Genomic DNA, 111895 nt, shown 5'->3' with positions numbered 1-111895 from the left:
GGCTGGATACCGGATTGGCGGTATTCGATACGGTGCTGCCGATTGCACAGGGCCAGCGGATCGGGTTGTTCGCGGGCTCCGGCGTCGGAAAATCGCGGCTTTTGTCACAACTGGCGCGCGGCGTCGGGGCCGATATCGTGGTGATCGGGCTGATCGGAGAACGGGGCCGGGAAGTGCGCGATTTTCTGGAAGATACGCTTGGCCCCGAGGGGTTGGCCCGATCGGTCGTTATCGCCGCCACCTCGGACCGTTCGGCCCTGACCCGCGCCCGGGCCGCCCATACGATGATGACCGTGGCCGAGTATTTCCGGGATCGGGGGGCCCATGTTCTGATGCTGGCCGACAGCATCACAAGGTTTGCCGAGGCCCAGCGCGAGGTCGCCACCGCCACGGGGGAACAGGCCAGCCTGCGCGGCTTCCCCCCCTCGATGGCGCAGCAGATCATGTCGCTGTGTGAACGGGCCGGGCCGGGGGCCGGGGCACAGGGCGACATCACCGCAATCCTGTCGGTTCTGGTGGCCGGGTCGGATATGGAGGAACCGGTTGCCGATATCATGCGCGGGGTGCTGGACGGTCATGTGGTGCTGGATCGCAAGATCGCCGAACGCGGGCGGTATCCTGCGGTTGATCTGCTGCGTTCCGTCTCCCGTTCTCTGCCCGGGGTGGCCAGCGCGGAAGAGAACCGGCTGATCTCCATGGTCCGGCGTTATCTGGGCGCCTATGACAAGACCGAACTGATGTTGCAGGCCGGTTTGTATACCGAAGGCCATGATCTGGTGACCGATGCGGCCGTCAGGCTGTGGCCCGCGCTGGATGCGTTTCTGGCCTCGGACAGCCCGGGCGGCGCGGGTGCGGCTTTTGCCACTTTGCAAACCGTGCTGAACGCCGAAACCCGGCAGGCTGATGCGTGATCTTACCGCCGATGACATGGTGAGCAGGCGCGGTTTTGGGGCCTATAGGGGACTGTTGCATTAATCGGTTGAGGCTGGTCTTGCGTTTTTTGTTTGCAGCGGATTATGCGGCTTCGAACATCTGAGAGATGAACAGGGTCTCTCCCTGAACAGCAGCTTGTTTATGATGAATGTGGCCGCGCTTGATGGTGCGTAAAGTCTCTATCCCGCTCAGGGTTGCTTTCGCCGTTCGCAAGGAACGAAAGTTCTGTCGGTATCCCAATAGTCGCATCATTGCGGCGTGATCGCTTTCGATCAAATTGCTTCGCCACTTTCGGTCAATATGTCGAATGCTGTCGAATGCGGATCATAACGATGGTTGATTTCGCGAATAACGCGCCGATATGCCTGCGCCTTGTCGGTCACGATTGTGACGGGCCGGGGGAGACGGACACGTTCAATCGCTTTGTTCAGAAAGGCCTTGGCGGCTTTTGCATCCCGCCGCGCGGTCTAACCGGAAGTCGACCATCTGGCCGTTTGCGTCAACAGCACGCCAGAGGTAGCGCCACTTTCCACCGACACGGAAGTAAGTCTCATCCACGTGCCAATCTACGCTGGCGCGGCGGAGGTGCTTCTCGGGGCGCTTGGTCAGGGCCGAACTTCTGCACCCAACGGAATACTGTCGATCAATCAACGTCGATGCCACGTTCTGCGAGCAGATCAACCACATCCTGATATGACAGAGGATACCGCAAATACCAACGAACGGCGCAAAGAATGATGTCCCGCGGGAAACGATGATGTTTAAACGGAGATTTGCGCGGCATAACCAACATTATAGCCTTTCGAGTTAACATTGAATCGCTTATTCGCGGCCTCTCCCTTCGGTCGAACGCGAAAGGCGATGATCATGTCTCAATGAAAACTCGAAAGGCTTTAAATGCCAAAACATGACCAAAAGAGCCGTTTAATGCAACAGTCCCGGGTATAGGTGCCGCGCGGGCCATCCGCATGGGCGGGCCGTTGGACAAGCAGGTCACGCTCCCCCCGATCCACCCAATAGAGAAGCTGCACCGCCTGTCCGGTCTCGCGCGCGGCACGGATGTTTCTGGGGCAATTGCCCTGCGACCAGGGGAGCGGATATGCCCGGTAAAGGTCAACCCTGCCGCAACCCGATCCCCCGGATCAAAAGGCAGCGCAATCTCGCCCGCGCGCCGGTCTGTCATCTCAACTGATCAGACCCGCATGGCGCATGGCGTCTTTGATCTGCGCCTTTGTGGCATCCTCCAGCCCCATCAGGGGCAGCCGCACCTCATCGGAACACATGCCCAGAACCGACAGGGCATATTTCGCACCTGATACACCCGGTTCGACGAAAATCGCCTCATGCAGGGGCATCAGACGGTCCTGATAGGTCAGCGCGGTGGCATAATCGCCTTTCGCAATCGCCGCCTGAAACTCTGCACACAGGCGCGGCGCGACATTGGCCGTGACCGAGATACAGCCAACCCCGCCATGGGCGTTGAAGCCAAGCGCGCTGGCATCCTCGGCGGAAAGCTGAATGAAATCCGGGCCGCAGGTTGCGCGTTGCTTGGACACACGTGCGATATCTGCGGTCGCGTCTTTCACCCCCACGATAAAGGGCAGTTTTGCCAGTTCACCCATCGTCTCGGGCGTCATGTCGATGACCGACCGGGGGGGGATGTTATAGATGAAGATCGGCAGCCCGATCTCGTTCAGCGCCGCATAATGCGCAATCAGACCGCGTTGCGTCGGCTTGTTGTAATAGGGCGTGACCACAAGGGCGGCATCGGCGCCAACCTCTTTGGCATGCGCGACAAAGCGGATCGCCTCGGCCGTGTTGTTTGACCCGGCACCTGCAATCACCGGCACCCGGCCATCAGCGGTTTCGACCACCGTGGCGATGACCTGCTCATGCTCCTCATGGCTGAGCGTCGGACTTTCCCCGCTTGTGCCAACGGGCACCAATCCGTTGCTGCCCTCAGTCACATGCCAGTCCACCAGCTTTTTCAGCGTGTCAAAATCCACCGCGCCGTTTGCAAACGGCGTGACCAATGCGGGCAAAGAGCCTTTGAACATCACACGCTTCCTTATCTGGGTTGGGCCGGGATCGGCGAAATCGCGCGGACACTATCCCCACGCGGACGAATTGCCAAGTTCGTGTGTTGCATGATCCCCCGGGCCCCCTATCCTTAATATACTCGCAGTTCGGAGTAACCTTATGCGCGCCTTTTTCCTTGCGACTGTTGTCGCACTCAGCACCCTGCAGGCCAAGGCCAACCCCGACGCGATCGGTGTGGCGCTGGCCGCCATCGGCGCGCAGGATTTTGACCTTGCAGCCCAGGCCGCCGCCCGGATCGAGGATGAAGCCGGGCGCGATGTGGTCACCTGGGCCCGATTGCGCGCGCGCCAGGGGCGCTTTGATGAATATGTCGATTTTCTTGATCGCAACGGGGATTGGCCCGGCCTGCCGCTGCTGCGCGCGCGGGGGGAGCGCAATATCCCCCAGGGCGCCGACCCGGCCACCGTCATGGATTATTTCTCGCCGCAGCCGCCGGAAACCGGAACCGGGTCCTTGCGTCTGGCCGAAGCGCTGAACACGGCGGGCGACACCGGTGCGGCACAGGCCGAGATCATCCGCGCCTGGACAACCATGACCCTGACCACCGGCGAGATCGAGACCATTCTGGCGGAATACGGCCCGATCCTGCGCGATCACCACATCGCCCGGCTTGACAACCTGCTGTGGGAGGGGGAGGAAAACCGCGCCCAACAGATGGAACGTTTTGTTCCCGAAGGCTGGCAGGCCCTGGCCGAGGCGCGGATTGGCCTGCGCGCGCGCAGGGTCGGTGTCGATACACTGGTCGCCGCCGTGCCCGACAATCTGCAATCCGATCCCGGCCTTGCCTATGAACGGATGCTCTGGCGGGTCCGCTCCGGGTTCTGGGATACGGCGGCGGATCTGATGCGCGCCACCAGCACCTCCTCCGAGGCTTTGGGCCGCCCCGCCGCCTGGGGAAACCGCCGTGCATCGCTGGCCCGCGATGTGCTGCGGGAAGGGGATTTCGCAGGTGCCTATAACATCGCGTCCCCCCACCATATTGACCCTGACGATGATTATATACGCTATGCGGATCTGGAATGGATTGCCGGCTATGCCGCCTTGCGGATGGGAGACCCCGAACAGGCCATACGTCATTTCAGCAACTTCCGGGATGTGGTTTTTTCACCGATCAGCATGGGCCGGGCGGGGTATTGGCTGGGCCGCGCCTATGAGGCCGCAGGCGAGAGCGATCAGGCAGCCGAAGCCTATGCCCTTGGGGCGCAGTACCAGTCCAGCTTTTATGGCCAGCTTGCCGCCGAGCGTGGCAACCTGCCCAGCGATCCGCATTTTCTGGCGGATGAGACCTTTGGCGACTGGCGCCAAGCGCCTTTCATGGGTTCCTCTGTCCTGCGTGCGGCGCTGGTGCTCTATGAAGGCGGACAGGTTGATCTGGCAGAGCGGTTTCTGACCCATCTGACCGAAAGCCTGAACCGGAACCAGGCCGGGCAGTTGGGCGATCTTGCCCTTGATCTCGGCAATCCGCATATCGCCCTGATGATCGCCAAACGCGCTGCGCAGCAGGGCTATGAGATCATGCGCGCCTATTACCCGGTCACCGATCTGGCCCGGGCCGACCTTGCAGCGCCGCCCAGCCTGAACCTGTCCATCGCGCGCCGCGAATCCGAATTTGACCCCGGCGTGATCAGCTCGGCCGGGGCCATCGGTCTGATGCAGGTGATGCCGGGCACGGGCCGCGATCAGGCCAATCGCCTGGGGCTTGGTTTCAGCGAGGCCCGGTTGTTGAGCGACCCGGCCTATAATGCCCGCCTCGGGTCAAGCTATCTTGCCGATCTGACCGGGGAATTCGGATCGAACCCGATTTTGCTGGCCGCGGCCTATAATGCCGGGCCAAGCCGGGCCCGCGCCTGGATTGAACGCTTTGGCGATCCGCGCAGCGAGGCGGTTGACGTGATCGACTGGATCGAGGCGATCCCCTTCAGCGAAACCCGCAATTACATCATGCGCGTGACCGAAAGCCTGGCAATCTATGAGGCACAACTGACCGGAAATCTGGCCCCGCCCGCGCTTACCGAGCGGCTGAATATGCGATGAGTTAAGGGGCGCCAGTCAGATCAGACCGGCGCGTGCAGAGTGACGGTGGTGCCCGTAGGAACCCGTGGGTACAGGTCAATCACATGTTCATTGACCATCCGCACACATCCCGATGACGCCGAGGTGCCAATCGACCAGGGCTGCGGCGTGCCATGGATGCGCAGATATGTGTCGCGACTGCCCCGATAAAGATAAAGCGCGCGCGCGCCCAGGGGGCTGTCGGGGCCGCCTGCGACACCATCGGCATATTGGGCATAGATATGCGGCTCCCGCGCGATCATCGCGGCGGTGGGCGTCCAGCCGGGCCATTCCACCTTGCGCCGGATCGTATAGGTGCCGGGGCTTTGCAGGCCCGACCGGCCCACGGCCACGCCATACCGTCGCGCGGTCAACCCGTCTTCATTGATCAGATAGAGATAGCGGGCCACCGGATCCACATGGATATCACCCGGGGTCAGACCGGCGCGCGCCTCGACAATGGTGGGCATGAAACGTTCATTCAAACCCCAGGGGTTTGGGCCCTGGGGTGGCTGGCGTTCAATATCGGCGTCGAAACCAACGGCATCCTGTCCGAAAACGGGTGTGGCGGCCAATGCGGCCCCGGTGATGATGAAATGGCGGCGGGTCAGCATCCTGAAACCTCAATGCTTCGTAAAAAAATATATGCCGTATACTGGCCGGGATCGCCCTTGTCCCGCAACCCCGGCCCGGTCACTTTTCGGTCAGCGTGCCTCTGGCTCCAACACCCCGGATTTAAACAGAAACCCCGCAGCAACCGCGCCGATGACCGGTGCGATGATGAAAAGCCACAGCTGCGCAAGCGCGGTGCCACCGACAAACAACGCCGGGCCGATGGAACGGGCAGGATTGACCGAAACGCCGGTCACCTTGATGCCCACCAGATGGATCACCACAAGGGCCAGACCGATGGCCAGACCGGCAAAACCCTGCGGCGCGGACGGGCCGGTTGCCCCAAGGATCACCACGAGGAAAAGAAAGGTCGCGACAATCTCGAAGATCAGGGCGGCGACAAGAGAGTATTCGCCCAGATACCCGGGGCCCCATCCATTCTGGCCCAGCCCGTTGATGGCCAGATCATACCCCGCGCCCTGCCCGGTCGCGATCAGCATCAGGGTGAAGGCCCCCACCACGCCGCCCGCGATCTGGGCAAGGATATAGGCCGGCGCCTCCCCCGGCGGCATCCGGCCCGCCACTACGGCACCAAGTGTGACCGCAGGGTTGATATGGCAGCCCGATACGGGGCCGATCCCGTAGGCCATGCCAATCAAAGCCAGACCAAAGGCCAGACTGATACCGGTCAGACCAACCCCGGTCATGCCATCAGCGCCTGCGATTACGGCAGCGCCACAGCCCAGAAAGACCAGAGTAAATGTCCCGATAAATTCTGCGATTGGTTTTTTCATATCAACCCCCCCTTTTGAAACGTGATGCGCGACAGGCGTATCAGACTGTCAGATTACGCCATTCCCCCTTTGGAGAAAGGGGAAGTTTATGCAATGCGCATCAAAACCTGCTTTGCCACCGGAATCAGGCTGGATGTGTCACAACCCCCAAGCGCCGGAATTCTCCAGAATTCCGTGTGGAAAACTCGAGTTTTCCACCCAGTGCCGCGTATCAGCTATTCGGAAAGATACTATAGAAAACACCCCGCAGGATACTCTCTTGCGGGGTGTTGGACATGTTCGGGATAAATGGCCGGCCTTAGTCGGCCGCCTCCTCCCTGGCCTGTTCTTCGCCAGTGTCCTGGTTGACCATTTTCATCGCCAGCCTCACCTTGCCGCGATCATCGAAGCCAAGAAGTTTGACCCAGACTTCCTGACCCTCTTTGAGGACGTCGGAAGGGTGGTTCAGACGGCGGTTTTCGATCTGGCTGACATGAACCAGCCCGTCGCGTTTGCCGAAGAAATTCACGAAGGCGCCGAAATCGACGATCTTCACGACCTTGCCTTTGTAGATTTTGCCTTCCTCGGGCTCGGCCACGATGGAATGGATCATCTCATAGGCTTTGGCGATCGAATCCGCATTGGCCGAGGCGATCTTGATGATGCCATCATCGTTGATATCGACCTTGGCACCCGACACCTCGACAATCTCGCGGATGACCTTGCCACCGGACCCGATCACTTCACGGATCTTGTCGGTGGGCACCTGCATCGTCTCAATCCGCGGGGCGTGGGCCGAAAATTCCGACCGGCCTTCGGTCAGGGCATTGGCCATCTCGTTCAGGATATGCATCCGGCCGTCTTTAGCCTGGGCCAGAGCCTTCTCCATGATCTCGGGCGTGATGCCCGCAACCTTGATATCCATCTGCAGGGATGTGATGCCGTTTTCGGTGCCCGCAACCTTGAAATCCATATCGCCCAGGTGGTCTTCATCCCCCAGGATGTCGGTCAGAACCGCGTAAGAGCCATCATCCTCCAGAATCAGACCCATGGCGACACCGGCCACCGGTGATTTCAGCGGCACACCCGCATCCATCATCGACAGCGACCCACCGCAGACGGACGCCATGGAGGAAGAGCCGTTGGATTCAGTGATCTCGGAGACAACGCGGATCGTGTAGGGGAAATCCGTGGGCGCGGGCAGAACGGCCTGCAACGCACGCCAGGCCAGTTTCCCATGCCCGATTTCACGCCGGCCCGGAGGGCCCACACGACCGGCTTCACCGACCGAATAGGGCGGGAAGTTATAATGCAAAAGGAAATTGGACCGGAACGTGCCATGCAGCGCATCGATCATCTGCTCGTCATCGCCGGTGCCCAATGTGGTGACCACCAGGCCTTGTGTCTCCCCCCGGGTGAACAGGGCCGAGCCATGGGTGCGCGGCAGGATGCCGACCTCGGACACGATGGGGCGCACTGTATCCAGCGCACGACCGTCGATACGTTTGCCGGTTTTGACCACATCGCCACGCAGCACAGAGGCTTCAAGCTTTTTCAGGGCAGAGCCAAGATTGGCATCTTCCTGCTGCTCTTCTGTCAAGGCCTCGATGATCGCGGCTTTGGCTTCTGACAGGGCGGTGGTCCGGTCCTGCTTGTCGGTGATCGCATAGGCGGCGCGGATTTTTTCCTCACCTGCGGCTTTCACGGCAGCAGAGAGATCGGAAAAATCCGGTGCCTGGAAGTCAAACGGCTCTTTTGCGGCGTCTTCGGCCAGCGCGATGATCAGGTCGATCACCGGCTGAATCTGCTCATGGGCGAAATTCACCGCGCCAAGCATTTCGGTCTCGGTCAGCTCATAAGCTTCGGATTCGACCATCATCACCGCGTCCTTGGTGCCGGCAACAACAAGGTCCAGACGCTGATCGGGGTTCATGCGCAGCTGATGCATGTCATCAACCGTCGGGTTCAGGATGTATTCGCCATCCTCATAGCCCACGCGGGCACCGGCAATCGGGCCCATGAAGGGCGCGCCCGAAATCGTCAGCGCGGCTGATGCGGCAATCATCGCAACCATATCCGGGTCATTGACCAGATCATGGCTCAGCACGGTGCACATCACCAGCACTTCATGTTTGAAGCCGGGCACGAACAGCGGACGGATCGGCCGGTCGATCAACCGGGCGGTCAGCGTTTCCTTTTCCGTCGGGCGTGCCTCACGCTTGAAAAAACCGCCTGGCACTTTACCGGCGGCATAATATTTTTCCTGATAATGCACGGTCAGCGGGAAGAAATCCTGCCCCGGCTTGGGGGATTTGGCGAAGGTCACATTGGCCATGACGCTGGTTTCACCAAGGGTTGCAATGACCGAGCCATCGGCCTGGCGGGCAACCTTACCCGTTTCGAGTGTCAGCGTTTCTTCGCCCCACTCCATGGATTTTTTTACTTCGTTAAACATTTCTGTTCCTATGTCTGGCCTCGGGCGTATCCCTTTGGCCTGTTTCATACGGGCCGTATGCCCGTGGCCCCGTTTTCGTCTTCATCCGCCACCCGCATGCGGGGCCTGCATGAGGTGGCATCGGATGTGAAAACGCGCCCCATGGGGCGCGCGTCATTCGGGTTGGTCTGTCAGCGGCGCAGGCCCAGACGCTGGATCAGCGACTGATACCGGGCCTCTTCCTTGCCTTTGAGGTAATCCAGCAATTTGCGACGCTGGGCGACCATCATCAACAGCCCGCGGCGGGAGTGATTGTCTTTCTTATGCGTCTTGAAATGCTCGGTCAGCGTGGCAATCCGCGAGCTGAGGATCGCAACCTGCACTTCGGGCGAACCGGTGTCGCCATCCTTGGTTGCGTATTCTTTCATCACGCGGGCTTTTTCTTCGGCAGTGATCGACATCGGGGTCTCCTTGAAGGTTAGGGGAAAAGGAATGGCGCAGGCCGGGATGTCGTCCAGCAAGGCCCGTGGAGATTTCACCGCCCCATCCGGAGCGGATGCGCGCGTATAGGGGGTTTTGCTGCGAAAGGAAAGTGCGAAACCGATCCGCAGCCATCGCCGCGCCATATGATTAACCAAGCCTTTCAAAATTGCCCCAATAGCCCTTTGAATGTGGTAAAGATATCTGGCCTCCTTTCAGATTGTTGAAAGGGCGGGCTGGGATCATGGCCTGGGGTCATGCCTCTCTGCCCCTTTTGCCCGGCTTCGAATGGCCAGGGCACCGTCTGTCCTGCCGGACATCGTCAGAATGACGAAGGCCACGCCACCGTCTGATCTGATCATGTTTGCTGAGTAAGGACCCGAAAATGTTGTTTGCTGCCGGTTTGGTTGCACTGCTCTGTGCAGGATATGCAGCGGGAGAGATGATTACCGGGGATATCAACACCCCCCGTGACGATGATGCGGAAACCGATGGGCCGGAAGATGCGACAACCGGGAAACCGCCGGAGGAGACAGGCGATTTCATCGCTGATTCTGATGAAGACGACACAATACCCGGCCCCGGCGATGACACGCTGAAGGGCGATGCAGAGGATAATCTGCTGGACGGGATGGGCGGCAATGACGATCTGTTTGGCCGCGACGGGAACGATACCCTGACCGGTGGGGCGGGCAATGATGCGCTGGAGGGCGGCAGCGGGGACGATCTTCTGCAGGGTGGCGACGGGATGGACTGGCTGCATGGCGGTGACGGGGCCGACACGCTGGAGGGCGGCGATGGCAGCGACGATCTGATTGTGACTTCGGCCGATCTGGCCAGTGGCGGTGCGGGCAGTGACACTTTCTATACGGTCCATGATGCAGATCAGGACCCGGATCAGCCTGCCCCCGTGATCACCGATTTTCAGCCATCCATCGACCGGCTGGTCCTGGAATTCGACACCGGTCCCAGCACCCTGCCCGACATCACCCTCGACACAGACAGCATGGACGGCAGCACCGTGATCCGGTCCGGCGATGTGGTGATGGCCGTGTTGCGCGACACCACCGGGGTCAGCGCGGATGATATTGATCTGGTCGCCACCGGAACCGATCCAGAGATCATTTCGGGCAATGGTGACGGGGAAGACACGCCAGAGGCCTACACGGGTGACGACCTGCTGGAAGGGGGAACCGGCCATGATCTGATCACCGGTCGTGCAGGCATGGCCAATATTCTGGGCCAGGGGGGTCATGACGCCCTGACCGGCGGCGCAGGGGGTGACCTGATCACCGGCAGCACCGGGAATGATGCGATATTCGGGGATGAGGGGGACGATACGCTTAAGGGCAATGCAGGCCATGATGAGATCTATGGCGATGACGGGGATGACAGGCTTGACGGCGGCACCGGTCATGACTTTCTGGCCGGGGGTGATGGCGCCGATACGTTGAGCGGCGATGACGGTTCCGATCTGCTTTTCGGCGGGGCCGGGGATGATGCCCTGTCTGGCGGGGCGGGCAATGATTATCTGCAAGGCGGGTTTGGCAGCGACACGCTGGAGGGCGGGGCCGGGGATGACCGGCTGGACGGCACCTTTGCCGGCGGCGCGGCTCCATTCGGCCCGTTTGACGAGGATCAGGGGGATATTCTGAATGGCGGCGAGGGCGATGACACGATACTTGCCGGGGCGGGCGATACCGTTACCGGGGGCGATGGCGCCGATCTGCTCAGCTCGGGCGGATATCTGGACGCTGACGACCCTGCCCCTGTTGTCACCGATTTCAACCCGTCCGAGGATGTGATCGAGGTTCTGTATGACCCGGATCAGACCCCGAACCCGGTGATCACAGTGGTGGATTTCACTGATGGGTTTGGGGCCGATATTCTGCTGGATGGCAAGGTGGTTTTACAGGTGTCCGGCGCCCAGGGTCTGGACCCGGCACAGGTAGACCTGCGCCAGATCACGCTTGACGGGACACAAAACCAGACCTGAACCTTTTGACCCGGGATATTACCTTTTATCAGGAAACAGTTCCGAAAGACCGTTTCCCGGTTTTTTGCCAAAACCGTGATTCAGGCCATTAAAATTTTGTTCAATAATGTTAAAAGTGTGGCGAAAGTTTGGAGATGTAGCCAGTTCGATATGTATGTGTGACTCCGCATTCAGACCTTTCTGACATCACGTTCCGGGCTTTCATTGGCATATCGCCAAGCCAGATTGAGTAAATTGTTAAGGAGATTTGCTATGTTTGCTGCCGGAGGAATTATAGCCTTTCTTTTTGCAGGCTACGCAATAAGCGAAGCATTTTCGGATGATGATTCGGCAAGTTCACCCGCTCAGGACGATTCTGATACAAATGGTGACAACACGGATAACGACACTGTAGATGACGGCACCGCCGGGAATTTCATAACCGGCACCCCGGATGATGACGCATTATTCGGCGGCGAAGGGCCCGACACAATTGAAGCCGGTCTCGGCAATGACACGGTTGAAGGCAATGAAGCGGGCGACCAAATTCGTGGCCGTCAGGGGAATGACCTTCTTGTTGGCGGTACGGGCAACGATACCATCTTCGGTGGAACCGATGATGACACGATCATCGGCAATGTGGGTAAAGACTCTCTGCTGGGTGAGGCCGGTGATGATACCATCAAAGGTCTGGCGGGTGATGATACCCTGTTGGGCGGTTTCGGAAACGATAGCCTGCAGGGCGGTATCGGGAATGACCTGCTCAGCGGTGGAAATGCGAACGATTATCTGAAAGGCGAGGCAGGGGATGATACACTGGCTGGCAATGACGGGGACGACACGGTCGATGGCGGCGTCGGCAATGACGAAATGCGCGGCAACGACGGAAATGATGAGTTAAACGGCCGACAAGGCGCTGACCTGATCTTCGGTGACGCAGGCGATGATACCATCTTTGGCGGCTTCGGGAATGACACGATCGAAGGCAATGACGGCGATGACTCCATGCTGGGTGAGGATGGCGCGGATTCCATAAATGGGTTTGCAGGCAATGACACCGTTCTTGGCGGGGCCGGGAATGACAGCTTGTGGGGCGGTGACGATGATGACCTGCTGCGCGGCGGCGGCGCTGACGATCAACTGCAAGGCAATGACGGGAACGATACTCTCAAAGGTGATGACGGCGACGACTCCCTATCTGGCGACATCGGAAATGATGAGTTGGAGGGCGGGATCGGGGATGATTATCTGAACGGGAATGATGGTGATGACACGCTCGAAGGCAATGACGGCGATGACTATCTCATCGGCGGGTTCGGAAGCGACGTTCTTATCGGCGGCGCGGGCGATGATATACTCGACGGCACCTTTGACACCAGCGGCACCAGCTTTGGCCCACTTGATCAAGATACGACCGACACACTTCAGGGTGGCGATGGGAATGATACAATTTTGATTGGGGCCGGGGATATTGCCGAAGGCGGCGATGGCGCTGACCTGTTTGTCAGCGGAACCTATGCTCTGACCTCTGCCGGTGCCGGAACTGTTGATGATTTTGACCCGGCATTTGATTCCATACAGATCGCGTATGATCCCAATGTGTTGACCAACCCGGTGATCACCGTGGTTGATTTCGCAGATGGAACCGGGGCCGATATTCTGTTGGACGGACAGATCGTTCTGAGCGCGACAGGCGCGCAGGGGCTTGATCCGGCAACCGTAACCCTCATTCAATCGGATCTGTCAGGCACATTGTAAGACCTGCCGGTGCCTGCAATCAGGCACCGGTGAAATGCGGCCCCAGGGCGTCAAGGAAGGCCCGGGGTATTTCCTCCATCGCAAAATGGCCGCACCCGGCCACCTCCTGCCCGGTGACATCCGTGGCCCAGTTCTGCCAGATGCCAAGCGGGTCGCCGGTGCGGGCGGGAAACCCTCCTTTGGCCCAGATAAAGCGCAGGGGCGTGGTGATTTTGCGCCCCGCTGCGCGATCCGCCTCGTCCAGCGCCCGGTCAATGGTGGCCCCGGCCCGGTAATCATTGCACATGGCCGCAATCCGCGCCGGATCAGCGGCCTGACGGCGATAACTGGCAAGCGCCTCTGGCGTGAAGGCCGACAGATCACCCGCATGGGTCCAACTGGCCAGTGTCCAGTCCATATAGGCCGGGCCATCGGCTGAAATCATCCGTTCCGGCAGCGGGGCGGGTTGGGCCAGAAAGGTCCAGTGATAGCCTTTCATCGCCAGATCCGCCCCCCAGGAGGCCCAGAAATCGCCCGTAGGCACGATCTCGACAATGCCCAGCCGGTCCACCCGGGCGGGATGGTCAAGCGCAAGCCGATAGGTGACCCGCGCGCCCCGGTCATGACCCAGAATATGGGCGCGCGGCAAGTTCAGCGCATCCATCAGGCCGATAATATCCAGCGCCATCTCACGTTTGGAATAAGCCCTGTTCTCAGGGTCATTGGCGGGGATATCGCTGTCACCATAGCCGCGCAGATCGGGGATGATGACGTGCAAACCTTCGGCCAGTACGGGGGCGATTTTCACCCAGGTCATATGGGTTTGCGGATACCCGTGCAGCAGGATCAACGGGGTGCCCTGCCCCGCCTGATGCACCGACAGGCGGGTGCCATTGGTGGCGATCATCGACTGCGTAAAACCTGGAATAGCGGACATCGGCGCACCTTTTCCGTTCCCGCGCAAACCTGCCGCGCGATGTGGCAAAGGTCAATCGGCGGGCCAGATCACCGGCTGCACCGCATAGCCGATATAAAGCGGGTGTTTCGGGTGCCCGTGTTTGGACAGGCCCAGATGATAAAGCGGCGTGCCCGTGGCTCTCAGCAGCGCCTCAACCCCGAGGCCCCGGTTCAGATGCACGCCATGGGTGCCCCAGGCGGCAATGGTCTGGTCCGCCCAGGGAAGGCTGTTGATGATCGCGGCATCATTGCCCGGCCCCACGGGGTCAGCCGCAGCACGCATCGCCTTTGGGTCCGTATCGCGCCAGGCGAAGATATTGAGCACCCGGAACGCGCCGAAGCCAAGCGCCCGGGCGCGCCGTTCGCAGCGTTCCACCGTCGGGTCATTCTGGGTTTCGGTCGCGGTGGAGGGGTTCAGCATGATGAAAAGCGCTTTCCGCCCCGCAGGCTGCCACACGCGGGTCAGGGAATAGCGATAGCGTTCGCAATCGGAATAGACCGCGACACTGTCCGCATCGCCCTTCTGAAAGCTGCGGGTGATCACAGGTTGAACACCCGGCTTGGGTGCAGGGTGCCGCCGCGATAGACGCCAACGGCGACGGGTTTGCCGTTATGGGCGGCCCAGCATTCCTCGCCATATTCGGCGGCGGTGATGACCTCTCCGGGATTGCCGTTTTTCAGACGCGCCGCGCCCGGATCCGTGCAGATCAGTTGTGGCAGATCGGCAAGCCCCGTCTCCATCGGCAGAAGCAGCGTATCGATATCAGGGGTGCGGGCGAGGGTTTCGATCTGCGCGAAACTGGCGCCCTCCTCCACATCGAACGGACCGGACCAGATGCGGCGAAGCTGGCACACATGGGCATGGCACCCCAGCATCTCACCCAGATCCCGGGCGATGGCACGGACATACCCGCCCTTGCCGCAGATCAGTTCCAGCTCTGCATGATCCGGGTCGGGACGGTTGAGCAGTTTCAGGCCATCCACGTAAAGCGGACGGGCCGCAAGGTCGAGGTCTTCGCCGTCACGCGCCAGTTTATAGGCGCGTTCCCCGTCGATCTTGACTGCGGAATATTGCGGCGGCACCTGCTGGATATCGCCTTCGAACCCGGGCAATGCGGCGGTGATCTGGTCATCGCCGGGGCGCAGACCGCTTTCCGCGATCACCGCGCCTTCCGCGTCGTCGGTATTGGTGGCCTGCCCGAACCGAATGGTGAAATGATAGGCTTTCAGCGCATCGGTGACGTAAGGCACGGTCTTGGTGGCCTCCCCCAATGCGATGGCCAGCACCCCGGTCGCATCAGGGTCAAGCGTGCCCGCATGGCCCGCTTTCTTCGCCTCAAACGCCCATTTCACCTTGTTCACAACAGCCGTGGAGGTCAGCCCGGCGGGTTTATCCACCACCAGCCAACCCGAAATATCCCGCCCTTTGCGTGTGCGTGCCATGGTCTTGCCTATCCGTCGCGTGAAGGCCGGTCTGCTACCCGTCTGCGGCGGTATCGTCAACAACCGTGCCAAGGATCGGACCGATCGGAAACCCCAGATCTGCGCGGCCTGCCCCGGGCGCGTAAAGGCGGGACACGCTGCCATCGAAAAACAGCGCATTGGGCAGGCCAAGCGCGTCACGGAACAGGCGGGCAAAATGGTGGAAATTCACCTTCTGGTCCGAGATTGCCATGACCACACGCGTGCCGATCGCATCGACACCCACACCGTTGCGGATATTCAGACTGTCGCTGTCTTCCAGAAACCGCGGGTGAAGCGCGCCATCAATCACCAGCATCGGCCCCGATTGGCTGGCATAGCGACAATCCGGCGGATTGGCGGCATAGCTGCGGCTTTCGATGATCTGTGCGTGATCGTCGCCAAGGCAGAACACACCATTGGGCAGAAGGCCAAAATTGCCCGGCCCGTCCGAAGTGATGACCCGCATCTCTTCCACGCCGTCCTCGATATAAAGGCCGACAGGCGCGCGATTGTCATGGAACATGCCCGCATTCATCGCCACGCCCAGATGCTGCCCATCGGGCAGGCTTTGATCGACGCGGCTGAATGAACCATAGATACGGCCCTGATCATCACGCAGGAACAGGCGGATATCATCGCGGGCCGCGTTCATCTCGCAAACTGTGAAACGGGCGCCGTCAAACGGCATCTGGGTACAACCGGCCATCGCCGGGGCGGCAAGACAGGCTGCAAAAGCCGCCACAGCGGCAAGGCGGATCATTCCGCTTCCCCCTCCAGATCCCGGCGGACCTTGTCCTGCGCGAACAGGCGGCGGCTTTCATCCATCCGGTCAAACGTGTCATCAATGACAAATCGCAGATCGGGGGCGTATTTCAGCGTCATCTCGCGGCCCAGCGCCCGGCGCAGTTCGGATTTGTTGCGCTTCAGCGCCCCGATCGCCTCTTCGCGGTTGTCACCCCCAGCGGCATCACATAGACCGTTGCGATTTTCAGATCCGGCGATGCCCGCACCTCCCCCACGGTGATCGACATCGCGTTCAGCTCCGGGTCGTGCACATCGCCCTGGTTCAGCAGATCGGCCAGCGTGCGGCGGATCAATTCGCCCACCCGCAATTGCCGCTGCGACGGGCCAGGGCCGTCATGGAATTTGTTCTTTGCCATTGGATGTGTCCTCTACCCCTAGCATGTATGGGATCACCCCCGCGCTCGCAAGCAAGCGCTTTGCGAAACAGCGGCCCATCGGCTACATCGGGCGAAACCCCGGAGGGATGGATATGACGGATAGCGTTGGGATTGCGGTGATGGGCGGCTCTGGCCGGATGGGTCAGATGCTGATTGAAACCATCAGTGCCAGCGACAAGGCGCATCTTGTCGGCGTGACAGAACGCAGTGGCCACCCATGGGTTGGTCAGGATCTGGGCGAAGCGATGGGGGGCCGGCGCACGGGCGTGCCGGTCTTCGATGATCCGCTTGAAGTGATCGTAAAGGCGCAGGCGGTGATTGATTTCACCTCGCCCGATGCGACCGTCGATCACGCGCTTCTGACCGCCCAGGCGCGCAGCGTGCATGTCATCGGCACCACCGGGTTTGACCCCGCGCATCTGGAAAAGATCGCCGCCGCCGCGCGCCATGCCACGGTCATCCGGGCGGGCAATATGAGCCTGGGGGTGAACCTGCTGGTGCAACTGACCCGGCAGGTCGCGGCCGCGCTGGATGAAGAATTCGATATCGAGGTGATCGAGGCGCATCACGGGCAGAAGGTCGATGCCCCCTCCGGCACGGCGCTGATGCTGGGCGAGGCGGCGGCCGAGGGGCGTGCCGTGGCGCTGGAGGATGTGGCGGATCGGGGCCGCGACGGGATCACCGGCGCGCGCGAGACCGGGCAGATCGGGTTTTCGGCCGTTCGCGGCGGCGATATCGTGGGGGAACATGACGTGCTGTTTGCAGGGCCGGGCGAACGGGTGGTTTTGCGCCATATGGCCACGGATCGGCGGATTTTTGCGCGCGGGGCGCTGAAGGCCGCGCTCTGGGGGCAGGGCAAGGGGCCGGGTGAATTTTCCATGCTGAATGTGCTGGGGCTGGGGTGATCCGGCGCTGCAGTGCCGGGGCATTTGCATCATACGATCTGACACCATCCCGGGCGCTGCAGCCACACCCCGGGACCGGTCGCAGGGCATCTGCCGACGGTGGCTGATGGCCGTAAATCTCCCGGCACGGTTACAGATGGCAGGGCAGTAATTTAAGTGCTTCCGGGCTGCAAAGTATCGACCGGACCGGGTGGGCGCAAAACACCCCACCTACGGTCCGGGTTCAGAAATCGACTGCCAGACCTTTCTTTTCCCAATCGCCATAGCGCACCGGCTCGGGCCCGTCGCGCCCACCCAGTTCCGTGGGCAACACCACCTCGCCTGCGGCCTTGCGCCGGGCCTCGGCCTCAGCCAGCGCGCGTTTGGCGGCGGGGGGCAGTTCGGGTGTTTCGTCTGGTATCGTTACGTCAATCATTTTCGACGCTCCTTGTCCCGGCTATCTCTGTGATATACCTTCACAGGTCGGCAGAGCAAGAGGTACACCGATGGCAGAACAGGGTCTGGAAGCACGCCGCGCCACATTGGACGCGCTTTATGCGGTGCTGTGGGAAAAGCGCCAGTTGTCCAATGTCTTCCACAACCATCTACCCCCTGCCGACGCCGCCCGCGCCAAACGCCTGACCGCCGAGGTGCTGCGCCATCTGGGCCGGCTGGACGCGGTTCTGCGCCCCCATGTGCCCCGGCGGCCCAATATTGCGGTGCAGAACATTCTGCGACTTGGGGCCTATGAAATGCTGGCCGATGGCGGCAGCCCCCATGGGGTGGTCGACAGCGCCGTGACACTGGCCAAGCGACACCCGCGCACGGCACGCGCCTCGGGCCTGGTGAACGCGGTTTTGCGGCATGTGGCCGAGGGCGATCTGACAAACTGGATGGCGGCCCCGATCCATCGCCTGCCCGTCTGGCTGCGCAAACCCCTTGGCAAGGCCTATGGGCATGAGGCCGTGCTGGCGATCGAAGCGGCCCACCGCGCCGGTGCGCCGATTGATCTGACCCCCAAGAACCCGGGCGTAAATGTGCCCGGCACCGAGACCCTGCCCACGGGCAGTTTGCGGACCAGCCAGGGCCAGGTGTCGGCGCTGCCGGGATATGACGCAGGCGACTGGTGGGTTCAGGATGCCGCCTCAGCCCTTCCCGTGCGGCTGTTCGGGGATGTGCAAGACCTGTCGGTGCTGGACCTCTGCGCCGCGCCCGGTGGCAAAAGCCTGCAACTGGCTGCGGGCGGGGCCGAGGTGGTGGCGCTGGACCAGTCCGAGGAGCGCATGGTGCGCCTGACCCAGAATCTGGCGCGCACCGGGCTGCATGTCGACCGGGTGATCGCCGATGCCCTGACATGGGATGGCGGGCCGTTTGACGCGGTGCTGCTGGATGCGCCTTGTTCGGCCAGCGGCACGATCCGGCGCCACCCTGATCTGCCTTTCGTGAAAACCGCCGCGATCGTCGAAACCCTGACCAAGCTGCAAATGCAGTTGATCGACAAGGCCCTTACATTCCTGAAACCCGGCGGTCGGCTGGTCTATTGCACCTGTTCCCTGTTGCCCAATGAGGGGGAGAACCAGGTGAAAGCCGCCCTGAAACGCCATCAGGGCCTTGAGATCATTCCTGTTGATCCCGTGACACTTGGCGGCGATGCGGATTGGTCAAGCCCGGAAGGCGGTTTGCGCCTGCGCCCGGATTTCTGGGCGGATCGCGGCGGGATGGACGGGTTTTACATGGCGCTTTTGCAAAGGCGGTGACTCTGGCGGTCGGCGCCGCTATCCTGACCGCAAAACAGGCAGAGCAGTACACGCCCGAACATGTCAGACCCCCAGTCTCCCGCCCCTTTTGCCCTTGGGGAACGCCCCGGACGTAGGATGCGGATGCAGAACCGGCTGGCCGCGTGGCGCGCGGGGCTGGGCCAGGTGGCGCGCGGTTTTGTCTCGCAACCCGAACCGCGCACCATCGGCAGCGACGCGCGCGGGCGGCAGTTGATGGCGGGCAATCTGATGTTTGCGGGCGTGCTGATCGAGGCGCCGGAAACCAGCCTCTGGGCCCTGACAGCCCCCACGGATGCGTTCGAGGATGAACTGCACGGCTTTGAATGGCTGGACCATCTGGCCGCTGTTGCCGATGGCAGCGGGCGGCCCGTGGCGCAAACCTGGCTGTCAGATTGGCTGACCCGGTTCGGGCACGGGTCCGGGCCGGGCTGGACCCCGGATCTGACCGGGCGGCGACAGATCCGCTGGATCAACCACGCCCTGTTCCTGATGAGCGCACAGGACCGGCTGGTCGGGCGTCAATTTTACGCGACACTGGGGCGGCAGACCGAATTTCTCGCCCGGCGCTGGAAGGCCAGCTCTCACGGGTTGCCCCGGTTCGAGGCTTTGACCGGGTTGATTTATTCGGCCTGTTCGCTGACCGGAATGGAGCGGCACCTGACCCCGGCCCTGCGCGCCCTGGCACAGGAATGTTCGCGCGAGATTGACGCCTCGGGCGGGATCGTGACCCGCAACCCCGAAGAATTGCTGGAGGTTTTCACCCTGCTGACCTGGGTTTCAGCGATCCTGCACGAAACCGGCAAACGGCCTGACCCGGCGGTGGATACGGCGATCATGCGCATCGCCCCCACCCTGCGCAGCCTGCGGCATTCCGATGGCGGGCTGGCCCGGTTTCATGGTGGCGGGCGCGGGGCGGTCGGGCGGCTGGACCATGCGCTGGCGCAATCCGGCGTGCGGCCCGGCACGATGACCGGGCTGGCCATGGGCTATGCAAGACTGCAGGGCGCGCGGGTGTCGGTTGTGACCGATGCGGCGGCCCCGATGAAAGGCATCCGCGCCTTCAACGCCCATGCGGGCACATTGGCATTCGAGATGACATCGGGCCGCCGCCCGGTGATCGTGAATTGCGGGTCGGGGGCAAGTTTCGGCGCTGACTGGCGGCGGGCGGGCCGGGCCACGCCCTCGCATTCGACCCTGTCGATCGAGGGGTATTCCTCCTCCCGCCTTGGCAGCCGCGCGGCCGATCACGGGGTGGTGCGCCAAAGCCTGATCGAGGGGCCGAAACTGGTCGAGGTGCAGCAGTCGCAAAGCGGCGGGGCGCAGGCCCTAGCGCTTAGCCATGACGGCTATCGCAAGACCCATGGTCTGCTGCATCTGCGCAGCCTGTCGCTGGAAGAGGATGGCCGGCTGCTGCGCGGTGAAGACGGTCTGGCCGCAATGACGGAAAGCGACCGCGATGTGCTGGACCGGGTGATGTCGCGGCTAAGCCCCGATGGGCTGGGCTATGCGGTTCGGTTTCATCTGCACCCCGATGTGCAGCCCAAGCTGGATATGGGCGGCAATGCCATCTCTCTGAGCCTCAGAGGCGGGGAAACCTGGGTGTTTCGCCATGGCGGCGAAGGCAATATGCGGCTGGAGCAGTCGGTTTATCTGGAAACCGGCCGCCTGAAGCCACGCGCGACAAAACAGATCGTTCTATCCGCGCGGCTTACGGATTATGGCAGCGCGGTAAGCTGGAGTCTGGCCAAACCCACCGATGCCCCGCGCGGGCATCGGGATTATGAGGCAGACGGGCACTGGCAGTGACAAAGATGGAGCAATCATGACCAAGCTTATTCCCCTGCGCCGGGCGCTGATTTCCGTGTCTGACAAGACGGGCCTGGAGGATCTGGGCCGGGCACTGGCCGCAGGCGGGGTTGAATTGCTGTCAACCGGTGGCACCGCCCGCGCCCTGCGCGATGCGGGGCTTGCGGTGACCGATGTGGCCGAGATCACCGGCTTTCCCGAGATGATGGACGGGCGGGTCAAAACCCTGCACCCGAATGTGCATGGCGGGCTTCTGGCCCTGCGCGATGACCCCGGCCATCTGGCCGCGATGGAGGCACATGGCATTGGCGCCATCGACCTGCTTGTGGTGAACCTTTACCCGTTCGAAGACACCGTGGCCAAGGGCGCGACCTATGAGGAGTGTGTGGAAAACATTGATATCGGCGGCCCGGCAATGATCCGCGCGGCGGCCAAGAACCATGGATTTGTGACCGTTGTGGTCGATACAGAGGATTATACCCCGCTTCTGGCGGAATTGCAGGAGCATGACGGGGCCACCCCGCTGGCGTTCCGGCAGATGATGGCACAGAAAGCCTATGCCCGGACTGCGGCCTATGATGCGGCCGTGTCTACCTGGATGGCGGGTGCGGTCGGCAATGCCACCCCTTATCGCCGCGCCTTTGCCGGCACCCTGGCACAACCGATGCGCTATGGCGAAAACCCCCATCAGGAGGCCGCGTTCTATACCGATGGCAGCGACCGGCCCGGTGTCGCAACCGCGATGCAGCATCAGGGCAAGGCGCTCAGCTATAACAACATCAACGATACGGATGCGGCGTTTGAGCTGGTGGCGGAGTTCGACCCCGCCGATGGCCCCGCCTGCGCGATCATCAAACATGCCAATCCCTGCGGCGTGGCGCGGGGCGCAACCCTGGCCGAGGCCTATGCCCGCGCCTTCGATTGCGACCGGACCAGCGCCTTTGGCGGGATCATCGCACTGAACCAGCCGCTGGATGCGGAAACAGCCGAGGCGATCACCGGCATTCTGACCGAAGTGGTGATTGCGCCGGGGGCCGATGCCGCCGCGCAGGAGGTGTTTGCGGTCAAGAAAAACCTGCGGCTTCTGACCACCGGGGGGCTGCCCGACCCGCATGCTGCCTCTCTCGGCTATCGGCAGGTCGCGGGCGGGTTTCTTGTGCAGGACAAGGACAATGGCCATATCATGCCCGATGACCTGCGCGTTGTTACCAAACGCGCGCCGGAACCCGATGAACTGGCCGATCTGCTTTTTGCCTGGAAGGTGGCGAAACACGTGAAATCGAATGCGATTGTCTATGCAAAGGATCTGGCGACCGTGGGGGTGGGCGCCGGGCAGATGAGCCGGGTGGATTCAAGCCGCATCGCGGCGCGCAAGGCCCGGGACATGGCGGATATCCTTGCGCTTGGCGAAAGCCCGGCGGTTGGCGCGGTGCTGGCCTCGGATGCGTTTTTTCCCTTTGCCGACGGGTTGCTTGCCGCCGCCGAGGCCGGGGCGCGCGCGGTGATCCAGCCCGGCGGCTCGATGCGCGATGCCGAGGTGATTGCCGCTGCGGATGAGGCCGGGCTTGCCATGGTCTTTACCGGCATGCGCCATTTCCGGCACTGAACAGCGGAGTTTGCCCCGGATGCGTCTTGTCTTGATTTCAGCTGCTTTCTGGTTCCTTGCGGACCAGTTGAGCAAATGGCTGGTGGTGCATTGGATGCGGCTGGATGAGATCGGTCATATCGCGGTCTGGCCGCCCTTTCTGAACTTTCACATGGGCTGGAACACGGGCATCAATTTCGGCCTGTTCTCGAACGCGGCGGACATCATGCGATGGGTGTTGATCATCCTCGCGGTCGTCATCGCCGCCTGGGTGTTATGGTGGGCCAGAACCGGGCTGACCCGGCCGATTGCGCGGATTGCGGCAGGCGCGATTGTGGGCGGGGCCATGGGCAACGCGCTGGACCGGCTGATTTATGGCGCCGTGGCTGATTTTCTGAACATGTCCTGTTGTGGGATTTCGAACCCGTTTGCGTTCAATATCGCCGATATCGGCATATTTGCAGGTGCGTTTGGCTTGCTCATCTTCACGGATCATAAGAAGATCACCCCGTGACGCCGGTGGTCCGATCAGCTACACCCGGCGCGAAGGAGAAGGCAATGATGCGTTGGCGCGGTCTTATAGCGGCAGGTTTGGTCCTGATGACGGTGGCGTCATGCAGCCGGGACGCGCCGCGATTGCTGAACATCCGGCCCGATGGCAATGGGCCTGATGAATTTGCAATTCTGCCGACGCGGCCTTTGGAACTGCCCGGCAATTTCACCGAATTGCCGACACCCACGCCGGGCGGCACCAACCGCACCGATCCGACCCCCGAGGCCGACGCAATCGCCGCCCTGGGGGGCGATATCAGCCGCGCCAGCACCAATAATGGCGGGCTGGTCAGCTATGCCGGGCGGTTTGGCATCGGGGTCGATATTCGCCAGACGCTGGCGACCGAAGATCTGGACTATCGGCGCAGAAACCGGGGGCGGTTGCTTGAACGGATCTTCAACCTCAACACCTATCATGACGCCTATCAGCCGCTGTCGCTTGATCGCTATGCCGAACTGGAACGTATGCGCCGCGCCGGCATTCGCACCCCTGCCGCGCCGCCTGAACCCGGCGGATGACCCCCGTATCACAGCCCCGTCAGGGCGGTTGATAGATATGTGGCGGCGCTTATCTTGCTTTAGGCATTCACAATTCACCCCGTACCGGAGAACGTGATGAAACTGTGCCGCCTGTTGCTGATTGCCCTGGCCGTTACGTTACCCAAGACGCTTTGGGCCGCCGGAGAGGTGACACAATTCACCCTTGAGAACGGGATGGAGGCGGTGGTGATCGAAGATCATCGCAGCCCCGCCGTGGTGCATATGGTCTGGTATCGCACCGGCGCGGCGGATGAACCGCCCGGTGTTTCGGGTATCGCGCATTTTCTGGAACATCTGATGTTCAAGGGCACGGATGATCTGGAAGGCGGCGCGTTCAGCCAGATTGTCGAGGCCAATGGCGGAACCGACAATGCCTTTACCAGTTGGGATTACACCGCCTATTACCAACGTGTCGCCGCCGACCGTCTGGGCCTTCTGATGCAGATGGAAGCAGACCGGATGCGCGATCTGGTCCTGACCGAGGCCGATGTGCTGACCGAGCGCAGCGTCATTCTGGAAGAACGCGCCCAGCGCACCGACAGCAGCCCCGGCGCGCTGTTCAGCGAACAGATGCGGGCCGCGCTTTATCTCAACCATCCCTACCGGATTCCGATCATCGGCTGGCGGCATGAAATGCAGATGCTGGATCGGGAGGATGCCCTGGCCTTCTACCGGCGTTTCTATGCCCCCAATAATGCGATTCTGATCGTCGCAGGCGATGTCACCCCCGAAGAGGTGCGCCGCCTGGCCGAGGACCATTACGGCCCCCTGGCCCCCACACCGGATCTGCCGGACCGGGCGCGCCCGTCAGAACCCGGCCAGATCGCGGACCGGACCGTACGGTACGAGGATCGCCGGGTCGCCAACCCCTATGTCAGCCGCAGCTATCTGGCCCCGGAGCGGGACAGCGGTGCTCAGGGCGAGGCCGCGGCCCTGTCGCTTCTGGCGCAGATACTTGGCGGCAGTGGCACAACATCGGTGTTCAGCAGGCGGTTGCAGATTGAAGAGGAACGGTCCCTGTTCACTGCAGCCTATTATCAGGGCACCAGTCTGGATGACACCAGCTTTACCCTTGTGAATATGCCGATGCCCGGTATCAGCCTGGCCGAGGCGGAGGCCGATCTGGACCGGGTCATTGCGGAGTTTCTGGATACCGGCATCGACCCCGCACAATTTGAACGGATCAAGTTCCAATACACCGCATCCGAGATTTATGCGCAGGACAATGTGCAGGGGCTGGCGCGGCAATACGGCACCGCGCTGACCAGCGGGTTGACGGTGGAAGATGTGCAGGCCTGGCCTGATGTGATCGCCGCAACAACCGTGGAAGACGTGATGGACGCCGCCGAAGCCATCCTTGGCGGCAACACCCATTGGGTCACCGGCTATCTTGATCGCCCGGCCACAGATGCCGAGGAAATCACCCAATGATCCGCGCCATTTTCACCGGGCTTGCCGCCACATTCATCGCCCTGCCGGTCTGGGCCATTGATATCGAACAGGTCACTTCGCCCGGCGGGATCACCGCCTGGCTGGTCGAGGATCATTCGATCCCTTTCGTTGCGCTGGACATTCGGTTTCAGGGCGGCACATCGCTGGATCAGCCCGGGGCCCGCGGGGCAACCTTTCTGATGAGTGGATTGCTGGAAGAAGGCGCGGGTGATCTGGATGCCCAGGGGTTTGCCGAGGCGACCGAGGCTCTGGCCGCCAGGTTCAGCTTCAACGCCTATCGCGACAGTATTGTGGTCGATGCCCAGATGCTGACCCAGAACCGGGGCGAGGCTGCGGCCCTGCTGCGTCAGGCAATTGTCACGCCCGCGTTCGATGCGGTCGCGCTGGAACGGGTGCGCGGGCAGGTTCTGTCAATCATCGAGTCTGACGCGCAAAACCCTGATGAAATCGCCGCAGCCCGGTTCAATGCCCTGACGTTTGGCAATCACCCCTATGCCACCCCGCAGGAGGGCACGAGTGAGAGTGTCGCCGCCCTGACCCGCGATGATCTGATTGCCGCCCATCACGCGGTCTTTGCCCGCGACCGGGTGTTTGTCGGCGCCGCAGGCGACATCAGCGCCGAAGAGCTTGGGCTGCTTCTGGACGACCTGTTGGGCGATCTGCCCGCCGAGGGCGCGGCCCTGCCCGGCCCCGCCCCGTATCTGCTGGACGGCGGCACCACGGTGGTGCCGTTCCCCACCCCGCAATCAGCGGTCTATTTCGGGCAACGCGGTCTGGAACGGCTGGACCCGGATTTCTTTCCGGCCTTTGTGTTGAACCAGATCATGGGGGCGGTAATTTCCGGTCCCGCCTGATGCAGGAGGTTCGGGTTGAACGTGGCCTGACCTATGGCATCAGTTCCTATCTGGCCCTGTCAGATTATCAGCCGATGATCCTGGGGCAGTTTTCCTCGTCAAATGATCTGGTGGCCGAAGCGGTTGCCGTGACCCGGGCCGAATGGGCCGATATCGCCGCCAATGGTGTGACCGAGGAAGAGCTGGAGGCCGCAAAACTGTTCATGACCGGCGCCTATCCCCTGCGGTTCGATGGCAATGACACCATCGCCTCTATCATGGCCGGGATGCAGCAGGACGGTATGACACCGGAATATATCACCACAAGAAACACTCGGGTCGAGGCGGTCACGATGGAGGATATCCGCCGGGTCGCCGCGCGCCTGTTGCAGCCCGAGCATCTGCATTTCGTGGTGGTTGGCCAGCCCGAGGGTCTGGACCCCTCAAATTAGAGCGGTTTGCGGTTTCATTGAAGCAATACGTATCGGATTGAGCTTCTGAAACGCATATAGTTTCCGCAGAGGGCCGCGCCCGCCCCGTGGGGGCGGTACGGGCGCTGCCCGGCGGTGCCGCCGGGCGGAAGGATGATGCGGGGTGGTTCAGAATTTCAGCCCGGTGCTTTAGCCACATGCGGGTTTCGCCTGGAAGGCCAGACGCCAGCCGTTCCCGAATCGCATTGGCCATGCTACCCATAGTGGTATGCCCAATGCAGACCCCAAAATAAGCGATACGCAGCAGATAATCCGGCAATTGGATGAAACCGTCATCAACCGGATTGCGGCGGGTGAGGTTGTGGAACGCCCCGCCTCAGCCGTGAAGGAACTGGTGGAAAACGCGATTGATGCAGGCGCGCGCCGGATCGGCATTGATATAGGCTTTGGCGGCAAGGGCCTGATCCGGGTCAGCGATGATGGCTGCGGCATGGGGCCGGAGGATCTGCCGCTGGCGCTTGCCCGCCATGCAACCTCGAAAATCGACGGCTCGGACCTTCTGAACATTCAATCCTTCGGCTTCCGGGGAGAGGCATTGCCCTCCCTTGGCGCGGTCGGGCGGCTGACAATCACCAGCCGGGTGGCAGGCGGCGAGGCGCATCAGATCAGCGTCAGCGGCGGGCAGCACAGCCCGGTGAAACCCGCAGCACTTGGCGCGGGCACGGTGGTCGAATTGCGCGATCTGTTCTTTGCCACGCCCGCGCGGCTGAAATTCCTGCGCACAGACCGGGCCGAGATGCAGGCGATTTCAGATGTGGTGAAACGTCTGGCGATGGCGGAACCGGGCATCGGCTTTACCCTGCGCGATGTCAGCGACACCCCCCGCGTGACTTTCCGGGCCGATGCGGAACAGGGAGATCTGTTCGACGCGCTCTGCGCCCGGCTGAGTGTGGTGATGGGCCGCGAATTTACCGAAAACGCGCTGCCGATTGATGCGGAACGCGACGGTTTGCGGCTGATTGGCTATGCGGGCCTGCCCACCTATTCGCGGGGCTCTGCCGTGGCGCAATATCTGTTCGTCAATGGCCGCCCGGTGCGGGACAAACTGCTGATCGGGGCCTTGCGCGGGGCCTATGCGGATTTCCTCAGCCGTGACCGGCACCCGGCCGTGGCCCTGTTCATCGACTGCCCGCCGGAACGGGTGGATGTGAATGTGCACCCGGCCAAGGCGGAGGTGCGGTTCCGCGAACCGGGCGTGGCGCGTGGCCTGATCGTGACCGGGCTGCGCCATGCGCTGGCAGAGGCGGGGCACCGCGCCTCGACCACGGTGGCGGATGCGACGCTGGGGGCCTTCCGGGCCCCACAGCCGAAGGATGCACGTATCTACCAGATGGATCACCGGCCTTCGCAGACGGTTCTGCGGGCGGCGCAGAGCTGGCAGGCCCCGGGCGGCGGGGATGCGGCACCGGGTCTGGGGGAGGCGCCCACGCCCTTCGCCCCGGCCAGCGCCCGGGTGGAGGAGGTGGCGGAAGACAGCCCCGCAGTAGAGGCCCTGCCCCTTGGTGCGGCGCGCGCGCAGGTGCATGAGAACTACATTCTTGCCCAGACCGAGGATGGTCTGGTGATTGTGGATCAGCACGCCGCCCATGAACGGCTGGTCTATGAAAGGCTGAAACGCCAGATGGCCGAAAACGGCGTCGCGGCACAGGCGCTTCTGATCCCCGAGATCGTGACATTCGGAACCGATGCCGACCGGTTGCTGGGCATGGCGCCGGAACTGGCGCGGTTCGGTCTGGGGATCGAAGCCTTTGGGCCCGGCACGCTGGCCGTGCGCGAGACACCGGCGATTCTGGGGCCGGTCAATGCCGAGGCGATGCTGCGCGATATTCTGGACGAGTTGGACGAGCTGGGGGACAGTCAGACCCTGCAGGCGCGGATTGACGCGATCCTCAGCCGGGTGGCCTGCCATGGGTCGATCAGGTCCGGGCGGCGGATGCAGGCCGATGAGATGAACGCCCTGCTTCGCGAGATGGAGGCAACACCGCATTCGGGGCAATGCAACCACGGGCGGCCAACCTATGTGGAACTGAAACTCAGCGATATCGAACGGCTGTTTGGGCGCACATGATCCAGCTTGGCGACATGACATTTGACCTGAGTGACCCGCTGACCCTGGGTGCGGGCATCCTGATCGGGCTGCTGCTTCTGGTGCTGATCCTGCTGATTGTCGTGGTCCGCCGGGCCGGGCGGCAGGGCCAGTCATTTGCCCATATGGCGGGTCAGGTCAGCCGTCTGGCGCAGGATGTGCAGGTTCTGGGACAGGGGCAGGGGCAACTGGCGGGCAATATCCAGACGGTCAGCGATGCGCAGGCGACGGCACAGGTCAGGGTGATCCAGACCATGGAAACACGGTTGGCCGAGGTGCAGGCGCAGGTCTCTGACCGGCTGGCCGAGAACGCTTTGAAATCGGCGCGATCCCTGTCCGATTTGCAGGACCGGATGAAGGAAACCCTGACCGGCTCGTCCGAGAAGACGACACAAAGCCTGACCCGGTTGCAGGAACGTCTTGCCACCATCGACCGCGCCCAGACCAATATCGAAAAACTGTCCGGCGATGTGCTGTCGCTGCAGGATATCCTGTCGAACAAGCAGCGGCGCGGCATGTTCGGAGAGATCCAGCTGACCGATATCGTGTCAAACGCCCTGCCTGCGGAAAGCTATTCATTGCAGGCGACCCTGTCGAACGGCAAACGCGCCGATTGTCTGATCCATCTGCCGAACCCGCCCGGCCCGATTGTGATCGACGCGAAATTCCCGTTCGAGGCCTATGAGGCCTATGCCGCCGCCCGCACCAAGGAGGAGCAGGCCGTGGCCCTGCGTGCGCTTGGAAACGCGGTGCGGGTGCATATCAAGGATATATCGACCAAATACCTGATCGAAGGCGAAACAGCCGATGGGGCGCTGATGTTTCTGCCGTCCGAGGCGGTCTATGCCGAGCTGCATTCCCGCCTGCCCGAGATTGTGCGCGAAGGGTTCAATGCCCGGGTCTGGATCGTGTCGCCGACCACCTGCATGGCCACGCTGAACACGATGCGCGCGATCCTGAAAGACGCGCGGATGCGGGAACAGGCGGGCGCGATCCGCAAGGAACTGGCGATGCTGGGGGGGGATGTGACCCGGCTGGTGCAGCGGGTCGGCAATCTTGACCGCCATTTCGGACAGGCCGCGAAAGACCTTGAAGAGATCAAGATTTCGGCGGACAAGGCAGGCAAACGGGCGCACCGGCTGGATCATTTCGATTTCGAGGAACTGGCGCCGGAGGCCGCACCCGATGCCGCAGCTACGCTTGGCCCGCCGGGCTGAGAGGCAAATGGAACCACCAAAGCGCTGATCTGTGTCATCCACCGGACCCAAGCTTGCGGAGTGCCGAGAGGCCCCTTATCTGAATGCGGCATGATGGATCAGAGGCAGAAATGTTGACGCATATGTCATGATATTTGGTAATTTGGCACTATGCTGTGCTGATATCTGCCCCGGGCCGTTTTTGGCTTGCACAGATGGAACAGCACAGACAGGACAGATATGTTAACCCCATCAGATAAACACTCAGGGCCCTTCAGGACATGGACAGTTCCAAAAGCTGGCTGATCCCGCGGATGTGGCGGCGCTGGCGCGCGGGCTATATGGGCAGGCTTGTGGGCGAAAGCTTTCGCGCGCAGGGCCATCTATATGCCATCGTGATCGTGGCCATGATCATTATCGCGGCCACGACCGGCGGCATCGCCTATATGATGGAAGGCATCATCGATTCGATGACCGAGCCTGACAACCGGTCGCGCGTGTTCCTTGTGGCCATAGGTGTCATCGCAATTTTCAGCATCAAGGGCATTGCGACCTATACGCAGACCGTTTTCCTGGCCCGCGCGGGCAACCGGATCGTGGCCACACAACAGGACAGGGTGTATCGCAAGCTTCTGAAGCGCGGTGTTGCCTTTTTCCGCGATACGGAATCATCGGATATTCTGATGCGCGTCACCCATGGCGCACAATCCGCGCGGCAGTTGATCGACGTGCTTGTCACCGGGTTTGTGCGTGACCTCTTGACCCTGGTCGCCCTTGTCGCCGTGATGGTCTATCAGCAACCCATCCTGTCGATGGCAACGCTGTTTGTGGGCCCTCTGGCTATTCTTGGTGTGCGCCTTCTGATCCGCCGGGTGCGCAAGATCATGGAGGCGGAGCTTGCCTCGCTGACCGAGATCATCAAGGTGTTGCAGGAAACCTCGGACGGGATCGAGGTGATCAAGGTTTTCGGTCTGGAAGACCGCATGGCAGGCCGCATGGATTCTGCCATCAAGCAAGTTGAAAAACGCGCAAACGCCATTGCCCGATTGCAATCCATCACCAGCCCCCTGATGGAAGTCCTGGCTGGCTGTGCAATTGCAGGTGTGATCGTGGTCAGTTCCCTCAATCTGGGCGGGGGGGAACCTGCAACCGCCGGGCAGCTTATGTCTTTCGTCACCGCCCTTCTGATGGCCTATGAACCGGCCAAGCGCCTGTCGCGGATGCGGGTTGTAATCGAAACGCTGATGGTCGGCGTGAGAATGATGTTCGAATTGCTTGATCAGGAAGAGTTTATCCTGGAGAGCCCGGACGCGATCGAACTGGCGCCTGACAGGGGGCGGGTCGAGCTGCGGGATGTGAAATTCGGATACCGGGATGGTATTTCGGTCATCAAAGGGATGAACCTGACATTCGAGGAAGGCAAGACAACCGCGCTTGTGGGGCAATCAGGCGGTGGGAAATCAACCATCTTTGGCCTGATCATGCGCTTTTTCGACCCCAGTCAGGGCCAGGTGCTTATCAACGGGCAGGATCTGCGGGATGTGACCTTTGCCTCGCTGCGGCAGAAAATTTCCTATGTCGGGCAAAACACCTTCCTTTTTGCGACAAGCGTGATGGAAAACCTGCGCTGTTCGATGCCCGATGCAGGTGATGAAGACGTGATCGCCGCCGCCAAAGCCGCAAACGCCCATGACTTCATCACTGCCCTGCCCGAAGGGTATGACACACCCGTCGGCGAGAACGGAACATTCCTGTCAGGCGGGCAGAAGCAACGGATTGCGATTGCCCGGGCGATCCTGCGGCAATCGGAAATACTGCTGCTGGATGAGGCCACCAGCGCGCTGGACACGGAATCGGAATCTCTGGTCAAAAACGCGATCAAAAAGCTGACCGAGGGGCGAACAACCATCATCATCGCCCATCGCCTGTCGACAATACTTGAGGCTGACAAGATCTGCGTCGTGCATGATGGCGAAGAGGTTGAACAGGGATCGGCCGATGAATTGCTGGCGCTCAACGGGGCCTTCCGGCGTCTGTTCGAACATCAGTTTCAGGATGACCGGAAACCTGAGCTGGCCAGCGGTGAAACCTTTTGAGATCAGGCCCAAACCTCCGGGTCAGCACCTTCAAAGCATATCGGGGAAATCTGAAACACGACAGGTCACAGCCCTGCACTACAGCAGCCCGATGTGGATTGAGATATATGGCATTCAGACAAGAAAGTTACCATATCGCCTTGAGATTGCGCAGAAGTGATTCAGTTTACTGAAGAAACGCTCTACTGTCTGATCTGTATTATAACCGGAGATCCCGATGCGTATTATCGCCCTGCTTTTCCTGACCCTGACGGGCGCGGGCCTGGTGTTGCCGCTATCCGCCACGGCCCAGGCCCAAACCGGTCTGGCCGGCCCGTATCTGGCCGCGCGCCAGGCGGTGATTGACGGGGATCATCGCGAGGCGGCGATCTATTTCGAACAGGCGCTGCAGCGTGACCCGGACAATCGCGGGCTGATCGGCAATGCGCTTCTGGCCCGGGCCGCCCTTGGTCAATGGGACCGGGCCATGCAGATTGCCGCCCGCCTGCCGGACACCGACCCGAACCGCGAACTGGCCTTCATGGTTGAACAGGTGGGGCGTATTCAGGTGGGCGATCTGGCAGGCGCGCTGGCCACGATTGAGGCCGGCGAGGGCGCCGGCCCCCTGGTCGATGGGCTGACAGCCGCCTGGCTGCATCTGGGTGAGGGCGATATGAGCCGCGCGGTAACCGGGTTTGAAGACCTGACCGATAGCGGCCCGCTGGCCGGGATTGCCCAGTTTCACCTGGCGCTTGCCCGCGCCGCCGTGGGCGATTTCGAAGGCGCCGATGCGATCCTGTCGGGCGCAACATATGGCCCGCTTCAGGCCACGTCCCATGGCATCCAGACCCATGCGCAGGTGCTGGTCCAACTGGACCGGCAGGACGATGCGCTGGACCTTCTGACCGCCGCCACCGCCGCCGCCCCGGACCCGACGCTGTTATCGCTTCGCGACAGCATCACCGAAAACCCGACCCGGCCTTATGATTTTGTCGTCAATGCCCGGCAGGGCGTGGCCGAGGTGTTCTATTCCCTGGCTCAGGGGCTGGGCAATGACAGCGGCCCGACCCTGCCGCTGGTCTATGCCCGCGCGGCCTATGAAATTGACCCGGGCCATTATGATGCCCTGTTGCTGGCCGCCGAATTGCTGATGGATGACGGGCAGCTTCATCTGGCCGCAGAGACCTATGCCGAGATCCCCGATAGCGCAGCGGCCTTTGTCACCGCCCGTCTTGGACAGTCCGAAGCCCTGTTTGAAATGGATCAGCAGGATGAGGCTGCCACGGTTCTGCAGAACCTGGCAGAAACCTATCCGCAATTCGCCTCGGTTCACGCGGCTCTGGGCGATATGATGCGCCGGATGGAACGGTTCGGCCCGGCGGTGGTGGCCTATTCAGACGCGCTGGCGCTGGTCGACACGGATCAGCCGCGATACTGGTTTCTGCATTACGCCCGTGGCATCAGTCTGGAACGGGAAGGCCGCTGGACCGAGGCCGAGGCCGATTTCCGTCACGCCCTTGTCCTCAACCCGGATCAGCCGCAGGTTCTGAATTATCTCGGCTATTCGCTGGTCGAACAGCGGCGCGATCTGGATGAGGCGCTGGCGATGATCGAACGCGCCGTCGCCACTGAGCCGCGATCAGGCTATATCGTCGACAGTCTGGGCTGGGTATTCTACCGGCTGGGCAGATTTGAAGAGGCGGTCGCACCAATGGAACGGGCGGTGGAACTGCTGCCCAATGATCCGATCCTCAATGACCATCTGGGCGATGTCTATTACATGGTCGGCCGGACCCGCGAGGCCGAGTTTCAATGGCAGCGCGCCCTGTCATTTGAACCGACCGAGGAAGACGCCACCCGCATCCGTCTGAAACTGGACATCGGGTTGACGCAGGTTCTGGAACAAGAGGTTGCCGAAGGCGAAACCCAATGACCACGGGTGGGGCCAGTGTCTTTGCACCGGCCAAGATCAACCTTGCCCTGCATGTGACCGGACGACAGGAAAATGGCTATCATCTGCTGGATTCTCTGGTTGTCTTCGCAGATGTGGGGGACCGGCTGCATTTCTCTCCCGCTGATACGCTGGCGCTGCAGGTGATGGGCCCGCGCGCTGCCGGGGTGCCCAACGGGCCGGATAATCTGGTTCTGAAAGCCGCCGCCCTGTTCGGGCCCGGTCACGGAGCGGAAATTGTTCTGGAAAAACAACTGCCCAACGCAGCAGGGATCGGCGGTGGATCAGCAGATGCCGCCGCTGCCCTGACAGGGCTGGCCGCATTCTGGGATCAGCCTCTGCCCGGACCCGCAGACATCCTGACGCTTGGGGCCGATCTGCCCGCCTGTCTGGCGGCCTGCCCCACCCGGATGCAGGGCATTGGCGATGTGCTGGATAAGGTGCCGCCCCTGCCAAAGATGACATGTGTACTGGTCACCCCTGACGTGGCACTTTCCACCGGCACGGTCTTTCAGGGGCTGGAAACCACCGAAGGCGCGGGCCTGTCCGACCCGGAATGGAGCGATTTTGCCGGTTTCATCGGATGGCTCTGCCGTCAACGCAATGATCTGGCCGCCCCTGCACGGGCGCTCACCCCCAAAATCGACACCGCATTGGACGCGCTGAATGCCCGCCCCGGCTGCGCATTGGCGCGGATGAGCGGATCAGGCGCCACCTGTTTCGGCCTCTTCGCCGAGAAAACAGCCGCGCAGGAGGCCGCCGCCAAAATCGGCGCGGCACAGCCGAACTGGTGGGTGACAGCCGCGCAGGTTTTGTAGAGCGGTCAGGCTGCGCTGAGCCTGCTTGTCATGGCTTTGCCCGTCATCCCCGCGCAGATGAAACCGGGCCGTGACCCAGGGAGACGATGCGCACAAGGGACACGACCCAGTGAGCGATTCTGGAAGGAGACAGCCAGCCGAAGGCTGATTTCACGGCGCGGGCGCGTTCCTGATGGGCGATTGTATAGGCATTGCGCGCCTCAAGGGTCATGGCAACTTCGATCATCTCTCAAATTCCTTTAGAGTTTGGCTCCGGTTTGAGATGAATATGGGCCTTTCATAAAAGACAGACAAACGAGACTTTCTCATGGTTCAGATAAGGTATACTTAACTGATATGTCTGACCGTCTTCCCCCGCTGACCGCGCTTCGGGCCTTTGATGCCGCCGCCCGCCATATGAGCTTTGCGCTGGCCGCAGCAGAGTTGAACGTCACCCCTGCCGCCCTCAGCTTTCAGATCAAATCGCTTGAGACCTCTCTGGGTGCGCCGCTGTTTCGCCGTTTGAACCGTGCGGTGGAACTGACCGAAGCGGGCCGTATGCTTGCCCCCGGCGCGCAGGATGGGTTTGCGGCCCTGCATGCCGCCTGGCGCGCCACCCGGCGCAGCATCGACAGCACCACGCTGACCGTCACCGCCGGCCCCGGCTTCACCGCCAAATGGCTGGCCCCGCGCATGTTTGATTTTGCCCAGAGACATCCCGCAATCGAGCTGCGGTTTTCCGCCACGCTGCGCCTGATGGATTTTACCCGTGACGATGTGGATGTCGCCATTCGGTTCGGGATGCCGCGGGAAGAACCGGGGCTTTATTCCCAATCCATCATCGACGAATGGCTGACCCCGATGATGGCACCCGCCCTGGCCGCGAGCTTTCCCGAACCCGCCGATCTGGCAAATGCGCCGTTGCTGCATCAGGAAGATATCGGCTTTCTGACCCCGCCGATCGACTGGCCCGCCTGGTTTCGTGCCGCCGGTCTGCCACCGCCACCCAAAACCGGCGCCCGGTTCAGCCAGGCCGATCATGCGGTGGATGCGGCGCAAGCCGGTGGCGGTGTGGTTCTGGGGCGGATTTCGCTGGCGGAACAGGCGTTACGGTCAGGGCAGTTGGTGGCGCCCTATAAGATTGCGCTGACAACCCAGGCGCATTACCGCTTTGTCTGCCCCGAGATCACAAAAGACAAACCCCAGATCCGCGCGTTTCTGGCGTGGCTGGAAGGGGAAGCGGAACAGCTTCACCCCTATCGTGAGGGCCGGGTGTGTATCCCGGCCTCTGAGGTCACTGGTTAAACATAGAAGCAGGTTGCTGCCCCGCCCCCCTATATCAGCCGTCGAGACGGCTGATTTCTTCTTTCAGGCGCAATTTCTGTTTTTTGAGGTCTCGAATAGCAAGTTCGTCCATGCCGGGACTGCGTTCCGCCGCCTCTACCCGTTCCGAGAGGCTTTCATGCTTTTTCCGCAGTTCCTGAAGATGGGCGCCTAGCGACATCCGTCGTCCTCCTCTCAATATGATAATGATATGACGATGGAACCACAGGTTCCGAGTCTTGTCACGCGGCCCGTGCAGAAGGATGCATTAATTTGTCGGCATTTCGCCGGTGCCGGGCCAGTCGAGCGCTGCGCCGTCGCGCAGAATCGCCCGGGCCGGTGCGGTGTAATCCTCCCCGTCGCTCTGATGGTCTGACCCGTCATGCATGATAAAAGGGGCCATCAGGGTAAACGGCGCGCGCCCGGATTTCCGGGCTTTGATCAGCACCCGGCCCGCTGCACGACCCGTGCGGGAGGCCAGAGGCAACAGCGAAATCGCGCCGAAACCGGCAGCAGAAAGCGCCGCCATCAGATCGGGCAGCCGCTCTGCGGCCTGAATAACTGTCAGCCAGCCTTTCGGAGCCAGGCGCCGCCCGGCAATTTCAACCCAATCGGTCAGCGCTGTGTCTTCGCGCAGCGCCGCCTCGCGGCCTGCATCGCCCGCTTTCGTACCACCACCGGCCGGATAATAGGGTGGGTTTGCGATGACATGATCAAAACTGCGCTGTCGCAGATCAGCTGGCAGGGTGATCAGGTCAGCCTCTGCCACATTCAGGCCGTTCCGGCGCGCCAGATCGGCATAACCCGCCTGCCTCTCGACCCCGGTGATCGCCAGATCGGGCACCCGCGCAGCCAGGCACAGGCTGGCCACGCCAGCGCCGCATCCCAGTTCCAGCACCGTGTCGCCGGGCCGGGCAGTGCAGGCTGCGGCCAGAAACACCGGATCGGTGCCCGCGCGATAGCCTTTGCGCGGCTGCCAGGCCCTCACCCGCCCGCCAAGAAAGGCATCTTGGGTCAGATCATCTTCGGCCCACATCACTCGGTCACGTGCAGGTCATTGTCACGCAGCACCGCACGCGCTTCAAAAGCCTGATCGCGGCGCACCATCAGGCGGCGCGGCAAAACCCCGATCGAGCCTTCCAGCACGCTCATATGGACGTCCATCTCGAACACCTCTATATCCTCGCCTGACAGAAGCGCCGAAGCAAAGGCGATAATTGTCGGGTCGGTGCTGCGCAGAATTTCTTGCATATCCGGCATTTAGGCATGCGGGCCCCGCTTGTCGAGAGAAGGGATGTTCGACCTATGAGCCTGGATGAGGCCGCCACCAAACCCCATGACCGGCTGCGCGCCTATCTGACCGATGATCTGGACGCGGTGAACGGGTTGATCCGGGCGCGGATGGTCTCTGATCATGCGCCGCGTATCCCCGAGGTCACCGCCCATCTGGTCGAGGCGGGCGGCAAACGTATCCGCCCGATGATGACCCTCGCCGCTGCGCGGCTTTGTGGCTATGACGGCGATGCGCATCAGAAACTGGCGGCGACGGTGGAATTCATCCATACCGCCACATTGCTGCATGATGATGTGGTCGATGAAAGCGGTCAGCGGCGCGGGCGGCCCACGGCAAACCTGTTATGGGACAATAAATCAAGCGTGCTGGTCGGTGATTACCTGTTCGCCCGGGCGTTTCAACTGATGGTCGAAACCGGGTCACTGACAGTTCTTGATATTCTGTCCAACGCGGCAGCCACCATCGCCGAGGGGGAGGTGTTGCAACTGTCCGTCGCGCAGAACATCACCACCGGTGAAGCGGTTTATTGCCAGGTGATCCGCGGCAAGACGGCGGCGCTGTTCGAGGCCGCAACCGAGGTGGGCGGGGTGATTTCCGGCGCGCCCGAGGCGCAGGTGAAGACGCTGGCCGCCTATGGCGACGCGCTTGGGATGAGTTTCCAGATTGTCGATGACCTGTTGGACTGGGGCGGGGCCTCAGGGGTGATGGGCAAGAATCTGGGCGATGATTTCCGCGAGCGGAAACTGACCCTGCCGGTGATCCGCGCCATTGCCAGAGCGGATGATGAGGAACGTGCCTTCTGGGAACGCACCATCGGCAAGGGCCAGCAGGACGAGGGCGACCTGACCCATGCGATGGATCTTCTGCGCCGCCATGGCACGCTGGAAGACACGCGTGATGAGGCCCTGCGCTATGCCGGTCTTGCCAAAGACGCGATGGCCCGGATGCCCGATCACCCCCTGCGCGATATGCTGGCCGATCTTGCCGATTACGTGGTGGCACGGGTGAGCTAAAGCAGAAATCGTTTAATCTGAATCGCTCCGCATCATCACCTTTCCGCCCGGCGGCACCGCCGGGCAGCGTCTGAGCCGCCCCCACGGGGCGGGCGCTTCGCTTCCTGCCCCTCGGTTCGGGCTCTACCCTCTGCGCAATGCATATATGGTTCTGAATTTCAGGTCGAAACCATAAGGCTTTTGCGGTTTCGGGGAAGCCAGCCTTACAGATAAAAAGGACCAACCCGGACGGGCCAGCCCTCTTTCAATATCGGGGTGCTGGTATCACACAAAGAACTGCGCACCATTGGCCGAGATGGTGGAGCCGTTGATGAAACCCGCATCGTCAGAGGCAAGGAAGGCCACGCAGCGGGCGATCTCTTCGGGTTCTCCCAACCGGCCTGCGGGGATTTGGGCGATGATCGACTCGCGCACCTTTTCAGGCACCGCCATGACCATCTCCGTGCCGATATAGCCGGGGCAGACCGCATTGGCGGTGATGCCCGCGCGGGCACCTTCCTGGGCCAGGGATTTCACGACACCCAGATCGCCGGCCTTGGTCGCGGCATAGTTCACCTGCGCGAACTGACCTTTCTGACCGTTGATCGAGGAGATCACGATGACCCGGCCGAACTTCCGCTCCCGCATGCCGGGCCAGACCGGGTGGACCGTGTTGAACACACCGGTCAGGTTGGTGCCGATCACCTGGTTCCATTGCTCCGGCGTCATTTTGTGGAACGGCGCATCGCGGGTGATGCCCGCATTCGCCACAACCACCTCGATCGGGCCAAGATCAGCCTCGACCCGGGCGATACCGGCGGCCGATGCGTCGTAATCGGCAACATTCCATTTATAGGTCTTGATGCCGGTTTCCGCAGTAAAGGCGGCAGCGGCCTCATCATTGCCCGCATAGGTCGCGGCGACATTATACCCATCGGCTTTCAACTTCTTGGAAATCGCCTCCCCGATGCCACGGCTGCCGCCGGTAACCAATGCTACACGTCCCATCGTTTTCTCCTCCAATAGATGGCTCCCCTGGTCATATCGTTACACCCAAAAACGTCCTGACGAAAGAATGTTTCGTCACCTCTGTCGCGGATGTTTGCCATAGCCCGGGTTTCCGGCTGGACAAAACGGCGGGTCAGCGCCTTTTTGTCCTCCTCATACGGGCCCGGGATGCTGTCGGGTTACGGGCGCTCAAGGCACATGGCGACGCCCATGCCGCCACCGATGCACAGCGTGGCGAGGCCTTTCTTGGCGTCACGGCGCTTCATCTCGAACAGAAGCGTGTTGAGAACGCGCGCGCCCGAAGCGCCGATCGGGTGGCCGATGGCAATCGCGCCGCCATTCACATTCACAATCGCCGGGTCCCAGCCCATGTCCTTGTTGACGGCACAGGCCTGCGCCGCGAAGGCTTCATTGGCTTCGACCAGGTCCAGATCCTCAACCTTCCACCCGGCCTTGTCCAGCGCCTTGCGGCTGGCATAGATCGGGCCGACCCCCATGATCGAGGGGTCAAGACCCGCAGTGGCATAGCTTGCAATACGGGCCAGCGGTTCAATTCCGCGGTTTTCCGCCTCATCGGCGGACATCAGCAGGGCACCGGCAGCGCCGTCATTCAGGCCCGAGGCATTGGCGGCGGTCACGCTGCCATCCTTGGCGAAGGCGGGGCGCAGTTTCTGCATCGCCTCCATCGTCGCGCCATGGCGGATATATTCATCCTTATCGACAACGATATCCCCTTTGCGGGTGGAGATGGTGTAGCCGACAATCTCATCCTCGAACTTGCCGGCCTTCTGCGCGACTTCCGCCTTGTTCTGGCTGGCCACGGCAAACTCATCCTGCTGGTCGCGGCTGATCTGCCATTTCTCGGCAACGTTTTCGGCGGTCTGGCCCATGTGGTAGCCGTTGAACGCATCCCACAGCCCGTCGCGGATCATCGTGTCGATATATTTCATATCACCCATTTTCTGACCCTGACGCAACGCCGCCGCATGGGGGGACATCGACATGTTTTCCTGCCCGCCTGCGGCAACAATCGCGGCATCCCCAAGCATGATATGCTGGGCACCAAGGGCAACCGCGCGCAGGCCCGAGCCGCAGACCTGATTGATGCCCCAGGCGGCGCTTTCCTGCGGCAGGCCCGCATTCACATGGGCCTGACGGGCGGGGTTCTGACCCTGCGCCGCCGTCAGGACCTGACCCAGAATCGTCTCGGACACATCGGCCTTGTCGACACCTGCACGGGCCACCAGTTCCTCCAGCACCGCGCGGCCCAGATCATGGGCGGGGGTGTTGGCGAAAGAGCCAAGGAAGCTGCCGACAGGGGTACGGGCAGCGGAGGCAATGACGACATTGGTCATGAGGAACATCCTTTTCAGATTGATCTGTCGCAGAGGCAGGCAGTTTCAGGATGGTGATAGGCGGTTGGTGCCGCGCCGACAACTGACACGGTGTCTCAGCCGGGGCCTGCATGAACACAAGGAGGAGAGCCTGATCTGGTAAAGCCGTCGCCGGTCAACCGGATTGCATGGATCTTTCACCAGCCGCCTTCCAGGGCGGTGTCAGGCTGGGGGCGGCGAAATAATACCCTTGCAGGCAATCAAGCCCCGCATGGGTCAGCCATTGCGCATCCTGTGCGGTTTCAACCGCCTCGGCCACGGCCAGCATGTCGAAATGACGCGCGATGGACAGCAACGCCTCGGTCAGCACCTGATTGTCAGGATCATCATGCACATTGCGGGCAAACTGACCGTCGATCTTGAGGATATCGAAGCAGAAATCCTTGAGATGGCGGAACGAGGTCTGACCGGCGCCGAAATCATCCAGCGCAAAGGTGATGCCCTTGTCCTGCATCTCCTCCATGAAGATCGCGACGATCTCGGGCACCTGCATGGCAGAGGTTTCGGTGATCTCAAGGATCAGCCGTTCGCTGATTTCCGGATGCAGATGGGTGCATTTTCTGATCATGTTCATCCAGGCAGGCACGCCGATAGACCGCGCGGACATGTTGATTGCCAGCCGTAAAGACGGGTGCGCCTTCAACGCATTCAGCCCGATTGACAGCGCTGCGCAATCAATCTGACGGCCCAGTTCGTGATCTTCGACAGCGCCCATGAAATCCGCCGCAGGGATCACCCGGCCGGTATCGTCAAACAGGCGCATCAACCCTTCGTAATAGGCAACGGGGTTGCCGCGCCCGCAGGAAATGACCGGTTGATAGGCCAGTGCCACATTGCCCGCCGCCAGTGCATGTCTGACCATGGCGATGGTGCCCCGGTCCCGTTCGACAATGGCCATGTCCAGCGGGCTGCTTGCGGCCTCAGTGTCGTGAAATTTCTGCTGTTGCCGCGGCATGGGCCCCTCCAGTGGTGGTGCTTGCAGTGTTGCGGTGCAAAGCTTTAAGAAGGGATGAATATTCCTATTTTGTTCCAATTTGTCGCAAAGGGAGAAATCGGCATGTCAGAGCGCTGCGGCTGGTGCGGGGAAGACCCGGTTTATGTCGCCTATCACGACGACGAATGGGGCGTCCCGGAATATGACAGCCGGGCGCTTTGGGAAAAGCTGATCCTGGATGGGTTTCAGGCCGGGTTGAGCTGGATCACCATTCTGAAGAAGCGCGACGCGTTCCGGGCCGCGTTTGAAGGGTTCGACCCCCATGTGATCGCAGACTGGGGACCGGCCGAGGTGGACCGCCTTCTGGGCAATCCCGGGATCGTGCGGCACAGGGGCAAGATCGAAGCGACCATCGGCAATGCGCGCGCCTGGCAGAGGATCGAGCAGGAACAGGGGTTTGATCAATTCCTGTGGGGCTATGTGGGCGGCAGGCCGATACAGAATTCCTGGAAAACACTGGCGGATGTGCCTGGCTATACCCCGCTGAGTACACAGGTATCGAAAGATCTGAAAAAGGCCGGTTTCCGGTTTTGCGGGCCGACCATTGTCTATGCGGCGATGCAGGCGATGGGGCTGGTCAATGACCATCTGGTGGGCTGCCCCGCCCATGCGCGCGTGGCCACCCTGGCACGATAGAGGATTTCCCGGGAAATCCTTGTGGAAAACTGAAGTTTTCCGGTTCAGAGCACCGGATTTCTCGAGAAATCCAAAAGGAAAACGGGCGTTTTCCCGGCCTCAAGCTGTGCCCTTTCAGTTTGCGCCGGAGATCAGCGCGCGCAGCAGGGCAAACGCGGCCTCATCTGCCCAATCCGCATCGCCCTGCAACCGGGCGATTTCCTGACCCCCGGGGTTCAGGATCACCGTGACCGGCAGGCCGAAAACCCCCATTTCACGGGCAATCTCCTGCCCCGGATCGCGGTATAGCGGCAGGGCGTCAATCCCTTCCTCCTCGAAAAACCGGCGCAGCGCAGGCAGCGGATTGCGGCCCGTGGCCAGTGTCACGACCTGAAAATTCTCACCCCCCAATTCCTGCTGAAGCGTGTTGAGATAGGGCATTTCATGCCGGCAGGGCGCGCACCATGTCGCCCAGAAATTCAACAGGATATAGCGCCCCTGAAGGTCTGACAGCCGCTGTTCCACATCGTCCATATCGACAAAGGGCGTGTCGGAAACCGGCCGGGGGGCGGAATGAAAGACCAGCCCGCGCATATCGCCCACCCGAAGATCGTCGAGGTCTTGGGCGTTTGCACCAGGGGCCAAGGCCATGTAGAGCACGGTCCATATTGCGGCACGGATCATTCTTTGGTCCTTCCTAAAGGTCTCTGACATGACGAACACAAAATCGAACGCAATGTGGGGCGGGCGCTTTGCCGCCGGGCCGGACGCGATCATGGAGGCGATCAATGCCTCGATCGGGTTCGACAGGCGAATGGCAAGGCAGGATATCGCTGGCTCCCGCGCCCATGCGGCAATGTTGGCCCAACAAGGTATCGTCAACGTTACGGATATTGAGGCGATCCGGGAAGGGCTGCTCACGGTCTTGTCAGAGATTGAAACAGGCGAATTCGCGTTTTCCACCGCGCTGGAAGACATTCACATGAATGTCGAGGCCCGGCTGCGCGACATCATCGGCGATGCGGCCGGTCGGCTGCACACCGCACGCTCGCGCAACGATCAGGTGGCAACGGATTTCAAACTCTGGGTGCGCGACCAGATGGATGCAGCCATGACCGGGTTGCAGGCGCTGATGCAGGCGCTGTTGGGTCAGGCCGAGGCCGGGGCCGATTGGGTGATGCCCGGCTTCACCCATTTGCAGACGGCCCAACCGGTGACCTGGGGCCATCACATGCTGGCCTATGTGGAGATGTTCGGCCGCGATCTGTCGCGCTTTCAGGATGCAAGGGCGCGGATGAATGAAAGCCCCCTTGGCGCCGCCGCCCTGGCGGGCACATCCTTTCCGATTGACCGGGATATGACGGCAAAAGCGCTGGGGTTCGACCGGCCTGCGGCGAATTCCCTTGATGCGGTCAGCGACCGGGATTTCGCGCTGGAATTCCTGAGTTCCGCGACCATCTGCGCCATGCATCTGTCGCGCTTTGCCGAAGAGCTGGTGATCTGGTCCTCGGCCCAGTTCCGCTTTGTGACAATTAGCGACCGGTTCTCAACCGGGTCCTCGATCATGCCGCAGAAGAAGAACCCGGATGCGGCTGAGCTGATACGGGCCAAGATCGGCCGCATTCTGGGGGCGAATATCGCGCTGCTGACGGTGATGAAGGGCCTGCCGCTGACCTATTCCAAGGACATGCAGGAAGACAAGGAACAGGTGTTCGATGCCGCCGATACCCTGATGCTGGCGCTGGCCGCGATGACCGGGATGGTGGGCGACATGACCGCCAATCGCGACAGTCTTGAGGCGGCGGCCTCCTCCGGTTTCTCCACCGCGACCGATCTGGCCGATTGGCTGGTGCGGACACTCGACATGCCGTTTCGTGACGCCCATCATGTGACCGGCGCATTGGTGAAGCTGGCCGAAGACGCGGGCTGTGACCTGCCGGATCTGACGCTTGCGCAGATGCACACCGTTGAGAGCCGGATCACCAAGGCTGTGTACGAGGTTCTGGGTGTCCATAATTCGGTCGCCTCGCGCATATCCTATGGCGGCACCGCGCCGGTACAGGTTCGCGCGCAGATCGCGCGCTGGAAAGAGAGACTGACATGATCCGTTTTCTGATGCCCCTGGCACTTCTGACATTCCTCGCCGCCTGTGGCGTGGACGGCAGCCCGATCCCGCCTGCGCCACTGGATGAGACCGAAGAAACCAGCAACGTCTGAATACAGATGTAAAACCCGTTGAACACATCGCGCACAGGCCCTAACCTCTGTGTTTCGAACCCGTTCTTCCCCGTATAGATGTGACCCGAGAGATGGAAAAAATCCCGATGACGCCCGATGGCTATAAAGCCCTCGACGCGGAGCTGAAAAATCTGAGATCCGTGGAACGCCCTGCAATCATCAAGGCGATTGCCGAGGCGCGTGAACATGGCGATTTGTCAGAGAATGCAGAATATCATTCCGCCCGCGAAAAACAGTCTTTCATCGAAGGGCGCGTCAAAGAGCTTGAAGGCATGCTGGGCCTGGCGCAGGTGATCGACCCGGCCACCCTGTCAGGCGCGGTGAAGTTCGGCGCGACGGTCGATCTGGTTGATGAGGATACCGAGGAAGAGAAGACCTACAAGATCGTGGGCGAGGCCGAGGCGGATATCGAAAACGGCCTTCTGAATATCAAATCGCCGCTGGCCCGCGCCTTGATCGGCAAGGATGAAGGTGACAGTGTCGAGGTCAATACACCGGGCGGCAGCAAGGCATATGAGATCGTGAAAATCGCGTATATCTGACCTCCCGTTATCTGAACGCCGTACTCCGATTGTCCCTGAGCAGGACCACCTGACGATGTCTGACCCGAAAGAGCCCGTCCCGCTGGAGCTTGGCGTTTACGCGCAGGAGCCTTCCGACCCGCAGATCACCGGGATCGAGGTGATTGCCCTGATCCTGACGGTGATCTGGCTGGGGGCCGTGGCCCTGTTCTATTTCGGGATCAGCGGCGCACCCGGGTCGGCGGGTGGCGGGGTGACCCTGGCGATGACATTTCTGGCGATCCTGATGCCGATCGCCCTGATCTGGGTGGCGGCCTCGGCCGCGCGGACCGCACGGGTGATGCGCGATGAGGCGCGGCGGCTGCAAAGCTCCATCGACGCGATGCGCGCGGCCTATGTGGTTGATCAGCAACGGGTCAGCCCGGACATCAAACCCGATATGGTGCGCAAGCTGGAAGAGATTGCCGCCGCCCAACGGTCCACCGATGTGAAACTGGCGACCTTCACCTCGATGCGCGCCCAGGGGGTGGTGTCAGAGGACCGGGCCGCAGTGGCCCCCGCCCCGGCGGATGAACATCAGGCCAGCCTTGGTCTGGGGACCCCCGCCGAAGCACTGAAAGCGCCGATTTCCGTGGCCGATTTCGTCAGGGCGCTGAACTTCCCTGAAAATGAACATGACAAGGAGGGGTTCCGCACCCTGCGCCGGGCTTTGGAGGATCGCTCCACCGAGCGGCTGGTGCGCGCCAGCCAGGATGTGCTGACCCTGCTGTCCCAGGACGGGATTTACATGGATGATTTGCGGCCCGACCGGGCGCGGCCGGAAATCTGGCGGAAATTTGCAGCCGGGGAACGGGGGCGCGCGGTTGCGCCTTTGGGCGGTATCCATGACCGGTCCTCTCTGGCGCTGGCTGCCGGACGGATGAAGCAGGACCCGGTATTCCGCGATGCGGTGCATCATTTCCTGCGCCAGTTCGATCACACGTTTCTGGAATTCGAGAAAGGCGCGTCCGACGAAGAGATTTCGCGGCTGGCAGAAAGCCGGACAGCACGGGCCTTCATGCTTCTGGGTCGGGTGACCGGGACATTTGATTGAGGGTCAGCCTATAACATCAATCATTTAACCTGCAACGCCGTTTGGCAGATGCAGCGCGCGGGTGGAAAACTCCAGTTTTCCACACGGAATTCCCGGGAATTCCGCCTCAACGCGGCCTGCCTTTGATCGGAAGAGAAAACCGCTGGTGCCCGCCTTCGGTCCGAACACGATTTTCGATGGGATCCGTTTCAGGTTAAACCCGAAAAGCTGTAGTCGAGAGGCCGGATGCCTTCGGCGAGGATATTTGAAAAGCAGAGAAGCCGGGGGCGTCATAGGCCAAAACCGGCATAGGGCAGATAGGTGACCGGGGTGCCGGGGGTGATGGTCATCGCCTCGGGGGGAAGTTCCACCAGACCTTCGGCCCAGCTTAGCCCCGAAATGCGGCCCGAGCCTTCCGATTTGAATGTTTCAACCTGACCGTCCGGTGTGAGACGCGCGCGCAGATATTCGGCGCGTCCGGGTTTTTTGGATTTTGTGAAACCCGCCGGAAGCCGCAGGCGAAGCGGGTCCGTCCAGCCGCCACCCGCCATGAGGTCAAGGGCCGGGCGGGCGAAGATCAGCGTGCAGACAAGGGCGGCGACCGGGTTTCCGGGCAGGCCGAAAACCGGCGTGCCCTGCCACATGGCCAGCGCCAGCGGGCGGCCCGGTTTCAACGCGATGCGCCAGCTGCTCAATTGTCCTTCGCTGCCGAGCAGTTTTGAGATGTGATCCTCATCGCCGGAGGAGGCCCCGCCGGAGGTCAGGATCGCATCGGCCTGCGCGCCTTCGGTCAGGGCGGCGCGAATACGGGCGGGATCATCCGGCAGGCGCCCCAGGTCGATCACCTCATGCCCCCAGGCCTGCAAAAGACCGGCCAGCATCGGGCGATTGGCATCGTAAATCTGATCGGCGGTGGCCCGGTCTCCGGCCTCGCGAAGTTCATCGCCGGTAGAGATCACCGCAACCTTCAGGCGCTGGAAAACCGGGATACTGGCATGGCCGGTGGCCGCAAGAAGGGCCAGATCGGGCGGGCGCAGGCGGTGTGATTTCGGCACAAGCTGCTGACCCTCGGCCACATCTTCGCCCGCTTTGCGGGTGTTGCTGCCCGGTTTGACGGGGCCGTGGAAGGCAATGGCGGTGTCAGTGATGGTGCAGTCTTCCTCCAGCACCACGGTGTCCACGCCATCCGGCAGACTGGCCCCGGTCAAGATGCGCAGCGCCTGACCCTTCGGCAGGGTGCCTTTGAACGGGATGCCTGCGGCGGCCCGGCCCTGCGCGAGGCGCAGAACCTGCGGGCCACTGCCCGTGGCCGCATGGGCAAAGCCGAACCCGTCAACCGCGGAATTCGGCCGTGGCGGGTTGGCGCGTTTGGCGTGTAACTCCGTGGCAAGGCGCCGGGTGTTGGCCCGGGCCAGCGGCACAATTTCCTGACCGACAACCGGGCGCAGGGTGGCGCGAAGGCGGGAAAGTGCCGTGGGCACCGGCGTCCAGTCAACGCCCGGCGGCAGGGCGAAACAATCGTTTTGGAGCGGCGGCGGGATCAGGTCAGGGCCTGCGTCCAAAACCTCTTCATGGCCAAGGCCCAGAATCCAGCCTTCTTCCGCATCGCCTTCGGTCAGCATGTGGGCAAGAGCGGCAGGGGGCAGGCGATGCAGGGCCGTGGCCAGCACACGCACCTGAGCCGCATCAAGGATTTCATTTTCCCGCCGCGCCGCCTTGACCTGACTGGCAAGGAGGGAGGGGTAAATCTCGGCCAGCACGATGGGGGTATCGGGTGGCTGGAACGGGCTGACCGAAAGCGCTGCGCCAAAATGCCGGCGAAGCTGTTGCAGGCGCGGCAGGCCAAGCAGAACCTGAGAGCCGACAGAGCCGGTTGTGAACAGTTTCCAGCAAGGCTGCGCGCGCGGCAAGCGGCGTTCAACCTCGCGGCGTTCCGCCTGCCCATGGCCGTGGCGCAGGCTGCCACGCGCAGGCAGATCGGGGTTGGCATGGGCCGGGGGGCAGCCCCAGAACGGCCCAAGACCTGGGAACAGATTGTTAAGCTCCGTGGCCACGGCAAACCGGTTGTTGCGGTTGTCGGGCGCATCCTTGATATGATCCGCAAGCGCCTGCCAGAGGATCAGGGGATCATCGCTGCCGGTCACCGCGCGGGCAAAGCCGCTTGGATAGCCGAAGGGAAAATCGAACCCGGCAAGGCTGCGGCGACCGGCAGCGCATTCGGCCTGCAACAGCGTGATCAGGGCGGTGGTGGCGGCGTCACGGGTGCGGTGATAGGTGATCTCCGGCTCGGTATCCGGGCCGCGGGAGGTGGCGATGAAGATCGCATCCCTGGCGGGTTTTGCGGGCGATGGCGCGGATCGGGCAGACCAGTCGACCACGATGATGGTGTCAAACCCGTTCACAGGGCCAGCTCTGCACTTATGAAACCGGCGATGGCTGTGGTGTCATTCAGATCGAAAACCGGGCAGGCCAGATCGGGGGTGCTGTCGCTGGCCACGGCACGGATTGTCCGGTCCCCCGGGGCCAGAAGCGGCTGCGCGGCGGCGGCGCGGTGGGTCTCGATCTTGGGATGGGGGCTGCGCTTGAACCCTTCGACCAGAACCAGATCGACCGGGGAAAGTTTGTTGAGCAGCGTGTCCAGTGACGGCTCCTCTGCTCCGCGCAACTCGGCCATCAGAGCCCAGCGTGTGCCGGAGCTGAGCAGGACCTCACAGGCGCCCGCATCCCGGTGGCGAAAGCTGTCCTTTCCCGGCTGATCGACATCGAAACTGTGATGGGCATGTTTGACGGTAGAGACGGTCAGCCCCCGCGCCGTGAATGCGGCCACCAAGCGTTCCATCAGCCCGGTTTTGCCGGTGTTCTTCCAGCCGGTGATACCCCAGATCATCATGATGCCATCCTTTCGGCCCGGGCCAGATCTTCGGGCGTGTTGACGTTGAAAAACGGATCAAACGGGGTGGCGGGGAACAGCGCGGTGGCGGCGCCATGGGCATCTGTCCACAAAACGACCTTGCGCAAACCAGTGGCCAGGGCTGCGCGCAGATCATCGCGCAGGGCGACGGGCCAAAGGCCGAAGGTCGGATGGCGCAGCGGTTTTTGCGGGCCGGGGGTGGCGGCAAGGGCGATCTGCACCCCCGCAGCATCCGCCGCATCACTCAGGCGAGAGACCAGATCGGCGGGAAAGAACGGCGTATCGGCAGCGGCAGTGACAATATGGCTGGCCCCGGATAGCGCGGCCCAGTCGAGACCGGCCAGCACACCGGCCAGCGGGCCGGGAAAATCCGCAACCCCATCGGCCAGAACCGGCAGGCCCAGATCGGCAAACCGCGCCGGGTCGCCATTGGCGTTCAGCGCCAGATCGCCAACCTGCGGGCGCAGGCGCGTGATCACATGGGACAGCAGGCTTTGGCCGCCCAGCATCAGGCGGCCCTTGTCACCACCGCCCATGCGCCGGGCAAGACCCCCGGCGAGGATAACACCGGGGACAGTCATGTGCCGGCCCCTTTGCGCCGGTGTTTCCTGTCCTCATCGGGAATACGGCCCTGATCGGCATCACGGATCAGCCGGTCTTCCCCGGCGAGACAGGTGAAACGCTTGCCTTTCAGGCGCCCGATCAGGGTCAGGCCGGTCTGATTGGCAATCTCGACCCCCCAGGCCGTAAAGCCGGACCGCGAGGCAAGGATGGGAATGCCCATCAGCGCCGTTTTGATCACCATCTCCGAGGTCAGCCGCCCGGTGGTATACAGGATTTTATCCTCGGGGTTCACGCCCCCGGCGCGCATCCATCCGGCAATTTTGTCAACCGCGTTATGGCGGCCCACATCCTCCATATAGACCAGAGGGCGGGGGCCCTGACACAGAACCGTGCCATGGATCGCCCCGGCCTCAAGATACAGCGACGGGGTCCGGTTGATCTTATGCGACAAAGCATAAAGCCAGCTGGTGCGCAGGGTGGCCGGTGGCAGGGTCATCCCGTCAAGCCCCGCCATCATGTCACCGAAAACCGTGCCGACAGCACAGCCGCTGGTGCGGGTCTTCTTTTGCAGCTTGGCCTCGTGATCGGTTTCAACGGCGGTGCGGACCACCACCACCGCAAGTTCCTCGTCATAGTCCACTGCGGTGACATCATCGCCGGGCGCAAGCATGCCCTGATTGGCCAGAAACCCAAGCGCCAGATATTCTGGATAATCGCCGATGGTCATCGCGGTGACGATCTCGCGGGCGTTCAGATAAATCGTCAGCGGGCGTTCCTCGACCACGGAAACCTCTACCGGCTGGCCGTTTTCGTCATACCCCGTCACCCGCCGCGACAGGCCCGCACGCGCAGGCTCGGGGGCGACCAAATAATCTTGATATCTCTCATCACGAACGCTCAATTGCATCTCCTGTGGGCGGACGATATGGCCTTGGTGATCCAACCCTAAAGGCCCCTCATGTCCGCTGCCAGCACCAAAAGCGCTTATTGGCAAGGCCTGCGCGCCGGGCTGCCCTTTATTCTGGTGGTGGCCCCGTTCGGGTTGGTTTTTGGCGTCGCGGGCACCGATGCGGGGCTGAACCTGATCGAGGTGATGGGGTTCACGGTTCTGGTGATTGCCGGGGCGGCGCAATTCACCGCGCTGCATATGATGACCGAAAACAGCCCGACCATCGTCATCATCATCTCGGCCCTGGCGGTCAACCTGCGGATGGCGATGTATTCCGCCTCGCTGGCGCCCTATCTGGGCCAGGCACCGCTTTGGCAGCGGGCTTTGGTCTCCTATCTGAATTTCGACCAGAATTATGCGCTGTCCATTCAGGAATATGACCTGCGGCCCGAACGCCCCCTGGGGCAAAAAATCGCGTATTATTTCGGGGCGGTGACGCCGATTGCGCCGCTCTGGATTCTCTCCACCTTTCTGGGCGCCCATCTGGGCACCGTGATCCCGCCCGGTTTCGCATTGGATTTCGCCGTGCCGATTGCGTTTCTGGCGCTGGTCGGCCCGGCCCTGCGCACGGTGCCGCATGTGGTGGCGGCTTTTACCTCGGTGGTGATGGCGCTGCTTTTCGCAAGCATGCCCTATAATCTTGGCATCATCTTCGCAGCCATCATCGCGATGATGGTCGGGGCTGAGGTTGAACGGCGGATGGAGACAAAAAGATGACTTATTCCGCCGGGCATATCTGGCTGATTATCGGGGTGCTGGGTCTGGGCACCTTTCTGATCCGGTTTTCCTTTCTGGGGATCATCGGCGACCGAGACATGCCGCCCTGGCTGCTGCGCCATCTGCGTTATACGGCGGTGGCAATCCTGCCCGCGCTGATCACCCCGCTGGTCCTGTGGCCGCAGGCAACCGGCGGGCAGCCTGACCCGGCCCGGCTTGGTGCCGCCGCCGTGGCGCTGGCCGTCGGCTATCTGACCAGAAATGCGATCTGGGCGATTATCACCGGGATGGGCGCGCTTTACCTGTTGCTGGCCCTTCTGGGTCAAACCGGCAGCGCCGTGGTCTGAACCACCGTTTTCAACCCGAAACTTGATTGCATCCGCGCGACACCGGGCAGGCTTGCCAGATGCTGCCTATGGATGCGGGCGAAATCCTCGCTGTCGCGGGCCACGACCTTCAGCAGGTAATCGGCGCTGCCCGCCATCAGATGGCATTCCAGAACATCAGGCACACGGGCGACGGCGGCCTCGAACGCGCCAAGCAGTTCATCGGCCTGCCCGCTCAGCCCGATCTCTACAAACACGGTTGTCACACGCCCCACGGCCCGGGCATCGACCAGTGCCACATAATCACGGATCACCCCGGCCTGCTCCAGCCGCTGCACCCGGCGATGACAGGCCGAGGGAGAGAGATGGACCACATCGGACAGCTCTGCATTGGTCATCCGCCCGTTGCGTTGAAGCAGGCGCAGCAGCCGCTGATCCATTTCGTCAATCTCAACCATAGCGCAGTCTTTTCCTGAATTCAGGCCAACAGATCGGAAATCTTTGCCCAAACCACCCGGAAAGGCAATGAAATCTCAAAGCATTGTCGGGAATTCCATGTATATCCTCCAATCAGGGATAGGGAGGAGAGACATCATGATGATCGGGTGCCCGAAAGAGATCAAACCACAGGAATTTCGCGTCGGTATGACGCCCACAGCCGTGCAGGAGGCCGTGGCCCATGGCCATACCGTGCTGATAGAGACCGGGGCGGGGGTTGGCGCGGGCTTTCCGGACGCGGATTACATCGCCGCAGGCGCCGATATGACGGGCCATGCCGCAGATGTTTTTGCCAAGGCCGACATGATCGTGAAGGTGAAGGAACCGCAGGCCGGTGAGCGTAAAATGCTGCGCGAGGGACAGGTGCTTTTCACCTATCTGCATCTGGCCCCCGACCCGGACCAGACCCGTGACCTGCTTGCCTCGGGCTGCACCGCCATCGCCTATGAAACGGTGACTGACGGCCATAACGGGCTGCCCCTGCTGGCGCCGATGTCCGAGGTGGCGGGCAAACTGGCACCACAGGTTGGCGCCTGGACCTTGCAGAAAGCCAATGGCGGGCGCGGCGTGCTGATGGGTGGCGTGCCCGGTGTGGGACCGGCAGAGGTGGTTGTGATCGGCGGGGGTGTGGTGGGCACCCAGGCGGCGCGGGTCGCGGCGGGCATGGGCGCAAACGTGGTCGTGCTGGACCGGTCTCTGCCGCGCCTGCGCTATCTTGACGATGCATTCGGCGGGGTCTTCGGCACCCGGTATGCAAGCGCGGGCAATACCGCCGAACTGGTGGCCGGGGCCGATATGGTGATTGGCGCGGTGCTGATCCCCGGGGCCGCAGCGCCCAAGCTGGTAACACGCGCCCAATTGTCAGACATGAAACCGGGTGCCGCGATTGTGGACGTGGCGATTGATCAGGGCGGATGTTTCGAGACATCGAAAGCCACCACCCATCAGGATCCGATCTATGAGGTCGACGGGATCATGCATTACTGCGTTGCCAATATGCCGGGCGCGGTTGCCCGCACCTCCACCATCGCGCTTGGCAATGCCACGATGCCCTTTCTGATCGCCCTGGCCGATAAAGGCTGGCGGCAGGCCTGTGAGGAGGATGCGCATCTGCTGAACGGTCTGAATACCCATGGCGGCAAACTGACCAATTACGCGGTTGGCAAGGCGCTTGAGATTGACGTGCTGTCGCCCGCGCTGGCGCTGAAAGCATAGGGCGGGCCATGCTTTCGTTCGGCAAAGGGCCCGACATGCATGCGGGCCCTTTGCCGGTCTGACAGCGGTCAGGCTTTTTTCAGGGAATCCCTGATTTCCATCAGGATATCCAACTCGCTTGGGCCCGGATCTTCCGCTGGCGCTTCGGATTCTGCCGGGCTTTCAGCCGCAGCTTTCACCTTGTTCACATAGCGCACCAGCATGAACACCACGAAAGCAATGATCAGAAAGTTGATGATCGCCATGATGAAAGACCCATAGGCGAAGATCGACGCGCCCGCTTCGCGCGCGGCCTCCAGCGACATGCCTGCGGTCACCTCGCCTGCCAGCACCACATAATTGTTGGTAAAGTCGAGCCCACCGGTGAACAACCCGATCAGCGGATTGATCAGATCCGCCACCAGAGAGGCGACAATCGCCGTAAACGCCGCCCCGATAATGATACCGACAGCCATGTCCATGACATTGCCCTTGGCAATAAAATCCTTGAATTCATTCAGCATTGGTTCCGTCCTGTTTCCTGTTCTCCCTATCTGCGCGCAGGGCATGGGTGACCCCTTTTGGTGCCTCTGCGCACAGTCGCACGTGCATATTGATACAAAACCGGGTCTGGCCCAATGGGAAAGACTGCATAAATGTCACCCCGAACCCGTAAAAAGAGGTCTCCCCATGTCCGATCTGTCCGCATTCCCCATCACCCGCCGCTGGCCTGCCAGCAATCCCGATGTGATCCAGCTTTATTCCTTCCCCACGCCCAATGGGGTCAAAGCCTCGATCGCGCTGGAAGAGATTGGCCTTGCCTATGAGGCCCATAAGGTCACCCTGGCCGATGCCGATGTGCGCAGCGATGCCTTCCTGTCACTGAACCCGAACAACAAGATCCCCGCGATCATCGACCCGAACGGACCGGGTGGCGCCCCGATTGGCCTGTTCGAATCCGGGGCCATCCTGATCTATCTGGGCGAAAAGACCGGAAAGCTGATCGGCAGCAACCCGGCAGAAAAATACAAGACCATCCAATGGGTCATGTTCCAGATGGGCGGTCTTGGCCCGATGTTCGGCCAGCTTGGCTATTTCTCGAAATTCGCAGGTGCCGAGATCGAAGACCCGCGCCCGAAAGCGCGCTATGTGGCCGAGGCCAAGCGCCTGCTGGCGGTTCTGGACAAGGAACTGGCCGGGAAAGACTGGATCACCGGCAGCTATTCCATTGCCGATATCGCCATTGCCCCCTGGCTGCGCGGCCTGGATTTCTATGGTGTGAAAGAGACCGTGGGCTGGGATGGCTGTACCAATGTGGTGGCGTATCTGGATCGGTTCCTGGCCCGCCCCGCTGTTCAGAAAGGTCTGGTGATCCCGCCCCGCGATTAAAACGTTTCGGATGCAAATGCGCCGCACGGGTGGAAAACTCCAGTTTTCCACCCGGAATTCTGCAGAATTCCGGGTGAAGCCGAAACTTTAACCGGGCAGGCTGCCGGTCAGCACATAGCGCAGGATCTCGACAACCTGCGCAGGATCTTCGGCCACGGCCAGGGCGGCGGCGTGGATCTCTTTCAGCGGGTGCTGATGTTCAGGCATGCTGAGCACGATCATGGATTTGCCAAGTGCTGCCGCCATGCCCGCATCAAACGCGGCGTTCCATTGTTTGTACTGCTCGCCAAAGCGCACAACGACCAGATCGGCCTGTTCGATCCCCAGCCGGGTGCGGATCGCATTCACCTTGGCACCTTTATGGTCGTGCCAGAACCTGTTCGGCTCGGCCCCCAGAATAGCCACACCACAATCATCGCTGGCTGCGTGATCCGTGACCGGGCCGCTGAATGTCACATCCAGATCCTCGGCGCCCGTCACAATCTGCTCGCGCCAGTCGGTGTGAATTTCCCCCGACAGATACACGTTCAATGTCATGTCCCGCCCTTTCCGCTATAGCTTTTCGATCATAGAGATCTTGTCGCCGTCCTGCCCCGTGGTTGCCCGGCCAGAATACTCATAAAGCGTCACATTCTCCGGCATCTGCCGGTGGGTAACCGGACGCATCTGTATCAGGCCGCGCCCGTACCGCCACCTCGGCGATCAGCGCCCGGTCTAGCCCCGCAATACGCCGCCGGTGGCCTTGCCGACTTTCTCGACGATGCTTGCGCCCACCGCCTCGATCTCATCCTCTGTCAGGGTCTTGTCCCGGGGCTGCATCCGCACGGAAAGCGCGATGGATTTGCGCCCCTCGCCAAGCGCGCCGCCGATGAATTCATCGAACACCCGCACCTCGGCAATCAGCGCCTTGTCGGCCCCGGCGGCGGCATTGACCAGTGTCAGCGCCTCAACCCCGGCATCGACCACAAAGGCGAAATCGCGTTCGACGACCTGCAGATCGCTGATCTCCAGCGCGCCGCGACTGGCCCCTGTTGCACGCGGCATCGGCACCTCGGCGGGCCAGAGCGTGAAGGCCATGGCCGGGCCTTTCACATCCATCGCCTCCAGAATTTTCGGATGCAGTTCCCCGAAGACGCAAAGAACCTTTTTCGGTCCCAGGCACATCTTTCCATGCCGTCCCGGGTGCCACCATTCCCGCGCATCACGCAAAATCTGCATCTTGGCCGGCGCGCCGATGGCCGACAGAACCGCCTCGGCATCGGCCTTGACGTCATAGATATCCACCGCCCGCCGGGCATCATGGGGATCGCGCGGGCTGGTCTGACCAACCAGCAGGCCGGTCACAAGCATATGCTGTTCACCGGGTTCACCTCCGTGGAAGGCGGCGCCAACCTCGAACAGGGCCAGATCCATCATGCCGCGGGCCTGATTGCGGGCTGCGGCCTGCAACAGGCCCGGCAGCAGGGCGGGGCGCATATGGCTCATCTCGCTGGAAATCGGATTTTCCAGCATCGTGGCATCATCACCCCCCCCGAACAGCGCCGCGCTGGCGCGGTCGATGAAGCTGTAAGTGACGCATTCATTATACCCAAGCGCGGCCATTGTCCGCCGGGCCATGCCTTCGCGCCCTTGCATCGGGGTCAGGACCGGTTTTGGCACCCCAACCTGACTGCGCGGCAGGGGTTGCGGCTCCAATCTGGTCAGCGAGGCCATGCGCGCGACCTCTTCGACAAGATCGGCCTCACCCTGCACATCGCGTCGCCAGCTTGGCACCCGGACCTCCAGCACCTCACCGGTGCCGGTGGCCGAAAACCCAAGCGCGGTCAGAAAGCGGATCTGATCCTCTTTCGGGATATCCATACCGACAAGGCTGATCACCCGCGCGGTGTTCAGGCTATAGCTCCGCGCGGTCTGCAACGGGGCACCGGCCGCAACCACATGGGAGGCTTCGCCGCCGCAGAGATCAAGCACCATCCGGGTGGCCGCTTCCAGCCCTTCAAGGGTGAATTCCGGGTCAACGCCCCGTTCGAACCGATACCGCGCATCCGAGTTGATTTTGAGCGCACGGCCCGTTTGGGCAATCTCGATCTCGTCCCAGAAGGCGCTTTCGATGAACACATTCACCGTCTCTTCGGTGCAGCCGGTCGCGGCCCCGCCCATGACGCCTGCGATGCTTTCGGGGCCTGTGTCGTCGGCGATCACCATCTGGCCCGCGCTGAATGTATATTCCTTGTCATCCAGCGCCATCAGCGCCTCGCCCCCCTGGGCGCGATGCACCCGCAGATTGCCCGCAACCTTGTCGGCATCGAACACATGCAGGGGCCGGTTCTGATCATAGGTGAAGAAATTGGTGATATCGACCAGCGCCGAGATCGGGCGCAACCCGATGGCGCGCAGCCGGTCCTGCAGCCATGCGGGGCTTGGGCCATTCTTCACCCCCCGCACCATGCGCCCGGTAAAATGCGGGCAGCCATTCAGCGTGTCGGCATCAATCGTGACGTTCACCGGGCTGTCGAACGTGCCGGGCACCGGTGTGATATCCTGCGGTTTCAGCGTGCCAAGCCCGCGCGCGGCCAGATCGCGGGCAATGCCACGCACACCCAGAGCATCCTGCCGGTTCGGCGTGATCGCGATTTCAATGACCGGGTCCACCTTGGCGGGGTCATGTTGGGCCAGCCAGTCGATGAAGCGTTCGCCCAGCTCACCCGAGGGCAATTCGATGATGCCGTCATGTTCATCGCTGAGTTCCATCTCGCGTTCCGAGGCCATCATCCCGAAGCTTTCAATCCCCCGGATTTTTCCGACGCCAATCGTGGTGTCGATGCCGGGCACATAGACGCCGGGTTTGGCCACAACCACGGTGATCCCCGCCCGCGCATTGGGCGCACCGCAGATGATCTGTTTCACGCCCTCATCGGTGTCCACCTGACAGACGCGCAACCGGTCGGCATCGGGGTGTTTCTCGGCGCTGATCACCTTGCCGATGGTGAAATCCGCAAGCCGACCGGCGCGATCCTCCACGGCTTCCACTTCCAGACCCAGATCGGTCAGGGTCTCGGTGATCTCGTCCAGACCGGCCTCGGTCTCAAGATGGTCTTTCAGCCAGGACAGGGTGAATTTCATCGTATGTCTCTCAATTCAGGGTCGGGCGCAGCGTTAGCGCATGCGTGGCGCGATGAAAACCCGTGCAGGAGGGAGATACGTAACGCAAGCCGGGCGAGCGCCTGCCCGTGGGATGGCGCCGCAACGCTTGAGCAGAGCAGTTTATGGTTGCCAAGCCCTTCTATCATCTGAACGGAGTGCGCAGATTGCCAAAGCGCCAGCCCGCCGGAACGGGCAGGCGCTCGCCCGGCGCCTTCGGCGCTATTCGGGCGGTCATTCGATCTCACCGCAAACATTTTCAGAATGTTAGAAGCTCAATCTCAAGCTGTTCATTCGAATAGCGACGCCAAAAACGTAATTATTAGCGCTATACTCAAAAAATAGAGTGCGAAAACACAAACCCGTATCAATCGATCTCGAAATAAGGCCTCGTCGAAGTAGGCAAACGCTAGATCGTGAGGTGATGCCTTGCTTCCACCTGAAACCGATCTGAATCCACCTCTGGTTAGTTTGCGATATGCAGGCCAACCTACCCGAAGCTGACATCGGATACAGAGAAGTGCGAGGATCAAATAAAAAACGAGTTCGATCACTAATACAGTCCTAATCACGCCTTCCGCATCGAAGGCCCAGATCAGTCCAGTCACTGCAATCATTATCGAAACATGCGATAGAATTGTAGCGGATTGCATTTCAGTCTCACGCATGATTTTTTGCGCGAGCTCGCGTTGCTCCGGTTGATATCTTTCGTCCTCGAACGACCGATACAGATCAAAAGCTTTACGTTCTTCTTCGGACGCAGAATAGGCGACCGCTAAACCCTTAAGATTTCTCCAAAACAGCATCACACTCCCCCATGCACCGTCGGCACCTCCAGCGCTGCAAACCCGTAATGCCGCAGCCATCTCAGATCGCTGTCGAAAAACGCCCGCAAATCGGGAATTCCGTATTTCAGCATCGCGATCCGGTCGATGCCCATGCCGAAGGCAAAGCCCTGCCACTCCGCCGGGTCCACCCCTGCGGCTGACAGGACATTCGGATGCACCATGCCCGAGCCCAGAACCTCCAGCCAGTCATCGCCTTCGCCGACCTTCACCGTGCCGCCTTCCCATGAACACTGAATGTCCACCTCCGCCGAGGGTTCGGTGAAGGGAAAATGCGAGGCGCGGAACCGGGTTGTGACCTTGGTGCCGAAATAGGCGGAGAAGAACTCCTCCAGAACCCATTTCAGATTGGCCATGGAGATATCGCGGTCAATCGCCAGCCCCTCCACCTGATGGAACATCGGCGTGTGGGTCTGGTCGTAATCGGCGCGGTAGACACGCCCGGGGCAAATGATGCGGCAAGGCGCGCCATGGGCCTCCATATGCCGGATCTGCACCGGTGAGGTATGGGTGCGCAGCACATGGGGCGGGCGGTTATCGCCTTCGGCGCGGTGGGTATAGAATGTGTCCATCTCGGCCCGCGCGGGATGATGGCCGGGGATGTTCAGCGCGTCGAAATTATACCAGTCGGTTTCGATCTGCGGGCCCTCGGCCACGGCAAACCCCATATCGGCGAAAATCGCCGTCACTTCTTCGGTGACCTGAGAGACCGGATGGATCGTTCCCTGTCGCCGGGCGCGCGCGGGCAGGGTCACGTCAAGCCATTCACCACGCAACCGCTCATCAAGTGCGGCATCGCCAAGCGCGGCTTTCTTCGCCGCGATGGCCGAGTTCACCTCATCCTTCAGCGCGTTCAGCGCCGGGCCAGCCACCTGCCGCTCTTCAGGCGTCATCTTGCCCAATGCGCGCATTTTCAGGCTGATCTCGCCCTTCTTGCCAACCGCAGATACGCGCATGTCTTCCAGCGTGCTTTCATCGCCCGCATCCGCAATGCGTGTCAGCCATGTCGCTTTCAGCGCGTCCAAGCCGTCCATAGCCAAGCTCTCCGTTCCTCAAAATCCGCGCCCTCACGTATCATGGGCAGGACGGATTGCAAGCGTGAGAGGTCAGAGGCCAGCGGCCAGCACAGCGCCCACAGGCTGAAAAGCGGTATCGCGGGCAAACGGCCCGAAATCTGACGCAAGATCGGGGAAAAGCGCCTGGAGTTCACCTCGCGCGGCCTCATCAACGGCAGCAACCGCCTCGGGCCCGGGGTAGAAGCTTTCGGTCAAGGCCCCCTCAGAACGAATAATATGGTGCTGGTCGAACATGATGTGATGATAGGTGATCATCGCACAGGGGATCCGGCGAATACTGCTGCCGTTGATCAGGTGGCAGGCGGCAACAAGGGTTTCCGTCGCCCCGGTGACCAACTCCACCTGCCAGCCGCTGATCAGCACGCGATGCTGCGGCGACAGGGTCAGGGGCCGGGTGTTGCCGATGGCGCCTGCGTCAAAGCGGACAGGTGCAAACTTTCCGGTTCCGGGCACGCGGCTGGCGCCCACCCAAAGCAGGGGCTGCGGCCCTGCATCCTCGGTCAGAACCAGATCACCGGGGCGCAGCCTTTCAACAGGTCGGGGGCCCTGGGTGGTCTCAATCAGGGTGCCTGCCGCAAAACAGATGATGCCGCTATCGCCCGCACCAATTTCTTCATAACTGACGGTGCCGGGATCGGGCTGGTTGAACTGGATCGAATAGGTTGCGGAATTGGCACTGGTCGGCACCGGGATGTTTTCCGACACCGCCCCCTGGGCCACACCATCCAGCGCGGTGATATTGCTGGTGCCACCGCCGATATCATAGAAATCGACAACACCCGCGCCCCCGCTACTGGTATCGACCAGCGCATAAGCCTCGTAATTGTTGGAGCCGCCGCCATCAGGATCAGTCAACCGAATGTTGAAGTTATCTGCCGAGATCACATAGAGCGTTTCATTGGTATCAGGGTCAAACGTCACCTGAACCCCCGGATCCGCCAGAGATATGGCCACGCCCTGATTGCCATTGGACTGATAGAAGCCAACGGAAAAATCCGCCGGGTCTTCCCCGGGGGACAGGGCAACCTCAAGGAATTCGCTAATCCCCGTCTGGGACGCAAATGCATTTGAATAATGAAGTTCGCTGATCCGCGCCATGCGTCTAACCTGTCCCGTATGCGACCTGTTAAGAAAAATGGTTAACGCGACAATAGGGGCAAAAGTATGGATACTTCCCGACATGTTTGGCCTTACTCACCATTTACCCAAGCCGATGGCGTGACACGGGTTTGGGCGCGCAGCACAGGCCGTGCTACACCGAAATCGTTTCAGTCTGCACCATCGCTCATCAAAATTCGCGTTCTATAGCGTTTCGACTTGCTGTTGAAACGCCTTTCGCTGCCTCTCGCCTTCGGGTCGAACGCGGTTTTCGATGGGGTGTCTCATGTAAAACGCAAACCGCTTTATGACAGCCTGTGGCCGGTGACAGCACCCCGATAGCAGAAAGGCCGCATCCATACGGGTGCGGCCTGTCACAAATTTCAGGGGTCTGGCAGGGTCAGGCCAGCGCTGATTTCGCCTGATCCACAATTGCGCCGAAGGCTTCGGGCTCATGCACGGCCAGGTCGGCCAGAACCTTACGGTCCACCTCAATGCCTGCGAGCGACAGACCGTTGATGAACCGCGAATAGGTCAGCGCCTCGTCATGGCTGCGCACGGCGGCGTTGATCCGCTGAATCCACAGGGCGCGAAACTGGCGCTTGCGGTTCTTGCGGTCGCGGGTTGCGTATTGGTTGGCCTTGTCGACGGCCTGGGTCGCGGTCTTGAAATTCGTTGACCGGCGGCCGTAATAGCCTTTGGCCTGATCCACGATTTTCTTGTGACGGCGATGGGTGACGGTTCCACCTTTGGTGCGGGACATGTGCTGGCCTCCTTAGCGCGCGTAGGGCATGTAGGATTTGACGATCTTTTCGTCGGGCTTGGACAAGGTTGTTGTCCCCCGCGCATTGCGGAGAAACTTGTTCGACCGCTTGATCATCATATGCCGTTTGCCCGCCTGGGCGGATTTCACGCGGCCGGTGGCCGTCATCTTGAAGCGCTTCTTGGCGCTTGATTTGGTCTTCATCTTGGGCATTTCCGTCTCCTGTCTCGGGTCGGTTCAGGCGCGTAGCGGCATGCCACTTGGGCCGGACGCACCGATAAGAAGGCGCGATGTACCGCCGATTGACCGCCCATGCAAGGGGTCAGTTCAGGATCAGGGCAGCAACCCCTATGAAGGCGTCGGGAATGTCCTGCCAGACCAGCCCGTCGGTCTGGTGAAAATGGACAAAGCCGAACAGCCCCAGACCAAGCGCCAGACTGATCAGCGCCATCACCGGCCAGGCCCGATCTGCCCAGGCCGAAATGCAGGAGGCCAGTGAAAAACCGCTTACCAGGGTTGCAACAACCAGCAGGATATCGGGCGAAACGGCCATAGCTGCCCCTGATCAATCCGGGTCGGTTGAAAAGATCAGACGTTCCGCACAGGGGGCAACCCGCAGGATATTGGTGGTGCCCTGCACGTTGAACGGCACCCCGGCGGTCACCACGATCAGGTCTTCCTCTGTCGCGAAACCCCCTTCGCGCGCAGCGCGGGCCGCGCTGACCACGGCCAGCTTGAAGCGGTTGACCTCCCCCATGGTCACAAAGCAATTGGTGCCCCAGGTCAGGCTAAGCCGGCGGGCCACATGGCTCAGCGGTGTCAGCGCCAGAATCGGAACAGAGGGGCGTTCGCGGGCCACAAGGCTGGCCGTGGTCCCGGTATGGGTGAAACAGCAGATCGCCTTGATATCGGTTGTTTCGGCAATTTCGCGGGCGGATGAAACGATGCCATCGGCAATCGAGCTTCGTTTCACATTGCGGGAGGCATGCATGATCTCGTTATAGGTCGGGTCGCCTTCGACCTCGATGGCGACATTGTTCATGGTGCTGACCGCCTCGACCGGATACCCACCGGCGGCGGATTCCGCGCTGAGCATCACCGCATCCGCGCCCTCATAGATCGCAGTGGCCACATCGGACACCTCGGCCCGGGTGGGCACCGGGCTTTCAATCATGCTTTCCAGCATCTGGGTTGCAACGATCACCGGTTTCGCCACCGCCCGGCATTTGCGGACCAGACGTTTCTGGATCGGCGGCACGTTCTGGACGGGCAGTTCCACGCCCAGATCGCCGCGCGCCACCATGATCCCGTCGGAAACGGCCAGAATCTCCTCAAAGGCCTTTACGCCGGCCGGTTTCTCGATTTTCGACAGGATCGCGGCGCGGCCCTTGCTGAGTTTGCGGGCCTCGGTCACATCCTCGGCACGTTGCACAAAGGACAGGGCCAGCCAGTCCACCCCCAACTCGCAGACAAATTCCAGATCTTTCCGGTCTTTCTCTGACAACGCGGCCAGCGGCAGCACCACATCGGGCACATTCACGCCCTTGCGGTTGGAAATCGGACCGCCCGCAACAACCAGACAATCCGCGAAATCGGAACCGCAGTTTTCAACCCGAAGCTTGATCTTGCCATCATTGACCAGAAGATGCGCCCCGGGTTCCAGAGCCGCGAAAATCTCGGGATGTGGCAGTTGCACCCGGGTTTCATCGCCCGGTGCATCATCCAGATCAAAGCGGAACGCCGCCCCATCCTGCAAATCGAAACCCTGATCGCCCGCAAACACGCCACAGCGCAGTTTCGGGCCCTGAAGATCGGCCAGGATTGCGATCGGGCTGCCCAGATCTTTTTCGATCCGGCGAATGATATCGTGCCGGGCGCGGATCTCTTCATGGCCCCCATGGCTCATATTCAGGCGAAAGACATCTGCTCCGGCCTCGAACAGGGCGCGGATCGTCTCGTAATCATTGGAGGCAGGGCCAAGGGTGGCGACAATTTTCACGTTGCGCAGGCGTCTCATGAATGGGTGTGTCCCTTTTGGTCTTCTGGTGTTGAAAGCGCTCACATCGGCGTTTGCTCAGCTATGGCGGAAAACCACGCTCAGGACAACTGGCACTCCACCCCAAGCTGCCCTATGTGCAATGGCTGACAGGCAAAGGTGACAGTGACATGACCGCCCCGTTTCACATTGAGGGAAAGAACCGTCCGGCCCGCTGGGTGATCACCTGTGACCATGCCTCGAACCGCGTGCCGATGGAGGTTGGCGGTGATCTGGGTCTGGCACCGGAGGATATGAACCGCCATATCGCGTTTGACCCGGGCGCATTGGGCGTGGCGCGCGCGCTGGCCACCGCGCTGGAGGCACCGATGATCGCATCGGATGTCTCGCGCCTGGTGATCGACCCGAACCGGGGGGAGGATGACCCGACGCTGTTGATGAAGCTTTATGACGGCACGATCATTCCGGCCAACCGCCATGCGGATGCGGCCGAGCTGGAGCGGCGTCTGCGCCTGTTTCACCGCCCCTATCATGCGGCCCTGGCCGGGCTGATCGCGGCGCGGGCCGATCCGGTTCTGGTCGCCATCCACTCTTTCACGCCACAGTTCAAAGGCCGCGCCCCGCGCCCCTGGCATATCGGTGTGCTTTATGCCGGTGACACAAGGCTGGCCCTGCCGCTGATCGCCCGGCTGAATGCCGAGACCGATCTTTGTGTCGGGGACAACCAGCCCTATTCGGGCCATCTGCCCGGCGACAGCATGTACCGCCACGGGGTGGGGCCGCATCACCCCCATGTGCTGATCGAACTGCGCAATGATCTGATTGTGACCGAGGCCGCGCAGACCGCCTGGGGTCAGCGCCTGGCCCCCCTGCTTGACGCCGCCCTGCAGATTGCACAGGTATGAATGAGAGGTTTGAAGGGAGTGACACCAATGGATGACCGGACCCGGACCGAACTGGAGGCCGCCACCTTCCGCCGTCTTCTGCAACATCTGGATAAACGCAAGGATGTGCAGAATATTGATCTGATGAACCTGTCCGGGTTCTGCCGGAACTGTCTGAGCCGATGGTATGGCGAGGCGGCGGCGGAACAGGGGATCACGCTGGACAAGGAGGCCGCGCGCGAGATCGTCTATGGGATGCCTTATGCGGAGTGGAAGGCAAAATACCAGACCGAGGCCAGCGACACCCAGAAAACCGCCTTCGCCCGATCACATTCCGATACATAGACCCGTTCCGACGGGCGTATTTATGACAAGAAGAAAGGGCCTTTTCAGGCCACCATCGCCTCGGCGCGGAGAAAGACCGGTTTGTCCGATGCGCTGAGCGCAGGGGCATAGCGATAGCCCCCGAGGTTGAAATCACTCAGATGGTCGGGCCGGGTCAGCCGGTTTTCGATGATGAACCGCGCCATGGCGCCCCGCGCCTTTTTGGCAAAGAAGCTGACGATTTTGGGGCCCTCGGGTCTGTCCTCAAGGAAGACAGGAGTGATGACGCGCAGCGAAAGGGTTTGAAGATCAACCGCGGAAAAATATTCAACCGAGGCGCAGTTGATCACTGTATCGGTATCGAGGCGGTCCGCCTCGGCATTCAGGGTTTCGGCCAGTCTCATGCCCCAATAGGCGTATAGGGACGGACCTTTGCGGGTTTTCAGGCGGCTGCCCATTTCCAGCCGATAGGCCTGTATCGCATCCAGCGGGCGCAGCAGACCGTAAAGACCCGACAGGATGCGCAGCCGGTCCTGCGCAAACCGTAGATCCCCGGCGTCAAGGCTGCCTGCCTCCAGCCCGGCATAGGTATCCCCGGCAAAGGCGAGGGCAGCGGGGCGGGTATCGTCTTTATCCACCGCGAAACGCCGGAACCTGTCATGGGTAAGCCGGGCCAGATCGTCAGAGATATCCATCAGCTGGCGCAGTTTCGATATGGTCAGCTTTCGCGCCACCGCAGCCAGTGCATCGGCATCCTCCTGAAAGATCGGCGATGTCATCTTACCCTGTCGCGGGGTCCAGTCCAGACGTTTGGCGGGGGAAATCACGGTCAGCATGGTCGGTTCCTCAAGGGGGTCCGGGGTCGGCAGTTCATATCAGCCCGCCTCGCTCAACACTTCCAGAAACGCCGCGCCAAAACGTTCTGCATGGCGATCCCCCAGAAGCCGCGTCAGACTTCCCAGATCGCCCGGCTGTGCCTCGGCCACCCGGGCCAGTTGCGCGGAGGAACAGCGCATCGGTTTGTCCAGACCCCGGGGCCCGCGCGCCAGACGGGCCTGAACCTCCAGAAGCCGGTCATAGAGGCCGCCCGCCTTTTGGCCCGACAGTTTGCGCCGGGCGGGGTGGGGAATATCGGGGATATCTCCGGTGATGACTTCCAGAAAGGTCCGGCCATAGCTTTCCAGCTTTTTCGCGCCGACCCCGGAAACCTGCGCCATCTGGTCCAGGGTGGCGGGCCGGGTTTCCGCCATCTCGATCAGGGTGCGGTCGGGGAAGATGACATAGGCGGGCACCCGTGCCTCTTCGGCCAGAGCCCGGCGTTTGGCCTTGAGCGCCGAAAGAAGCGGGGCGTCTTCCTCGGACACCAGGGTTTTCACCGCCGGGCGGCGCGGCGCCCTGGCCAGCGCATCCTTGCGCAGGGTGATTGTCGCCTCATCCTTCAGGATCGGGCGGGCGGCCTCGGTCATCCGCAATGCGCCAAACCGATCCGGGTCGGGGCGCACCAGATCATGGGCGGCCATCTGCCGGAACACCGCCTGCCAGCCGCGTTTGTCAAATTCCATGCCAACGCCGAATGTGGGCAGGGTGTCATGGCCGCGCTGGGTGATCTTCTCGGTGGTATTGCCGATCAGGATGTCGATCAGATGGCCCGCGCCGAAATACTCCCCCGTGCGCAGGATAGCCGAAAGCGCCTTGCGCACCGGTTGGGTGCCGTCGAATGTGTCCGGCGGGGTGGCGCAAAGATCGCAATTGCCGCAGGGTTCGGTTGTCTCACCGAAATAGCCCAGCAAGACCTGACGGCGGCAGCCAAGCGCCTCGGCCAGACCCAGAAGCGCATTCAGTCGCCCGTGATCGGCGGTTTTGCGATCCCCGGGCGCAAGACCTTCGTCGATCTGCTGGCGGCGAAAGCGGATATCATCGGGGCCATAAAGCGTCAGCGTGTCCGCGGGCGCGCCATCACGGCCCGCGCGCCCGATCTCCTGATAATAGCCTTCGATGGATTTCGGCAGATCCGCATGGGCCACCCAGCGGATATCGGGTTTGTCCACGCCCATGCCGAAAGCGATGGTGGCCACAACAATCAACCCGTCCTCGCGGCTGAACCGGGTCTCGACAATGCGCCGATCCTCCGCCGCCATCCCCGCATGATAGTGGCAGGCGCTGTGGCCGTCATCGCGGAGCGCTTTGGCAATCGTTTCGGTCTTTGCCCGCGTGCCGCAATAGACAATGCCTGACTGGCCCTTGCGCGCCGCCGCGAAGCTGAGGATTTGCGCGCGCGGGCTGTTCTTGACCTCAAACGCCAGTGTCAGGTTCGGCCGGTCAAAGCCGCGCAGAAAGATCTCCGGCGGGGTGCCATCGAACAGGCGGTCGACAATCTCGGCCCGGGTTTCGGCATCTGCGGTGGCGGTAAAGGCCGCAAGCGGAACATCCAGCGCCTGTCGCAACCCGCCGATCCGCAGGTAATCGGGGCGGAAATCATGGCCCCACTGGCTGACGCAATGGGCCTCATCCACGGCGATCAGGGCAACGCCCGCGCGTTTCAGCATCCGCTCCGTGCCCGAGGCGGCCAGCCGTTCGGGCGCAATATAAAGCAGCTTCAGCGTGCCGGCCTCAAGCCCGGTCCAGACCGCATCGGTTTCCTCGGCCGTATTGCCCGAGGTCAGCGCGCCTGCCTCAACCCCCGCCGTGCGCAGGCCGCGCACCTGATCGCGCATCAGCGCAATCAGGGGTGAGATGACAACCGTCACCCCATCCTGCATCAGGGCCGGCAATTGGAAACACAGGGATTTCCCGCCCCCTGTCGGCATGATCGCCAGCGTGTTCTTGCCCGCCGCCACCGCACGCACAATCTCTTCCTGCCCGGGGCGGAAGTTTTCGAAACCAAAAACGGAGGAGAGATAACTCTCGGGGTCCTGCATGGCAGTGCCGGGGCCTGTTGGGATTAAAACGGGTGCTCAATTTTCCCGGACTGTCACATATCGCGATTGGCTTCACAAGATGCCTGCGCACAGCAAACCAGATGAAGGGCGCGGCCAGACTGCGACCATTTATATCCGATATTGCGCCATAATTGCCAAAACATGGCTTACCTATCCCCGCCCGCTGTGCCAGCAACGGATACATCTGTTCCTGACCAAAAGAAGGAGGGCACGACATGCGTTTCGTTAAGCCCCTGACCCTTGCCGCAACCATTCTTGCCGCCGCTTCCGCGCTACCCGCGCAGGAGGTGACGTTGAGGTTTCAGCATTTCGTTTCGCCGCTTTCAGCCAATCCGGTGGGGTTCATGCAGCCCTGGGCCGAGACCATCGAAGCGCAGTCAGAGGGCCGCATCCGGGTTGAGCTTTACCCGTTCATGCAACTGGGCGGCGCCCCGCAAAGCCAGTATGACCTGATCCGCGATGGCGCGATTGATGGCGGTTGGGTGATCCCCGGCTATCAGCCCGGGCGCTTCCCCGAGGCAGAGGCGCTGGAACTGCCCTTCATGACGCCCAAATCGGCAGAGGAAGCCAGCCGGGCAGCCTGGGTGTTCACGCAAGAGCATCTGATGGATGATTTCGCGGATGTTCATGTCATTGCCGCCCATATGCACGGGCCGGGCCTGGTACATCTGCGCGGACCCGCGATTGAAACGGTCGCCGATTTCGACGGGCTCAGCCTGCGCGGACCGTCACGGGCGGCCACCCTGTTGCTGGAAGAACTGGGCGCCACGCCGGTGGGCATGCCGGTGCCCGCCTTCCCCGAGGCTTTGGCCCGTGGGGTGGTGGATGGCGGTGTGATCACCTGGGAAATGGCCCCGTCGCTGCGGCTGGATGAACTGACCGAAAGCCATACGGATGTGGCCGGTGATCACTCGCTTTACAATCTCTATTTCATCTGGGCGATGAACAGGCAGGTTTATGAAGACCTGCCCGATGATCTGCGGGCCATCATCGACGCCAATTCCGGGATGATGGCCAGCGCCTGGGCCGGGCGGGCCCATGATGAAGGGGATATTCACGGCCGGACAGCGATGGCAGATGCGGGCAATGAGATTGCCGAGATGAGCGAAGAGGTCACCGCCGAGATACGTGCCCTGGGCGACACCGTGATCGCCAACTGGATTGTGGAGGCCGATGACAAGGGTCTGGATGGGGCAGCACTGGTGCAATCCGCGCGCGATGCGATGGCAGCACAGATCGGAAGTGCCAACCAGTCGGCTAACCGCTAGGGTCGGGCCAGCGTGATCAGGGTGTCGCCATAGCGGCGCTGATCCAGCATCCTGCACTCTTCCGGCAACACCGGGAGGGTGCTTTCTTCCCAGACGATCAGCGCTTCGGGTGCCAGCCAGCCACCTGTGAGGGCCGCACCCAGCGCCGCCTCGCCCATCTCTTTGCCGTAAGGCGGATCAAGGAAAACCAGATCGAAGGGTTTGCCCTGTATCTCGCCCAGACGCGTGGCATCCCGGCGAAAAACCCTGGTCATCCCCTGCGCCTGACACAGAGCGATATTTTCGCGCAGCAAGGCCCGCGCCCTGGTGCCATCATCGACAAACGTGGCATGGGACGCACCGCGCGACAGCGCTTCCAGCCCAAGTGCGCCGGTGCCCGCAAACAGGTCCAGCACGCGGGCGCCAGTGATCGGGTCGCCATACCCGCCATTGACCAGCAGGTTGAACAGGCTTTCGCGGACCCGGTCGGATGTGGGCCGAAGATGCGCACCCGCATCCCCCTTGCCCACGGATGCCAGCCGCTTCCCCCGATGGGCGCCCGCGATGATCCTCATCCGCGCAGCAGGGCCTTCAGGTCCGTGCCCGTATCGGCAATCGCCTCTGCGCAGGGGGATTTGCCCGCTTCCAGCAGACGTTTGCCCACCATATAGGCCCGTGGGTCATTCATCGCATCCACCGCAAGCAACCTGTCGCCTGCATAATACCAGTGGGATACACTCGGCGCCGCGCCCCGGCGGACAATCCGGTCATAACCGGTGTTCAGCCCGGCGATTTGCAGCTTCACATCATACTGATCAGACCAGAACCACGGATGCGGCGCGTATTGCGCGTCCGCGCCCATCATGTTGCGCGCCACAAGCTCGGCCTGATCAATGGCGTTCTGCACGCTTTCCAGCCGGATACGCTGCCCCCGGAACAGAAACGACGCGCAATCCCCTGCCGACCAGATCGACGGGTCCGATGTGCGGCCATGGGCATCCACGCTGATCCCGTTTTCAATGTCCAGACCTGCCGCCCCGGCCAGATCCGAAGCCGGGCTGATCCCGATACCGACAATGACCATATCAAGCGGCAATTCTGTTCCATCGGACAAAAGCGCCCCGGTGACATGATCCTCGCCCAGCAGGCGCTGCAATCCCAGGCCTTCGCGAATATCCACCCCGTGCTGGCGATGAAGCGCACGAAAATAATCAGATGTCTCGGGGCAGGCGACGCGCTGCAAAATCCGCTCGGCCATTTCGATCAGGGTGACCTGCATCCCCCGTTTTACGCAGACGGCGGCAGCCTCCAGCCCGATATACCCGCCACCCACAATCAGCACATGGCGCCCTGCAACCGCATCGGGTTCCATCCCGTCCACATCCGCAAGAGTGCGCACCACATGCACACCGGGCAATGCGCCGCCAATCGTCTCTGGCAGGTGCCGGGGCACGGACCCTGTGGTCAGGGCCAGTTGATCATAGGAAACCGATTGCCCATCGCACAGGGTCACAGCCTTGTTTGCAGGGTCAATCGCCGTCACCGGTTGATCAAGATGCAGATCAATCCCGTTATCGGGATAATAGTTTTCAGGCCTCAGGTAGAGCCGTTCCAGCGCCATATCGCCGGTCAGATAGGCCTTGGACAAAGGCGGGCGCTGATAGGGGGGCACCGGTTCCTCCCCGATCAGGGTGATCTTGCCCTCAAACCCCTCAGCCCGCAGCCTGGCCACCAAAGCCGCCCCGGCCTGACCTGCACCAACCACAACAATATGCGACATCGTAACTTCCCGTTTTTCTGTCTGGCACCCGACCGGCTGCACCCTATATGCGTAACAAGGACGTATACAAGCGAGGGAGAGTGCGACATGACAATTGCAGTTGGTGACAAGCTGCCGGGGGCCAGCCTGCTCCGCATCGGCGAAGAGGGGCCTGAATCTGTGCCCATGGCTGACAGGCTTGCGGGGCGCAAGGTTATCATCTTCGGCCTGCCCGGCGCCTATACGGGCACCTGCACCATGGCCCATGTGCCCAGCTTTATCCGCACGAAAGACCAGTTCGATGCCAAAGGCGTGGACGAGATTATCTGTGTGTCGGTCAACGACCCGTTCGTGATGCAGGCCTGGGGCGAGGCGACCGGTGCGACAGCGGCCGGTCTGACGCTTCTGGGGGATGCGGCCAGTGAGTTCACCAGTGCCATCGGCATGGAATTCGACGCACCACCCGTGGGTTTCATCAAACGGTCAAAACGCTATGCGATGTATGTGGAGGATGGCGTGGTGAAAGTTCTGCATGCAGAGGAAAACCCCGGCGTCTGTGAAGCCTCTGGCGGCGAAGCGATGCTGGCGGAAATCTGACGCTACAACGCTTCACAAAAAGCTTTAATCGCCCGAGATGTCTTTGAGCAAAGCCAGAAACCCCTCGGCGTTGCCGGTTTCAAGGTAACGTTCTATCTCGATGACAATCCTGAGCTGCTTGGCCATATAGGCGAGGCGGCGATGGTCATTTTCAATGTATCTTGCGGTGATCTCAGCCTCCAGAGCATCCGCTTCGTGAATGAGCTTCTGTATCTCTGCAAGACCCTTTTGGTTTTGAATACCTTGGGCTTTGAGATGCTCTTTGACTGCGTTGAGACTTTCCAGAGCCACTGATCGCGCCTCATCCCGAACCGTTGTTTCAGAAACCGGATCGGCAATTGCATCCAGGATTTTCCCGATCGCCGCCTCGGCCCGTGCGCGGATGCCCGTTGCGGCGCCTGTCGACGGCAACACACTGTCCAACGCGACAGGAACAAGATGATTCCGACCGTCCGGCGCGGCCAATTGCGACGTCCGCGCCACCACGAAAGTCCGCACGATCAGTTTCGAGGCTGCGACAGCCTGATCGGATTTCAGAATCGTGGCCGCCATCACAACACCATATTCAGAATAGACCCATGGTGGTGTACGCCGTCCGCCACGGCCCTGAGGGTTTGCAATCGCAATCTGCGATTTCAAACCGGCCCATTCTTCATCGTTCAGTTGGAAGGCAAAATCGTTACCGAAGCGATCAATGTTACGCTTCACCTGTTCGTTCAGCCGCCCTGTCGTATATCCGAAGCGATCTGCCAGATCCTCATCCATGATAACCGGGACACCACGCAGGACATAAACATGCAACTCTGTCATCCAGCCTCCGGCTCCGCCCAAAATCCGGTCCGTTGCAAGTTTGACATCGCAATCTGCGATTTCAAAGCCAAAACGCACCGTACTTTTCCCGAGGAACTATTCCTGCTCCGGCATCTGCTCCGCCCCGGCTTTCTCATAAATCAGCGTTCTTGTGGGGAAGGGAATATCCACCCCGCCCGCATCCAGCGCCTCTTTGACCTTGCGCTTCATATCCGCCTGATAGGCGAAAAACTCTGCCGCATCGACCCAGACACGCACCAGAAAATCCACCGAACTGCTGTTGAGCGTGTTCACCTGAACAAAGGGTTCCGGCTCCGTATGGCTGCGCGCATCACTCATGATCGTCTCGCGGATGATCCGCTCGGCCTCGGCCAGATCAGCGCCATAGCCAACGCCAAATTCCCATTCCGCCCGGCGGGTCGGGTAGGTGGAATAGTTTCTGATCTGATTGCCCCAGACCTCGGAATTCGGGATCAGCACCTGCACATTCGACAATGATGCCAGTTCCGTCATGTTCAGAGAGATATCCCTGACCGTGCCCATCTGCCCGGCAACCTCGACAAAATCACCGTTCTTGAACGGGCGAAACAGGATGATCATGATCCCGGCAGCCAGGTTCGACAACGTGCCCTGCAACGCCAGACCGATGGCGATACCCGCAGCCCCGATTGCCGCAATCAACGAGGTCGTCTGCACCCCGAACGTGTTCAGGATGAACATCCCGGCAAAAGCGAGGATCACATAACGTGCGATATTGCCCAGAAATGTGAAAAGCGTGTCATCCAGCGCCTGATGGCGCAGGCCAAGCGCGATGATCCGCCGCCGCGCCCATCCGGCGATAAAAAATGCCAGAATGACCAGCACAAGCGCCAACAGAACATCACCCAACAGGCGTGCTATAAAATCGACGGTAAAGATGTCCCCGACGGTTATGCCATCGGCAATATCTATGTCCAGAATCTGCTCGATATTCATGCCCTACCCTGCCAGGCGATCCATTTTGGTTGCCAGCGCCACGTCCAGCGCGCTCAACCCGGCCACATCATGGGTGCTTAGCGTGACATCCACTGTTTTGTACACATTGGACCATTCCGGGTGATGGTTCATATGTTCCGCAATCATCGCCACCCGGGTCATCCAGCCGAAAGCCTCGTTAAAATCCGCGAACACATAGCGCTTGGTGATCGCATCGCGCCCCTCGACGATCTGCCAGCCATGGGCGGTCAACTCATGTATCGCTGTCTCGCGCTGCGCGGTGCTGAGCTTTTCCGGTGTGATCATTGCTGTTCCTCCACATGGATTGTCTTGAACGGGCCATATCTGGTCAGTATTTCGATTTCCTCGTCAACCGCCGCCCGTTCGGCCTCCAGATAGCTGGCAATGGCCCGGCGAAAGCCCTCATCCCCCACCCAATGCAGCGAATGGGTCGCAACCGGCATATAGCCTCGGGCCAGTTTGTGATCGCCCTGTGCGCCGGCCTCAACCAATCTCTGGCCCCGGGCGATGGCCGCCTCGATGGCCTGATAATAGCACAGTTCGAAATGCAGGCAGGGGTGATGCTCGACACAGCCCCAATAGCGGCCATATAACACGTCGCGCCCGATGAAGTTGAGCGCGCCCGCGACCGCACGCCCCTCGCGCAGGGCCAGGATCAGCAGGACGTCATCGCGCATCTGTTCCTGGGCGATGTGGAAAAACCGGCGGGTCAGATAGGGCTGGCCCCATTTCCGCGCGCCGGTGTCCTGATAAAACTCCCAGAACGCCTCCCAATGTTCAGGTTGCAGGTCATCCCCCGTCAGGGCCACGATCTCCCCCCCGAACGCCTGTGCCGTCGCCCTTTCCTTGCGAATATTCTTGCGCTTGCGGGAGCTGAGCGTGGCGAGAAAATCATCGAAACTGCCATAGCCGTGATTGGTCCAGTGGAACTGCTGGCTGGTGCGGTGCATCAGGCCCATTTCCTCGCCTGCGCGCGCCTCTTCCCCGGTGCAGAAGGTGATGTGCAGGGAGCTGAGCTGATTGTCCGCCGCAATTTGCACCGCCGCCTGCACCAAAGCCGCGCGCCCGATCCCCTCCCATCCCGGTCTGGTCAGAAACCGCCGCCCGGTTGCGGGGGTAAAGGGCACCGCGATCTGCAGTTTCGGGTAATACCGCCCACCCGCCTGCTCATAGGCATGGGCCCAGTTGTGATCGAAGATATATTCGCCCTGGCTGTGCCCCTTGGCGTAAAGCGGGGTGACCGCGATCACCTTTTCCCCCGCGCGGGCCAGAAGATAGCGCGGCTGCCAGCCCGAACCGGGGCCGACCGAGCCGCTGTCTTCCAGCGCCCGCAGGAACCGGTAGGTGGTGAATGGGTCATGGGCGATACCGCCCTCTGCCGCCTCCGGGCAGGCGCAGGCATCCCAGTCTGCCGGGTCGACCCCGACAAGGCTGTCCAACGCCGTTACCTCGATTTGCACATCATCGCGCATGGGGTTGCCCTGGGGTCTCACCCGTCACCAGATGGGGCCTGATCACGCGTCGTCAAGCTGGGGCAGATACCCCTCAAACGTCACGTTATCGGCCACGCGCCGCGCTTCGGTCTCGGCCTGGGCGGATCGGATCGTCCAGCACAGAACCGGGATTTTCTGGGCTTTCAGTTCAGCCACACGCGGGCTGCCCAGATCGGTCCAGTCATGGCTGATGAATTGCGCGCCGACCCGCCCGAAATCCCGGATCGATCGCAGATGGGCGCAGGTGTCGGCGCTTAGCTCCGGCCATTGCGACGGCATGAAACCCGAGGTCACCAGACCACGCGGCACATCCGGCGCATGGGCCCGGAAGGCCGCGATCATATGGGGGTTGAACGACATCACCGCCACCGGCCCCGCATAGCCTTCAAGCGCCGAGGCGACCCCGCGTTCCAGAACATCATCGGGGGCCTCCCCGATCCCGCCGGACTGATCCTTGATCTCGATCAGCAGGGGCACACGCCCCTCAACCAGTTGCAGGATCTGCGCCAGCGACGGGATGTTTTCTTCTGATCCTTTCAGGCGCAGATCCATCAACTCACGGGCCGTGCGGTCGTGCACCATGCCGGTGGTTTCTGTCAGCCGGTCAAGGGTGGCGTCATGGAACACCATCGCCACGCCATCGGCAGAGGGCTGCACATCAATTTCGATGCCATACCCGGCAGAGACGGCCCGACGCACCGCCGTCACCCCGTTTTCCGGGATGCCCTGACCCATGTCATGCAGCGCGCGATGCGCCAGTGGCGGGTTCAGAAAACTGGCCGGAAGGGTCATGGCTTGATCTGGAAAATCCCCTCGATCTCGACGGCGACACCAAGCGGCAATGCCCCCGCACTGACCGCAGAGCGGCTGTGCCGACCCGCCTCACCCAGGGCCTCGACCAGGAAATCCGAGGCGCCGTTGATGACTTTCGGCTGGTCCATGTAATCGGGGCCGGAATTGACGAAGCCGGTCAGCTTGACCACCCGCACCAGCCGCTCCAGATCGCCGCCACAGGCCGCGCGGACCTGGGCCAGAAGGCTGATCGCACAGGTCTTGGCAGCGGCAGCGCCTTCTTCGGTGCTCAGATCAACGCCAATCTTGCCGGTGATCAGACCATCCGCATTCATCGAAATCTGACCCGACACATAAGCCAGATCGCCGACCACCACATAGGGCACGTAATTTGCCGCAGGGGCCGGGGCGTCGGGCAGTTCCACACCCAGTTCCGCCAGACGGGCTTCTATTCCATTGCTCATACAACCGACTCCAGATGACGTGATTTGAAGTCAGGCTAACGATACGGGCGGGCAGAGGAAAGGGCCGATCAGCTTTCGCGGAAAGCCCGGTTGAAATAGTCCATCAACGGGCGCATCAGATAGGCAATGGGGGTACGGTCCTCGGTGCGGATAAACGCCTCTACCGGCATGCCGGGCAAAAGTGTCTCCCCCTCCAGCAGGTCAATCTGACCGTCATCCAGAACGATCTGGGTTTCATAGAAACTGGCGCCCGTGGCCTCATCCACAAAAGCGTCGGCCGATACCCGCGTGACCAGCCCATAAAGATCGGGCGTGGTGCGGCTGCTGAATGCGGGAAAGCGCAAAATGACCTCCTGGCCGACAAAAACCTGATCCACATGGATCGCCGCCACCCGGGCCGAGATCACCAGAGGCCGATCCTGCGGCACCAGGAACATCACCGGCTCGGCCGGGCGCACGACCGACTGGGCGCCGAATATGGTCAGGCCATAGACGATACCACTCACCGGTGCGCGCATATCCATCTGGCTCAACTGCCGTTCCAGCGCCCGGGCGCGTTCCCCCAGTTCCTCTTCCTGCACACGGACTTCTCGCAACTCAACAATCGCCTCTTCCCGGCGCTCGGTCTCGACCTGAAGGATCGCAAGTTCAATCTCGGTGATCCGGCCTTCGGCCTCGGCCACGCTGGCGTCGATCTCTCCCAATGTGCCCAGCAGATTGGCCTCTTCACGTTCCAGGCTCAGAACCCGCGCGGCCTGGGCCAGCCCCCTCTCCAGCAGATCACGCTGTGCGGTCAGTTCTTCGGCCACCAGATCCTGCTGCCGTTCCAGGGCGGTGCGTTGGGCATCCATACCCTCGATCTGGCTGCCGATCTGCTCGGTCCGGCGGTTCAGCTGGTCGATCTCCCGGTCCAGCGTATCGCGCCGGGCGGTGAACAGATTCAGCTGCCCGGTCAGGATATCAGCCAGTTCCACATTGTCCTGCGCCGCCTGTTGCAGGTCCGTGCCGAAACTGATCTCGGCCATCCCGTCCCGCTCTGCCTCCAGCCGGGCGCGGCGGGCGCGCAGTTCATTCAACTGGCCGCGGACCACCACATAGCTGGAGGCGATATCGGAATGATCAAGGCGCAACAGCACCTCACCCTCTTCGACCTGCTGGCCTTCCTCCACATCCAGTTCGGCGACCACCCCGCCTTCGGGGTGCTGAATGGCCTGGCGGTTCTGATCCACCTCAATCTGGCCCGAGGCGACAACCGCGCCCGCGATATTCGACAGGGCCGCCCAGGTGCCAAAACCCCCCAGCAGCGCCGCAACAGCCAACAAGCCCAGAAAGATCGGGCCGCGCACAGACCAGACGGGGCGAGATTTATCTGCCATCAGCTGACCCCCCCGCCAGTGCCGCTTGCGTTGATCTGGGCATGGTTCTGCACGGTCTTCTTCAAGACCTCGTCGCGCGGGCCAAACATCTTCGGCATCCCCCCATCCAGCACCAGCAGCATCTCACATTCGCGGATCGCGGCGGGTCTGTGGGCCATGATCAGAACCGAGCGGCCATCAGATTTCATCTCGCGGATTGCCTGGTTCAGGGCCGCGCTGCCCTCGTTATCAAGATTCGAGTTCGGTTCATCCAGCACCAGCAGCACCGGGTTGCCATAAAGCGCGCGGGCCAGGCCGATACGCTGTATCTGCCCGCCTGACAGGCGCGACCCGATGGAGGTGACCGGCGTGTCATAGCCTTTGGGCTGTTTCAGAATCAGCTCATGGGCCGCGGCCTTCTGCGCGGCGGCCACCACGGCATCCGGGTCGGGGTTGGGCGACAGGCGCGCGATATTTTCGGCAATCGTGCCGTCAAACAGGCTGACGGTCTGCGGCAGATAGCCCACCAGTCCCCCCAGAATATCCGGGTCATACTGATCCAGCGTCGCGCCATCCAGACGGATCTGCCCGGCGGCCGGCAACCAGACCCCGGTCAAGGCTTTCGCAAGGGTGGATTTCCCCGCACCCGAGGGGCCGATAATGCCCACGGCCTGCCCCGGATCGACCCGAAAACTGACCATCCGCAACATCGCCTGGCTTTCCCCCGGGGGCACCACGGCCAGTTGATGCACATCCAGCTTTGCAGCCGGGCGGGGCAAGGGCAGGCGCTGTGGCTCTGGCGGGGTTTCGCCCAGAAGCTGGCGCAGATTGGTCCAGCCATCGCGCGCCCGCTGGATCACCGCCCATTGGCCAATGGCCAGTTCGATCGGCGCCAAAGCCCGGCCCAGAAGGATCGACCCGGCAATCATTGCGCCCGCCGTCAGCTCCGCCTGCAAGACAAGATACGCCCCAAGACCCAGCATCGCCGATTGCAGAAACAGGCGCAGCGTTTTGGTCAGCGTCGTAAACCCGCCGACCCGGTCGCTGGACCGGATCGCGGCGCCAAGGGCCTGTTCGCGCTGCCCCCGCCAGCGGCGAAAGGCGGCACCCTGCATGCCCAGGCTGCGGATCAGTTCAGCCTCGGACTGCAACTGCCCGGCCATCCGGTCGGCCCGCATGGAGGCAACACCGGATGCTTTCAACGGCTCCCGCGTCATCGCCTGATTGATCAGGGTGATCATCACCAGAAGCGCCCCGCCGCTCAGAGCCAGCCAGCCAAGCCAGGGATGGAATATGAAAATCGCTGCCAGAAACAGCGGCGTCCAGGGGATATCAAACAGCGCCAGAAAGGCGGGCGAGGATAACAGCCGCTGCACCGCTTCCAGATCCTGCAACCCCGTTTGCGGCCCGCCCTTGCGGCGTGCACGCGACAGGGCGGCGGCAAAAACCGGCGAATCCAGCCCATCCTGCAAACGCGCGCCCACCCGTGCGGCGACCCGGCCACGGGCGTAATCCAGCAGCCCCATCATCAGAAACAGAAAGGTCACCAGCAGGGACAGGGCCAGCAATGTTTCTTCAGACCGGCTGCCCAGCACACGGTCATAGACCTGCAACATGTAAAGCGGCCCGGTCAGCATCAGCAGGTTGGTAAAAATGCTGAACAGGAAAATCGCCCAGAAAAGCCCGGAATTTGCACGGCGCTGGCGCGTCAGCTCATCTATACCTGACGAAGCGTGCTGTTGTGTGGTCGAAGCCATACATGTTGTCCAAATTTCAGGTATCCGGGGCGTCGTTTTTTGTCACGGTCTTGACTATTATGTCTGTCGCGTTTTGTTCAGTTTGTTCGGTGCTCAATATAGGTCATCATGTAACCGATCCTGTTTTGCAATTCTTTACTGCCATCCACAATTTTTTACAGCCATCCAAATGTAATTGAAACGCTATATCTTTGACTGGAGAACCGGTGCCTGTTTTGCCCTCCCCCAAACGTTACACGCTGTTTGCAACCCTTTCGGCGCTACTGATCCTGACCGCCTGCGGCCCGGCAACATTGCCCGGCCCCGGTGCCATCGACGACCCTTATGAGGCGCAAAACCGCCAGATGCATGCATTCAACCGCAGCCTTGATCGCTCTCTGGTGCGCCCGGGCTCCAATGTGGTTGGCGAATCGCTGCCCGGGCCGGTTCTGGTGGGTGTGGGGCGCATGTCCTCCAATCTCAGCCAGCCCAGCTATGTGGTGAATAATATCCTGCAACTGCGCCTGGGTCGGGCACTGCACAACACCGCACGTTTCGTGATCAACAGCACCATTGGCGTTGCCGGCATTTTCGACCCGGCCACCTCCATGGGGCTGGAGGGTCACCCGACAGATTTCGGCGAAACCCTGCATGTCTGGGGCACGCCGGAAGGGGCTTATACAGAACTGCCGTTTCTGGGGCCCTCAACCTCCCGTCATGCGGTTGGCAGGGTGGTGGATATTGCCCTGGACCCGATCAATACGCTGCATCCACGCCCGGCGAATATTGCCCGCGGCGTGCATGTCGTATCGGGTCTTGGCAACCGGCACAGTAATACAGGCTTTATCGACAGCATTCTGTATGAAAGCGAAGACAGCTATGCGCAGACCCGGTCAATTTATTTGCAGAACCGGCGGTTCCAACTCAGAAATGGGACTGCGTCCAATGTCATTGACCCAGATGAGGATTCCGATGGAGATCTTTTGTTTGACCCCTATGAAGACTGACAGCATGACAGATGCGGCCTGGACCCGGCGCCGGTTTGGCGTTTTGGGCCTTGCCACCGGGCTGGCCGCCCTGGCACCTGCGCATATGGCGCTGGCGCTGAACCTGACAGAGGCCCGCAGCCTGATCGACCGGGCTGTGGCCGAGCTGACGCAGATCATCAATTCCGGCCAGTCCGAGGCCGCCATGCTGCGCGATTTCGAGCGGTTCTTTGCCCGTCACGCGGATGTGCCGACGATTGCCAGATCGGTGCTTGGCGCCCCGGCCCGCAGTGCCAGCAACGCGCAGCTCAGGGCCTTCACCGCCGCCTTCCAGCATTACATGGCCAATAAATACGGCCGCCGGTTCCGGGAATTCATCGGCGGGGAGATACAGGTCATCGACGGCCGTCAGGTGAACCGGTATTTCGAGATCATCTCCAGCGTCCGGCTGCGCAATCAAAGCCCGTTCGAGGTACGCTGGATGGTGTCAGACCGCTCGGGCCAGAACAGGTTTTTCGACATGATCATCGAAGGTGTCAGCCTGGGCATTACCGAACGTGCCGAAATCGGCGGCATGCTGGACCGGCGGGGCGGTGACCTGGACGCCCTGATCGCGCATCTGCAAAGCATCGGGTAGAGCGCCAGACCATAATGCTGCACCACATATACATTGCGCAGAGGCCAGAGCCCGCCCCGTGGGGGCGGTACGGGCGCGGCCCGGCGGGGCCGCCGGGCGCAAGAATGTGTAGGGTGGTGCAGAATTTCAACCCGGTTCTATAAGCATTTCAGGTCAAAGCAGCATCGAAAACCCCTGGCTCGAACGCGTTTTTCGATATGATCTGTTTCAGGGTAAACCCGAAACGCAATAACGCCTCAGTTTCCGTTGTCGCCCAGAAACGTGCCCAGCACCTCCATCAGGATTTGCTCGGCCAGATCGGGGCGGCGCCCGCCTTGCTGACCCTGTGATTGGTCCTGTTGTCTCCGCTGCTCGGCCCGCAGGCCCGCCCGTGCTTCGGCCACCGGGTCGATCATCGGCAGGGGACGGGCCGGAATATCGGTGTGAATCCGCGTCATGGTCTGGCGCCAGATCTCTGCCGGCAGGCCACCGCCGGTCACACCGGTCAGGGGTGTATTGTCATCATAGCCCATCCAGACACCGGCCACATAATCCGCCGTGAACCCGATGAACCAGGCATCGCGGGAGGAATTGGTGGTCCCGGTTTTACCCGCGGCTGCCCGGTCGGGCAGGGCCGCCCGCTGCCCGGTTCCATTGGCGATCACCTGGGACATCATATAGGTCAACTGCAACGCGGCCTCTTCCGAGATCACCCGATCCCTGATCCCGCCTTCCTGCCCGATCAACGCCGCGTCATCGCCCAGAAACCGCAATTCTGTCAGCCCATAAGGCGCAACCGCCGAGCCGCCGTTGAGAATACCGGCATAGGCACCCGTCATCTCGATCAGGCTCGCCTCGGATGCGCCAAGGGCAATGGCCGGACCAAGCGCCAGATCGCTTTCGATCCCGAACCCTTCAGCAACGGCAACGGTGGCCTCGCGCCCCACGGTTTCCGACAGGCGCACGGCGGCGGTGTTCAGCGAGGCGCGCAGGGCGTCGGTCAGAGACACCTCCCCATAGAACTGGCGGGAGTAATTCTCGGGGCTCCACGGGCCTGATCCGGGGATATTGATGGTCAGCGGCCCGTCATAGATCAGATCATCAAACCGCCAACCCAGATTAAGCGCAGCGGCATAGACAAACGGTTTGAACGAACTGCCGGTCTGGCGCATCGCCTGGACCGCGCGGTTGAACTGGCCCGACACTTGTGTCTCGCGGCCACCGACCATGGCCCGCACCGCACCATCCGCAGACATCACCACAATGGCGGCCTGTGCCCCCGATTCTTCGCTCACCTGGGTGGAAAACACCTCGGCCAGGGCGGCTTCGGCGGCATCCTGCATATCGGGGTCAAATGTGGTGCGGATGATCACGTCTTCAGTGGTGTCATTGGTCAGAAACCCCGGGCCTTCGCCCATGATCCAGTCGGCGAAATACCCACCGGCACGGGCGGCGGCGGCTTCCGACAGGGTCGCGGGGTCGGAACGGCCCGCCTCTGCCTCGGCCGGGGTCAGATACCCCTGATCTTCCATCAGCCCCAGGATCAGATTGGCCCGGTTCTGCGCCCGTTCCAGATTACGGGTCGGCGCATAATAGGACGGGGCCACCAGCAGACCGGCCAGCATCGCCGCCTCCTGCGGTTGCAGATCAGCGCTGGAATGGCCGAAATAGCGTTGCGATGCAGCCTCGAACCCGCGGGCACCGGCCCCCAGATAAGCACGGTTGAAATAGATCGCCAGGATTTCATCCTTGGAATAGCGCAGTTCCATCGCCAGGGCGAAAGGCACTTCCTGCAGCTTCCGCCAGATGGTGGTGCGGCGGCAGTCGGTCTCATAGTCGGTTTCTGACTCCCACTCGGACGGGTCATATCTGACCCCCAGACACATCAGCTTTGCAACCTGCTGCGTGATGGTGGAGCCGCCATGCCCTTCCAACGGGCCACGGCCCTCGCGCATATTGATGCGGATGGCGCTGGCAATGCCGCGCGGGCTGATCCCCAGATGGCGATAGAAGCGGCGGTCTTCGGTCGCAACCACCGCATGGGTCAGATACGGGCTGACACTTTCGGGGTCGATCATTCCGCCATATTGTTCCCCCCGCCAGGCAAAGACATTGCCGTCCCGGTCCAGCATGGTGACCGATCCGCGTGCGCGGGCATCGACCACATCCCCCACCGGGCCCAGCAATGTGTAATAATAGGCCGTGGCAGCCAGTATAATCAGGCCCAGAACCACGGTTCCGCGCCAGAAAATCCCGAAGATCACCCGAAAGACAAACCGCAACAGCGCCCTGAACCACCCCAGAATACCGGGGCTGCGGGTACGCATTTGTGATCTGCGCTGCGGTTTGCGACCGGATTTTGACGCTGATTGCGCCCGCTTGCGCGGGGCGGCCTGTGTCCGGCGGTCAGCCACAAGCCCACGTTGCGAATTGCGCGGAGGGCGACCTCCACTTCCTGATCGGCTCATAATGGTCCTGCCTTCTTTTGCGCCAAGATAGGCAAAAACGACTCGTTTGTGGAGAGTCGTTTTTGGCATTTCTTATCCGCATCATGCCGCGTCGCCGTATTCGCAAAACGCACACTAAATGGGCATATCGCATTATTTGCGCAAAAAGTTTGCGTATACGCGCATGAGTTGCGCCATCGCCCAACCGCTTCGTTGCCCTTCGCAGCGCCCCGGCCTGTCCTATTCTCCGTGAGGTTCTTTGGGGACAGCAACTACCGGAAGGGTATCAACGTGAAACTCATCATCGCAGCAATCAAACCGTTCAAGCTGGAGGAGGTCCGCGAAGCCCTGACCACCATCGGCGTGCGCGGAATGATGGTGACCGAGATCAAGGGCTTTGGCTCTCAATCCGGGCACACCGAAATTTACCGCGGCGCCGAATACGCCGTGAACTTCGTGCCGAAAGTGAAGCTGGAAATCGTCGTCGCGGAAGCGATGGCCGATCAGGTGGTCGAAACGATCCAGACCACCGCCAAGACCGACAAGATCGGTGACGGCAAAATCTTCGTCCTCGACGTGAATTCCGCCGTGCGCGTGCGGACCGGCGAGACCAATGATGACGCGCTGTAAGGCGCGCACTTTCGACAAAAGGACATGACAGAGATGAAAACCAACACTCTTTTCCCCTTGGCCGCCGTGGCACTTGCCGCGACCCTGCCAAGCATGGGGTTTGCGCAAGAGGCGAGCGATGAGGCCGCCCTGCATACCTCGTATATTCTGACAACGCTGCTGTTTCTGGTAGGTGGCTTTCTGGTGTTCTGGATGGCTGCGGGCTTTGCAATGCTCGAAGCGGGTCTGGTGCGGTCCAAGAACGTCACCATGCAGCTCACCAAGAATATCTCGCTTTTCGCAATCGCGGCCATCATGTATTGGCTGATCGGTTTTAACATCATGTATCCGGGCGAATGGCTCATCGAAGGCTGGCTTGGCCCGTTCTTCTCGATCACTGTGCTGGAACCCGTGGGTGTGGCCCCGGCGGATACCGCACTTGATTACGCCTCTGTCGGCTCGGATTTCTTCTTTCAGCTGATGTTCTGTGCCACCACGGCGTCCATCGTCTCGGGCACTCTGGCGGAACGCATCAAGCTCTGGCCCTTCCTGATCTTCGTGGTTGTGCTGACCGGTTTCATCTACCCGATCGAAGCCTCCTGGCAGTGGGGCGGCGGCTGGTTGTCCGAGGCCGGTTTCTCTGACTTCGCAGGCTCGACCCTGGTGCATGCCGCAGGCGGGTTTGCCGCTTTGGCCGGTGCCATCGTGCTTGGCCCGCGTCTGGGCAAATATAGCTCGGATGGCAAGATCAACCCGATGCCCGGCTCCAACCTGGCGCTGGCCACTTTGGGTACGTTCATCCTGTGGCTTGGCTGGTTCGGCTTCAACGGCGGCTCGCAACTGGCCATGGGCACGGTTGGGGATGTGGCGGATGTGTCCCGCATCTTCGCCAACACCAATATGGCCGCAGCGGCCGGTGCTATCGCCGCCCTGATCCTGACCCATGTGATGTTCGGCAAGACGGACCTGACCATGGTGCTGAACGGTGCGCTGGCCGGTCTGGTGTCGATCACCGCAGAACCGCTGACCCCGGAATTGTGGGAAGCGCTGGTGATCGGGGCCATTGGCGGCGTCATCGTTGTGCTGACCGTGCCGATGCTGGACAGGATGAAGATCGACGATGTGGTCGGCGCCATCCCGGTCCACCTGATTGCCGGTCTCTGGGGGACATTCATTGTTGCCTGGACCAATGACGGCACCTCTTTCGTGACGCAGATCATGGGCATGGCCTCCATCGGCGCCTTTGTCTTCGTGTTCTCGCTGATCGTGTTCTTCATCCTCAAGGCCACCATCGGCCTGCGCGCCAGCGAAGAAGATGAAATCGCCGGTCTGGACATCTCGGAACTGGGTATGGAAGCCTATCCGGAGTTTTCCAAAGGCTGAACCCCGCCGACACAAGACATCGAAACCGGAAAGGGCGCCTTTTGAGGCGCCCTTTTTCATGCCATCGGCCCCCTGCCTCTGATGCGAAATGATGTCATTTTGAGCCATGCATCTCCGGTGCCTTGACCTCGTTGCAATTGCAACGATATTGTTCCACATCGCCCGAACAGCTATGTCGAGGAGCCGCAGATGAACACCCAGACACAACCGCACAGCATGGTTCAGGCCATGACCCCAATTGGCACAAGCGAAAGGTATATGTCCGGTTTCGGCAATGATTTCGAGACCGAGGCCCTGCCCGGCGCCCTGCCCCAGGGCATGAACTCTCCACAGAAATGCAATTATGGCCTCTATGGCGAACAGTTGAGCGGCACCGCCTTCACCGCCCCCCAGCATCAGAATGAACGGACCTGGTGTTACCGCATCCGCCCCTCGGTCAAACATTCCAGCCGCTATACGAAAATCGATCTGCCCTATTGGAAATCCGCCCCCCATGTGGACCCGGATGTCATCAGCCTGGGCCAGTACCGCTGGGACCCGGTGCCCCATTCCGATGCGCCACTGACCTGGCTGACCGGCATGCGCACGATGACCACGGCGGGCGACGTGAACACGCAGGTGGGCATGGCAAGCCATATCTATCTGGTCACCGCCTCGATGGAGGATGCCTATTTCTACTCCGCCGACAGTGAAATGCTGATCGTTCCGCAAGAGGGACGGCTGCGCTTTTGCACCGAGCTGGGGATCATCGACCTGGAACCGCAGGACATCGCCGTGATCCCGCGCGGGTTGCTCTACCGGGTCGAGGTGATGGATGGCCCGGCCCGCGGCTTTGTCTGCGAGAATTACGGCCAGAAATTCGACCTCCCCGGGCGCGGGCCGATCGGGGCCAATTGCATGGCGAACCGGCGCGATTTCAAAACCCCCGTGGCAGCGTTTGAAGACCGGGAAGTGCCCTCCACCGTGACCGTGAAATGGTGCGGCCAGTTCCACAACTGCAAGATCGGCCATTCGCCGCTGGATGTGGTGGCCTGGCACGGCAATTACGCCCCGGTGAAATACGATCTGAAAACCTATTGCCCGGTTGGCGCGATCCTGTTCGACCACCCGGACCCGTCGATCTTTACCGTCCTGACCGCCCCCTCGGGCGTACCCGGCACCGCGAATATCGACTTTGTCCTGTTCCGGGAACGCTGGATGGTGGCGGAGGATACATTCCGCCCGCCCTGGTATCACAAGAACATCATGTCCGAGATGATGGGCAATATCTATGGCCAGTATGATGCAAAACCGCAGGGCTTCGCACCCGGCGGCCTGAGCCTGCACAACATGATGCTGCCCCATGGTCCGGATCAGACCGCCTTTGAAGGCGCCTCAAATGCCAATCTGGGGCCGGAGAAGCTGGACAACACCATGTCCTTCATGTTTGAGACCCGCTTTCCCCAGCATCTGACCCGTTTTGCCGCCAATGAGGCCCCTTTGCAGGATGATTACATCGACTGCTGGGACAGTCTGGAAAAGAAATTCGACGGCACACCGGGCAGGAAATAACCTGCGGCTTGACCCCAGACTGTGTCATGATGTTTAGAGCGGTTTGCGTTTCATATGAGGCAGCCCCATCGAAACCGTTATAGAGCTTCTGGTTCTGATATTCACGGGTCTGGCGGGCAGGGTTTTCAACATGTATTTCCCTCTGGGTTCACGAGGTGACAAACAGATAGGCCCGGTCGCAGCACCGCCGGGTCTGGTGTCTTTCCTGATCCTCATGCCTGTCGGAATGATCCCGCCAGTCGCGATTGTTGGCCGGTCATGATTACACTGGAGTATCAGCCGCCCGATACGCCGCTCATGATCATCCATGATGATCATGAACTGATATTGGTCAACAAACCCAGCGGGTTGCTCAGCGTTCCGGGCAAGGGCGACCACCTTTCGGATTGTCTGCTGGCGCGGGTTCAGGCGCTGTTCCCCGAGGCTTTGCTGGTGCATCGGCTGGATATGGACACGTCGGGCGTGATGGTCTTTGCCCGCAGCCGCCATGCGCAGCGGCATCTGGGGCTTCAGTTCGAGAAACGGCAGGTCAAGAAGGTCTATATCGCGCGGGTCTGGGGCCATGTGGCCGAAAAGACAGGCCATATCGACCTGCCGCTGATCGTGGACTGGCCGAACCGCCCGTTGCAGCATGTGAACCATGAAACCGGCAAACCCGCCCAGACCGATTGGCGGGTTGTGCGCTATGATGATACCTCGACCCGCGTCAGGCTATACCCGAAAACCGGACGCTCCCATCAGCTGCGCGTGCATATGCGCGAGATCGGCCACCCGATTCTGGGGGACCCGTTTTATGCCACCGGCCCCGCACGGAATTTTCCGCGCCTGATGCTGCATGCGGAAAGCCTGAAACTGCGGCACCCGGATGGCGGCAAGGGGATGAGCTTTCGCGCCAAAGCGCCGTTTTGAGGCATCCTGCATAAAAGCCGAAGGGCAGCGCCCGTACCGAGGGGAGGGCGAGAAGCGCCCGCCCCGTGGGGCGGTGCGGGCGCTGCCCGGCGCTGCCGCCGGGCGAAAGGATGATAGAGAGACCCTCCAGCCCAAATGCCTGTCAGCCCAAACGCCTGTCAGATTGTGACGGGCATGCAGGTTTCAGCGACGTCTGATAGGCCGCCAGCCACATCGCGTCGAGGCCGCGCAGGGCCCCGGCATCGAATTGATCCGCCACCTCCCAATAACGCCCGGAGGTGACCATATATCCAAGCTCCCGCTCGCGTGCCTGGGCCTTGGCCACCCCGTCCGGGTCTGCTGTGACCGGCCTCTCTGCCGCAAGCCCCGCAACATCCGCGCGCGGAAAAACCAGTCGACTGGCATCCTGCGACAGGTTCACGCAAGCGCAGCCATTCGCGGCGGCCAGAAGCGCCAGACGGGCCGATTTCGCCTCCAGCGATTGCAAGGTCACATCCTTGCGCAGCGGATCAGCCGCACCTTTGCCGTAAAAATGCGTGTTGCCGACCGAAGGATACACCATGTCGCACCCGATGAACCCCATGACAGAAGGGCGAAGGGCCGCCAACACCCAATAGCCCGTGGTGAAAGCCATGGTGCCACCTGCATAGACAAACCCGCCAAACCGGTTCTGGGTCGGCACGTATTGCGCGGCCTCGACCCAGCTTTGCCCCGGGCCCGGGGCAGGCGGGCGCTGATCCGCCGGAAAATCCTCGGGGAAGATCGCGAAATCCCAATCCGGGCGCAGGCGCCAGGCATTGTTGATGGCAACCATATGGGTGAAAGACGACCTGTCCCAATCCCGCACGGATACCGCGTTGGGACCACTGCCGATGATCACCACACTGGTTTTCGTTGCAGCCATGTTCGCTGATCCACCGCCCTGAACGCCCCTTCATCAGCCAGAATTAGGGGGCCGCGCCCAAAGAGCCAGAAAATAATGCCTGTGGTTTGCATTATGCTGGCCATGGATACCTACCCTGACCTGAGCCGGGCGAGCGCCTGCCCGTGGGGTGGCGCTGCGACCGGTGAACGGAACACTTTATGGCGACCGAACCACTCTATTCGATGAAGGTTGCGCGAGCTTGCCAAAGCCTCAAACCAGCCATCGACCCGCTTTGGCCCGGGTCAATATTTCACAACCCGCTCACCGCTTTCACCTCAAGAAACTCGTGCAAGCCAAACGCGCCACCCTCGCGGCCATTGCCGGATTGCTTGAACCCGCCAAAGGGCGATCCCTTGCCAAAGCCCGTACCATTGCCCTCAACCATGCCGGAGCGGACTCTTTCGGCGACCCGGCGCAGTTTGTCGGTATCGCCGGTCTGGATGTAATTGGTCAGCCCATAAGGCGTGTCATTGGCCATGGTGACCGCGTGGTCTTCATCCTCAAACGGCATGATCGACAGGACCGGGCCAAAGATTTCCTCACGATAGATCGTCATCTCGGGCGTGACGTCGGCAAACACGGTCGGGCGGATATAGAAACCGCGGTTGAGGTTTTCAGGGCGGCCCGTACCCCCGGCAATCAGGCGTGCGCCTTCGTCGATGCCGGTCTGGATCAGACCCTGGATCTTGTTGAACTGCATCTCGCTGACGGCGGGGCCGATATGACGGCCTTCCTCACTGGCGGGGCCAACGGTGATGGATTGCGCGGCGGCCGCTGCAATCTCGACCGCTTCGTCATAGCGCGCGCGTTCCACCATCATCCGGGTGGGCGCGTTGCAGGATTGGCCGGTATTGTTGAAACACCGCAGCACACCGGATTTCACCGCCTTTTCCGACGCATCCGCGAAGATGATATTCGCGCCCTTGCCGCCCAGTTCAAGGCTGACCCGTTTCAGCGTGTCGGCCGCCGCGATGGAGATCAGCCGCCCGGCGCGGGTGGAGCCGGTGAAGCTGACCATATCCACATCGGGATGGGCGCTGAGCGTGCTGCCAACACCGGGGCCATCGCCATTGACCATGTTGAACACACCCGGCGGCAGATCGGCCTCATCCATCATCTCGGCAAAAAGCAGACCCGAAAGCGGCGCGATTTCCGAGGGTTTCAGGATCATCGTGCAGCCGGTCACCAATGCGGGCGCGCATTTCAGAGTGATCTGGTTCATCGGCCAGTTCCAGGGCGTGATCAGGGCGCAAACCCCGATCGGCTGATGCAGGATGCGTTCACTCGGGGCCTGCGGGCCAAGCGGATGGTCCCAGGGGAAATCCCTGACCGCGTCCAGAAACCCGTCAAGATGCCAGAGACCCGCGCCAACCTGCTTCTGTCTGGCCATGTCAATCGGCGCGCCCATTTCCAGGCTGATCGCTTCGGCCATCTCATCGCCGCGTTTCTTGTAGATATCCCGCAGCCGTTGCAATGCGGCGATACGATCGGCCAGGGGCGTTTCAGACCAGCCCGGAAACGCGGATTTCGCCGCCGCGACGGCCGCATTCGCATCGGCCTCTGAGCCCAGCGAGATTGTGGCGCAAACCTCCTCGGTCGAGGGGTCGATGACGGGAAAATCATGGGCCGTCTGGGGGGCAACCCATTGGCCGTTGATGTAGAACGCAGTGGATGATGGCATGGCTTTGTCTCCCTGGACTTTGGCAGAACCTGTCACCGGGTTCCGGCAGGTGCAAGAGGCGGAATGTTCCCCCTGCAATAAGATACCGGAACAGATGTGCCGTTGCGGGACGCGCGGGCGAGCCAACACTCTTTTTTCATCCTGCAACGACGCACACAGGTGCAGTTTCCATGACATGCGCTTATCTGATACGTGACGATGGCAACCAATGGAAAAGGAGACCCCCATGTCCCTGCGCATCAATGATACGATCCCCAACCTTACCGTAGAGACAGATCAGGGGACATTCGCCCTGCATGACTGGGTTGGTGACAACTGGGCGATTCTGTTCAGCCATCCAAAGGATTTCACACCGGTCTGCACCACCGAATTCGGTGCCGTGGCGCAACTGGCCGGTGAATGGGCCGCGCGGGGCACCAAGGTGATCGGGGTGTCCGTGGATGGGGTTGAAGACCATAAGAAGTGGAAAGGCGATATCGAGGCTGTGGGCGGTGCCAAAGCCGGGTTCCCGATCATCGCCGATGACGGGCTCGCGGTGTCGAAAGCCTTCGACATGCTGCCCGCCGAGGCCTATCTGCCAGACGGGCGCACCCCGGCAGACAGCGCCACAGTACGCTCGGTCTTCATCATCGGGCCGGACAAGCAGTTGAAACTGTCGATGACCTATCCGATGAATGTGGGGCGCAACTTTGCCGAGGTTCTGCGCGCGCTGGACGGGTTGCAGACCGCCGCACGTGAAAACGTGGCGACACCCGCAAACTGGGTGCCGGGGCAGGATGTGGTCGTACCGGTTGCTGTCAGCGATGAGGATGCGATTGCGAAATACGGGTCGATCGAAACCAAGCTGCCCTATCTGCGGATGGCGAAACTTCCGGGCTAAAGCGAAATCGCTCTCCTGGGCGCGCTGTGCCTGCCTTGCCCGGCGGTGCCGCCGGGCAAGCCGTTCAGCGTGTTTCCGTCTCGAAAAACGGTGTCATCTGGGCGACGATCACTGCGTTTTCGGCCAGTGCCCGGTCCATCAGTTCTCGCTCTTCGGCTTCGATCTCATGGCCCTGTGCAGCCCGTTCCGCAGGCGTGCCATAGCCGGTGACATCCAGCGGGGCCAGATCGGCCTGTTTCAGGATCGCCACGGTTTCCCGCACCGCTTCGGCCTCATCCACGCCGGATGCATAGCAAAGCAATGCGCCACCATTGGCATCTTTGGGCAGACCATCTCCCTCTTTCCGGCCCACCTCTACCAGCAGGGTATACACCTGCTGCGGACGTTTGGGTTTCTTGCTGTCACTCATGGGGCGGCTTTGCGGGTTTGCGGGGCGGGCTGTCAAGGGCTGGCCCGCCTTGAAAGCAAAGGCCCTGCCAGATGAGGGGCGGGCCTTTGATAATCTGTGGGGGATCAAAGATCGTCAGGCGTGGCAACGATCCGGGCTGCGGTTTGTGACAGGCTGGTCCATGACAGGTTGGCTCAAACCGGGTTGGAGATCGGTTTTGATCATGTGGCAGGTCTGCACATCCAGTGGTATGATCAGCGCCTGATTTTCATCGGTCTCAAGCTTTTGCACGCACAGGCCCATGCCGATGGCCATCATCAGAAGATAAACGCGTATCATGATATATCTGTTCTCCGTTTGCATGTGTGCAAAAGCGTTTCGGGGGCATCCAAACCCAACCGTTATACCTTATACGCAGCAGCGCCGGGGATCTGTCGAAACGCGTCAGAATGTGAATTGAATGCCGATATTGGCACTATAAAGCGTATCCTCTGCAACGATGGGGCTGTCAGAGATGGTATCGTCCAGAAACTGGACCTGCACGCTGCCGAAAATCGCCGCCCGATCAGAGATAGGAATAGCCGTTGACATGCCCACAAATGAGATCACGGCAGCGTCGGGCGCATAGGCGGGGCGGGTGCCCGTCACCTCGGAAGGGCGCACGCCATAAAGATATCCGGCCAAATCCTCGCTTTGCCATATCAGTCCTGCCTCAAGGCCCAGGGGCAGTGGCCCCATCATCAGCTGGTGCCCGATATTCACTGACAGTTCCTGCCCGTCATGCTCGCCCGAGACCTCTTGCAACAGTTGCGCGGTTACGGTGGATTGCTGGCTGATGTCATAAGACAGGCGAACACCTGCATCGACCGTGATATCCCTGTCCAGCCCTTGCAGCGCGGCAGCATCGGGATCGTGCAATGAGGTGAACCGAGGGCTCAGCAGGCCTTCCACATGCACACCGTCGCGGTTCACAATATCCACAGCCAGCCCGTCAAACCCAACCGAAAAGCCCCGCCCCTGATAGCTCAGCAGCGGGAACACATATGTACCGTCCTCGTCACCCACATAAAGCGAGTTGGAAGTACCGCCCGCCAAGCCAAAGGTGAACCCCTGCGGATCATCCTGCGCATGGGCGGGCATCACGGCAAAACCGGTACATAATACAGTTAAAAAGGTCAGGTATCGGGACATGTCAAACTCCATTTTCCAAATATACGATCAGTCTAGCATTCTCTTATATCAGAATACTAAACTGAACGGATCAGTTTGGAAACAGCGTTTATCGCCGAATGGCGCGCATTCCCGCAATAAGCAAACAACCGCCGATCAGCCCGACAATGCCCTGCGATATCCATGTGGGTGATGCGGTGATACCCACCAGACGCAGCAGGAAATTCGCCACAATCGCACCGATGATGCCAAGGATAATGTTCATCAACAGCCCGGTCTTGGCCTTCATGATGGTGCTTGCTGCCCATCCGGCCAGCCCGCCCACGATAATAGCCGCAATCCATCCAAGTCCCTGCATCACGCACCTGTTTGTTTGATCAGTTGGCGACATCTACCATGCCTGCCGGGGCGCGCAAAGCGCTGGCCCTGAGCCTTCTGTATCCCCGCTTTGCTATATTGCACCCTTCACCGACCTTGACCGAGGTTGGTGAAGGGGTGGAAAACTCCAGTTTTCCACCTTGAGCCAATGCCATGTCCCAGATCAAAGGCGGGGCGCTTCCCGACCCCCCCTCGGTTCGGGCTCTGCCCTCCAGGCAATGCCGATGGTTTGCAGAATTTTGGACCGATGCTTTAGGGTCAGGACCCTAGTCGCGCAGAAGCTCGTTGATCGAGGTTTTGGAGCGGGTCTGCGCATCCACCCGTTTCACGATTACCGCGCAATAGAGGTTCACACCGTTTTTCGACGGCATTGACCCGGCCACCACCACCGAGCCTGCAGGCACCTCGCCATACATCACCTCACCGCTGTCGCGATCCACGATCTTGGTGGATTGGCCGATGAACACGCCCATGCCCAGAACCGAGCCTTCGCGGATGATGCAGCCTTCGACCACCTCGGACCGGGCGCCGATAAAGCAATTATCCTCGATAATCGTCGGGCCCGCCTGCATCGGCTCCAGCACGCCGCCGATCCCGACCCCGCCGGACAGATGCACATTTTTGCCGATCTGGGCGCAAGATCCGACCGTGGCCCAGGTATCCACCATCGTGCCCGTATCCACATAGGCGCCCAGATTGACGAAGGAGGGCATCAGCACCACGCCCGGCGCGATGAAGGCGGATTTGCGGACAACGCAATTGGGCACCGCGCGAAACCCCGCCGCACCCCACTGGTTTTCGCCCCAGTCCTTCCACTTGCTGTCAACCTTGTCCCACCAGGCGCCGCCCTGGGCTGACCCGGGCTGCATCTCCATGTCTTTCAGACGAAATCCCAGAAGCACGGCCTTCTTGGCCCATTGGTTCACATGCCATGTGCCATCGGCCTGGCGTTCGGCCACGCGCAGCGCACCGCTGTCAAGCGCGTTCAGCGTATCCTCGATCGCCTCGCGGGTTTCGCCACCGGTGGCCGGTGTGATCTGGTCACGTGCCTCCCAGGCGGCTTCGATGGCGGTTTCAAGCTGAGCGTTTGACATATGGGGCCTCCGGGGGGGTGTGGTGATGCTGGCTATAGGCAAGGCGCGCGGGTTTCGCAATCAGATCACGGCCATTCCATTGGCGCTGACCACGCAGGACCGTTAAAGCCTTTCAAGTTTTCATTGAGACATGATCATCGCTTTTCGCGTTCGACCGAAAGAAGAGGCCGCGAACAAGCGATTCAATGTTAACTTGAAAGGCTATAGGGTTGCTCAAAGAGATTTTCCAAAAGGATATTGCACAGAGATGAAAGATGACCAGCGTCAGGGGCCGTTTCGCGACGCCCATCAGGATATCGCATCAAGCCAACAGGTGCCCGACACGCCGCAGGCGCGCTCACCTGCCTATCGGCTGGCTTTTGCGGACCCGGATTTCCTCTGCCGGGATGAATTGCGTCCCGTGCGCCTGCAACTGGAGCTGCTGAAGCCACAGCTTGAGATGGATGAGCGCGGGATCGAGACCACCATCGTGATGTTTGGCGGCGCGCGTATTCCGGCACCGGGGGCCAGGGCCCGGTCAGACGCGTTGCAGGATATGAGCCATTATTACGAGGAAGCGCAGATCTTCGCCCGGCTGATCACCGAGCGTTCCGTTGCAACCGGCTGCACCCGCGATGTGGTTGTCACCGGTGGCGGCCCCGGCGTGATGGAGGCCGGCAATCGCGGCGCATCCGAGGCGGGGGGCTGTTCCATCGGGCTGAATATCGTGCTGCCCCATGAACAGGTGCCAAACGCCTATATCACCCCGGAATTATGTTTCAATTTCCACTATTTCGGCATCCGCAAGATGCATTTCCTGCTGCGCGCCAAGGCGATTGCGGTGTTTCCCGGCGGGTTCGGCACGCTGGATGAACTGTTTGAAAGCCTGACGCTGATCCAGACCGGGCGGATGGAACAGGTGCCGGTTCTGCTGTTCGGAGAGGCGTTCTGGCGCGAGGTGGTGAATTGGGACGCGCTGGCCCGGGCGGGCACCATCGCCCCGGCAGATCTGGATCTGTTCCGCTTTGTCGAAACCGCCCGGGATGCCATGGCGGTGATTGACGGCTGGGATTATGCGGGCAAACGCGGGGATATTCCGGGGCGATAGGGCATCGGCCCAAAATTCTGCAACATATTAGGCATAGCGCGAAGGGCAGCGCCCGAACCGAGGGGCGGGTGGGAAAGTTGTGTGGGGTGGTACGGAATTTCAGGCCGAAGCTTAGGGCCTTTTGGATTGTACCTGATCCAAGATTACGCCGTTTTGCAGCCCTGGATCAGTCGGGCAGAACATATTCCACGATCTGATTGCGGAACATGGAGCTGAAATTGTCATCCGAAACCAGCGTGGCGATCAGCCGGTTGTCTCCGTCGCGCCACAGGCTGATCCCCTCAAGGTTGGGATGGCGGCCCGACGGGGTTTGCAGCACGGTTTCAAACACCCCCAGACCGGTTGCGGTGATGGGCGCGCGGCGGATGCGGGTGGCAAAGCGGCCAAGCACCCTGAACCTGCGTTCCAGCACATAAAGACGGCCCGCATCGTCGATATCCATGCCCACCGGGTCAAACCCGTTGCTGCGCGGGAAGACAAACCGCGTGTCCCAGTGGCCCTCGACAAAACGGAAAAGCGGGGCCGGGCCATTCCGGCCACCTTCGATCAGGGTGTAAAGCCTGTCATCCGGGTCGATGGCCAGGGCCTCGAAAGAGCCGTTTTCCTCCAGCCGCCCCATGTCAGGCAGGCTGGGCAGGTTAAGATTGACGCGCCCATCGGGCATGTGGCGCACCACCCGGTGTTCGCCTTCATAAGAGACATAGATCGCACCGCCCGCACTGACGGCCAGGCCTTCGCTGTCGCGTTCCAGGCGGGTTTCGGCCCGGTTGCCGCTGGTATCCAGCAGGCTGGAAACCTGGGTGATTTCAACCGCCGTGATCCGCCCCTCTGTCCGTCTGACCCGGGCGGCAATCAGAAACCCGCGATCCGACAGAAGCCAAAGCCGGGCGCCATCGCGGCTGATCTCGACGCCGGAAAGCCCGCCAAGCTGCGGGTCCGGGGCCTGCCAGTCAAGCTCTGTCAGCGGCTCTGCCCCGACCGGCGCGCAAAGCGTCAGACAGATCAGCAGGGCCCGAAGGAACACGGCGCGGATCAGGGCAGCGCCGGTCAGGGGGACAGGATCGCCGCGCATTGGCGCGGCAGATCGCCCAGGGTCAGCTCTCTGCGGGGGGCGGGCGCGGGTGCGTCCGGGTCGGGCGGGGGCGGGTTCAGGATATTCTGCACCCATTCGCGCGCCTCGTCACAGCCATCGCCGGGGGGCGGGGGCGCCTGATTTTCGCATTCCGACATGCCTGCGGGGCAGGACAGGCGCACATGGAAATGGTAATGATGGCCCCACCAGGGGCGGATATTGCGCAGGTAAGACCGGTCGCCGGTTTCGCGGTCACACATCCAGACCTTGGCCCCCAGAAAGACAAAAATCCGCGCCACCCGGGGGTCGCTGGCCGCCGCCCGCAGAACACGCCAGTGATCTTCGGTCCAGGCATTGTTGACATAGGCCCCGCTGGCCCGCCGCATGGAGATGGAGGACAGCGTTTCCCGTTGCTGGCGGCTGAGCGTCAGGTCAGTTGCGGGAAGCATCCAGATATCCGCATCAAGGCCCGATTGGTGGCTGCGATGCCCGGTCAGCATGGGGCCGCCGCGCGGCTGGCTCATATCGCCCACGTAAAGCCCGTTCCACGAAGTGGTCCGTGCCACCTCGCGGCTGATATCCTGAACATAGTCAACGGTGATCGGCAGGGCCCAGTTGCGGTTACGGCTCAACCGCATCGCCTGCCAGCTTGGCCCGGTTTCGGGAAGCTGCACAGCGCCTGCCGCACAGCCACGGGAATAGCTGCCATAGGCCGTGGGCGTCCCGGGGGAGCCAACCTGCTCGGCGCCGAAAAGCTGCCGCGCCTCTTGCCGTGACTGGGTGACATCCAGCGGCGGCAGGTCCGGCGTCTGCGGCCCCGCACTGTTGCAGGCGGCCAGACATGTCAGGCCAAGGGCGGCAAGGATCGGACGGGGTCTGATCATGTTTCGGTCTCCTCCCGGCCTGTGGGGTCAACCCAGAGTAGCAGAACCAGACCGATCAGGAACAGACCGATCAGCGGCGCGATACCCATCTGCTGATTGCCGCTCAGCTGTGTTGTCACCCCGATCAGCAGGGGTGCGATGAACGAGGTCGCCTTGCCCGCCAGCGCATAAAGACCAAACCCTTCCGTTATCCGGTCGGGATGGGCCTGACGGACCAGCATCGTGCGGCTGGCCGATTGCAGGGCACCGCCCGAAGCACCGATCACAGCCCCCAGAATGTAAAAGGCGATATCGGGCAGGGATGATTCCGGCCCGGTGGGGATGCCAAAGACGCTGTCGCGCGAAACAAAGACAATGCCCAGGGCAACCAGCGTCAGGGTCAGCACATTCAGGGTGATCACCGGTTTGGGGCCGAACCTGCTATCGGCCCTGCCACCGATCCATGCGAAGAGCGCACCGGTCAGCACCGCAAGAATGCCGAAGATGCCCACATCCACAACCGACCAGCCCAATACGCCCGCGGCATAGATGCCCCCAAACACATACATCCCGTTCAACGCATCGCGGTAAAACATGGAGGACCCGAGATAGGCAAACAGGCTACGGTCCTGGGGCAGGGCTTTCAGATGGCCGATCAGCTCGGGCAGCGCAGTGGCAACCGCCCTTCCCATGGGCAGGGCATCGGGCTGACGTGTTTCCCGGACCCACAAAAAGAAGGGAATCATGAAAAGCGCATACCAGGTTGCGGCCAGCGGCCCGACCGCACGCGTGCCTTCACGCATCTGGGCATTCAGCCCCAGAATCGGGTCGATCCCGATCAGGGTTTTGCCCGTCACCGCGTTTTCGGCCAGCAGCAGCAACATGATCACCAGCGCCACGAACCCGCCCAGATAGCCGAACGCCCAGCCCGAGCCGGATATACGCCCAAGCTGATCGCGGGGGCCAAGCGACGGCAACAAGGCGTTGGTGAAGATCGTTGCAAACTCCATCCCGATCAGACCGATGGCAAAGAAACACAGGATCACAACCAGGTTGAAATCCCCCGGAACGGCCAGCCACAGGCCTGCGGCACCCACTACATACATGACGGAAAACAGCCAGATAAACGGCATGCGCTTGCCCGAGCGATCGGCAATCGCCCCCAGGATCGGCGCCAGAAGCGCAATCAGCAGGCCAGCCGCGCCGATACCATAGCCCCAGGCGGTCTGTGCCGCAGTGCCATCGCCCAGAAGCTCATTCACATAAGGCCCGAAAATAAAGGTCAGCAGCAGCGTGTTATAGGGCTGGCTGGCCCAGTCGAACATCCACCACCCCCAGATGCGCCGACGTGCGGCGGGGGGCAGGGTGACAGGTTGCGGCATAGGGGAGGGTTCGGTCAGAATTGTCATGGGCGCAGCTTTAGACCCGTGGCAGGGTTTGGCAACGAAAATGCGTTCATGACATCCGCGTCACGACCTGCCTTGCAGCGGCGGGACTTCGCGCATAGGTCTGTGGCGAAACGGAATTCAACGGCGAAAGGCGGATGTCATGACATCGCTCTTCCAAATCCTGATGCTGCTGATCAATGTGGCGTTCTACATTGTCATCGTCCATGTGATCATGAGCTGGCTGATCAATTTTGGCGTGCTGAACATGCACCAGCCGATCGTGGCGCAAATCTGGGACGGGCTGAACCGTCTGCTGGCCCCGATCTATAATCCGATCCGGCGGATGCTGCCGAATATGGGCAGTCTGGATCTGGCACCTCTGGTGGTGATCCTCGGCCTTTATGCGCTGCAGATCATTCTCAGCAACAATGTGGCGTTTTTCCTTTAAAGCAGACGCCTGAGAGTCGTCCTGAACCATATATGCATTGCGCAGAGGGCATCGCCCGAACCGAGGGGTGGGCGAGAAGCGCCCGCCCCTCGGTTCGGGCGATGCCCGGCGGTGCCGCCGGGCGGAATGGTGATGTGAGGTGGTGCAGAATTTCAGGCCGAAGTTATCAGACCACAACACCCTGTATCAATGGGTGAAGGGGGCGGCACTGCCCCAGAGTTCATGTACGCGCGCATCACGACCGCAGGCTTCGCGGTACAGGCGATACGCAACGGACTTCCGACGCAGACCGAACCGCGTCACCACCAAGTCATTATTGCGATAATAGTCCTGATGGTCTGCCTCGGCGGGATAAAACGGCGCCGCATCGCGCACAGATGTCACCACATTGCGGCCCAGTTCAGTGCTGGCCTCACGCAGGGCCGCCTCGGCAATAGCCCTCTCCCGGGCATTGGCCACAAAAATCGCGGTGGTATAGCTTTCGCCCCGGTCGCAGAACTGCCCGCCACTATCCAGCGGATCGACCGAGCGCAGGAACAGGTGCAGCAACTGGTCATAGGGCAGCGTATCGGCATCATAGGTGATTTCCACCGCTTCCAGATGGCCGGTGCCACCGCGCACGACCTGCCGGTAAGACGGGTTTGCAACCGATCCGCCGGCAAAGCCGGACACCGCGGTGATCACGCCCGGCACGCTTTCAAAATCTGACTCGACGCACCAGAAACAACCGCCTGCGACCACTGTGGTCTGGATGTCGCGGGCATTTGCCTTGCCATGTTGCGCCGCCATCCCAAGCAGAATAGCGAGACCAAGGATCACGGTTTTCAGCGTGTGACAGATGGGAAGTCTGGGCATCTTTGGGCTCCTCTTGCGTCTTGGTGCAAATTAACCTGTGCCAGGCATTGAAATACAACGCACATGGGTGTGAGGTCACGCAGCGGTGATAAAGGAGCTTTGGCGATGGAAAACGCGGTGACCACACATCAGGCAGAGGAAGATGCGCGCAATGCCGACATCCTGATCTGGGTCAACGGGGCGCTGAAACCCCGCGCCGAGGCGTTGGTCAGCGTCTATGACAGCGGCTTCATGCTGGGCGACGGGATATGGGAGGGATTGCGGCTCTATCAGGGTCGCTGGGCGTTTTTGGGCGAACATCTGGACCGGCTGTTTGAAGCCGCGAAAGCGATTGATCTGGAGATTGGTCTGGATCGCGCGGGGCTGGAGGCCGCTTTGGAGGAAACCCGCGCCGCCAATGGGATGGAAACCGATGCCCATGCAAGGCTGATGGTGACACGCGGGATGAAACAGCGCCCCTTTCAGCATCCGGGTCTGTCGGTCAGCGGGCCGACACTTGTGATCATCATGGAGCATTCGCGCCCCGCGCTGCCCCGCCCGATCCGGCTGGCCACGGTGCCGCATCTGCGCGGTCTGCCGATGACGCAGGACCCCAAGCTGAACTCCCACAGCAAGCTGAATTGTATCCTGGCCTGTATCGCTGCTGAAAAGGCCGGGGCGGATGAGGCCCTGATGCTGGATATTCATGGTTTTGTGAACACCACCAATGCGTGCAATTTCTTCATCATTCGCAAGGGCGAGGTTTGGACCTCGACCGGGGATTACTGCATGAACGGGATCACAAGGCAGAAGGTGATTGATGTCTGCCGCGCCGATGGTATTGCGGTTTTTGAAAAGAACTTCTCGCTGGTGGAGACCTATGGCGCGGAGGAGGCGTTTCTGACCGGAACATTCGGCGCGCAGACCCCGGTGGGAGAGATTGACGGACGGCAGATCGGAGATGGCCGGATGGGAGAGATGACCAAACGGATACGGGGGCTTTACAAAGACCTGGTGGCGCGCGATGCGGCGGTGTGAATTCGGGGGCGCTGCCCCCCGGCCTGTGGCCTCCCCCCGGGATATTTTTCAAGCAGAGAAGCGGGGGGCGGGGGGTCTGTCATGAAGATCGCCATGTGGTCCGGGCCGCGGAACCTGTCTACCGCGATGATGTATGCCTTTGCCGCGCGCGGGGATTGCGCGGTATGGGATGAGCCGTTTTATGCACCTTATCTTCGGGCCAGCGGATCTGACCACCCGCTTGCGGGTGAGATCATCGCCGCCCATGAGGCGGACCCGGCCCGGGTTGCCGCGCGCTGCGCCGGGCCGGTGCCCGGGGGCAAAGCCCATTTCTACATGAAACATATGCCGCATCATATGGGGCCCGGATTCCCGCTGGACTGGGCGCTGGATTGCGTGAATATCCACCTGATCCGCCATCCTGCCCGGGTGATTGCAAGCTATGCCGCGAAACGGAAGACCGTGACGCTGGAGGATATCGGGTTTCCGCAGCAAGCCGCCCTTTATCAAAAGCTTGGCGGGCTGGTCATCGACAGCCATGACATCCGCCGCGATCCTGCGGCGATGCTGAAAACCCTGTGCGGCGCCATTAACCTGCCCTATCGGGCGGCGATGCTGCGCTGGCCCGGGGGCGGCCTGCCCGAGGATGGTATCTGGGCCAGACACTGGTATGGGGCAGTTCATGACAGCACCGGGTTTGCCGGGGCCGAAGGGCCGTTGCCGGACCTGGCCCCGGGTCATGAACCGCTGCTGCGCGCGGCCCTGCCCCTTTATGAGCAGATGTGTGCCGACGCTCTGACCGCCTGACACCTCGTCATGGAAATGTCGCTTGAAGCCCATCGGTTGCGGTGAGAAACTGTGCCATGGATATACTCAGGACCTGGGCTGAAAGCGCGGCCGATCTGGTGGCCGTCGCGGCGGGCCGCAAACCCGCCGATCTGGTGCTGCAAAACGCATGTCTGGTGAATGTCCAAACCCGTGAAATGCTTGACGGATGGGCGGTTGCCATTTCCGGCGGGCGATTTGCCTATGTCGGGCCACAGGCCCGCCATTGCATCGGGCCTGAGACAGAGGTCGTTGATCTGAAATGCAAATTCCTGCTCCCGGGTCTTTGTGACGGGCATATGCATATTGAAAGCGGTATGCTGACCCCTGCCGAATTTGCCCGCGCCGTCATTCCCCATGGCACCACCAGTATGTTCACCGACCCCCATGAGATTGCCAATGTGTTCGGCCTGCGCGGTGTCAGGTTGATGCATGACGAGGCGATGCTGCAACCGGTCAATATCTATACGCAGATGCCATCCTGCGCACCCTCGGCCCCGGGGCTGGAAACCACCGGGTTCGAGATCGGGCCCGGCGATGTGGCCGAGGCGATGACCTGGCCCGGCATCATCGGCTTGGGTGAAATGATGAACTTCCCCGGCGTGGTGGCCGGTAACGACATGCTGCTGGCCGAGATGGCCGCCACGGCCGAGGCACGCAAGGTGATTGGCGGGCATTATGCCTCCCCCGATCTGGGGCCGGATTTCCACGCTTATGTGGCGGGCGGCCCGGCGGATGATCATGAAGGCGTGGCCGAACGTGATGCGATTGCCCGCGTCCGGCAGGGGATGCGGGCGATGCTGCGGCTCGGCTCGGCCTGGTATGATGTGGAACAGCAGATCACGGCGGTGACCGAACGCGGGCTGGATCCGCGCAATTTCATCCTGTGTACCGATGACTGCCATTCCGGCACCCTGGTCCATGACGGGCATATGAACCGGGTGCTGCGTCATGCGATTGCCTGCGGCTGTGACCCGCTGATCGCCTTGCAGATGGCCACGATCAACACCGCGACGCATTTCGGACTGGAACGCGAGATCGGGTCCATCGCGCCGGGGCGGCGGGCGGATATGATCGTGACATCAGACCTGCGCGAGTTGCCGGTTGAAACGGTCTATGCAAGGGGCCGGAAGATTGCCGAAAACGGCATATGTCTGGCGGAATGCCCGCATCTGGACTGGCCCGCCGATACCCGCGCTTCGGTCAATCTGGGCCGTGTGTTGCGTGCGGCGGATTTCGAGATTGCGGCGCCCGAGGGGGCCAATCAGGTCAAGGCCAAGGTGATAGGCGTGATTGAAAACCAGGCCCCGACCGAGGCACTGACCGCGGATCTGCCGGTGCGTGATGGTGTGGTCGAGGGGCAGGGCGGTGTTTGCCAGATCGCATTGGTGGAACGCCACAAGGGCACGAGCGGCGTGGTGAACGGCTTTGTGTCGGGCTTTGGGTATGAGGGCAATGTGGCCGTAGCCTCCACCGTGGCCCATGACAGCCATCACATGATTGTCGTCGGCACCGACCGGGACACTATGGCGAAGGCCAGCATGCGGCTGGCGGAGGTGGGCGGCGGTGTGACGGTGTTCAGGGATGGGGAGGAACTGGCGCTGGTGGAACTGCCGATTGCGGGCCTGATGTCTGACAGCCCTGCTGCCGAGGTGGCCGAAAAAGCCCAGAATATGGTTGAGGCGATGGCGGCCTGTGGCTGTACGCTGAACAATGCCTATATGCAGCATTCCCTGCTGGCGCTGGTGGTGATCCCCAGCCTGCGCATTTCAGATCTGGGGCTGGTGGATGTCACCCGGTTTGAATTGACCGAGCTATTTGAGAAGGAAAGTGTATGACCGCGCCGATGGTGCATCTTCCGGTGGAAAGCCCCGCCGGTCAGCGCGTGAAAAGCTTCACGGAAGCCAAAGCCGCCGTGGCGTATTTGCGGGCGCTTTATGACGAATCCACCCGGTTTCTGAGCGAACGCTTTGCCAGTGTTATAACCGGTGAGATGCCGGGCAAACGATATCGCGCGTTTTACCCCGAGGTTCGGGTCGCGACGACCAGTTTCGGACAGATCGACAGCCGCCTGTCCTTTGGCCATGTGGCCGAACCCGGGACCTATGCCACCACGATCACCCGCCCTGACCTGTTTGAGCATTACCTGACCCAACAGATCGGGCTGCTGATCGAGAACCATCAGGTGCCGATCACCATCGGCCCGTCTATCACGCCGATACCGGTGCATTTCGCGGTGCTGAACGACGCGGATATGCAGGTGCCGCAGGATGGCGCCCTGGCCTTTCCGCTGCGCGATGTGTTCGACGTGCCCGATCTGGCCACAACCAATGACCAGATCGTCAACGGGTTCGGCCATCATAACGAGGATGGATCAGGCGCATTGGCGCCTTTCACCGCCCAGCGGGTCGATTATTCGCTGGCCCGGCTGTCCCATTACACCGCGACGGCGCCGGAGCATTTTCAGAACCATGTGCTGTTCACCAACTATCAGTTCTATGTGGAGGAGTTCGTGGAATTCGGTCGTGCCGCGCTGGGAGATGCGACAAGCGGCTATACCGCGCTGGTGGGGCCGGGCAATGATGTGATCACCGATGCGGATCAGGTCTTGAAGACGCCCGGGAAACTGCCGCAGATGCCGACCTATCATCTGAAACGCCCCGGCGGTGCGGGGATTACCCTGGTCAATATCGGGGTCGGCCCGTCGAATGCGAAAACCGCAACCGATCATATCGCGGTTCTGCGCCCCCATGTCTGGCTGATGGTCGGCCATTGCGCGGGGTTGCGGAACTCACAATCCCTGGGGGATTTCGTGCTGGCCCATGCCTATCTGCGCGAGGATCATGTGCTGGATGACGATTTGCCGGTCTGGGTGCCGATCCCGGCGCTGGCAGAGGTGCAGATCGCGCTGGAAGATGCGGTTGCCGATATCAGCGATGTGGAAGGCTATGACCTGAAACGGATCATGCGCACCGGCACGGTGGCCACCATCGACAACCGCAACTGGGAGCTGCGCGACCATAGCGGCCCGGTGCAACGGCTAAGCCAGTCACGCGCTGTTGCGCTGGATATGGAAAGTGCCACGATCGCCGCCAACGGGTTTCGGTTTCGGGTGCCCTACGGGACGCTTCTTTGCGTATCTGACAAACCGCTGCATGGGGAGCTGAAACTGCCCGGCATGGCCAGTGCTTTCTATAAAACACAGGTCTCGCGGCATCTTCTGATCGGTATTCGGGCGATGGAGAAATTGCGCGAAATGCCTCTGGAACGGCTTCATTCCCGGAAATTGCGGTCGTTTGAAGAGACCGCTTTCCTCTGAATCGGCAAAAAAGCCCTGTTTTTCGACCAAATCAGAAGATTTCTGCACACTAATCGTTGTGTGTGACTACAATATTCGGGTAGTTTTCATGCAACGAGCCCTAGGGTTCGGGCAGTAAAGGAGAATAAGACCATGGCACAGAAACCCATGACAAAGACGCAACTGGTTACTGCGCTGGCCGATGAGATGGGCAGTGACAAGAAAACCGCAAGTGCTGCGCTGGATGCAGTGACCGCTGTGGTGACCAAGGAAGTGGCTGGCGGCGGCGCCTGCACGATCCCGGGTGTTGGCAAAGTCTATTGCCGCGAGCGGCCCGCACGCATGGTGCGCAACCCCGCCACCGGTGAGCAGATCCACAAGGATGCCGACAAGGTGGTCAAAGTGACCATCGCCAAGGCCCTGAAGGACAGTGTGAACGGCTGATTGCCCACATCTGCAAGACGTGAAAAGGTCGCCCCGAAGGGCGGCCTTTTTTCGTTGGGGTAACACAGAACAGATGGACCTGCGTGCGATCCTGATGGGGCTCGGCTTTGCGCTGATGTGGTCCTCGGCCTTCACCTCGGCGCGGATCATTGTCGAGGCCGCGCCGCCGCTGACCGCCCTGGTGCTGCGCTATGGGTTGTCAGGTGTGATCGGTCTATCGATTGCGCTCTGGCTGGGGCAGACATGGCGGTTGAACCGGGCGCAATGGCGGGCGGTCCTGATCTTCGGCATTTGCCAGAACGCGATTTATCTGGGCCTGAACTTCGTGGCGATGCAGTGGATCGAGGCTTCGCTGGCCGCGATCATCGCCTCGACCATGCCGCTGATGGTGGCCGCCGCCAACTGGGCCGTGTTCCGCGAAAGATTGCCGGTCATGGGGGTTTTAGGCCTTTGCGCCGGTTTTGGCGGTGTGACGCTGATCATGGGCGACCGGCTGACCACGGGCGCCGACGGGCTGGGCCTTGTGCTGTGTCTGATCGGGGCGATGGCGCTGACCGTGGCAACCCTGGCGGTGCGCAGCGCCTCTTCCGATGGCAAGAACCTGCTGATGATTGTGGCACTGCAGATATTGGTGGGTGGTCTGGTGCTGATGCCCTTTGCGCTGGTGCTGGAAACATGGGCGGTGACCTGGTCCTGGCCGCTGATCCTGGCCTTTCTGTATACCTGTATTGTGCCCGGTCTTCTGGCCACCTGGGTCTGGTTTCTGCTTGTCGGGCGGCTTGGCCCGACCCGGGCGGCGACCTTCCATTTTCTCAACCCGTTTTTCGGCGTGGCGGTGGCTGCCCTGCTGTTGAGCGAGGGGCTGGGGCTGGCCGATGTGATCGGCGTGGTGATCATCGCGGGCGGTATTCTGGCAGTACAACTGGCGCGGACCCGCCCGTAATATTTGCTCACGCAAAGGTTTGGTGACTTTGCCCGTGCCCTGCCGCACACCGTTTTCATGGACATTCTCTTCGCCTTCGGGGCGGGCCTGCTGACACTGATCAACCCCTGTGTGCTGCCGGTTCTGCCCATCGTTCTGGCCAGTGCCCTGCAGGCCAGCCGGTGGGGGCCTTTGGCTTTGGCCGCTGGCATGGGCCTGACCTTTGTCGCCCTTGGCCTGACAGTGACCGCCGCGGGGCATCTGGTGGGGCTGACCGTGGATACGGTTGCGCGCGCAGGTGCCGTGATGATGATCGGCTTTGGTATCATCATGCTGGTGCCGCGGTTTTCCGAAAGCTTTGCCACCGCCACCGCCGGCCTGTCCGCCCGCGCCGATGCGGGGATGGATCAGATTGACCGGCAGGGCTGGCAGGGCCAGTTTCTGGGCGGCATGTTGCTGGGCGCGGTCTGGTCGCCCTGCGTCGGGCCCACCCTTGGCGGTGCCATTTCCATGGCCAGTCAGGGGGAAAGCCTGCTGCGCGCCGGGATCATCATGCTGGGCTTTGCGCTTGGGATCGGGCTGGTGATTGTGGCGCTTGGCTATGGCGCGCGATCGGTGCTGCAGAAACGCCAGGCGCTGATGCGGCGGATCGCGTCAGGCGCCAAGCCGGTTCTGGGTGTGGCCTTCATCTTTGTCGGTGTCGCGATATTGCTGCAATGGCACCATATCGTGGAAGGCTGGCTGTTGGATATCATGCCGTATTGGTTGCAAGACCTGTCGGTGGCTTTGTGAAGGAGATCTATCAATGAACCGTCGAGATGTACTGATCCTTGGCGCCGCGGCCAGTGTCATGCTGCCGGGTCTGGCCCGGGCCGAGGCCACGACGCTGGACTATACCCCCGGTCTGGCCGAGGAGCGACTGGCCGCAGGCGAAACCATCCTGCTGGATTTTTCTGCCCATTGGTGTTCCACCTGCCGCACACAGGCCCGGGTGATCGAACAGTTGCGTGATGATAACCCGGCCTATGGAGAGGCCATTACCTTCATCCGGGTGGACTGGGACCAGTATCGCACCGCCGAAATCACAGAGCGGCTGGAAATCCCGCGCCGGTCAACGCTGGTGCTGCTGCGTGGTGACGCGGAATTGGGCCGAATTGTGGCCCAGACGCGGCCGGATGACATTGCGGGGCTTCTTGATCTGGCGCTGGCCTAGGGCGGCGGCAGATCGGTTGCAATGACCCTCAGATTGTCAATTGCCCAACTGGCCCCGGCGATATCGCCAGACAGGGTTGACCCGATTCCGAGGCGAAATGTCTCTCCCGTGGTTTCCGCGATCAGGCGGACCTGCACGCTCTGGTCTTCATTCGCGGCCCCGCCGCTGGCAAAGCCGCGCTCCCCATGGGTTTCGGGCTGCATGGTGATGTCGATATGCACATCCCTTACCCCTTCCAGCACCAGAGATTGCGCGGCGGCCAGTTCCGGCCGGGTCGAAAAACTCTGCCGGGCTATTGCTCTGCCATTGGCGTAGATAATCACCTCCTCCAGAGCCCAATCATCTATGGCATGCAGGTCGAAAGTGATGATCGTATGGGAATGGCCGACATCCAGAGCATAGGTTTTTGACACCGTCTCGCCGCCGAACCTGCCCAGTATTCCGCCGAAACCCGCAGCGCTGTCATCAATCCTGCCGCCCTGCCATCCGGGGGCGCCCCGCTCAAAATCCTCTGCCGAGATCAGCCTGTCGCCGAGATCGAGAACCGGCAGGCCGCTCAACCTCCAGGCGCTGGCCGCATCCGCACTGCCAAGCCCCAGCTTGATCGCAGCCGCCGTCGCGATGCTCAGCATCGCCAGACCGGCAATGGCCAAAGACCAATCCACCGATGCAATACCTGTGCGATGCAAAATACCTTTCCAGATTTGCATAAGACATCCTTTAAATTTCCCCAATTTCGACGCATTTCGCCTAAATGTGGCCAAATAAAGGCAGGATGATGACTCTTTACGCGCACTGTTTCCCAAATGGAAACCGTGCGCGTATTAGGGATGAACTGTTAGGAGATTGCTCAGAAATCAGTCGCCGGGCGTGCCGCCGAAATCACCGCCCGGGCCAGAAACCGCGATCATGATGACATCCACACACGCCGGGCAGACGATACGTGTCAGTCTCGGGTCCGACGAGCTGACAGAGTTTACGACCGGCGATTGATTCAGCCAGATCGTTCGTTCCGCGCAGGCGTAGTGATCGAATCGGTGGTCCCATTGAGTTCGCAACCCATCAAAGCGAGCCCGCCAGGAACGAAAAGCCCGCCCCCAGGGCAAGGGAAATGACGGTTGCCGGGATCGCAGAGATTGGCAGGCAGGACCAATGAATTGAACGCAACCATTTCGCCTTGCCTGTTGCCTGCATCGTCAGGCCGATAAGGGCAGAGCTAAACAGAGTGATATAGGTCATCATCCTGAAGCCCGGTCCCAGATCCACATGTACTCTGCTCGGCTGGTCAAAGAGTGTCTGATAGATGTACCAGCCTGAAATGGCCAAAGCCGCTCCTGCCAAACTCAGCCATATCCGCTTGTCTGCCGGCAGGGTGACAGCCAGGTACAAGACTGCGCCCGGAAGCAAATAGTATGTGACAGTAAATGCTAACTCGCCTTGCATGGCAACGCGCGATCAGGGTTTGCGAGGCGTATCATGGGAGAGGATCTTCATCGTCACCGCTGGAAGAGCGTTCATCAAAGAACGCGCCTGCCGCCGCCCCAAGTCCGGCACCAAGTGCTACTCCAATACCGATGTTTCCAAAGGCTGCGCCAAGTGCGGTTCCAATGCCGACACCGATGGCCACAAATACGCCGATCGTCATGTTTCTGCTCCGATAGCTGACAGGCCGTCACCAGATGCGCAAAATCATCTCACGTGCAGTTTGTACCAAAACCCGCGTCCTATAGCCACATAACACGGCATCCCCTGCCCGATTCAAGAAGCGGAATTTCGCCGCCCCGCTGCTGTCGCGGCCGACTCTGACCATCAAGGCATTCCCGGTGACATCACACCATATGTTGCCCCCGACCATGATGCACAGCGCGCCCATCATCTTCTGTTCCCGCAGATCGCCAACGCCCGACAAAGCGTTTCGGACACGGGCCGCAAGGGCTTCATCTTAGGCCATTGGGAGGGTCAGCTCTTCTCGGCGGCGATGATCTCCTGAAGCCGGACAAGGCTTGTCTCCCAACCTGCGCGCGTCTTCTCGCAAATCTCCGCATTTGGCAGACCGGTATGGCGCAAGGTCAGGCATACACCACTGACCTGCGGTTCAAGATCGCAGATCAGCGTGGCAGGTTCGACAGGTGCCCCTACAGGCTTCCAGGAAAGGGTGAGCTTGCGCGGCTTATCTATAGTAAGGAATTCACCTTCAAGCTGGTAGGGTTGTCCACCACCCACACCCGCCGCACCCCAGCGACCGCCTTCGCGGATATCGCCGGTCCATTCCTGGGTATTGAATACCCCGGGCCGGACCCACCAGTTGCAGATTTCCTTTGTGGTGAGCGCATGGAACAGTCTTTCCGACGTGGTGTCGAAAACCGCAGAGGCTTCGACATCACCCGTTTCCGGGTCCGTTATGGCGGTCACCTTATACACGCGACTGTCGGTCATTGTGTCTGTCATGTCTGGTCTCCTTTTTCACCATTGATGACAGGCTATATCTCATAGTACGATGTCGTAAATACGGACAAAAACGATAGTATGGAGATTTCTGATGGCGCTGGACAATGACACCCATCAAGGCCCAGAGGTTTCGCTCCTGACTGGCCTCGATATGCGCCATATCACGCTCTGCCCGGCCATCGCGTTCAACAAGATCCTGGGTGGGCGCTATAAGCTGCACATCCTTTGCGTTCTGCATCGTGGTCCGCTGCGTTTTGGCGAGATCGGCCGGTCGTTGGTGAAAGGCGGTCTGGGAAAGCCGATAACCCCGCGCATCCTCAGCCGCGAGTTGAAGGACATGACCGAACGCGGATTGCTTCACCGCAAGGCATATCCGGTCGTGCCGAAGAAAGTGGAATACTCCCTGGCCCCGCGTGGCAAGGCCCTGCTTCCAATCCTGTCCGAGATCGTCAGATGGGGTGCAACCGGGGCGCATGAAGACATTCTTGAGATGCCGAACAACCGACAGTAGAGCAGAACTCGTTTAATCTGATTCAAATTCTCTGCCTCCGGGTCAGCAAGCTACTGATCTCGAATCCGAATTTTGATGATCGGTGGTGCAGATTACAGCATGCTGCCTTAAACCTGAGACATCACGCATCACAAATGTCCCGGGAACGCGAAGCGTGGCAGGGTATTTGTGATTCAAGTTTAAGGCAGGGTGCTTTAAATCCATGCCGTCAGCCGATCTTGCCGCCCGCATCGCCCATCTGCCCACGATGGAGCAGCAGATGGTCCAGAAGAACGCAGGCCATCATCGCCTCGCCCACGGGGACGGCGCGGATACCGACGCAGGGGTCATGGCGTCCTTTGGTCACGATCTCGGTTGCCGTGCCCGATTTGGTGATGGTCTTGCGCGGGGTCAGAATGCTTGAGGTCGGTTTGACCGCGAACCGCACCACCAGATCCTGACCGGTGGAAATCCCGCCCAGAATGCCGCCTGCGTGGTTCGAGCTGTAGACAGGGCCGTCTGGCCCCATGGTGATCTCATCCGCATTGGCGCTGCCGGTCAGCGCGGCGGCGCCCATGCCCTCGCCGATCTCGACCGCTTTCACCGCGTTGATCGACATGCAGGCCGCCGCCAGATCGGTGTCAAGCTTGCCATAGATCGGGGCGCCCAGACCGGCGGGCACGCCGCTGGCCAGCAATTCGATCACAGCGCCGGTGCTGTCGCCGGATTTCCGCAAACCATCCAGATAGCTGGCCCAGTCCCGCGCGGCATCCGCATCCGGTGTCCAGAACGGGTTTTCCTCGATCCGGGTCAGGTCGATATTGGCCCGGTCAATCGCATGTGGCCCCATCTGCACCATATAGCCGGTGATCTTCAGCTCCGGCAGAAGACGGGTCAGCGCCGCCCGGGCCACACCGCCCGCAGCCACCCGCGCCGCTGTCTCCCGCGCCGAAGACCGGCCGCCACCACGCGGGTCACGGATACCGTATTTCTGCCAATAGGTGATATCCGCATGGCCGGGCCGGAATTTTTCAGCGATATCGCCATAGTCTTTCGAACGCTGATCGGTGTTGCGGATCATCAACTGGATCGGGGTGCCGGTGCTGTGGCCCTCATAGACGCCCGACAGGATTTCCACCTCATCGGCTTCCCGCCGTTGGGTGGTGTATTTGTTCTGCCCCGGTTTGCGCCGGTCCAGCCAGTGTTGCAGGTCCGCGGCGGCGATGGGCACGCCGGGCGGGCAGCCATCGACGGTGGCGCCAAGGGCGGGCCCGTGGCTTTCACCCCAGGTGGTGACACGGAACAGATGGCCGAATGTGTTGAGCGACATGGAAAGACTGCCTTTGATTGCAGGGCCGGGTTAGCCGCCAATGGCATAAATGCCAAGAGGCGACAGGTCTCTGAAAACTAGTTTAGTGCTAAACTAGTTTTCAGATCGTACAAGTTTCACCTTGCGACCCCCGCCGTGCGGGGATAGGCCTGTGCCTACCT

At 61.3% G+C, this 111895-nt stretch carries 109 protein-coding genes, 3 pseudogenes and 1 riboswitch (2 of these 113 running past the window's edge); of the genes and pseudogenes, 49 read left to right on the top strand and 63 right to left on the bottom strand.

What is annotated here, in order from left to right:
• A protein-coding gene (locus tag E2K80_RS16910; RefSeq protein ID WP_135376065.1) for a FliI/YscN family ATPase crosses the window boundary here: on the top strand, window positions 1-911 show its 3' portion. Its footprint begins 415 nt before the window's first position; 911 of the gene's 1326 nt are visible here — the last part of the coding sequence; the start codon falls outside the window, past its left edge; its stop codon occupies window positions 909-911.
• 103 nt (window positions 912-1014) lie between these two features.
• Here the strand turns inward: E2K80_RS16910 and E2K80_RS20125 are convergent.
• Together E2K80_RS20125 and dapA are read right to left on the bottom strand one after the other, a co-directional pair.
• Window positions 1015-1717: pseudogene (locus tag E2K80_RS20125) on the bottom strand (IS6 family transposase).
• A gap of 400 nt (window positions 1718-2117) precedes the next feature.
• A complete protein-coding gene (gene dapA / locus E2K80_RS16900; protein WP_135376064.1) occupies window positions 2118-2990 on the bottom strand; it encodes a 4-hydroxy-tetrahydrodipicolinate synthase in 873 nt (290 codons plus the stop codon).
• A 142-nt stretch (window positions 2991-3132) separates the two neighbouring features.
• Here dapA and E2K80_RS16895 point away from each other — a divergent pair, with 142 nt between their 5' ends.
• Window positions 3133-5067 carry a lytic transglycosylase domain-containing protein gene (locus E2K80_RS16895; protein ID WP_135376063.1) on the top strand — a complete coding sequence of 645 codons (1935 nt, stop codon included), beginning with the start codon at window positions 3133-3135 and terminating at the stop codon, window positions 5065-5067.
• Between the two features lie 20 nt (window positions 5068-5087).
• Here the strand turns inward: E2K80_RS16895 and E2K80_RS16890 are convergent, their stop codons facing one another.
• The 4 genes from E2K80_RS16890 to rpsO form a co-directional block, all read right to left on the bottom strand.
• Window positions 5088-5699 (bottom strand): L,D-transpeptidase, encoded by a 612-nt coding sequence (locus E2K80_RS16890; protein ID WP_135376062.1) that lies wholly within the window; start codon window positions 5697-5699, stop codon window positions 5088-5090.
• A gap of 90 nt (window positions 5700-5789) precedes the next feature.
• Complete coding sequence (gene aqpZ / locus E2K80_RS16885) at window positions 5790-6491, bottom strand: aquaporin Z (RefSeq protein WP_135376061.1); 702 nt, start codon at window positions 6489-6491, stop codon at window positions 5790-5792.
• A 298-nt stretch (window positions 6492-6789) separates the two neighbouring features.
• Window positions 6790-8925, bottom strand: coding sequence for a polyribonucleotide nucleotidyltransferase (gene pnp / locus E2K80_RS16880; protein WP_135376060.1), 2136 nt, complete (start codon window positions 8923-8925; stop codon window positions 6790-6792).
• A gap of 170 nt (window positions 8926-9095) precedes the next feature.
• Window positions 9096-9365, bottom strand: coding sequence for a 30S ribosomal protein S15 (gene rpsO / locus E2K80_RS16875; RefSeq protein WP_135376666.1), 270 nt, complete (start codon window positions 9363-9365; stop codon window positions 9096-9098).
• A gap of 461 nt (window positions 9366-9826) precedes the next feature.
• On the opposite strand from rpsO, the gene E2K80_RS19840 reads away from it, so the two are divergent.
• Window positions 9827-11380, top strand: coding sequence for a calcium-binding protein (locus E2K80_RS19840; protein WP_168193228.1), 1554 nt, complete (start codon window positions 9827-9829; stop codon window positions 11378-11380).
• A 225-nt stretch (window positions 11381-11605) separates the two neighbouring features.
• Window positions 11606-13117 (top strand): calcium-binding protein, encoded by a 1512-nt coding sequence (locus E2K80_RS16865; protein ID WP_135376058.1) that lies wholly within the window; start codon window positions 11606-11608, stop codon window positions 13115-13117.
• A gap of 19 nt (window positions 13118-13136) precedes the next feature.
• On the opposite strand, the gene E2K80_RS16860 is transcribed toward E2K80_RS16865, so the two are convergent.
• The 5 genes and pseudogenes from E2K80_RS16860 to rbfA all read right to left on the bottom strand — a co-directional run bounded on the left by E2K80_RS16860 (window position 13137) and on the right by rbfA (window position 16677).
• A complete protein-coding gene (locus E2K80_RS16860) occupies window positions 13137-14033 on the bottom strand; it encodes an alpha/beta fold hydrolase (protein WP_135376057.1) in 897 nt (298 codons plus the stop codon).
• 51 nt (window positions 14034-14084) lie between these two features.
• On the bottom strand, window positions 14085-14597 hold the full coding sequence (locus E2K80_RS16855; protein ID WP_135376056.1) for a DUF1643 domain-containing protein: 513 nt from the start codon (window positions 14595-14597) through the stop codon (window positions 14085-14087).
• Window positions 14594-15496, bottom strand: a complete 903-nt coding sequence (gene truB, locus E2K80_RS16850) for a tRNA pseudouridine(55) synthase TruB (protein WP_135376055.1) — start codon at window positions 15494-15496, stop codon at window positions 14594-14596. Before truB ends, E2K80_RS16855 begins: the two co-directional genes overlap by 4 nt.
• Before the next feature lie 34 nt (window positions 15497-15530).
• Window positions 15531-16277, bottom strand: coding sequence for a phosphodiester glycosidase family protein (locus tag E2K80_RS16845; protein ID WP_135376054.1), 747 nt, complete (start codon window positions 16275-16277; stop codon window positions 15531-15533).
• A pseudogene (gene rbfA / locus E2K80_RS16840) lies at window positions 16274-16677 on the bottom strand (30S ribosome-binding factor RbfA). Before rbfA ends, E2K80_RS16845 begins: the two are co-directional and overlap by 4 nt.
• A gap of 113 nt (window positions 16678-16790) precedes the next feature.
• Between rbfA and dapB the strand changes: the two are divergent.
• The gene (dapB, locus tag E2K80_RS16835) at window positions 16791-17603 is read left to right on the top strand and encodes a 4-hydroxy-tetrahydrodipicolinate reductase (protein WP_135376053.1); all 813 of its coding nucleotides are present in this window, start codon (window positions 16791-16793) and stop codon (window positions 17601-17603) included.
• Between the two features lie 223 nt (window positions 17604-17826).
• Here the strand turns inward: dapB and E2K80_RS16830 are convergent, their stop codons facing one another.
• Window positions 17827-18018, bottom strand: coding sequence for a DUF1674 domain-containing protein (locus E2K80_RS16830; RefSeq protein WP_135376052.1), 192 nt, complete (start codon window positions 18016-18018; stop codon window positions 17827-17829).
• A 70-nt stretch (window positions 18019-18088) separates the two neighbouring features.
• Here E2K80_RS16830 and E2K80_RS16825 point away from each other — a divergent pair, with 70 nt between their 5' ends.
• The 12 genes and pseudogenes from E2K80_RS16825 (at window position 18089) to E2K80_RS16770 (ending at window position 34745) form a co-directional block, all read left to right on the top strand.
• Window positions 18089-19339, top strand: a complete 1251-nt coding sequence (locus E2K80_RS16825; RefSeq protein ID WP_135376051.1) for an RsmB/NOP family class I SAM-dependent RNA methyltransferase — start codon at window positions 18089-18091, stop codon at window positions 19337-19339.
• 117 nt (window positions 19340-19456) lie between these two features.
• A complete protein-coding gene (locus E2K80_RS16820; RefSeq protein WP_238475573.1) occupies window positions 19457-21166 on the top strand; it encodes a heparinase II/III family protein in 1710 nt (569 codons plus the stop codon).
• A 16-nt stretch (window positions 21167-21182) separates the two neighbouring features.
• Complete coding sequence (gene purH / locus E2K80_RS16815; RefSeq protein ID WP_135376049.1) at window positions 21183-22772, top strand: bifunctional phosphoribosylaminoimidazolecarboxamide formyltransferase/IMP cyclohydrolase; 1590 nt, start codon at window positions 21183-21185, stop codon at window positions 22770-22772.
• Window positions 22773-22791: 19 nt separating this feature from the next.
• Window positions 22792-23265 carry a signal peptidase II gene (gene lspA / locus E2K80_RS16810; protein WP_135376048.1) on the top strand — a complete coding sequence of 158 codons (474 nt, stop codon included), beginning with the start codon at window positions 22792-22794 and terminating at the stop codon, window positions 23263-23265.
• A 47-nt stretch (window positions 23266-23312) separates the two neighbouring features.
• Window positions 23313-23822: a DUF3035 domain-containing protein gene (locus tag E2K80_RS16805; protein WP_443216562.1), complete on the top strand. Its 510-nt coding sequence runs from the start codon at window positions 23313-23315 to the stop codon at window positions 23820-23822.
• Between the two features lie 96 nt (window positions 23823-23918).
• Entirely contained in the window at window positions 23919-25274 is a 1356-nt protein-coding gene (locus E2K80_RS16800) for a M16 family metallopeptidase (protein ID WP_135376046.1), read from the top strand.
• A pseudogene (locus tag E2K80_RS16795) lies at window positions 25271-26580 on the top strand (M16 family metallopeptidase). The gene E2K80_RS16800 and the pseudogene E2K80_RS16795 overlap by 4 nt, the downstream one beginning before the upstream one ends.
• A 247-nt stretch (window positions 26581-26827) precedes the next feature.
• Complete coding sequence (mutL, locus tag E2K80_RS16790; protein ID WP_135376045.1) at window positions 26828-28687, top strand: DNA mismatch repair endonuclease MutL; 1860 nt, start codon at window positions 26828-26830, stop codon at window positions 28685-28687.
• Window positions 28684-29922, top strand: coding sequence for a DNA recombination protein RmuC (locus tag E2K80_RS16785; protein WP_135376044.1), 1239 nt, complete (start codon window positions 28684-28686; stop codon window positions 29920-29922). The genes mutL and E2K80_RS16785 overlap by 4 nt, the downstream gene beginning before the upstream one ends.
• A 260-nt stretch (window positions 29923-30182) precedes the next feature.
• Window positions 30183-31997, top strand: a complete 1815-nt coding sequence (locus E2K80_RS16780; RefSeq protein WP_238475572.1) for an ABC transporter ATP-binding protein — start codon at window positions 30183-30185, stop codon at window positions 31995-31997.
• 217 nt (window positions 31998-32214) lie between these two features.
• Window positions 32215-33909: a tetratricopeptide repeat protein gene (locus E2K80_RS16775; RefSeq protein ID WP_135376043.1), complete on the top strand. Its 1695-nt coding sequence runs from the start codon at window positions 32215-32217 to the stop codon at window positions 33907-33909.
• Window positions 33906-34745, top strand: coding sequence for a 4-(cytidine 5'-diphospho)-2-C-methyl-D-erythritol kinase (locus E2K80_RS16770; RefSeq protein ID WP_135376042.1), 840 nt, complete (start codon window positions 33906-33908; stop codon window positions 34743-34745). Before E2K80_RS16775 ends, E2K80_RS16770 begins: the two co-directional genes overlap by 4 nt.
• A gap of 43 nt (window positions 34746-34788) precedes the next feature.
• Here the strand turns inward: E2K80_RS16770 and E2K80_RS16765 are convergent, their stop codons facing one another.
• Complete coding sequence (locus E2K80_RS16765; RefSeq protein WP_135376041.1) at window positions 34789-34971, bottom strand: hypothetical protein; 183 nt, start codon at window positions 34969-34971, stop codon at window positions 34789-34791.
• Between the two features lie 110 nt (window positions 34972-35081).
• Here E2K80_RS16765 and E2K80_RS16760 point away from each other — a divergent pair, with 110 nt between their 5' ends.
• Entirely contained in the window at window positions 35082-36029 is a 948-nt protein-coding gene (locus E2K80_RS16760) for a transcriptional regulator GcvA (RefSeq protein WP_135376040.1), read from the top strand.
• Window positions 36030-36063: 34 nt separating this feature from the next.
• Here E2K80_RS16760 and E2K80_RS16755 read toward each other — a convergent pair whose 3' ends face one another.
• The 3 genes from E2K80_RS16755 to E2K80_RS16745 all read right to left on the bottom strand — a co-directional run bounded on the left by E2K80_RS16755 (window position 36064) and on the right by E2K80_RS16745 (window position 37298).
• Window positions 36064-36228, bottom strand: coding sequence for a YdcH family protein (locus E2K80_RS16755; protein ID WP_135376039.1), 165 nt, complete (start codon window positions 36226-36228; stop codon window positions 36064-36066).
• An 87-nt stretch (window positions 36229-36315) separates the two neighbouring features.
• On the bottom strand, window positions 36316-37083 hold the full coding sequence (locus tag E2K80_RS16750; RefSeq protein WP_135376038.1) for a tRNA1(Val) (adenine(37)-N6)-methyltransferase: 768 nt from the start codon (window positions 37081-37083) through the stop codon (window positions 36316-36318).
• On the bottom strand, window positions 37083-37298 hold the full coding sequence (locus E2K80_RS16745) for a putative signal transducing protein (RefSeq protein ID WP_135376037.1): 216 nt from the start codon (window positions 37296-37298) through the stop codon (window positions 37083-37085). The genes E2K80_RS16750 and E2K80_RS16745 overlap by 1 nt, the downstream gene beginning before the upstream one ends.
• A gap of 54 nt (window positions 37299-37352) precedes the next feature.
• On the opposite strand from E2K80_RS16745, the gene E2K80_RS16740 reads away from it, so the two are divergent.
• Entirely contained in the window at window positions 37353-38354 is a 1002-nt protein-coding gene (locus E2K80_RS16740) for a polyprenyl synthetase family protein (protein WP_135376036.1), read from the top strand.
• A 264-nt stretch (window positions 38355-38618) separates the two neighbouring features.
• Here the strand turns inward: E2K80_RS16740 and phbB are convergent, their stop codons facing one another.
• From phbB to E2K80_RS16725, 3 genes are all read right to left on the bottom strand, one after another.
• Complete coding sequence (phbB, locus tag E2K80_RS16735; RefSeq protein ID WP_135376035.1) at window positions 38619-39341, bottom strand: acetoacetyl-CoA reductase; 723 nt, start codon at window positions 39339-39341, stop codon at window positions 38619-38621.
• Window positions 39342-39520: 179 nt separating this feature from the next.
• Window positions 39521-40696: an acetyl-CoA C-acetyltransferase gene (locus E2K80_RS16730; RefSeq protein ID WP_135376034.1), complete on the bottom strand. Its 1176-nt coding sequence runs from the start codon at window positions 40694-40696 to the stop codon at window positions 39521-39523.
• A gap of 154 nt (window positions 40697-40850) precedes the next feature.
• On the bottom strand, window positions 40851-41690 hold the full coding sequence (locus E2K80_RS16725) for an EAL domain-containing protein (protein WP_135376033.1): 840 nt from the start codon (window positions 41688-41690) through the stop codon (window positions 40851-40853).
• 102 nt (window positions 41691-41792) lie between these two features.
• On the opposite strand from E2K80_RS16725, the gene E2K80_RS16720 reads away from it, so the two are divergent.
• Window positions 41793-42365 (top strand): DNA-3-methyladenine glycosylase I, encoded by a 573-nt coding sequence (locus E2K80_RS16720; RefSeq protein WP_135376032.1) that lies wholly within the window; start codon window positions 41793-41795, stop codon window positions 42363-42365.
• A 114-nt stretch (window positions 42366-42479) separates the two neighbouring features.
• On the opposite strand, the gene E2K80_RS16715 is transcribed toward E2K80_RS16720, so the two are convergent.
• On the bottom strand, window positions 42480-43028 hold the full coding sequence (locus E2K80_RS16715; RefSeq protein WP_238475571.1) for a TlpA family protein disulfide reductase: 549 nt from the start codon (window positions 43026-43028) through the stop codon (window positions 42480-42482).
• Between the two features lie 28 nt (window positions 43029-43056).
• On the opposite strand from E2K80_RS16715, the gene argH reads away from it, so the two are divergent.
• The 3 genes from argH to E2K80_RS16700 all read left to right on the top strand — a co-directional run bounded on the left by argH (window position 43057) and on the right by E2K80_RS16700 (window position 46196).
• Window positions 43057-44448, top strand: a complete 1392-nt coding sequence (gene argH / locus E2K80_RS16710; protein WP_135376030.1) for an argininosuccinate lyase — start codon at window positions 43057-43059, stop codon at window positions 44446-44448.
• Window positions 44449-44653: 205 nt separating this feature from the next.
• Window positions 44654-45124, top strand: coding sequence for a transcription elongation factor GreA (greA, locus tag E2K80_RS16705; RefSeq protein ID WP_135376029.1), 471 nt, complete (start codon window positions 44654-44656; stop codon window positions 45122-45124).
• Window positions 45125-45179: 55 nt separating this feature from the next.
• A complete protein-coding gene (locus E2K80_RS16700) occupies window positions 45180-46196 on the top strand; it encodes a hypothetical protein (RefSeq protein ID WP_135376028.1) in 1017 nt (338 codons plus the stop codon).
• Window positions 46197-46465: 269 nt separating this feature from the next.
• On the opposite strand, the gene E2K80_RS16695 is transcribed toward E2K80_RS16700, so the two are convergent.
• The 4 genes from E2K80_RS16695 to E2K80_RS16680 are packed head-to-tail and all read right to left on the bottom strand — an operon-like array spanning window position 46466 to window position 50557.
• Window positions 46466-48577 carry a molybdopterin-binding protein gene (locus E2K80_RS16695; protein WP_135376027.1) on the bottom strand — a complete coding sequence of 704 codons (2112 nt, stop codon included), beginning with the start codon at window positions 48575-48577 and terminating at the stop codon, window positions 46466-46468.
• The gene (gene mobB, locus E2K80_RS16690) at window positions 48574-49065 is read right to left on the bottom strand and encodes a molybdopterin-guanine dinucleotide biosynthesis protein B (RefSeq protein ID WP_135376026.1); all 492 of its coding nucleotides are present in this window, start codon (window positions 49063-49065) and stop codon (window positions 48574-48576) included. The genes E2K80_RS16695 and mobB overlap by 4 nt, the downstream gene beginning before the upstream one ends.
• On the bottom strand, window positions 49062-49667 hold the full coding sequence (mobA, locus tag E2K80_RS16685; protein ID WP_135376025.1) for a molybdenum cofactor guanylyltransferase MobA: 606 nt from the start codon (window positions 49665-49667) through the stop codon (window positions 49062-49064). The genes mobB and mobA overlap by 4 nt, the downstream gene beginning before the upstream one ends.
• Complete coding sequence (locus tag E2K80_RS16680) at window positions 49664-50557, bottom strand: formate dehydrogenase accessory sulfurtransferase FdhD (protein ID WP_135376024.1); 894 nt, start codon at window positions 50555-50557, stop codon at window positions 49664-49666. Before E2K80_RS16680 ends, mobA begins: the two co-directional genes overlap by 4 nt.
• Window positions 50558-50608: 51 nt before the next feature.
• Between E2K80_RS16680 and E2K80_RS16675 the strand changes: the two genes are divergently transcribed.
• Together E2K80_RS16675 and E2K80_RS16670 are read left to right on the top strand one after the other, a co-directional pair.
• On the top strand, window positions 50609-51316 hold the full coding sequence (locus E2K80_RS16675) for an AzlC family ABC transporter permease (RefSeq protein WP_135376023.1): 708 nt from the start codon (window positions 50609-50611) through the stop codon (window positions 51314-51316).
• Window positions 51313-51663, top strand: a complete 351-nt coding sequence (locus tag E2K80_RS16670; protein WP_135376022.1) for an AzlD domain-containing protein — start codon at window positions 51313-51315, stop codon at window positions 51661-51663. Before E2K80_RS16675 ends, E2K80_RS16670 begins: the two co-directional genes overlap by 4 nt.
• On the opposite strand, the gene E2K80_RS16665 is transcribed toward E2K80_RS16670, so the two are convergent.
• The gene (locus tag E2K80_RS16665; protein WP_135376021.1) at window positions 51639-52100 is read right to left on the bottom strand and encodes an Lrp/AsnC family transcriptional regulator; all 462 of its coding nucleotides are present in this window, start codon (window positions 52098-52100) and stop codon (window positions 51639-51641) included. The genes E2K80_RS16670 and E2K80_RS16665 overlap by 25 nt on opposite strands.
• A gap of 136 nt (window positions 52101-52236) precedes the next feature.
• Between E2K80_RS16665 and ald the strand changes: the two genes are divergently transcribed.
• Window positions 52237-53355, top strand: coding sequence for an alanine dehydrogenase (ald, locus tag E2K80_RS16660; RefSeq protein WP_135376020.1), 1119 nt, complete (start codon window positions 52237-52239; stop codon window positions 53353-53355).
• Between the two features lie 68 nt (window positions 53356-53423).
• On the opposite strand, the gene mscL is transcribed toward ald, so the two are convergent.
• Window positions 53424-53858 carry a large conductance mechanosensitive channel protein MscL gene (gene mscL / locus E2K80_RS16655; RefSeq protein WP_135376019.1) on the bottom strand — a complete coding sequence of 145 codons (435 nt, stop codon included), beginning with the start codon at window positions 53856-53858 and terminating at the stop codon, window positions 53424-53426.
• A gap of 166 nt (window positions 53859-54024) precedes the next feature.
• Here mscL and E2K80_RS16650 point away from each other — a divergent pair, with 166 nt between their 5' ends.
• Window positions 54025-54723, top strand: a complete 699-nt coding sequence (locus E2K80_RS16650; RefSeq protein ID WP_135376018.1) for a glutathione S-transferase family protein — start codon at window positions 54025-54027, stop codon at window positions 54721-54723.
• Between the two features lie 87 nt (window positions 54724-54810).
• Here the strand turns inward: E2K80_RS16650 and E2K80_RS16645 are convergent, their stop codons facing one another.
• The 8 genes from E2K80_RS16645 to pyk form a co-directional block, all read right to left on the bottom strand.
• Entirely contained in the window at window positions 54811-55260 is a 450-nt protein-coding gene (locus E2K80_RS16645; RefSeq protein ID WP_135376017.1) for a YtoQ family protein, read from the bottom strand.
• A 177-nt stretch (window positions 55261-55437) separates the two neighbouring features.
• Window positions 55438-57846 (bottom strand): phenylalanine--tRNA ligase subunit beta, encoded by a 2409-nt coding sequence (gene pheT, locus E2K80_RS16640; protein ID WP_135376016.1) that lies wholly within the window; start codon window positions 57844-57846, stop codon window positions 55438-55440.
• An 823-nt stretch (window positions 57847-58669) separates the two neighbouring features.
• The gene (pheS, locus tag E2K80_RS16635) at window positions 58670-59734 is read right to left on the bottom strand and encodes a phenylalanine--tRNA ligase subunit alpha (RefSeq protein WP_135376664.1); all 1065 of its coding nucleotides are present in this window, start codon (window positions 59732-59734) and stop codon (window positions 58670-58672) included.
• A gap of 81 nt (window positions 59735-59815) precedes the next feature.
• Window positions 59816-60883, bottom strand: coding sequence for a Hint domain-containing protein (locus tag E2K80_RS16630; protein ID WP_135376015.1), 1068 nt, complete (start codon window positions 60881-60883; stop codon window positions 59816-59818).
• A gap of 400 nt (window positions 60884-61283) precedes the next feature.
• Complete coding sequence (gene rplT / locus E2K80_RS16625) at window positions 61284-61646, bottom strand: 50S ribosomal protein L20 (protein ID WP_135376014.1); 363 nt, start codon at window positions 61644-61646, stop codon at window positions 61284-61286.
• A 12-nt stretch (window positions 61647-61658) separates the two neighbouring features.
• Window positions 61659-61859, bottom strand: coding sequence for a 50S ribosomal protein L35 (gene rpmI / locus E2K80_RS16620; RefSeq protein ID WP_135376013.1), 201 nt, complete (start codon window positions 61857-61859; stop codon window positions 61659-61661).
• Window positions 61860-61968: 109 nt separating this feature from the next.
• Window positions 61969-62199 carry a hypothetical protein gene (locus tag E2K80_RS16615; RefSeq protein ID WP_135376012.1) on the bottom strand — a complete coding sequence of 77 codons (231 nt, stop codon included), beginning with the start codon at window positions 62197-62199 and terminating at the stop codon, window positions 61969-61971.
• Between the two features lie 12 nt (window positions 62200-62211).
• Entirely contained in the window at window positions 62212-63663 is a 1452-nt protein-coding gene (pyk, locus tag E2K80_RS16610) for a pyruvate kinase (RefSeq protein WP_135376011.1), read from the bottom strand.
• A gap of 149 nt (window positions 63664-63812) precedes the next feature.
• On the opposite strand from pyk, the gene E2K80_RS16605 reads away from it, so the two are divergent.
• Both E2K80_RS16605 and E2K80_RS16600 read left to right on the top strand, forming a co-directional pair.
• Window positions 63813-64547, top strand: a complete 735-nt coding sequence (locus tag E2K80_RS16605; RefSeq protein ID WP_135376010.1) for an N-formylglutamate amidohydrolase — start codon at window positions 63813-63815, stop codon at window positions 64545-64547.
• Window positions 64548-64574: 27 nt separating this feature from the next.
• The gene (locus E2K80_RS16600) at window positions 64575-64871 is read left to right on the top strand and encodes a DUF1244 domain-containing protein (protein WP_135376009.1); all 297 of its coding nucleotides are present in this window, start codon (window positions 64575-64577) and stop codon (window positions 64869-64871) included.
• Between the two features lie 44 nt (window positions 64872-64915).
• Here E2K80_RS16600 and yaaA read toward each other — a convergent pair whose 3' ends face one another.
• Together yaaA and recQ are read right to left on the bottom strand one after the other, a co-directional pair.
• Window positions 64916-65686, bottom strand: coding sequence for a peroxide stress protein YaaA (gene yaaA, locus E2K80_RS16595; RefSeq protein WP_135376008.1), 771 nt, complete (start codon window positions 65684-65686; stop codon window positions 64916-64918).
• Between the two features lie 39 nt (window positions 65687-65725).
• Window positions 65726-67768, bottom strand: a complete 2043-nt coding sequence (gene recQ, locus E2K80_RS16590) for a DNA helicase RecQ (protein ID WP_135376007.1) — start codon at window positions 67766-67768, stop codon at window positions 65726-65728.
• Between the two features lie 236 nt (window positions 67769-68004).
• Between recQ and E2K80_RS16585 the strand changes: the two genes are divergently transcribed.
• Window positions 68005-69057 carry a TRAP transporter substrate-binding protein gene (locus E2K80_RS16585; RefSeq protein WP_135376006.1) on the top strand — a complete coding sequence of 351 codons (1053 nt, stop codon included), beginning with the start codon at window positions 68005-68007 and terminating at the stop codon, window positions 69055-69057.
• Here the strand turns inward: E2K80_RS16585 and rsmD are convergent.
• Both rsmD and E2K80_RS16575 read right to left on the bottom strand, forming a co-directional pair.
• Window positions 69054-69611 carry a 16S rRNA (guanine(966)-N(2))-methyltransferase RsmD gene (gene rsmD, locus E2K80_RS16580; RefSeq protein WP_135376005.1) on the bottom strand — a complete coding sequence of 186 codons (558 nt, stop codon included), beginning with the start codon at window positions 69609-69611 and terminating at the stop codon, window positions 69054-69056. The genes E2K80_RS16585 and rsmD overlap by 4 nt on opposite strands.
• Window positions 69608-70816: an NAD(P)/FAD-dependent oxidoreductase gene (locus E2K80_RS16575; RefSeq protein WP_135376004.1), complete on the bottom strand. Its 1209-nt coding sequence runs from the start codon at window positions 70814-70816 to the stop codon at window positions 69608-69610. Before E2K80_RS16575 ends, rsmD begins: the two co-directional genes overlap by 4 nt.
• Window positions 70817-70903: 87 nt before the next feature.
• Between E2K80_RS16575 and E2K80_RS16570 the strand changes: the two genes are divergently transcribed.
• Complete coding sequence (locus E2K80_RS16570; protein WP_135376003.1) at window positions 70904-71392, top strand: peroxiredoxin; 489 nt, start codon at window positions 70904-70906, stop codon at window positions 71390-71392.
• A gap of 24 nt (window positions 71393-71416) precedes the next feature.
• On the opposite strand, the gene E2K80_RS16565 is transcribed toward E2K80_RS16570, so the two are convergent.
• The 8 genes from E2K80_RS16565 to E2K80_RS16530 form a co-directional block, all read right to left on the bottom strand.
• The gene (locus E2K80_RS16565; protein WP_238475570.1) at window positions 71417-72280 is read right to left on the bottom strand and encodes an ORF6N domain-containing protein; all 864 of its coding nucleotides are present in this window, start codon (window positions 72278-72280) and stop codon (window positions 71417-71419) included.
• Between the two features lie 18 nt (window positions 72281-72298).
• Window positions 72299-73177 (bottom strand): mechanosensitive ion channel family protein, encoded by an 879-nt coding sequence (locus tag E2K80_RS16560; protein ID WP_135376002.1) that lies wholly within the window; start codon window positions 73175-73177, stop codon window positions 72299-72301.
• Window positions 73178-73180: 3 nt separating this feature from the next.
• Window positions 73181-73483, bottom strand: coding sequence for a 4a-hydroxytetrahydrobiopterin dehydratase (locus E2K80_RS16555; RefSeq protein ID WP_135376001.1), 303 nt, complete (start codon window positions 73481-73483; stop codon window positions 73181-73183).
• Window positions 73480-74670 (bottom strand): GNAT family N-acetyltransferase, encoded by a 1191-nt coding sequence (locus E2K80_RS16550; protein WP_135376000.1) that lies wholly within the window; start codon window positions 74668-74670, stop codon window positions 73480-73482. The genes E2K80_RS16555 and E2K80_RS16550 overlap by 4 nt, the downstream gene beginning before the upstream one ends.
• A gap of 42 nt (window positions 74671-74712) precedes the next feature.
• Window positions 74713-75483: a glycerophosphodiester phosphodiesterase family protein gene (locus E2K80_RS16545; protein ID WP_135375999.1), complete on the bottom strand. Its 771-nt coding sequence runs from the start codon at window positions 75481-75483 to the stop codon at window positions 74713-74715.
• The gene (locus E2K80_RS16540) at window positions 75480-75947 is read right to left on the bottom strand and encodes a RidA family protein (protein WP_135375998.1); all 468 of its coding nucleotides are present in this window, start codon (window positions 75945-75947) and stop codon (window positions 75480-75482) included. Before E2K80_RS16540 ends, E2K80_RS16545 begins: the two co-directional genes overlap by 4 nt.
• Before the next feature lie 68 nt (window positions 75948-76015).
• Window positions 76016-77323 (bottom strand): HlyD family type I secretion periplasmic adaptor subunit, encoded by a 1308-nt coding sequence (locus E2K80_RS16535; protein WP_135375997.1) that lies wholly within the window; start codon window positions 77321-77323, stop codon window positions 76016-76018.
• Window positions 77323-79059: a type I secretion system permease/ATPase gene (locus E2K80_RS16530; RefSeq protein WP_135375996.1), complete on the bottom strand. Its 1737-nt coding sequence runs from the start codon at window positions 79057-79059 to the stop codon at window positions 77323-77325. The genes E2K80_RS16535 and E2K80_RS16530 overlap by 1 nt, the downstream gene beginning before the upstream one ends.
• Window positions 79060-79265: 206 nt before the next feature.
• Here E2K80_RS16530 and E2K80_RS16525 point away from each other — a divergent pair, with 206 nt between their 5' ends.
• On the top strand, window positions 79266-80045 hold the full coding sequence (locus tag E2K80_RS16525; protein ID WP_238475569.1) for an MlaA family lipoprotein: 780 nt from the start codon (window positions 79266-79268) through the stop codon (window positions 80043-80045).
• Window positions 80035-80661: an MlaC/ttg2D family ABC transporter substrate-binding protein gene (locus E2K80_RS16520; protein ID WP_238475737.1), complete on the top strand. Its 627-nt coding sequence runs from the start codon at window positions 80035-80037 to the stop codon at window positions 80659-80661. Before E2K80_RS16525 ends, E2K80_RS16520 begins: the two co-directional genes overlap by 11 nt.
• Before the next feature lie 236 nt (window positions 80662-80897).
• Here E2K80_RS16520 and E2K80_RS16515 read toward each other — a convergent pair whose 3' ends face one another.
• Window positions 80898-83108, bottom strand: coding sequence for a transglycosylase domain-containing protein (locus E2K80_RS16515; protein ID WP_135375995.1), 2211 nt, complete (start codon window positions 83106-83108; stop codon window positions 80898-80900).
• A 270-nt stretch (window positions 83109-83378) separates the two neighbouring features.
• On the opposite strand from E2K80_RS16515, the gene E2K80_RS16510 reads away from it, so the two are divergent.
• The 4 genes from E2K80_RS16510 (at window position 83379) to E2K80_RS16495 (ending at window position 87539) form a co-directional block, all read left to right on the top strand.
• The gene (locus tag E2K80_RS16510; protein ID WP_135375994.1) at window positions 83379-83717 is read left to right on the top strand and encodes a P-II family nitrogen regulator; all 339 of its coding nucleotides are present in this window, start codon (window positions 83379-83381) and stop codon (window positions 83715-83717) included.
• Between the two features lie 33 nt (window positions 83718-83750).
• Window positions 83751-85079, top strand: coding sequence for an ammonium transporter (locus tag E2K80_RS16505; protein ID WP_210405489.1), 1329 nt, complete (start codon window positions 83751-83753; stop codon window positions 85077-85079).
• 189 nt (window positions 85080-85268) lie between these two features.
• Entirely contained in the window at window positions 85269-86630 is a 1362-nt protein-coding gene (hmgA, locus tag E2K80_RS16500; protein WP_135375992.1) for a homogentisate 1,2-dioxygenase, read from the top strand.
• A 258-nt stretch (window positions 86631-86888) separates the two neighbouring features.
• Window positions 86889-87539, top strand: coding sequence for an RluA family pseudouridine synthase (locus tag E2K80_RS16495; protein ID WP_135375991.1), 651 nt, complete (start codon window positions 86889-86891; stop codon window positions 87537-87539).
• Window positions 87540-87681: 142 nt separating this feature from the next.
• Here E2K80_RS16495 and E2K80_RS16490 read toward each other — a convergent pair whose 3' ends face one another.
• Both E2K80_RS16490 and E2K80_RS16485 read right to left on the bottom strand, forming a co-directional pair.
• Window positions 87682-88443: a hypothetical protein gene (locus E2K80_RS16490; RefSeq protein ID WP_135375990.1), complete on the bottom strand. Its 762-nt coding sequence runs from the start codon at window positions 88441-88443 to the stop codon at window positions 87682-87684.
• A gap of 271 nt (window positions 88444-88714) precedes the next feature.
• Entirely contained in the window at window positions 88715-90145 is a 1431-nt protein-coding gene (locus E2K80_RS16485; RefSeq protein ID WP_135375989.1) for an aldehyde dehydrogenase family protein, read from the bottom strand.
• Window positions 90146-90371: 226 nt separating this feature from the next.
• On the opposite strand from E2K80_RS16485, the gene E2K80_RS16480 reads away from it, so the two are divergent.
• Window positions 90372-91025 (top strand): peroxiredoxin, encoded by a 654-nt coding sequence (locus E2K80_RS16480; protein ID WP_135375988.1) that lies wholly within the window; start codon window positions 90372-90374, stop codon window positions 91023-91025.
• Window positions 91026-91089: 64 nt separating this feature from the next.
• Here E2K80_RS16480 and E2K80_RS16475 read toward each other — a convergent pair whose 3' ends face one another.
• The 5 genes from E2K80_RS16475 to dapD all read right to left on the bottom strand — a co-directional run bounded on the left by E2K80_RS16475 (window position 91090) and on the right by dapD (window position 94055).
• Window positions 91090-91434, bottom strand: coding sequence for a hypothetical protein (locus E2K80_RS16475; RefSeq protein ID WP_135375987.1), 345 nt, complete (start codon window positions 91432-91434; stop codon window positions 91090-91092).
• A 114-nt stretch (window positions 91435-91548) separates the two neighbouring features.
• Window positions 91549-91752, bottom strand: coding sequence for a hypothetical protein (locus E2K80_RS16470; protein ID WP_135375986.1), 204 nt, complete (start codon window positions 91750-91752; stop codon window positions 91549-91551).
• Between the two features lie 105 nt (window positions 91753-91857).
• Window positions 91858-92604, bottom strand: coding sequence for a MipA/OmpV family protein (locus tag E2K80_RS16465; RefSeq protein WP_168193227.1), 747 nt, complete (start codon window positions 92602-92604; stop codon window positions 91858-91860).
• 88 nt (window positions 92605-92692) lie between these two features.
• Entirely contained in the window at window positions 92693-92941 is a 249-nt protein-coding gene (locus tag E2K80_RS16460; protein ID WP_135376660.1) for a GlsB/YeaQ/YmgE family stress response membrane protein, read from the bottom strand.
• A gap of 286 nt (window positions 92942-93227) precedes the next feature.
• On the bottom strand, window positions 93228-94055 hold the full coding sequence (dapD, locus tag E2K80_RS16455; RefSeq protein WP_135375984.1) for a 2,3,4,5-tetrahydropyridine-2,6-dicarboxylate N-succinyltransferase: 828 nt from the start codon (window positions 94053-94055) through the stop codon (window positions 93228-93230).
• 247 nt (window positions 94056-94302) lie between these two features.
• Between dapD and E2K80_RS16450 the strand changes: the two genes are divergently transcribed.
• Window positions 94303-95142, top strand: a complete 840-nt coding sequence (locus E2K80_RS16450) for an LOG family protein (RefSeq protein WP_135375983.1) — start codon at window positions 94303-94305, stop codon at window positions 95140-95142.
• A 166-nt stretch (window positions 95143-95308) separates the two neighbouring features.
• On the opposite strand, the gene E2K80_RS16445 is transcribed toward E2K80_RS16450, so the two are convergent.
• The 3 genes from E2K80_RS16445 to E2K80_RS16435 are packed head-to-tail and all read right to left on the bottom strand — an operon-like array spanning window position 95309 to window position 98486.
• Window positions 95309-96214: an esterase-like activity of phytase family protein gene (locus E2K80_RS16445; protein WP_168193226.1), complete on the bottom strand. Its 906-nt coding sequence runs from the start codon at window positions 96212-96214 to the stop codon at window positions 95309-95311.
• Window positions 96190-97098, bottom strand: coding sequence for a penicillin-insensitive murein endopeptidase (mepA, locus tag E2K80_RS16440; RefSeq protein ID WP_135375981.1), 909 nt, complete (start codon window positions 97096-97098; stop codon window positions 96190-96192). The genes E2K80_RS16445 and mepA overlap by 25 nt, the downstream gene beginning before the upstream one ends.
• Window positions 97095-98486, bottom strand: coding sequence for an MFS transporter (locus E2K80_RS16435; protein WP_238475567.1), 1392 nt, complete (start codon window positions 98484-98486; stop codon window positions 97095-97097). Before E2K80_RS16435 ends, mepA begins: the two co-directional genes overlap by 4 nt.
• Window positions 98487-98625: 139 nt before the next feature.
• Between E2K80_RS16435 and E2K80_RS16430 the strand changes: the two genes are divergently transcribed.
• Entirely contained in the window at window positions 98626-98913 is a 288-nt protein-coding gene (locus E2K80_RS16430; RefSeq protein ID WP_135375980.1) for a YggT family protein, read from the top strand.
• Between the two features lie 186 nt (window positions 98914-99099).
• Here E2K80_RS16430 and msrA read toward each other — a convergent pair whose 3' ends face one another.
• Complete coding sequence (gene msrA / locus E2K80_RS16425) at window positions 99100-99768, bottom strand: peptide-methionine (S)-S-oxide reductase MsrA (RefSeq protein WP_135375979.1); 669 nt, start codon at window positions 99766-99768, stop codon at window positions 99100-99102.
• 105 nt (window positions 99769-99873) lie between these two features.
• Between msrA and E2K80_RS16420 the strand changes: the two genes are divergently transcribed.
• The 8 genes from E2K80_RS16420 (at window position 99874) to E2K80_RS16385 (ending at window position 107466) form a co-directional block, all read left to right on the top strand.
• Complete coding sequence (locus tag E2K80_RS16420; protein ID WP_135375978.1) at window positions 99874-100785, top strand: aminotransferase class IV; 912 nt, start codon at window positions 99874-99876, stop codon at window positions 100783-100785.
• Window positions 100786-100866: 81 nt separating this feature from the next.
• Window positions 100867-101571: an HAD family hydrolase gene (locus tag E2K80_RS16415; protein WP_135375977.1), complete on the top strand. Its 705-nt coding sequence runs from the start codon at window positions 100867-100869 to the stop codon at window positions 101569-101571.
• 56 nt (window positions 101572-101627) lie between these two features.
• The gene (locus E2K80_RS16410) at window positions 101628-103427 is read left to right on the top strand and encodes an adenine deaminase (RefSeq protein ID WP_135375976.1); all 1800 of its coding nucleotides are present in this window, start codon (window positions 101628-101630) and stop codon (window positions 103425-103427) included.
• Entirely contained in the window at window positions 103424-104908 is a 1485-nt protein-coding gene (locus E2K80_RS16405; protein WP_238475566.1) for an AMP nucleosidase, read from the top strand. Before E2K80_RS16410 ends, E2K80_RS16405 begins: the two co-directional genes overlap by 4 nt.
• A 132-nt stretch (window positions 104909-105040) precedes the next feature.
• Window positions 105041-105331 (top strand): HU family DNA-binding protein, encoded by a 291-nt coding sequence (locus E2K80_RS16400; protein WP_135375975.1) that lies wholly within the window; start codon window positions 105041-105043, stop codon window positions 105329-105331.
• 73 nt (window positions 105332-105404) lie between these two features.
• Window positions 105405-106274 carry a DMT family transporter gene (locus E2K80_RS16395; RefSeq protein ID WP_135375974.1) on the top strand — a complete coding sequence of 290 codons (870 nt, stop codon included), beginning with the start codon at window positions 105405-105407 and terminating at the stop codon, window positions 106272-106274.
• Between the two features lie 57 nt (window positions 106275-106331).
• The gene (locus E2K80_RS16390; RefSeq protein WP_135375973.1) at window positions 106332-107045 is read left to right on the top strand and encodes a cytochrome c biogenesis CcdA family protein; all 714 of its coding nucleotides are present in this window, start codon (window positions 106332-106334) and stop codon (window positions 107043-107045) included.
• 13 nt (window positions 107046-107058) lie between these two features.
• Entirely contained in the window at window positions 107059-107466 is a 408-nt protein-coding gene (locus tag E2K80_RS16385; RefSeq protein ID WP_135375972.1) for a thioredoxin family protein, read from the top strand.
• Here E2K80_RS16385 and E2K80_RS16380 read toward each other — a convergent pair.
• The 4 genes from E2K80_RS16380 to E2K80_RS16365 form a co-directional block, all read right to left on the bottom strand.
• The gene (locus tag E2K80_RS16380) at window positions 107463-108176 is read right to left on the bottom strand and encodes a hypothetical protein (RefSeq protein WP_135375971.1); all 714 of its coding nucleotides are present in this window, start codon (window positions 108174-108176) and stop codon (window positions 107463-107465) included. The genes E2K80_RS16385 and E2K80_RS16380 overlap by 4 nt on opposite strands.
• Before the next feature lie 352 nt (window positions 108177-108528).
• Window positions 108529-108909: a hypothetical protein gene (locus tag E2K80_RS16375; RefSeq protein ID WP_135375970.1), complete on the bottom strand. Its 381-nt coding sequence runs from the start codon at window positions 108907-108909 to the stop codon at window positions 108529-108531.
• Window positions 108910-108940: 31 nt separating this feature from the next.
• Window positions 108941-109111 carry a hypothetical protein gene (locus tag E2K80_RS19210; protein ID WP_168193225.1) on the bottom strand — a complete coding sequence of 57 codons (171 nt, stop codon included), beginning with the start codon at window positions 109109-109111 and terminating at the stop codon, window positions 108941-108943.
• Window positions 109112-109425: 314 nt separating this feature from the next.
• Window positions 109426-109902 (bottom strand): SRPBCC family protein, encoded by a 477-nt coding sequence (locus E2K80_RS16365; RefSeq protein ID WP_168193224.1) that lies wholly within the window; start codon window positions 109900-109902, stop codon window positions 109426-109428.
• Between the two features lie 103 nt (window positions 109903-110005).
• Here E2K80_RS16365 and E2K80_RS16360 point away from each other — a divergent pair, with 103 nt between their 5' ends.
• On the top strand, window positions 110006-110425 hold the full coding sequence (locus E2K80_RS16360) for a winged helix-turn-helix transcriptional regulator (RefSeq protein WP_135375967.1): 420 nt from the start codon (window positions 110006-110008) through the stop codon (window positions 110423-110425).
• A gap of 208 nt (window positions 110426-110633) precedes the next feature.
• On the opposite strand, the gene aroC is transcribed toward E2K80_RS16360, so the two are convergent.
• A complete protein-coding gene (gene aroC, locus E2K80_RS16355; protein ID WP_135375966.1) occupies window positions 110634-111734 on the bottom strand; it encodes a chorismate synthase in 1101 nt (366 codons plus the stop codon).
• 151 nt (window positions 111735-111885) lie between these two features.
• Window positions 111886-111895, top strand: a riboswitch (TPP riboswitch); it runs 89 nt beyond the window's last position.

The sequence above is a fragment of the Rhodophyticola sp. CCM32 genome (genome assembly GCF_004751985.1).
Lineage (GTDB): Bacteria > Pseudomonadota > Alphaproteobacteria > Rhodobacterales > Rhodobacteraceae > Rhodophyticola.
Note: the sequence above shows the minus strand (reverse complement) of the source record. Positions and strands in the feature narration are given on the sequence as shown.

Excerpts from the sequence above, each read along its gene's own strand:
- truB (WP_135376055.1), bottom strand. The coding sequence starts at position 15,496 with ATGGCACGCACACGCAAAGGGCGGGATATTTCGGGTTGGCTGGTGGTG.
- E2K80_RS16420 (WP_135375978.1), top strand. The coding sequence starts at position 99,874 with ATGGAAAACGCGGTGACCACACATCAGGCAGAGGAAGATGCGCGCAAT.
- E2K80_RS16715 (WP_238475571.1), bottom strand. The coding sequence starts at position 43,028 with ATGATCCGTGCCGCAATATGGACCGTGCTCTACATGGCCTTGGCCCCT.
- E2K80_RS16555 (WP_135376001.1), bottom strand. The coding sequence starts at position 73,483 with ATGATCACACCGGAAAAGCTCAGCACCGCGCAGCGCGAGACAGCGATA.
- E2K80_RS16600 (WP_135376009.1), top strand. The coding sequence starts at position 64,575 with ATGGATGACCGGACCCGGACCGAACTGGAGGCCGCCACCTTCCGCCGT.
- E2K80_RS16385 (WP_135375972.1), top strand. The coding sequence starts at position 107,059 with ATGAACCGTCGAGATGTACTGATCCTTGGCGCCGCGGCCAGTGTCATG.
- E2K80_RS16630 (WP_135376015.1), bottom strand. The coding sequence starts at position 60,883 with ATGGCGCGGATCAGCGAACTTCATTATTCAAATGCATTTGCGTCCCAG.
- E2K80_RS16560 (WP_135376002.1), bottom strand. The coding sequence starts at position 73,177 with ATGAATATCGAGCAGATTCTGGACATAGATATTGCCGATGGCATAACC.
- E2K80_RS19840 (WP_168193228.1), top strand. The coding sequence starts at position 9,827 with ATGATTACCGGGGATATCAACACCCCCCGTGACGATGATGCGGAAACC.
- rsmD (WP_135376005.1), bottom strand. The coding sequence starts at position 69,611 with ATGAGGATCATCGCGGGCGCCCATCGGGGGAAGCGGCTGGCATCCGTG.
- E2K80_RS16505 (WP_210405489.1), top strand. The coding sequence starts at position 83,751 with ATGAAAACCAACACTCTTTTCCCCTTGGCCGCCGTGGCACTTGCCGCG.
- dapD (WP_135375984.1), bottom strand. The coding sequence starts at position 94,055 with ATGTCAAACGCTCAGCTTGAAACCGCCATCGAAGCCGCCTGGGAGGCA.
- mscL (WP_135376019.1), bottom strand. The coding sequence starts at position 53,858 with ATGCTGAATGAATTCAAGGATTTTATTGCCAAGGGCAATGTCATGGAC.
- E2K80_RS16780 (WP_238475572.1), top strand. The coding sequence starts at position 30,183 with ATGGACAGTTCCAAAAGCTGGCTGATCCCGCGGATGTGGCGGCGCTGG.
- rpmI (WP_135376013.1), bottom strand. The coding sequence starts at position 61,859 with ATGCCCAAGATGAAGACCAAATCAAGCGCCAAGAAGCGCTTCAAGATG.
- E2K80_RS16650 (WP_135376018.1), top strand. The coding sequence starts at position 54,025 with ATGTCCGATCTGTCCGCATTCCCCATCACCCGCCGCTGGCCTGCCAGC.
- E2K80_RS16515 (WP_135375995.1), bottom strand. The coding sequence starts at position 83,108 with ATGAGCCGATCAGGAAGTGGAGGTCGCCCTCCGCGCAATTCGCAACGT.
- E2K80_RS16830 (WP_135376052.1), bottom strand. The coding sequence starts at position 18,018 with ATGATTGACGTAACGATACCAGACGAAACACCCGAACTGCCCCCCGCC.
- E2K80_RS16485 (WP_135375989.1), bottom strand. The coding sequence starts at position 90,145 with ATGCCATCATCCACTGCGTTCTACATCAACGGCCAATGGGTTGCCCCC.
- E2K80_RS16530 (WP_135375996.1), bottom strand. The coding sequence starts at position 79,059 with ATGGCTTCGACCACACAACAGCACGCTTCGTCAGGTATAGATGAGCTG.
- E2K80_RS16410 (WP_135375976.1), top strand. The coding sequence starts at position 101,628 with ATGGATATACTCAGGACCTGGGCTGAAAGCGCGGCCGATCTGGTGGCC.
- rpsO (WP_135376666.1), bottom strand. The coding sequence starts at position 9,365 with ATGTCGATCACTGCCGAAGAAAAAGCCCGCGTGATGAAAGAATACGCA.
- msrA (WP_135375979.1), bottom strand. The coding sequence starts at position 99,768 with ATGCCCAGACTTCCCATCTGTCACACGCTGAAAACCGTGATCCTTGGT.
- E2K80_RS16470 (WP_135375986.1), bottom strand. The coding sequence starts at position 91,752 with ATGATACGCGTTTATCTTCTGATGATGGCCATCGGCATGGGCCTGTGC.
- E2K80_RS16750 (WP_135376038.1), bottom strand. The coding sequence starts at position 37,083 with ATGTGGGCCGAAGATGATCTGACCCAAGATGCCTTTCTTGGCGGGCGG.
- E2K80_RS16400 (WP_135375975.1), top strand. The coding sequence starts at position 105,041 with ATGGCACAGAAACCCATGACAAAGACGCAACTGGTTACTGCGCTGGCC.
- rplT (WP_135376014.1), bottom strand. The coding sequence starts at position 61,646 with ATGTCCCGCACCAAAGGTGGAACCGTCACCCATCGCCGTCACAAGAAA.
- E2K80_RS16860 (WP_135376057.1), bottom strand. The coding sequence starts at position 14,033 with ATGTCCGCTATTCCAGGTTTTACGCAGTCGATGATCGCCACCAATGGC.
- dapA (WP_135376064.1), bottom strand. The coding sequence starts at position 2,990 with ATGTTCAAAGGCTCTTTGCCCGCATTGGTCACGCCGTTTGCAAACGGC.
- E2K80_RS16720 (WP_135376032.1), top strand. The coding sequence starts at position 41,793 with ATGTCAGAGCGCTGCGGCTGGTGCGGGGAAGACCCGGTTTATGTCGCC.
- E2K80_RS16785 (WP_135376044.1), top strand. The coding sequence starts at position 28,684 with ATGATCCAGCTTGGCGACATGACATTTGACCTGAGTGACCCGCTGACC.
- E2K80_RS16480 (WP_135375988.1), top strand. The coding sequence starts at position 90,372 with ATGTCCCTGCGCATCAATGATACGATCCCCAACCTTACCGTAGAGACA.
- E2K80_RS16570 (WP_135376003.1), top strand. The coding sequence starts at position 70,904 with ATGACAATTGCAGTTGGTGACAAGCTGCCGGGGGCCAGCCTGCTCCGC.
- ald (WP_135376020.1), top strand. The coding sequence starts at position 52,237 with ATGATGATCGGGTGCCCGAAAGAGATCAAACCACAGGAATTTCGCGTC.
- E2K80_RS16390 (WP_135375973.1), top strand. The coding sequence starts at position 106,332 with ATGGACATTCTCTTCGCCTTCGGGGCGGGCCTGCTGACACTGATCAAC.
- E2K80_RS16800 (WP_135376046.1), top strand. The coding sequence starts at position 23,919 with ATGAAACTGTGCCGCCTGTTGCTGATTGCCCTGGCCGTTACGTTACCC.
- pheT (WP_135376016.1), bottom strand. The coding sequence starts at position 57,846 with ATGAAATTCACCCTGTCCTGGCTGAAAGACCATCTTGAGACCGAGGCC.
- hmgA (WP_135375992.1), top strand. The coding sequence starts at position 85,269 with ATGAACACCCAGACACAACCGCACAGCATGGTTCAGGCCATGACCCCA.
- pyk (WP_135376011.1), bottom strand. The coding sequence starts at position 63,663 with ATGAGACGCCTGCGCAACGTGAAAATTGTCGCCACCCTTGGCCCTGCC.
- E2K80_RS16360 (WP_135375967.1), top strand. The coding sequence starts at position 110,006 with ATGGCGCTGGACAATGACACCCATCAAGGCCCAGAGGTTTCGCTCCTG.
- recQ (WP_135376007.1), bottom strand. The coding sequence starts at position 67,768 with ATGCAGGACCCCGAGAGTTATCTCTCCTCCGTTTTTGGTTTCGAAAAC.
- E2K80_RS16730 (WP_135376034.1), bottom strand. The coding sequence starts at position 40,696 with ATGACCAATGTCGTCATTGCCTCCGCTGCCCGTACCCCTGTCGGCAGC.
- E2K80_RS16445 (WP_168193226.1), bottom strand. The coding sequence starts at position 96,214 with ATGCGCGGCGATCCTGTCCCCCTGACCGGCGCTGCCCTGATCCGCGCC.
- E2K80_RS16535 (WP_135375997.1), bottom strand. The coding sequence starts at position 77,323 with ATGGCAGATAAATCTCGCCCCGTCTGGTCTGTGCGCGGCCCGATCTTT.
- E2K80_RS16745 (WP_135376037.1), bottom strand. The coding sequence starts at position 37,298 with ATGCAAGAAATTCTGCGCAGCACCGACCCGACAATTATCGCCTTTGCT.
- E2K80_RS19210 (WP_168193225.1), bottom strand. The coding sequence starts at position 109,111 with ATGACGATCGGCGTATTTGTGGCCATCGGTGTCGGCATTGGAACCGCA.
- argH (WP_135376030.1), top strand. The coding sequence starts at position 43,057 with ATGACGAACACAAAATCGAACGCAATGTGGGGCGGGCGCTTTGCCGCC.
- E2K80_RS16430 (WP_135375980.1), top strand. The coding sequence starts at position 98,626 with ATGACATCGCTCTTCCAAATCCTGATGCTGCTGATCAATGTGGCGTTC.
- E2K80_RS16665 (WP_135376021.1), bottom strand. The coding sequence starts at position 52,100 with ATGGTTGAGATTGACGAAATGGATCAGCGGCTGCTGCGCCTGCTTCAA.
- E2K80_RS16845 (WP_135376054.1), bottom strand. The coding sequence starts at position 16,277 with ATGATCCGCCTTGCCGCTGTGGCGGCTTTTGCAGCCTGTCTTGCCGCC.
- E2K80_RS16805 (WP_443216562.1), top strand. The coding sequence starts at position 23,313 with ATGCGTTGGCGCGGTCTTATAGCGGCAGGTTTGGTCCTGATGACGGTG.
- E2K80_RS16575 (WP_135376004.1), bottom strand. The coding sequence starts at position 70,816 with ATGTCGCATATTGTTGTGGTTGGTGCAGGTCAGGCCGGGGCGGCTTTG.
- E2K80_RS16725 (WP_135376033.1), bottom strand. The coding sequence starts at position 41,690 with ATGCCGCGGCAACAGCAGAAATTTCACGACACTGAGGCCGCAAGCAGC.
- E2K80_RS16545 (WP_135375999.1), bottom strand. The coding sequence starts at position 75,483 with ATGACCCTTCCGGCCAGTTTTCTGAACCCGCCACTGGCGCATCGCGCG.
- E2K80_RS16375 (WP_135375970.1), bottom strand. The coding sequence starts at position 108,909 with ATGCAAGGCGAGTTAGCATTTACTGTCACATACTATTTGCTTCCGGGC.
- mobB (WP_135376026.1), bottom strand. The coding sequence starts at position 49,065 with ATGATGATCTGGGGTATCACCGGCTGGAAGAACACCGGCAAAACCGGG.
- E2K80_RS16645 (WP_135376017.1), bottom strand. The coding sequence starts at position 55,260 with ATGACATTGAACGTGTATCTGTCGGGGGAAATTCACACCGACTGGCGC.
- E2K80_RS16435 (WP_238475567.1), bottom strand. The coding sequence starts at position 98,486 with ATGACAATTCTGACCGAACCCTCCCCTATGCCGCAACCTGTCACCCTG.
- E2K80_RS16465 (WP_168193227.1), bottom strand. The coding sequence starts at position 92,604 with ATGTCCCGATACCTGACCTTTTTAACTGTATTATGTACCGGTTTTGCC.
- E2K80_RS16605 (WP_135376010.1), top strand. The coding sequence starts at position 63,813 with ATGACCGCCCCGTTTCACATTGAGGGAAAGAACCGTCCGGCCCGCTGG.
- E2K80_RS16615 (WP_135376012.1), bottom strand. The coding sequence starts at position 62,199 with ATGGCCGTTTCGCCCGATATCCTGCTGGTTGTTGCAACCCTGGTAAGC.
- E2K80_RS16825 (WP_135376051.1), top strand. The coding sequence starts at position 18,089 with ATGGCAGAACAGGGTCTGGAAGCACGCCGCGCCACATTGGACGCGCTT.
- greA (WP_135376029.1), top strand. The coding sequence starts at position 44,654 with ATGGAAAAAATCCCGATGACGCCCGATGGCTATAAAGCCCTCGACGCG.
- E2K80_RS16770 (WP_135376042.1), top strand. The coding sequence starts at position 33,906 with ATGACCACGGGTGGGGCCAGTGTCTTTGCACCGGCCAAGATCAACCTT.
- E2K80_RS16490 (WP_135375990.1), bottom strand. The coding sequence starts at position 88,443 with ATGGCTGCAACGAAAACCAGTGTGGTGATCATCGGCAGTGGTCCCAAC.
- E2K80_RS16585 (WP_135376006.1), top strand. The coding sequence starts at position 68,005 with ATGCGTTTCGTTAAGCCCCTGACCCTTGCCGCAACCATTCTTGCCGCC.
- mobA (WP_135376025.1), bottom strand. The coding sequence starts at position 49,667 with ATGACTGTCCCCGGTGTTATCCTCGCCGGGGGTCTTGCCCGGCGCATG.
- mepA (WP_135375981.1), bottom strand. The coding sequence starts at position 97,098 with ATGATCAGACCCCGTCCGATCCTTGCCGCCCTTGGCCTGACATGTCTG.
- purH (WP_135376049.1), top strand. The coding sequence starts at position 21,183 with ATGACCAAGCTTATTCCCCTGCGCCGGGCGCTGATTTCCGTGTCTGAC.
- E2K80_RS16520 (WP_238475737.1), top strand. The coding sequence starts at position 80,035 with ATGAAGACTGACAGCATGACAGATGCGGCCTGGACCCGGCGCCGGTTT.
- E2K80_RS16755 (WP_135376039.1), bottom strand. The coding sequence starts at position 36,228 with ATGTCGCTAGGCGCCCATCTTCAGGAACTGCGGAAAAAGCATGAAAGC.
- phbB (WP_135376035.1), bottom strand. The coding sequence starts at position 39,341 with ATGGGACGTGTAGCATTGGTTACCGGCGGCAGCCGTGGCATCGGGGAG.
- E2K80_RS16415 (WP_135375977.1), top strand. The coding sequence starts at position 100,867 with ATGAAGATCGCCATGTGGTCCGGGCCGCGGAACCTGTCTACCGCGATG.
- aqpZ (WP_135376061.1), bottom strand. The coding sequence starts at position 6,491 with ATGAAAAAACCAATCGCAGAATTTATCGGGACATTTACTCTGGTCTTT.
- E2K80_RS16365 (WP_168193224.1), bottom strand. The coding sequence starts at position 109,902 with ATGACCGACAGTCGCGTGTATAAGGTGACCGCCATAACGGACCCGGAA.
- E2K80_RS16895 (WP_135376063.1), top strand. The coding sequence starts at position 3,133 with ATGCGCGCCTTTTTCCTTGCGACTGTTGTCGCACTCAGCACCCTGCAG.
- E2K80_RS16450 (WP_135375983.1), top strand. The coding sequence starts at position 94,303 with ATGAAAGATGACCAGCGTCAGGGGCCGTTTCGCGACGCCCATCAGGAT.
- E2K80_RS16540 (WP_135375998.1), bottom strand. The coding sequence starts at position 75,947 with ATGAGCAATGGAATAGAAGCCCGTCTGGCGGAACTGGGTGTGGAACTG.
- E2K80_RS16550 (WP_135376000.1), bottom strand. The coding sequence starts at position 74,670 with ATGCGCGATGATGTGCAAATCGAGGTAACGGCGTTGGACAGCCTTGTC.
- E2K80_RS16740 (WP_135376036.1), top strand. The coding sequence starts at position 37,353 with ATGAGCCTGGATGAGGCCGCCACCAAACCCCATGACCGGCTGCGCGCC.
- E2K80_RS16460 (WP_135376660.1), bottom strand. The coding sequence starts at position 92,941 with ATGCAGGGACTTGGATGGATTGCGGCTATTATCGTGGGCGGGCTGGCC.
- E2K80_RS16475 (WP_135375987.1), bottom strand. The coding sequence starts at position 91,434 with ATGAGTGACAGCAAGAAACCCAAACGTCCGCAGCAGGTGTATACCCTG.
- E2K80_RS16495 (WP_135375991.1), top strand. The coding sequence starts at position 86,889 with ATGATTACACTGGAGTATCAGCCGCCCGATACGCCGCTCATGATCATC.
- dapB (WP_135376053.1), top strand. The coding sequence starts at position 16,791 with ATGACGGATAGCGTTGGGATTGCGGTGATGGGCGGCTCTGGCCGGATG.
- E2K80_RS16700 (WP_135376028.1), top strand. The coding sequence starts at position 45,180 with ATGTCTGACCCGAAAGAGCCCGTCCCGCTGGAGCTTGGCGTTTACGCG.
- aroC (WP_135375966.1), bottom strand. The coding sequence starts at position 111,734 with ATGTCGCTCAACACATTCGGCCATCTGTTCCGTGTCACCACCTGGGGT.
- mutL (WP_135376045.1), top strand. The coding sequence starts at position 26,828 with ATGCCCAATGCAGACCCCAAAATAAGCGATACGCAGCAGATAATCCGG.
- E2K80_RS16890 (WP_135376062.1), bottom strand. The coding sequence starts at position 5,699 with ATGCTGACCCGCCGCCATTTCATCATCACCGGGGCCGCATTGGCCGCC.
- E2K80_RS16820 (WP_238475573.1), top strand. The coding sequence starts at position 19,457 with ATGCGGATGCAGAACCGGCTGGCCGCGTGGCGCGCGGGGCTGGGCCAG.
- E2K80_RS16775 (WP_135376043.1), top strand. The coding sequence starts at position 32,215 with ATGCGTATTATCGCCCTGCTTTTCCTGACCCTGACGGGCGCGGGCCTG.
- E2K80_RS16760 (WP_135376040.1), top strand. The coding sequence starts at position 35,082 with ATGTCTGACCGTCTTCCCCCGCTGACCGCGCTTCGGGCCTTTGATGCC.
- E2K80_RS16670 (WP_135376022.1), top strand. The coding sequence starts at position 51,313 with ATGACTTATTCCGCCGGGCATATCTGGCTGATTATCGGGGTGCTGGGT.
- pnp (WP_135376060.1), bottom strand. The coding sequence starts at position 8,925 with ATGTTTAACGAAGTAAAAAAATCCATGGAGTGGGGCGAAGAAACGCTG.
- E2K80_RS16765 (WP_135376041.1), bottom strand. The coding sequence starts at position 34,971 with ATGATCGAAGTTGCCATGACCCTTGAGGCGCGCAATGCCTATACAATC.
- E2K80_RS16405 (WP_238475566.1), top strand. The coding sequence starts at position 103,424 with ATGACCGCGCCGATGGTGCATCTTCCGGTGGAAAGCCCCGCCGGTCAG.
- E2K80_RS16675 (WP_135376023.1), top strand. The coding sequence starts at position 50,609 with ATGTCCGCTGCCAGCACCAAAAGCGCTTATTGGCAAGGCCTGCGCGCC.
- yaaA (WP_135376008.1), bottom strand. The coding sequence starts at position 65,686 with ATGCTGACCGTGATTTCCCCCGCCAAACGTCTGGACTGGACCCCGCGA.
- E2K80_RS16395 (WP_135375974.1), top strand. The coding sequence starts at position 105,405 with ATGGACCTGCGTGCGATCCTGATGGGGCTCGGCTTTGCGCTGATGTGG.
- lspA (WP_135376048.1), top strand. The coding sequence starts at position 22,792 with ATGCGTCTTGTCTTGATTTCAGCTGCTTTCTGGTTCCTTGCGGACCAG.
- E2K80_RS16680 (WP_135376024.1), bottom strand. The coding sequence starts at position 50,557 with ATGCAATTGAGCGTTCGTGATGAGAGATATCAAGATTATTTGGTCGCC.
- E2K80_RS16380 (WP_135375971.1), bottom strand. The coding sequence starts at position 108,176 with ATGCAAATCTGGAAAGGTATTTTGCATCGCACAGGTATTGCATCGGTG.